The 115,343-nt window shown below is 62.5% G+C and carries 93 protein-coding genes (1 of these 93 running past the window's edge); 63 read left to right on the forward strand and 30 right to left on the reverse strand.

Features of this window, described 5'->3' with window-relative positions:
* Window positions 1-96: 96 nt before the first annotated feature.
* Entirely contained in the window at window positions 97-477 is a 381-nt protein-coding gene (locus tag CQ13_RS38630; protein WP_057847994.1) for a VOC family protein, read from the reverse strand.
* 318 nt (window positions 478-795) lie between these two features.
* Between CQ13_RS38630 and htpX the strand changes: the two genes are divergently transcribed.
* Window positions 796-1,731: a zinc metalloprotease HtpX gene (htpX, locus tag CQ13_RS38635; protein ID WP_057847995.1), complete on the forward strand. Its 936-nt coding sequence runs from the start codon at window positions 796-798 to the stop codon at window positions 1,729-1,731.
* Window positions 1,732-1,884: 153 nt separating this feature from the next.
* On the opposite strand, the gene CQ13_RS38640 is transcribed toward htpX, so the two are convergent.
* The gene (locus CQ13_RS38640; RefSeq protein WP_057847996.1) at window positions 1,885-2,664 is read right to left on the reverse strand and encodes an SDR family NAD(P)-dependent oxidoreductase; all 780 of its coding nucleotides are present in this window, start codon (window positions 2,662-2,664) and stop codon (window positions 1,885-1,887) included.
* A gap of 161 nt (window positions 2,665-2,825) precedes the next feature.
* On the opposite strand from CQ13_RS38640, the gene CQ13_RS38645 reads away from it, so the two are divergent.
* From CQ13_RS38645 to CQ13_RS38655, 3 genes are read left to right on the forward strand one after another with little or no spacing between them, the layout of a single operon-like run.
* Complete coding sequence (locus CQ13_RS38645) at window positions 2,826-3,617, forward strand: enoyl-CoA hydratase/isomerase (protein WP_057847997.1); 792 nt, start codon at window positions 2,826-2,828, stop codon at window positions 3,615-3,617.
* The gene (locus CQ13_RS38650; protein ID WP_057847998.1) at window positions 3,614-4,603 is read left to right on the forward strand and encodes a phosphotransferase family protein; all 990 of its coding nucleotides are present in this window, start codon (window positions 3,614-3,616) and stop codon (window positions 4,601-4,603) included. The genes CQ13_RS38645 and CQ13_RS38650 overlap by 4 nt, the downstream gene beginning before the upstream one ends.
* 57 nt (window positions 4,604-4,660) lie before the next feature.
* The gene (locus CQ13_RS38655) at window positions 4,661-5,035 is read left to right on the forward strand and encodes a DUF6285 domain-containing protein (protein ID WP_057847999.1); all 375 of its coding nucleotides are present in this window, start codon (window positions 4,661-4,663) and stop codon (window positions 5,033-5,035) included.
* A gap of 151 nt (window positions 5,036-5,186) precedes the next feature.
* Here CQ13_RS38655 and CQ13_RS38660 read toward each other — a convergent pair whose 3' ends face one another.
* Entirely contained in the window at window positions 5,187-5,966 is a 780-nt protein-coding gene (locus CQ13_RS38660) for an enoyl-CoA hydratase-related protein (RefSeq protein WP_057848000.1), read from the reverse strand.
* A 222-nt stretch (window positions 5,967-6,188) separates the two neighbouring features.
* Here CQ13_RS38660 and CQ13_RS38665 point away from each other — a divergent pair, with 222 nt between their 5' ends.
* Window positions 6,189-7,463: an acyl-CoA dehydrogenase family protein gene (locus tag CQ13_RS38665; protein WP_057848001.1), complete on the forward strand. Its 1,275-nt coding sequence runs from the start codon at window positions 6,189-6,191 to the stop codon at window positions 7,461-7,463.
* A 23-nt stretch (window positions 7,464-7,486) separates the two neighbouring features.
* Window positions 7,487-7,957, forward strand: coding sequence for a GFA family protein (locus CQ13_RS38670; protein WP_057848002.1), 471 nt, complete (start codon window positions 7,487-7,489; stop codon window positions 7,955-7,957).
* Between the two features lie 107 nt (window positions 7,958-8,064).
* Here the strand turns inward: CQ13_RS38670 and CQ13_RS38675 are convergent, their stop codons facing one another.
* Together CQ13_RS38675 and CQ13_RS38680 are read right to left on the reverse strand one after the other, a co-directional pair.
* Window positions 8,065-9,645 (reverse strand): fatty acid--CoA ligase, encoded by a 1,581-nt coding sequence (locus tag CQ13_RS38675; protein WP_057848003.1) that lies wholly within the window; start codon window positions 9,643-9,645, stop codon window positions 8,065-8,067.
* Window positions 9,646-9,771: 126 nt separating this feature from the next.
* Window positions 9,772-10,644 carry an SDR family oxidoreductase gene (locus CQ13_RS38680; RefSeq protein ID WP_057848157.1) on the reverse strand — a complete coding sequence of 291 codons (873 nt, stop codon included), beginning with the start codon at window positions 10,642-10,644 and terminating at the stop codon, window positions 9,772-9,774.
* Between the two features lie 91 nt (window positions 10,645-10,735).
* On the opposite strand from CQ13_RS38680, the gene CQ13_RS38685 reads away from it, so the two are divergent.
* The 3 genes from CQ13_RS38685 to ppc all read left to right on the forward strand — a co-directional run bounded on the left by CQ13_RS38685 (window position 10,736) and on the right by ppc (window position 16,310).
* On the forward strand, window positions 10,736-11,551 hold the full coding sequence (locus CQ13_RS38685) for a crotonase/enoyl-CoA hydratase family protein (protein ID WP_057848004.1): 816 nt from the start codon (window positions 10,736-10,738) through the stop codon (window positions 11,549-11,551).
* Between the two features lie 175 nt (window positions 11,552-11,726).
* Window positions 11,727-13,271: an acyl-CoA synthetase gene (locus CQ13_RS38690; protein ID WP_057848005.1), complete on the forward strand. Its 1,545-nt coding sequence runs from the start codon at window positions 11,727-11,729 to the stop codon at window positions 13,269-13,271.
* Window positions 13,272-13,523: 252 nt separating this feature from the next.
* Window positions 13,524-16,310, forward strand: a complete 2,787-nt coding sequence (gene ppc / locus CQ13_RS38695) for a phosphoenolpyruvate carboxylase (protein WP_057848006.1) — start codon at window positions 13,524-13,526, stop codon at window positions 16,308-16,310.
* 136 nt (window positions 16,311-16,446) lie between these two features.
* Here the strand turns inward: ppc and CQ13_RS38700 are convergent, their stop codons facing one another.
* The 4 genes from CQ13_RS38700 to CQ13_RS38715 form a co-directional block, all read right to left on the reverse strand.
* Window positions 16,447-17,382 carry an SMP-30/gluconolactonase/LRE family protein gene (locus tag CQ13_RS38700; RefSeq protein WP_082637907.1) on the reverse strand — a complete coding sequence of 312 codons (936 nt, stop codon included), beginning with the start codon at window positions 17,380-17,382 and terminating at the stop codon, window positions 16,447-16,449.
* Window positions 17,383-17,806: 424 nt separating this feature from the next.
* Window positions 17,807-18,721 (reverse strand): SDR family oxidoreductase, encoded by a 915-nt coding sequence (locus CQ13_RS38705; protein ID WP_057848008.1) that lies wholly within the window; start codon window positions 18,719-18,721, stop codon window positions 17,807-17,809.
* 126 nt (window positions 18,722-18,847) lie between these two features.
* Window positions 18,848-19,987, reverse strand: coding sequence for a thiolase C-terminal domain-containing protein (locus CQ13_RS38710; protein WP_057848009.1), 1,140 nt, complete (start codon window positions 19,985-19,987; stop codon window positions 18,848-18,850).
* A 5-nt stretch (window positions 19,988-19,992) separates the two neighbouring features.
* Entirely contained in the window at window positions 19,993-20,406 is a 414-nt protein-coding gene (locus CQ13_RS38715; protein ID WP_057848010.1) for a Zn-ribbon domain-containing OB-fold protein, read from the reverse strand.
* Between the two features lie 249 nt (window positions 20,407-20,655).
* Here CQ13_RS38715 and CQ13_RS38720 point away from each other — a divergent pair, with 249 nt between their 5' ends.
* The 6 genes from CQ13_RS38720 to CQ13_RS38745 all read left to right on the forward strand — a co-directional run bounded on the left by CQ13_RS38720 (window position 20,656) and on the right by CQ13_RS38745 (window position 27,297).
* Window positions 20,656-22,005 (forward strand): amidase, encoded by a 1,350-nt coding sequence (locus CQ13_RS38720; protein WP_057848158.1) that lies wholly within the window; start codon window positions 20,656-20,658, stop codon window positions 22,003-22,005.
* A complete protein-coding gene (locus CQ13_RS38725; RefSeq protein WP_057848159.1) occupies window positions 21,998-22,684 on the forward strand; it encodes a DUF2848 domain-containing protein in 687 nt (228 codons plus the stop codon). Before CQ13_RS38720 ends, CQ13_RS38725 begins: the two co-directional genes overlap by 8 nt.
* Before the next feature lie 203 nt (window positions 22,685-22,887).
* Window positions 22,888-23,631: a 2OG-Fe(II) oxygenase gene (locus CQ13_RS38730; protein ID WP_057848011.1), complete on the forward strand. Its 744-nt coding sequence runs from the start codon at window positions 22,888-22,890 to the stop codon at window positions 23,629-23,631.
* Between the two features lie 12 nt (window positions 23,632-23,643).
* Window positions 23,644-24,297, forward strand: coding sequence for a DNA oxidative demethylase AlkB (gene alkB, locus CQ13_RS38735; protein WP_057848160.1), 654 nt, complete (start codon window positions 23,644-23,646; stop codon window positions 24,295-24,297).
* A 939-nt stretch (window positions 24,298-25,236) separates the two neighbouring features.
* Window positions 25,237-25,800, forward strand: coding sequence for a DUF5677 domain-containing protein (locus tag CQ13_RS46930; protein WP_347337092.1), 564 nt, complete (start codon window positions 25,237-25,239; stop codon window positions 25,798-25,800).
* 270 nt (window positions 25,801-26,070) lie between these two features.
* The gene (locus CQ13_RS38745; RefSeq protein WP_057848013.1) at window positions 26,071-27,297 is read left to right on the forward strand and encodes an MFS transporter; all 1,227 of its coding nucleotides are present in this window, start codon (window positions 26,071-26,073) and stop codon (window positions 27,295-27,297) included.
* 140 nt (window positions 27,298-27,437) lie between these two features.
* On the opposite strand, the gene CQ13_RS38750 is transcribed toward CQ13_RS38745, so the two are convergent.
* From CQ13_RS38750 to hpaH, 6 genes are all read right to left on the reverse strand, one after another.
* Window positions 27,438-29,066 (reverse strand): thiamine pyrophosphate-dependent enzyme, encoded by a 1,629-nt coding sequence (locus CQ13_RS38750; protein WP_057848014.1) that lies wholly within the window; start codon window positions 29,064-29,066, stop codon window positions 27,438-27,440.
* A gap of 28 nt (window positions 29,067-29,094) precedes the next feature.
* Complete coding sequence (locus CQ13_RS38755; protein WP_057848015.1) at window positions 29,095-29,964, reverse strand: fumarylacetoacetate hydrolase family protein; 870 nt, start codon at window positions 29,962-29,964, stop codon at window positions 29,095-29,097.
* 4 nt (window positions 29,965-29,968) lie between these two features.
* On the reverse strand, window positions 29,969-30,952 hold the full coding sequence (gene hpaD / locus CQ13_RS38760) for a 3,4-dihydroxyphenylacetate 2,3-dioxygenase (protein WP_057848016.1): 984 nt from the start codon (window positions 30,950-30,952) through the stop codon (window positions 29,969-29,971).
* A 120-nt stretch (window positions 30,953-31,072) separates the two neighbouring features.
* Window positions 31,073-32,608: a 5-carboxymethyl-2-hydroxymuconate semialdehyde dehydrogenase gene (hpaE, locus tag CQ13_RS38765; protein WP_057848017.1), complete on the reverse strand. Its 1,536-nt coding sequence runs from the start codon at window positions 32,606-32,608 to the stop codon at window positions 31,073-31,075.
* Window positions 32,601-32,999 (reverse strand): 5-carboxymethyl-2-hydroxymuconate Delta-isomerase, encoded by a 399-nt coding sequence (locus CQ13_RS38770; protein WP_057848018.1) that lies wholly within the window; start codon window positions 32,997-32,999, stop codon window positions 32,601-32,603. Before CQ13_RS38770 ends, hpaE begins: the two co-directional genes overlap by 8 nt.
* Before the next feature lie 29 nt (window positions 33,000-33,028).
* Window positions 33,029-33,835, reverse strand: coding sequence for a 2-oxo-hept-4-ene-1,7-dioate hydratase (hpaH, locus tag CQ13_RS38775; protein ID WP_057848019.1), 807 nt, complete (start codon window positions 33,833-33,835; stop codon window positions 33,029-33,031).
* Between the two features lie 145 nt (window positions 33,836-33,980).
* Here hpaH and hpaR point away from each other — a divergent pair, with 145 nt between their 5' ends.
* The 9 genes from hpaR to CQ13_RS38820 all read left to right on the forward strand — a co-directional run bounded on the left by hpaR (window position 33,981) and on the right by CQ13_RS38820 (window position 47,532).
* The gene (gene hpaR / locus CQ13_RS38780; RefSeq protein ID WP_057848020.1) at window positions 33,981-34,517 is read left to right on the forward strand and encodes a homoprotocatechuate degradation operon regulator HpaR; all 537 of its coding nucleotides are present in this window, start codon (window positions 33,981-33,983) and stop codon (window positions 34,515-34,517) included.
* A gap of 210 nt (window positions 34,518-34,727) precedes the next feature.
* Window positions 34,728-35,813: a malate/lactate/ureidoglycolate dehydrogenase gene (locus CQ13_RS38785; RefSeq protein WP_057848021.1), complete on the forward strand. Its 1,086-nt coding sequence runs from the start codon at window positions 34,728-34,730 to the stop codon at window positions 35,811-35,813.
* A gap of 51 nt (window positions 35,814-35,864) precedes the next feature.
* Complete coding sequence (locus CQ13_RS38790) at window positions 35,865-36,644, forward strand: HpcH/HpaI aldolase family protein (protein WP_057848022.1); 780 nt, start codon at window positions 35,865-35,867, stop codon at window positions 36,642-36,644.
* Between the two features lie 100 nt (window positions 36,645-36,744).
* On the forward strand, window positions 36,745-38,271 hold the full coding sequence (locus CQ13_RS38795) for a UxaA family hydrolase (RefSeq protein ID WP_057848023.1): 1,527 nt from the start codon (window positions 36,745-36,747) through the stop codon (window positions 38,269-38,271).
* Between the two features lie 164 nt (window positions 38,272-38,435).
* Window positions 38,436-41,714 carry a transglutaminase family protein gene (locus CQ13_RS38800; protein WP_057848024.1) on the forward strand — a complete coding sequence of 1,093 codons (3,279 nt, stop codon included), beginning with the start codon at window positions 38,436-38,438 and terminating at the stop codon, window positions 41,712-41,714.
* Window positions 41,715-41,742: 28 nt separating this feature from the next.
* Entirely contained in the window at window positions 41,743-44,253 is a 2,511-nt protein-coding gene (locus CQ13_RS38805) for a circularly permuted type 2 ATP-grasp protein (protein WP_057848025.1), read from the forward strand.
* Window positions 44,250-45,128, forward strand: coding sequence for a transglutaminase family protein (locus CQ13_RS38810; protein ID WP_057848026.1), 879 nt, complete (start codon window positions 44,250-44,252; stop codon window positions 45,126-45,128). Before CQ13_RS38805 ends, CQ13_RS38810 begins: the two co-directional genes overlap by 4 nt.
* Before the next feature lie 226 nt (window positions 45,129-45,354).
* A complete protein-coding gene (locus tag CQ13_RS38815; protein ID WP_057848027.1) occupies window positions 45,355-45,777 on the forward strand; it encodes a cache domain-containing protein in 423 nt (140 codons plus the stop codon).
* A 54-nt stretch (window positions 45,778-45,831) separates the two neighbouring features.
* The gene (locus tag CQ13_RS38820; RefSeq protein ID WP_057848028.1) at window positions 45,832-47,532 is read left to right on the forward strand and encodes a methyl-accepting chemotaxis protein; all 1,701 of its coding nucleotides are present in this window, start codon (window positions 45,832-45,834) and stop codon (window positions 47,530-47,532) included.
* Between the two features lie 244 nt (window positions 47,533-47,776).
* Here CQ13_RS38820 and CQ13_RS38825 read toward each other — a convergent pair whose 3' ends face one another.
* A complete protein-coding gene (locus CQ13_RS38825; protein ID WP_057848029.1) occupies window positions 47,777-49,483 on the reverse strand; it encodes a methyl-accepting chemotaxis protein in 1,707 nt (568 codons plus the stop codon).
* A 449-nt stretch (window positions 49,484-49,932) separates the two neighbouring features.
* Between CQ13_RS38825 and CQ13_RS38830 the strand changes: the two genes are divergently transcribed.
* The 6 genes from CQ13_RS38830 (at window position 49,933) to CQ13_RS38855 (ending at window position 58,288) form a co-directional block, all read left to right on the forward strand.
* On the forward strand, window positions 49,933-50,532 hold the full coding sequence (locus tag CQ13_RS38830; protein ID WP_057848030.1) for a hypothetical protein: 600 nt from the start codon (window positions 49,933-49,935) through the stop codon (window positions 50,530-50,532).
* Between the two features lie 140 nt (window positions 50,533-50,672).
* Window positions 50,673-52,055 carry an ethanolamine ammonia-lyase subunit EutB gene (locus tag CQ13_RS38835; RefSeq protein WP_057848031.1) on the forward strand — a complete coding sequence of 461 codons (1,383 nt, stop codon included), beginning with the start codon at window positions 50,673-50,675 and terminating at the stop codon, window positions 52,053-52,055.
* A gap of 129 nt (window positions 52,056-52,184) precedes the next feature.
* On the forward strand, window positions 52,185-53,771 hold the full coding sequence (locus CQ13_RS38840; RefSeq protein WP_057848032.1) for a B12-binding domain-containing radical SAM protein: 1,587 nt from the start codon (window positions 52,185-52,187) through the stop codon (window positions 53,769-53,771).
* 6 nt (window positions 53,772-53,777) lie between these two features.
* A complete protein-coding gene (gene eutC, locus CQ13_RS38845; protein ID WP_057848033.1) occupies window positions 53,778-54,572 on the forward strand; it encodes an ethanolamine ammonia-lyase subunit EutC in 795 nt (264 codons plus the stop codon).
* Between the two features lie 210 nt (window positions 54,573-54,782).
* Window positions 54,783-57,173, forward strand: a complete 2,391-nt coding sequence (locus tag CQ13_RS38850; protein ID WP_057848034.1) for an efflux RND transporter permease subunit — start codon at window positions 54,783-54,785, stop codon at window positions 57,171-57,173.
* A gap of 56 nt (window positions 57,174-57,229) precedes the next feature.
* Window positions 57,230-58,288, forward strand: coding sequence for a hypothetical protein (locus CQ13_RS38855; protein ID WP_057848035.1), 1,059 nt, complete (start codon window positions 57,230-57,232; stop codon window positions 58,286-58,288).
* A gap of 69 nt (window positions 58,289-58,357) precedes the next feature.
* Here the strand turns inward: CQ13_RS38855 and CQ13_RS38860 are convergent, their stop codons facing one another.
* A complete protein-coding gene (locus CQ13_RS38860) occupies window positions 58,358-58,861 on the reverse strand; it encodes a hypothetical protein (RefSeq protein ID WP_057848036.1) in 504 nt (167 codons plus the stop codon).
* Window positions 58,862-59,287: 426 nt separating this feature from the next.
* Between CQ13_RS38860 and CQ13_RS38865 the strand changes: the two genes are divergently transcribed.
* From CQ13_RS38865 to CQ13_RS38890, 6 genes are all read left to right on the forward strand, one after another.
* On the forward strand, window positions 59,288-59,530 hold the full coding sequence (locus tag CQ13_RS38865; protein ID WP_057848037.1) for a cysteine rich repeat-containing protein: 243 nt from the start codon (window positions 59,288-59,290) through the stop codon (window positions 59,528-59,530).
* A 190-nt stretch (window positions 59,531-59,720) separates the two neighbouring features.
* Window positions 59,721-60,599 carry a squalene synthase HpnC gene (gene hpnC, locus CQ13_RS38870; RefSeq protein ID WP_057848038.1) on the forward strand — a complete coding sequence of 293 codons (879 nt, stop codon included), beginning with the start codon at window positions 59,721-59,723 and terminating at the stop codon, window positions 60,597-60,599.
* Entirely contained in the window at window positions 60,596-61,435 is an 840-nt protein-coding gene (gene hpnD, locus CQ13_RS38875; RefSeq protein WP_057848039.1) for a presqualene diphosphate synthase HpnD, read from the forward strand. The genes hpnC and hpnD overlap by 4 nt, the downstream gene beginning before the upstream one ends.
* The gene (gene hpnE / locus CQ13_RS38880; protein WP_057848040.1) at window positions 61,435-62,688 is read left to right on the forward strand and encodes a hydroxysqualene dehydroxylase HpnE; all 1,254 of its coding nucleotides are present in this window, start codon (window positions 61,435-61,437) and stop codon (window positions 62,686-62,688) included. Before hpnD ends, hpnE begins: the two co-directional genes overlap by 1 nt.
* 65 nt (window positions 62,689-62,753) lie before the next feature.
* Window positions 62,754-64,715 carry a squalene--hopene cyclase gene (shc, locus tag CQ13_RS38885; RefSeq protein ID WP_057848161.1) on the forward strand — a complete coding sequence of 654 codons (1,962 nt, stop codon included), beginning with the start codon at window positions 62,754-62,756 and terminating at the stop codon, window positions 64,713-64,715.
* A gap of 26 nt (window positions 64,716-64,741) precedes the next feature.
* The gene (locus CQ13_RS38890) at window positions 64,742-65,458 is read left to right on the forward strand and encodes a phosphorylase (protein ID WP_245309615.1); all 717 of its coding nucleotides are present in this window, start codon (window positions 64,742-64,744) and stop codon (window positions 65,456-65,458) included.
* 104 nt (window positions 65,459-65,562) lie between these two features.
* On the opposite strand, the gene hpnH is transcribed toward CQ13_RS38890, so the two are convergent.
* Complete coding sequence (hpnH, locus tag CQ13_RS38895; protein WP_057848163.1) at window positions 65,563-66,723, reverse strand: adenosyl-hopene transferase HpnH; 1,161 nt, start codon at window positions 66,721-66,723, stop codon at window positions 65,563-65,565.
* 41 nt (window positions 66,724-66,764) lie between these two features.
* Window positions 66,765-67,691, reverse strand: coding sequence for a 4-hydroxy-3-methylbut-2-enyl diphosphate reductase (gene ispH / locus CQ13_RS38900; protein ID WP_057848041.1), 927 nt, complete (start codon window positions 67,689-67,691; stop codon window positions 66,765-66,767).
* 451 nt (window positions 67,692-68,142) lie between these two features.
* Here ispH and hpnN point away from each other — a divergent pair, with 451 nt between their 5' ends.
* Window positions 68,143-70,731, forward strand: a complete 2,589-nt coding sequence (gene hpnN / locus CQ13_RS38905; RefSeq protein ID WP_057848042.1) for a hopanoid transporter HpnN — start codon at window positions 68,143-68,145, stop codon at window positions 70,729-70,731.
* Here hpnN and CQ13_RS38910 read toward each other — a convergent pair.
* A complete protein-coding gene (locus CQ13_RS38910) occupies window positions 70,699-71,355 on the reverse strand; it encodes a DUF2147 domain-containing protein (protein ID WP_057848043.1) in 657 nt (218 codons plus the stop codon). The two genes, hpnN and CQ13_RS38910, sit on opposite strands and share 33 nt — an antisense overlap.
* 102 nt (window positions 71,356-71,457) lie before the next feature.
* Here CQ13_RS38910 and hpnO point away from each other — a divergent pair, with 102 nt between their 5' ends.
* The 4 genes from hpnO to CQ13_RS38930 all read left to right on the forward strand — a co-directional run bounded on the left by hpnO (window position 71,458) and on the right by CQ13_RS38930 (window position 78,154).
* The gene (gene hpnO / locus CQ13_RS38915) at window positions 71,458-72,849 is read left to right on the forward strand and encodes an aminobacteriohopanetriol synthase HpnO (protein ID WP_057848044.1); all 1,392 of its coding nucleotides are present in this window, start codon (window positions 71,458-71,460) and stop codon (window positions 72,847-72,849) included.
* An 84-nt stretch (window positions 72,850-72,933) separates the two neighbouring features.
* The gene (locus CQ13_RS38920) at window positions 72,934-73,341 is read left to right on the forward strand and encodes a GFA family protein (protein ID WP_057848045.1); all 408 of its coding nucleotides are present in this window, start codon (window positions 72,934-72,936) and stop codon (window positions 73,339-73,341) included.
* 222 nt (window positions 73,342-73,563) lie between these two features.
* A complete protein-coding gene (locus CQ13_RS38925; protein ID WP_082637908.1) occupies window positions 73,564-74,541 on the forward strand; it encodes a Bug family tripartite tricarboxylate transporter substrate binding protein in 978 nt (325 codons plus the stop codon).
* 256 nt (window positions 74,542-74,797) lie between these two features.
* Window positions 74,798-78,154 carry an AAA family ATPase gene (locus CQ13_RS38930; RefSeq protein WP_057848046.1) on the forward strand — a complete coding sequence of 1,119 codons (3,357 nt, stop codon included), beginning with the start codon at window positions 74,798-74,800 and terminating at the stop codon, window positions 78,152-78,154.
* 34 nt (window positions 78,155-78,188) lie between these two features.
* On the opposite strand, the gene CQ13_RS38935 is transcribed toward CQ13_RS38930, so the two are convergent.
* On the reverse strand, window positions 78,189-79,568 hold the full coding sequence (locus CQ13_RS38935; RefSeq protein WP_082637909.1) for a patatin-like phospholipase family protein: 1,380 nt from the start codon (window positions 79,566-79,568) through the stop codon (window positions 78,189-78,191).
* Window positions 79,569-80,007: 439 nt separating this feature from the next.
* Complete coding sequence (locus tag CQ13_RS38940; RefSeq protein WP_057848165.1) at window positions 80,008-80,853, reverse strand: uroporphyrinogen-III synthase; 846 nt, start codon at window positions 80,851-80,853, stop codon at window positions 80,008-80,010.
* A gap of 138 nt (window positions 80,854-80,991) precedes the next feature.
* On the opposite strand from CQ13_RS38940, the gene purU reads away from it, so the two are divergent.
* Window positions 80,992-81,855 carry a formyltetrahydrofolate deformylase gene (purU, locus tag CQ13_RS38945; protein ID WP_057848048.1) on the forward strand — a complete coding sequence of 288 codons (864 nt, stop codon included), beginning with the start codon at window positions 80,992-80,994 and terminating at the stop codon, window positions 81,853-81,855.
* Here the strand turns inward: purU and CQ13_RS38950 are convergent.
* Window positions 81,852-82,130, reverse strand: coding sequence for a hypothetical protein (locus CQ13_RS38950; RefSeq protein WP_057848049.1), 279 nt, complete (start codon window positions 82,128-82,130; stop codon window positions 81,852-81,854). The two genes, purU and CQ13_RS38950, sit on opposite strands and share 4 nt — an antisense overlap.
* Window positions 82,131-82,463: 333 nt before the next feature.
* On the opposite strand from CQ13_RS38950, the gene CQ13_RS38955 reads away from it, so the two are divergent.
* The 11 genes from CQ13_RS38955 to CQ13_RS44905 all read left to right on the forward strand — a co-directional run bounded on the left by CQ13_RS38955 (window position 82,464) and on the right by CQ13_RS44905 (window position 94,719).
* A complete protein-coding gene (locus CQ13_RS38955; RefSeq protein WP_057848166.1) occupies window positions 82,464-83,636 on the forward strand; it encodes an ABC transporter substrate-binding protein in 1,173 nt (390 codons plus the stop codon).
* A 147-nt stretch (window positions 83,637-83,783) separates the two neighbouring features.
* On the forward strand, window positions 83,784-84,653 hold the full coding sequence (locus tag CQ13_RS38960; RefSeq protein ID WP_057848050.1) for a branched-chain amino acid ABC transporter permease: 870 nt from the start codon (window positions 83,784-83,786) through the stop codon (window positions 84,651-84,653).
* A gap of 7 nt (window positions 84,654-84,660) precedes the next feature.
* Complete coding sequence (locus tag CQ13_RS38965; protein ID WP_057848051.1) at window positions 84,661-85,692, forward strand: branched-chain amino acid ABC transporter permease; 1,032 nt, start codon at window positions 84,661-84,663, stop codon at window positions 85,690-85,692.
* Window positions 85,689-86,441 carry an ABC transporter ATP-binding protein gene (locus CQ13_RS38970; RefSeq protein ID WP_057848052.1) on the forward strand — a complete coding sequence of 251 codons (753 nt, stop codon included), beginning with the start codon at window positions 85,689-85,691 and terminating at the stop codon, window positions 86,439-86,441. Before CQ13_RS38965 ends, CQ13_RS38970 begins: the two co-directional genes overlap by 4 nt.
* The gene (locus CQ13_RS38975) at window positions 86,434-87,150 is read left to right on the forward strand and encodes an ABC transporter ATP-binding protein (RefSeq protein WP_057848053.1); all 717 of its coding nucleotides are present in this window, start codon (window positions 86,434-86,436) and stop codon (window positions 87,148-87,150) included. Before CQ13_RS38970 ends, CQ13_RS38975 begins: the two co-directional genes overlap by 8 nt.
* Window positions 87,151-87,169: 19 nt before the next feature.
* Window positions 87,170-88,288: a cobalamin-independent methionine synthase II family protein gene (locus tag CQ13_RS38980; protein WP_057848054.1), complete on the forward strand. Its 1,119-nt coding sequence runs from the start codon at window positions 87,170-87,172 to the stop codon at window positions 88,286-88,288.
* A gap of 272 nt (window positions 88,289-88,560) precedes the next feature.
* On the forward strand, window positions 88,561-89,913 hold the full coding sequence (locus CQ13_RS38985; protein ID WP_057848055.1) for a hypothetical protein: 1,353 nt from the start codon (window positions 88,561-88,563) through the stop codon (window positions 89,911-89,913).
* 60 nt (window positions 89,914-89,973) lie between these two features.
* Window positions 89,974-91,167 carry a methionine adenosyltransferase gene (gene metK / locus CQ13_RS38990; protein WP_057848056.1) on the forward strand — a complete coding sequence of 398 codons (1,194 nt, stop codon included), beginning with the start codon at window positions 89,974-89,976 and terminating at the stop codon, window positions 91,165-91,167.
* 128 nt (window positions 91,168-91,295) lie between these two features.
* Complete coding sequence (gene ahcY / locus CQ13_RS38995; protein ID WP_057848057.1) at window positions 91,296-92,729, forward strand: adenosylhomocysteinase; 1,434 nt, start codon at window positions 91,296-91,298, stop codon at window positions 92,727-92,729.
* Between the two features lie 210 nt (window positions 92,730-92,939).
* A complete protein-coding gene (locus CQ13_RS39000) occupies window positions 92,940-94,406 on the forward strand; it encodes a flavin-containing monooxygenase (RefSeq protein ID WP_057848058.1) in 1,467 nt (488 codons plus the stop codon).
* Between the two features lie 160 nt (window positions 94,407-94,566).
* Window positions 94,567-94,719 (forward strand): hypothetical protein, encoded by a 153-nt coding sequence (locus CQ13_RS44905; protein WP_197427586.1) that lies wholly within the window; start codon window positions 94,567-94,569, stop codon window positions 94,717-94,719.
* A gap of 302 nt (window positions 94,720-95,021) precedes the next feature.
* Here the strand turns inward: CQ13_RS44905 and CQ13_RS39005 are convergent, their stop codons facing one another.
* Both CQ13_RS39005 and CQ13_RS39010 read right to left on the reverse strand, forming a co-directional pair.
* Window positions 95,022-95,336, reverse strand: a complete 315-nt coding sequence (locus CQ13_RS39005) for an EthD family reductase (protein ID WP_057848059.1) — start codon at window positions 95,334-95,336, stop codon at window positions 95,022-95,024.
* 59 nt (window positions 95,337-95,395) lie between these two features.
* On the reverse strand, window positions 95,396-95,545 hold the full coding sequence (locus tag CQ13_RS39010) for a hypothetical protein (RefSeq protein WP_156434177.1): 150 nt from the start codon (window positions 95,543-95,545) through the stop codon (window positions 95,396-95,398).
* Between the two features lie 105 nt (window positions 95,546-95,650).
* On the opposite strand from CQ13_RS39010, the gene CQ13_RS39015 reads away from it, so the two are divergent.
* Window positions 95,651-95,899 carry a hypothetical protein gene (locus tag CQ13_RS39015; RefSeq protein WP_057848061.1) on the forward strand — a complete coding sequence of 83 codons (249 nt, stop codon included), beginning with the start codon at window positions 95,651-95,653 and terminating at the stop codon, window positions 95,897-95,899.
* 56 nt (window positions 95,900-95,955) lie between these two features.
* Here CQ13_RS39015 and CQ13_RS39020 read toward each other — a convergent pair whose 3' ends face one another.
* The gene (locus CQ13_RS39020) at window positions 95,956-97,578 is read right to left on the reverse strand and encodes a GMC family oxidoreductase (protein WP_057848062.1); all 1,623 of its coding nucleotides are present in this window, start codon (window positions 97,576-97,578) and stop codon (window positions 95,956-95,958) included.
* Between the two features lie 171 nt (window positions 97,579-97,749).
* Between CQ13_RS39020 and CQ13_RS39025 the strand changes: the two genes are divergently transcribed.
* The gene (locus tag CQ13_RS39025) at window positions 97,750-98,922 is read left to right on the forward strand and encodes a M20 aminoacylase family protein (RefSeq protein WP_057848063.1); all 1,173 of its coding nucleotides are present in this window, start codon (window positions 97,750-97,752) and stop codon (window positions 98,920-98,922) included.
* 143 nt (window positions 98,923-99,065) lie between these two features.
* Here CQ13_RS39025 and ppk2 read toward each other — a convergent pair whose 3' ends face one another.
* Complete coding sequence (ppk2, locus tag CQ13_RS39030; RefSeq protein WP_057848064.1) at window positions 99,066-99,986, reverse strand: polyphosphate kinase 2; 921 nt, start codon at window positions 99,984-99,986, stop codon at window positions 99,066-99,068.
* 424 nt (window positions 99,987-100,410) lie between these two features.
* Between ppk2 and CQ13_RS39035 the strand changes: the two genes are divergently transcribed.
* Complete coding sequence (locus tag CQ13_RS39035; protein WP_057848065.1) at window positions 100,411-100,881, forward strand: VOC family protein; 471 nt, start codon at window positions 100,411-100,413, stop codon at window positions 100,879-100,881.
* 332 nt (window positions 100,882-101,213) lie between these two features.
* Here CQ13_RS39035 and CQ13_RS39040 read toward each other — a convergent pair whose 3' ends face one another.
* Both CQ13_RS39040 and CQ13_RS39045 read right to left on the reverse strand, forming a co-directional pair.
* On the reverse strand, window positions 101,214-102,659 hold the full coding sequence (locus tag CQ13_RS39040) for a UdgX family uracil-DNA binding protein (RefSeq protein ID WP_057848066.1): 1,446 nt from the start codon (window positions 102,657-102,659) through the stop codon (window positions 101,214-101,216).
* A 102-nt stretch (window positions 102,660-102,761) separates the two neighbouring features.
* Complete coding sequence (locus CQ13_RS39045) at window positions 102,762-103,997, reverse strand: putative DNA modification/repair radical SAM protein (protein WP_057848067.1); 1,236 nt, start codon at window positions 103,995-103,997, stop codon at window positions 102,762-102,764.
* Window positions 103,998-104,159: 162 nt separating this feature from the next.
* On the opposite strand from CQ13_RS39045, the gene CQ13_RS39050 reads away from it, so the two are divergent.
* From CQ13_RS39050 to CQ13_RS39075, 6 genes are all read left to right on the forward strand, one after another.
* Entirely contained in the window at window positions 104,160-104,945 is a 786-nt protein-coding gene (locus tag CQ13_RS39050) for an ImuA family protein (protein WP_057848068.1), read from the forward strand.
* The gene (locus tag CQ13_RS39055) at window positions 104,836-106,551 is read left to right on the forward strand and encodes a Y-family DNA polymerase (protein ID WP_057848069.1); all 1,716 of its coding nucleotides are present in this window, start codon (window positions 104,836-104,838) and stop codon (window positions 106,549-106,551) included. Before CQ13_RS39050 ends, CQ13_RS39055 begins: the two co-directional genes overlap by 110 nt.
* Complete coding sequence (locus CQ13_RS39060) at window positions 106,548-109,946, forward strand: error-prone DNA polymerase (protein WP_057848070.1); 3,399 nt, start codon at window positions 106,548-106,550, stop codon at window positions 109,944-109,946. The genes CQ13_RS39055 and CQ13_RS39060 overlap by 4 nt, the downstream gene beginning before the upstream one ends.
* 181 nt (window positions 109,947-110,127) lie before the next feature.
* Complete coding sequence (locus CQ13_RS39065) at window positions 110,128-110,832, forward strand: hypothetical protein (protein ID WP_156434179.1); 705 nt, start codon at window positions 110,128-110,130, stop codon at window positions 110,830-110,832.
* 340 nt (window positions 110,833-111,172) lie between these two features.
* Window positions 111,173-112,555, forward strand: coding sequence for an NfeD family protein (locus CQ13_RS39070; RefSeq protein ID WP_057848072.1), 1,383 nt, complete (start codon window positions 111,173-111,175; stop codon window positions 112,553-112,555).
* Window positions 112,556-112,566: 11 nt separating this feature from the next.
* Entirely contained in the window at window positions 112,567-113,382 is an 816-nt protein-coding gene (locus CQ13_RS39075) for a slipin family protein (RefSeq protein WP_057848167.1), read from the forward strand.
* A 36-nt stretch (window positions 113,383-113,418) separates the two neighbouring features.
* Here CQ13_RS39075 and CQ13_RS39080 read toward each other — a convergent pair whose 3' ends face one another.
* Entirely contained in the window at window positions 113,419-114,648 is a 1,230-nt protein-coding gene (locus CQ13_RS39080) for an NAD(P)/FAD-dependent oxidoreductase (protein WP_057848073.1), read from the reverse strand.
* A 167-nt stretch (window positions 114,649-114,815) separates the two neighbouring features.
* Here CQ13_RS39080 and CQ13_RS39085 point away from each other — a divergent pair, with 167 nt between their 5' ends.
* On the forward strand, window positions 114,816-115,343 hold the 5' portion of the coding sequence (locus CQ13_RS39085; protein WP_057848074.1) for an AraC family transcriptional regulator. It continues 483 nt past the right edge of the window; 528 of the gene's 1,011 nt are visible here — the first part of the coding sequence; the start codon lies at window positions 114,816-114,818; its stop codon lies off the right edge, out of view.

A 115,343-nucleotide genomic window follows, 5' to 3' on the forward strand; every position in this document is an offset into this window, starting at 1 on the left:
GCAGAGAATCATGGCCGCCGACCCTCCGCCATGAAAAGATTCACAGCCTCGTAGGGTGGGTTACGCCTTCGGCTAAACCCACCCTACAATCGTCGTTTACGCCGGCATCCTGTGCATCGCGCAGATCTTGTTGCCGTCGAGATCGCGCAAATAAGCGAGATAGAGTTTGCCCGTGCTGCCCTCGCGGATGCCAGGCGGATTTTCGCAAGTCGTTCCACCATTGGCGATGCCGGCCGCGTGCCATGCGTCGGCCTGTTCGGGCGAGTCGGCCGCAAAACCGATGGTGCCGCCATTTGCGGGCGTCGCCGGCTGGCCGTTGATCGGCTTGGTCACCGAGAATATTCCGGTCTTGGTGATGTAGAAAATGCGGTGGCCGTCGACCCGCGCCGGCCGCACACCGAGCGTACCGAGCAATGAATCATAGAACGCCTTGGCCTTGTCGAGGTCGTTGGTGCCGATCATCACATGCGAAAACATTTCTTCAATTTCCTCCCAGTTTTCAGGACGAACAAACGCAAATTGCTTGCCACTTCACTTTCCCGGGTTGCCTCATCACGCTGCTCGTTGCCGGGCAATGTAGACGGCGGCGCGGGCGTTCTACAAGCAGATCCGCCCGGTAGCCGAAAAGCCACACGATCCCGCCGGATTACGGATCGTTAATCCGGCTGGCGCGTTGGTTCCTGTCGCCAAACGCGGCGCCTCGACGCACCCCGGCATCTTGAAGCGGTCTCGGGTGAGTTCCTACCTCTGGGATGCCTGCCACGGCGTTCAGCCGCGGGCGGCAAGGAGACGACAATGAGCTATTTTAAGACTGCCATTCTGTTGGCCGGTCTGACCGGCCTCTTCATGGGCGTCGGCTATCTGATCGGCGGCGCCACCGGTGCTACGATCGCGCTAGTGATCGCGGCTGCGACCAATCTTTTCGCCTACTGGAATTCGGACCGCATGGTGCTGTCGATGTACGGCGCCCATGAGGTCGACCAGCGCACGGCGCCCGACCTCTTCAATCTCGTGGCTGAACTCGCCGGCCGCGCCGGCCTGCCGATGCCGCGCGTGTTCCTGATGGACGAGCCGCAGCCCAACGCCTTCGCCACCGGCCGCAATCCGCAGAACGCGGCGGTCGCCGTGACCACGGGTCTGGTGCAGTCGGTCAGCCGCGAAGAACTCGCGGGCGTGATCGCGCACGAGCTCGCGCACATCAAAAATCACGATACGCTGCTGATGACCATCACCGCGACCATTGCCGGTGCGGTCTCGATGCTGGCGCAGTTCGGCATGTTCTTTGGCGGCAACCGCGACAACGGTCCCGGCATCATCGGATCGATTGCCATGATGATCCTGGCCCCGCTCGGCGCCATGCTGGTGCAGATGGCGATTAGCCGGACGCGCGAATACGCCGCCGACGATCTCGGCGCGCGCATTTGCGGTCAGCCGATGTGGCTTGCGTCCGCTCTGGCCAAGATCGCCAACGCCGCGCATGTCGTGCCGAATGTCGAAGCTGAGCGCAATCCGGCGACCGCGCACATGTTCATTATAAATCCGTTGTCGGGGCAGGGCATGGACAATCTGTTCACGACGCACCCCTCGACCGAGAACCGCATCGCCGCCTTGCAGCAGCTCGCGGCGGAGCTTGGCGCGCAGGGCAGCACCTTCTCCGCCAACGCGCGCGGCAATTATCCGCGCCGCAGCCCGTGGGGCCGGCCCTCGGCCTCACGCGGACCTTGGGGATAGACTGACCCGCATAGGGTGGGCAAGGCGCTTCGCGCCGTGCCCACTATCTCTTCGCACTATTCGCCGTGAAGGGTGGGCACGCCTCGCTTTGCCTACCCTACCGAACGTTGCCCACCTGTATCCTGTGCGGCGACATCTAGAGCCGCCCCAACCTCAAAACGCCGTATACCCGCCATCGATCACAAAGCAATCCGCGGTATGATACGACGATGCCTGGCTCATGATGTACACGGCGATGCCGCCAAAATCACCCGGCTCGCCGAAGCGGCGCAGTGGAATGCGCGGCATTACATTGGCGACGAATTTGTCGTTGGCCATCAGCCCCGACGTCATGTCGCTCTTGATCCAGCCGGGCAGGATCGCGTTCGCGGTGACGCCGTAGCGCGCCAACTCGACCGCGAGCGCGCGGCACAGCGCGTTCAGCGCCGCCTTGGTGCCGGCGTAGTGCTCGTTGCGCGCGGTGCCGAACAAGGACGCCAGGCTCGAGGTCGCAACCAGCCGGCCGAATTTGTCGCCGGCTTCCGCACGTTCGGTCATGTGGCGGGCGGCGGCCTGAAACACGTGGAAGACGCCGTCGAGATTGGTCGCGAACATTTTTCGCCATTCCTCCTCGGTGCGGTCGATAAAGGCGCGCCGTCCGCCGCCGCCGATACCGGCATTGGCAAAGCAGCCGTCGACGCGGCCGAACGTATCGAGCGTCGCCTTCATCGCGGCCTTGACGGAGGCGGGGTCGGTGACGTCGCAGATCTGCGTATGCACCCTGCCGGGCCCGGCCGACATGGTTGCCGCCGCGCTCTTGTTCTTGTCGCCATTGCGGCCCCAAATCGAGACGTTGCAGCCTTGGGCGTTCAGCGCCTGCGCAATGCCGAGGCCGATGCCGCCATTGCCACCGGTGATGACCGCCGTGCGGCCGGTGAGGTCAAAGATGCTCATGGGATGTTTCCATTTTGTTTGGCAACAGAGTTGCGCTCTGCGGCGGGCAGATGTTCTGGCGCAAGCATGGACAACGCCGTCCAGAAAATCAAATATGGGCGAGACATCGTCCGGTCTTCCGCGCAGCGAAATAGCGCGTAAACACAAGTTAAGAGGAAACAATGCAGTTCAAGCACGTCACGCTCGATTTCGATGGCGCGGTCGCCGTTCTCAAGCTCGACCATCAAGAGGTCATGAATGCGGTCTCGATGGATATGCTGGGCGGGCTTGGCGAAGCGCTCGACGCGATCGAGGAGAAGCGAGACGAGGTGCGCTGCCTCGTGCTGACCGGCGCCGGACGCGCCTTCTGCACCGGCGCCAATCTGCAGGGCCGCAACAACCAGAAGCCCGGCAAGAGCAATGCCGGTCAATCGCTGGAAATCGGCTTTCACCCGTTCCTGCGGCGGCTGCGCCGGCTGCATTGCCCGATCGTCACCGCCGTCAACGGTCCTGCCGCGGGCGCCGGCATGAGCTTTGCGCTGATGGGCGACATGATCCTCTGCGCCCGCTCGTCCTATTTCCTGCAGGCGTTCCGCCGCATCGGCCTGGTGCCGGACTGCGGCTCGACCTGGCTGTTGCCGCGCATGATCGGCAAGGCGCGCTCGGTGGAATTGTCGCTGATGGGCGAACGGTTGCCGGCAGAGAAGGCGCTGGAATGGGGCCTCGTCAACCGCGTCCATGACGATGCTGACTTGATGGTGGAGGCGATGAAGCTCGCGCATGAGCTCGCCAATGGCCCGACGATCGCGCTGTCGCTGATCCGAAAGCTCTACTGGGACAGCCCGGAAAATTCCTTCGAGGAGCAGCTCAACCTCGAATTCGAATCGCAACGCATCGCCGGCGCGGCTGATGATTTCAAGGAAGGCGTTGCTGCCTTCCTCGAAAAGCGCCCTGCCAAGTTCAGGGGCAAATGATCGAGGAGCAACTTGGGCGCTGCGTCGCGTCCTGGTATCCGGGAGCGACCGGCGTGACCGGCGCCGCCAAGCTCTCCGGCGGCGCCAGTCAGGAGACCTGGACGTTCGATATCGTGCATCCGAGCGGCAATGTTGGCGCCATCCTACGCCGCGCGCCGCCGGGCTATGGTGCGTCGCCGGGACGGGCCGCCGGCCTCGATGCCGAGGCGACACTGATGCAATTGGCACATGACGCCGGCCTGCCTTCACCGCGCGTGATGCATGTGCTGAAGCCTGCGGACGAACTCGGTCGCGGCTTCATCATGCAGCGGATCGAGGGCGAGACCATCGCGCGGAAGATCCTGCGCGATGAGCAATTCGCCAGGGCGCGGCCGATCCTGGCGCGGCAGTTGGGCCGCGTGATCGCCGGCATTCACGGCTTAGCCCCAGCGAAACTGCCGAAGTTGCGCGAGATGAGCGCGACCAAGGAGATCGCCGACCTCGAGCGGGAATACCGCAGCTTCGACTGGCCGCGGCCGGTGTTCGAATTGGCGCTGCGCTGGCTGCGCGAGCGCGATCCCGGACCGTCGCAGCAGGTGACGCTGGTGCATGGCGATTTTCGCCACGGCAACCTCATCATCGGCGCCGACGGCGTCCGTGCGGTGCTGGACTGGGAGCTCGCGCATGTCGGCGACCCGATGGAAGATCTCGGCTGGATCTGCGTCAACTCCTGGCGCTTCGGCGAGATCGACAAGCCGGTCGGTGGCTTTGGGACGCGCGAGGAATTGTTCGCCGGATACGAGGAAGCCGGCCGCACGGTCAATCCTGATCGGGTGATGTTCTGGGAAGTGATGGGCACGCTGCGCTGGGGCATCATGTGCTGCGGCATGATGCAGCGTTTTCGGCAAGGCCCCGACCATTCGATGGAACGCGCCATGATCGGGCGGCGTTCCTCGGAGACGGAGATCGATCTGCTACGGCTACTTGCTCCGCGGGGAAAGGCATGATCCCGAAAAGTGGAAACCGATTTTCGGATAGGATCATGCCTCAAAAAAGAGGGTAGGATGCAAGACGAACCGACCCCCGCCGAACTGATCAAGGCGGTCGCGGATTTCCTCCGCAACGAGATCGCTGCCGAGATCAAGGGCCACAACGCCTTCAAGCTCCGCGTCGGCATCAACGCGCTCGACCTGGTGACGCGGCAACTGGCGTTGGAGCAGGGCAGCGATGCAGCGGAGGCCGCGCGGCTGAAGCAGTTGCTCGGCATGGATGGCGCGTTGATCGAGTTGAATCGCGCTCTGTGCGAGAAGATCGCGAACGGCGAGGTCGATCTGCAGACGCCGGGGCTATCGGAACATCTCTGGCAGACGACGATGGACAAGCTCGCCGTCGACCAGCCGAACTACGCGTCGTACAAGAGGGAGCTGGGGAATAAGTAGGGCACCGACCAACTCTCCGCAGTCATTGCCTGCGACAAACGCGAAGCGTTTGCGCAAGGGAGCGGAGCGACGAAGCAATCCATCTCACCGCAAGCGGATAAATGGATTGCTTCGCTTCGCTCGCAATGACGAGGATAGACCGTCGCGATCGTCACCGCCCCAGCCATTTCGGCGGTCGCTTCTCGGCAAACGCCTTCGGTCCCTCGATGTAATCCTGCGAGGCCGCCATCGCCTTCACGGCGGGATATTCGCGCTGCTCGGCGATCGCCTGTTCCAGCGATACCTCAAGGCCGCGCTGGATCGCCTGCTTGGAGGCACGGATCGACATCGGCGAGTTCTTGCAGATCGTCTCCGCCCAGCGCTCCGCCGCGGCGAGTGCTTCACCGGCGGGAACCACCTCGTTGACGAAGCCGAGTTCGAGTCCCTCCTTGGCCGAGACGTGGCGCGCGGTGAGGATCATGCCCATGGCGCGCTTCAGGCCGATCTGCCGCGGCAGCCGGTGCACGCCGCCGGCAAGCGCGGCGAGGCCGACGCGCGGCTCGGGCAGCGCGAAGGTCGCATTCTCCGAGGCAATGATCAGGTCGCAGGCCAGCGCGATCTCGAAGCCGCCGCCCATCGCGACGCCGTTGACGGCGGCGATGATCGGCTTGTCGCAGTCAAAGCGCGAGGTGAGACCGGCGAAGCCGCCCTTGTCCCAGCCGCGTTTTCCGCCGGCCGCCTGCCATTTCAAATCGTTGCCGGCGCAGAACGCCTTGTCGCCGGCGCCGGTGACGATCGCCACCCATTGCGTGGGGTCCGCGGAAAAATCGTCGAACACCTTGTTGAGCTCGAAATGCGCGTCGATATGCAGCGCATTGTACACTTCCGGCCGCGACAGCGTGATGATCGTGATCGGCCCCTTGCGTGTCACCTTGGAGAATTTCAGGTCCATGTTTGCTCCCGTTTGGATTTTCTGCGGCGAAGAATATTGGTTGCGATCATAGCGCTGCCCGGCCGTCCGAAACCATCCAATTACGCAAGGCCCCCGCGCGTGCCAGGGCCTGCTCCGTTGCTTGACTTGGGCCCGGTCTTCTCACTCTATTCCGTTCGAGCAGGAGCGCTACGCAGCGCCTAAACGCAAATCAAAAACAAACAATATTCCCGGGAGACCGCCTTGGATTTCAACCTGCCTGCCGACCTCACGGCCTATCTCGACGAACTCGATCGCTTCATTGCGCGCGAGATCAAGCCGCTGGAGGAAGCCGACGACAACATCCGCTTCTTCGATCACCGTCGCGAATGGGCGCGTACCGATTTCGAAAACGGCGGCCTGCCTCGGCATGAATGGGAAGCGCTGCTGCGCAAGGCCAAGAACCTCGCCGACGCCGCCGGCCATTTGCGCTTCGCGATCCCAAAACGCTATGGCGGCAAGGACGGTTCCAACCTCTGGATGGCCGTCATCCGCGAGCATTTCGCCTCAAAGGGCCTTGGCCTGCACAATGATCTGCAGAACGAGCATTCGATCGTCGGCAATCTGCCGCTCGTGACCATGCTCGACCGCTACGGCACCGACGAGCAGAAGGCGATGATCGAAGGCTCGATCACCGGCAAATATCGTATCACCTTCGGCCTCACCGAACCGGACCACGGCTCCGACGCGACGCATATGGAAACCAGGGCCGTGCAGACGACGCGTGACAACGTCAAGGGCTGGATCATCAACGGCCAGAAGATGTGGACCACCGGCATGCATGTCGCGACCCATTGTGCGCTGTTCGCCCGGACATCAGGCAATGACGGCGACGCGCGCGGCATCACCTGCTTCCTGGTGCCGGCGAAGAGCGAAGGCGTGAAGGTCGAGGAATACATGTGGACCTTCAACATGCCGACCGACCATCCGCGCGTCAGCTTCACCGATGTATTCGTGCCCGAAGACGCCCTGTTCGGCGAGATCGGCCGCGGACTATCGCTGGCGCAATGTTTTGTGCATGAGAACCGGATCCGGCAGGCGGCAAGTTCGCTCGGCGCAGCGGTCTATTGCATCAACGAGAGCGTGAAATACGCGCGCGAGCGAAAGCCGTTCGGCAAGGCGTTGGCCGAAAACCAGGCGATCCAATGGCCGCTGGTGGAGCTGGCGACGCAGGCCGAGATGCTCAGGTTATTGATCCGCAAGACCGCCTGGGAGATGGACCAGCTCACCCAGGCCCAGGTCGAGCACACGCTCTCCGATCGCGTGTCGATGTGCAACTACTGGGCAAACCGCCTGTGCTGCGAGGCCGCCGACCGCGCCATGCAGGTGCATGGCGGCATGGGCTATTCGCGCCACAAGCCGTTCGAACACATCTACCGCCACCACCGCCGCTACCGCATCACCGAAGGCAGCGAGGAAATCCAGAAGCGCAAGGTGGCGGGATTCCTGTTCGGCTATATGGGGGCGGGGAAGCACTGAGGAGCAAAGCCAAGGAGAAGATCATGGAAGGTGGATGCACATGCGGGCATGTCCGCTACCGCCTGAACGGCAGGCCTATGATCGTGCATGCCTGCCATTGCACCTGGTGCCAGCGCGAGACCGGTACGGTGCATGCGCTCAATGCGATGTACGAGGCCGATAGGGTAGAGCATCTCGCGGCCGAACCCGAGATCATCGTGACGCCGTCGGCGAGCGGTAAGGGCCAGCGCATCGCCCGTTGCCCGATTTGCAAGGTGGCCGTCTGGAGCAACTATCCGGGCTCCGGGCCCGCGGTGCGTTTTGTCCGCGTTGGTACCATGGATGATCCGTCACAGTGCCCGCCGGACGTTCACATCTTCACCTCCACCAAGCAGCCCTGGGTGACGCTGCCGCCGGGCGCACGCGCGGTCGCCGAGTTCTACGACATCGACGAGGTCTGGTCGGAAGAGGCCAAGGAACGCCGGCGGATAATGCGGGAGAAGGCGAAGAAGTGAGCACTATTGTTACCACCGTCATTGCGAGCGAAGCGAAGCAATCCATGGCACGGCATAGCGGATAGATGGATTGCTTCGTCGCTTACGGTCCTCGCAATGGCGACCGGCTAGTTCACCTGCCGGTCCTTACCCGCCCAATACGGCTCACGCAGATTCCGCCGCAAGATTTTCCCCGACGGATTGCGCGGCAGCGCTTCGATGAAGTCGACGGATTTCGGCGTCTTGAAATTGGCAATGCGCTCGCGCGTAAAATTGATGATGTCGGTGGCATTCGCCTGCTTGCCCGGCTTCATCACCACGATCGCCTTCACCGCTTCGCCCCATTTGTCGTCGGGGATTCCGATCACTGCGGCTTCGGCGACATCAGGATGATCGCAGATCGCACTCTCGACTTCGGCCGGATAGATGTTCTCGCCGCCGGAGATGATCATGTCCTTGATGCGGTCGTGGATATAGAGGTAGTTGTCTTCGTCCATGTAGCCGGCATCGCCGGTGCGCAGCCAGCCGTTGCTGCCGAGTGTCCTGGCGGTCGCCTCCGGCAGGTTCCAATAGCCGACCATGTTGGAGCCCGAGCGGGTCGCGATCTCGCCGACCTGGCGTGGCGGCAACCGGTTGCCGTCGGGATCGAGGATCGCAAGCTCGATGCCGGGCAGCGCCTTGCCGGCGGAACGCATGCGCTCCAGCCCCTCGACATGATCCTCAGGCGGAAGGGCGACGATGGTGCCGGTCGTTTCTGTCATCCCATACAACTGCACGAAGCCGCACTTGAACACCTCGATGCATTCCTTCAGCAGCGCCGCGGGAATCGGCGAGGCGCCATAGAGCATGTATTTCAGCCGCGAAAAATCCACCTGACGCGCGCGCGGCTGCCGCACCACGAACTGCATCGCCGCAGGCACCATGAACAGCTTGGTAATGCCGGACCGCTCGAAGAAGTCCAGCACCTTGGTCGGATCGAACTCGCGCGCGATCACACCCTTGGCGCCGTGATAAAGCCCGATCACGCCCCAGCCGGAGCCGCCGATATGGAAGACCGGCATCGCCACCAGCGAGACGTCGTCGCTCGACCATTTGTTCCATTCGGGCTTCTCGGCCTCGCTGCCGGCGTGCACCAGATTGAGGAAGTTGGCGTGCGACAGCATCGCGCCCTTGGGCTTGCCCGTGGTGCCCGAAGTATAGAGCTGGATCGCGATATCCTTCGGGCTGATCGGCACCTTCGGATCGTCGCCGCCAGCCGCATCGCGCCAGGCCGCGAAATCCGGCCATTCCGGTGCGCCGCCCTCGGTCGTGATGATGGTGCGGACCTCAGGCAGTTGCGCCTTGATGTTGCGAACCTGCGTGATGAACTCAGGCCCCACGAACAGCACCGGCGCCTTGCAATCGCCGACGATGAAGGCGATCTCGGGGCCGGCGAGCCGCCAATTCACCGGCGCCATCACCACTTTGGCCTTCATCGCGCCCATCAGCAGTTCGAAATAGATGTCACTGTTCTTGCCGAGGTAGGCGATCCGCTCGCCCGGCTTGACGCCCATCGCAATCAGCGCATTCGCCACGCGGTTGGTCTTGATGTCGAACTCGGCGAAGCTGGTCTGGCGTCCCTCGAATTCATAGGCGATCGCATCGCCGCGCGTTCCGGCGCGTTCGCGCACCATGTCGGCAAGATTCGTCAGTTGCTCCAGCGCGGACATGTCTCTCCCATAGTGTTTTGCTTTCGTTGCGCGGAGTTTGGCGATATCGCGCGACAAAGACAATATGTCACCGTCGTCCCTGCCTCCGTGCGCAATCGCGCACGGAGGCAGGGACGACAGCAGAGATCACCCCCGCGCAGCGCGGTCCTTCTCGTTCTGCGCCTTGATCGAGTCGCGCGCCTTGTTCCAGTCGTCGTCGCTCCAGTCGCGCAACTGATAGAAATTGCCGCCCATCGCGAGCGCCTGCGCACCGTCCATGGCGATGGTCTCGCCGTTGATCCAGTCGCAACCGCCGGAGATCAGGAATACCGCGAGGTTCTGCAATTCCTCCATGGTGCCGACGCGGCCCATCGGGTTCTGCGCCCGCGTGCGCGCGCCGGCCTCGTCGCCCGGCTTGATGCGCTTGCTCATGCCTTCGGTCGGGATTTCGCCGGGCGCAATGGTGTTGAGGCGGATGCCGTACTTGCCCCATTCGACCGCAAGCGACATCGTCATGGCGTGGATCGCCGACTTGCTCATCGCCGACGGCACCACATAGGGCGAGCCGTTGCGCACCCAGGTCACCGTGATCGACACCACGTTGCCTGGTTGTTTGGCGGCGATCCAGCGCCGACCGACCGCGTGGGTCACGTAGAATGTGCCATGCATCACGATATTGGCGACCGCGTCAAAGCCGCGCGGCGAGAGCTCTTCCGAGCGCGAGATAAAATTGCCGGCGGCATTGTTGATGAGATCGGTGAGGGGGCCCGAAGTCCAGATCTGTTCGATCATCTCGTCGACAGCCATCGCGTTGCGGATGTCGACGCCGTGGCTGACCACGCGCCCGCCATGCAGATCCATCAATTCGGTTGCGGTCTCGTCGCAGACGATCTTGCGGCGGCCGCAGATGTGGACCTCGGCTCCCAGTTGGAGAAACCGCGCGGCCATGGATTTGCCGAGGCCCGTGCCGCCTCCGGTCACGAGAATGCGTCGCCCGGCGAGAAGCTGATCATTGAACATCGTTTCCACCCAAGGGGATTGTCTGTTAATTGGTCGATTGACTAAAACCGGACAACACCGTTCTGTAAAGCAGCAACTGAGGAGATTTTTCATGGAGCAGCGCGTCTCGATCTCGATTTCGGACGGCATTGCCGACGTCCGGTTGGTGCGGGCTGACAAGATGAACGCGCTCGATGCCGCGATGTTTGAGGCACTGGTGGCTGCGACCGAGCGGCTGGCCCGCGAGAATGGCGTTCGGGTGGTAGTATTGTCCGGGGAAGGGCGGGCGTTTTGCGCCGGTCTCGATATGGGACGCTTTCAGGCCATGAAGGAAAGTGGCGGTAACGGGATCGCCGGCGGCGAGAAGCGTGACCTCACTGCACGCACCCATGGCATCGCGAACTTTCCGCAAGCTGCGGTCTGGGGCTGGCGCCAGCTTCCGGTGCCGGTGATTGCCGCGATCCAGGGCGTGGCATTCGGCGGCGGCTTCCAGCTCGCGCTCGGGGCCGACATGCGATTCCTCACGCCGGACGCGCGGATGTCGATCATGGAAATCAAATGGGGCCTGGTGCCCGACATGGCCGGCACGCCGATCCTCGCCAGTCTCGTTCGCGACGATATTTTGCGCGAGCTCACCTATACCGGCCGCATCTTCTCCGCGCAGGAAGCCATGAGTTATGGCCTCGCGACGCGGATCTGCGATGATCCGCGCGCGGCGGCTTTCGAGGTCGCACGCGAAATCGCCGGCAAAAGCCCCGACGCGATCCGTGCCGCCAAGCGTATGCTGAACAAACTCTCCGTCGATCCGGCCCCGGCGCTGCTGGCCGAATCCGTCGAGCAGCAGAAGCTGCTCGGCAGCCCCAACCAGACCGAAGCCGTGCGCGCCAATATGGAAAAGCGCGCGCCGCTGTTTGTGGATGTTGGGTAACTAGGCTCCCGGTCATTCCGGGATGGTGCGTTAGCACCAGACCTCAGATGCGCAATCGCGCATCGGGGAATCTCGAGATTCTCAGGTGCGCAATTGCGCACCATAGTTCGATGCTTCGCATCGCTCCGGAATGACTGCGCAGCTTACAAACCCGACAGCAGATCGGAAAAAGACAATGTCAGCCTCCCAACTCTTCCAAGGCATCATCAGCGGCGAGCGCCGGCGCGACCACGGCGAGGTCACTGAGCGGACTGAGCGCATCGCCAGCGGGCTGCAGAAGCTCGGCGTCAAACAGGGCGACAGCGTCGCCATGTTGATGCGCAACGACATCGCCTTCATCGAAGCGGCTTATGCGGCAATGCGGCTCGGCGCCTATGGCGTGCCGGTCAACTGGCACTTCAAGCCGGAAGAGATCAATTATGTGCTGAAGGATTCGGGCACATCCGTGCTGATCGCGCATGCCGACATGCTGCATCAGTTGCGCGAGGCAATCCCGCAAGGCGTCACGGCGCTCAGCGCGCCGACCCCGCCGGAGATTCTCAGCCATTACAAGATCAATCCGGATCATCTGACGACGCCCGACTTCGCGATCGATTTCGAATCCTGGCTGAACCAACACCAGCGCTATGACGGGCCGGCGGTGCCGCAGCCGCAGAACATGATCTACACCTCCGGCACGACGGGCCATCCCAAGGGCGTGCGCCGCTTTGCGCCGACGCCGGAGCAAAGTGCCAACGCTGAGCGCATGCGCGCGCTGATCTACGGCCTCAAGCCGGGGGCCCGCGCATTGCTTCCAGGGCCGCTGTATCATTCCGCGCCGAATTCGTTCGGCTTGCGCGCCGGCCGTCTCGGCGGCGCCCTGGTGATCATGCCACGCTTCGACGCCGAAGAATTTTTACGCGTGGTCGCGACCGAGAAGATCGACACCATCTTCATGGTGCCGACCATGTTCATCCGGCTGATGAAGCTGCCGGAGGAAGTGCGCAGGAAGTATGACATGTCGTCCTTGCGCCATGTCATTCATGCTGCCGCGCCCTGTCCGGCGGAAGTCAAACGCGCGATGATCGAATGGTGGGGGCCGATCATCTACGAATTCTACGGCTCGACCGAGTCCGGCGCGGTTACGTTTGCGACGTCCGAGGACGCGTTGAAGAAGCCCGGCACCGTCGGCAAGATCGCGCCGGGTGCGGAATTGCGCTTCATCGGCGATGACGGCAGGGAACTGCCGCAGGGCGAGATCGGCGAAATCTACTCGCGCATCGCGGGCAATCCTGACTTCACCTATCACAACAAGCCGGAGAAGCGCACCGAGATCGATCGCGATGGGTTCATCACCTCGGGTGACGTCGGTTACATCGACGCGGACGGCTATGTCTTCATCTGCGACCGCAAGCGCGACATGGTGATTTCAGGCGGCGTCAATATCTATCCGGCCGAGATTGAGGCTGCGCTGCATGCGATTCCCGGCGTGCATGATTGCGCGGTGTTCGGCATTCCCGACGCCGAATTCGGCGAGGCGCTGATGGCTGTGGTGGAGCCGCAGCCGGCGGTGACGCTAGATCCGGCTTCCATCCGCAACCAGCTCAAGGTTGCGCTGGCCGACTACAAGGTGCCAAAACACATCGAAATCCAGTCCAACCTGCCGCGGGAAGATTCCGGCAAGATCTTCAAGCGCCGCCTGCGCGATCCCTACTGGGAGCGGGCAGGGCGGAGGATTTAGCTCGCGCTGCCGTGCCGCGGATGCTGCGCAGCGCCTCGGGATCGCGCTTCGTGCGATTCCGGCGGTGGCGCTGCTGATCCGGGGGCCCACGCCTGAGCATACCTGGCGTTGGGTCCCGGGTCTGCGGAGCAGCGCGCAGGGCGCTCCACCGCGTCCGGGATACCACGGTGTGCACCGCCTCCATCTTTATCTTGCACTGCGGCAGAAAAATTGCACACTCGGACGAGCCGGGCAGTTTGAGGTGGCCAGCCAATGTCTTCCCAGACCATGCCTTCCGACATCGAAGTCCGGTCCAGCGACGAGGCGCTGGCGTGGGAGGAGGATGCGCGGCTGCGGACCGACATTCGCCTGCTCGGGCGGATTCTCGGTGATACCGTCCGTGATCAGGAAGGCGCTGACGTCTTCGATCTGGTCGAGCGTATCAGGCAGACCTCGATCCGGTTCCATCGCGACGAAGACAAGCTGGCGCGGCGGGAACTCGAGACCATCCTCGACAGCATGTCGATCAGCGATACCGTGCGGATCGTCCGCGCCTTCAGCTATTTTTCGCATCTCGCCAACATCGCCGAGGACCAGAACAACATCCGCCAGATGCGTGGCCGCGGTCCCGGCGGGCCGCGACCGAGCGCGCTGACCCAGACGCTCGCTCACGCAAAGGCCGCCGGGATCAACGCGGCCGAGCTGCGCCGCTTCTTCAAGGGGGCCCAGGTCAGCCCGGTCCTGACGGCGCATCCCACGGAAGTCCGCCGCAAGAGCACGATCGACCGCGAGATGGAGATCGCTGCGCTGCTCGACCGGCGCGAACGCGTCCAGCTTACGCCGGAGGAGGCCGAGGCTTGCGACGAGCAGTTGCGCCGCGCCGTACTGACGCTGTGGCAGACCAACCTGCTGCGCCGGACCAAGCTGACCGTGCTCGATGAAGTCGCCAACGGCCTGTCATTCTACGACTACACCTTCCTGCACGAGGTGCCGCGGCTGCATTGTGCGCTGGAGGACCGGCTGAACCGGGAGGACGACGGCGCGCCCGGCGAGCTGGCGTCGTTCCTGACCGTGGGAAGCTGGATCGGCGGCGACCGCGACGGTAACCCCTTTGTCACTGCCGACGTCATGCGCGGCACGCTGCGCCTGCAGTCGAGCCGGGTGATGAACTTCTATCTGGAAGAGTTGCATGTCCTCGGCTCCGAATTGTCGCTGGCCGCGCACCTCGCCGACGTCTCCGACGAGTTGCGCGCGCTGGCCGAGCGCTCCCCGGATACGTCGCCGCACAGGAGCGGTGAACCCTATCGGCTCGCGGTCTCCGGCATCTATGCAAGGCTGACCGCGACCGCTGCAAAGCTCGAGGTCGAGACGACGCGTCGTCCGGTCGGCGAGGCCGCGCCTTATGCGAGCGTGAAGGAGTTCAAAGCCGATCTCGACGTTCTGGATCGTTCTTTGATAGCGAACAATTCGGGGGTGATCGCGCGCGGTCGGTTGCGCTTGCTACGTCGTGCCGTGGATTGCTTCGGCTTCCATCTCGCACGGCTCGACATCAGGCAGAATTCCGCGGTGCATGAGCGCACGGTCGCTGAACTGTTCGATGCCGCGATCCCCGGCATGTCCTATCTGGCACTGAGTGAGGAGGCCCGCATCCATCTGCTGCTGCGCGAGCTGCGCAGCGCCAGGCCGCTGACCTCGGTATTCGTCAAGTACAGCGAAGAAACACTTGGCGAGCTCGCAGTGTTCCGCGCCGCCGCCGAGGCCCATGCCCGCTTCGGTCCCGACGTGATCCACCAATGTATCATCTCCATGTGCAAGGGCATGTCGGATATGCTGGAGGTGGCGGTGCTGTTGAAGGAGGTCGGCCTCGTCAATCCGTCCGGCCGCAGCGCCATCAACATCGTGCCGCTGTTCGAAACCATCGAGGATCTGCAGGCTTCATCCGGCATCATGGATCGGATGCTGGCGCTGCACGATTACCGCCGGCTGGTCGACAGCCGCGGCGGCATCCAGGAAGTGATGCTCGGCTATTCCGACAGCAACAAGGACGGCGGCTTCGTCACTTCGGGCTGGGAGCTGTATAAGGCCGAGATCGAACTGGTCGACGTGTTCGAACGCCATGGCGTGCGGCTCCGGCTGTTTCACGGCCGCGGCGGGTCGGTCGGCCGCGGCGGCGGGCCGAGCTATGACGCCATCATCGCGCAGCCGGGAGGTGCGGTAAACGGACAGATTCGCATCACCGAGCAGGGCGAAATCATCTCCAGCAAATATTCCAATCCGGAAGTCGGCCGCAGCAATCTGGAAATCCTGGCTGCAGCGACGCTGGAGGCGAGCCTGTTGCATCCCCGGCAGAGCGCGCCGCGGAGAGAGTATCTGACCGCAATGGAGCAATTATCGGCGCTGGCATTCAAGGCCTACCGCGGGCTGGTGTACGAGACCGAAGGCTTCGCCGATTACTTCTGGGGCTCCACCGTCATCACCGAAATCTCGACGCTCAACATCGGCAGCCGCCCGGCGTCGCGCAAGAAGACCCGCGAAATCGAGGACCTGCGCGCCATCCCCTGGGTGTTCAGTTGGGCGCAGTGCCGGCTGATGCTGCCGGGCTGGTACGGCTTCGGCTCCGCGGTCGAGACCTGGATCGCGGAGCATCCGGAGCAGGGCATGCCGTTCCTGCAGGAACTCTACCGCGAATGGCCGTTCTTCCGCACGCTGCTGTCGAACATGGACATGGTGCTGGCCAAGAGCTCGATTGCAATCGCCTCGCGCTATGCCGAGCTGGTGCCTGATGTGGCGTTGCGCGAAAGCATCTTCGGGCGCATCCGGCGCGAGTGGCATGCCTCGATCGAGACGTTGCTCGACATCATGGGCCACGAGCGCCTCTTGCAGGGCAACCCGCTGCTGGAACGCTCAATCCGCAACCGCTTCCCCTACCTCGATCCGCTCAACCACGTGCAGGTCGAACTGTTGAAGGAGCATCGCTCGCATAGTCCGGACGAGCAGGTGCTGCGCGGGATTCAGCTTACCATCAATGGGATTTCGGCGGGGTTGAGGAATAGCGGGTGAGGTGGGCGACGGCCTCGCCCCGTCATTGCGAGCAAAGCGAAGCAATCCATCTCTCCGAATGCGCGGACAGATGGATTGCTTCGTGGCTTCGCTCCTCGCAATGACGGACGTCGGTGCGATTACGCTTCCAATCCTCTCACGGCTTCATCGCACCCTGCGCACTCGTGTAAACCGCATAGAGCGATGACGAGCCGCAGATGTAGAGCCTATTCCGCTGCTGGCCGCCGAAGCACAAGTTGGCGACAGTTTCCGGTATGTGGATCTTGCCGAGGAGATCGCCGTCAGGAGTGTAGCAGCGCACGCCGTCCTCATTCGGATCGCCCCAACCCACGGAGCACCAAAGGCGCCCCGCGGTGTCGCAGCGCAGCCCGTCGGTAATGCTGGGCTTGGGCATGTCCGCAAAGACCTTGCTGTTCGAAAGCTTTCCGGCCGCGAGATCTACGTCGAACACGCGGATATGCGACGGGTTATCCGGTCCGTCGGTGAAGCCGGTATCGCAGATATAGAGCTTCTTCTCGTCAGGTGAGAAGCAAAGGCCGTTCGGCTGCACGAAGTCGTCGACCACCATCTTGATGTCGCCGGATTTCGGATCCACTCGGTAGACGTTTTTCTTTTCCTGCTCGGGCTCCGCCTTGATGCCCTCGTAATAGCCGCCGATTCCGTAGGCCGGATCGCAGAACCAAATCGAACCGTCGGCCGCGACGACCGCGTCGTTCGGCGAGTTCAGCTTCTTGCCGTTGTATTTGTCGGCGATGATGGTGATCGAGCCGTCAAGTTCGGTCCGGGTGACGCGGCGGCCGGAATGCTCGCAGGTGATCAGCCGTCCCTCGCGATCGATGGTGTTACCGTTCGAGTTCATCGACGGCTGCCGATAGACGCTGAGATGGCCGTCGTCTTCCGAGAAGCGCATGATGCGATTGTTGGGAATGTCGGAGAACAGCACGTAACGCCCGGCTGCAAAGTAGACCGGGCCTTCGGCCCAGCGGAAGCCGGTCGCGACGCGCTCGACCGCCATGGTGCCGGCGAAGGCTGGAAAGCCTGTCGGCCCGAACGAAACCTTCGGTTTCTTCATCGACTCCAGGCGAGAGTCCGGATACCGGGCGCCGGGAAGCGGGCCGAGCGGCAGCGGCTGCGTTGCCGTGGTCGGTGCGCCGGTTTGGCCGAATGGCGCCACAGTGGCCGCGGAGGCGGCTTTCATCGTCACGGCTGAGCCGGCAAGCGCGGCTGCGCCCGTCAGTAGCTTGCGGCGGTTGAAGCCACCGCCCTGGTGCTGTGGATCGGGAAAGGTCAGTGAAGTTGTCATGATTTTCCTCCCAGTGTTTTTTTGTTGGAAGGAAAACATCAGCCCGCATTCCGGCATAAAGCGGGCGGGCGGTGGTGAAACAACTAATACAAGGGTGGGCAAAGCGAAGCGTGCCCACCATTCGTTGCTGACGATTTCGGAAGGATGGTGGGCACGGCGCAAAAATGCGCCTTTTGCCCGCCCTACATTTCCGTCAGATCGGATCCCACGTAAAGATGTCGGCGGAGCGATCGAGCTTGTAGAACGATCCCGCAAGCGCCGGCATGCCGTGCTCGGCGATGGTTTGCGGTGTCCAGCCTTCGCCGCGGTGAACCGAGCGCAGCGGCCGATTCTGGCTGAACAGGAATATCTCGTTCATGCGCACGCCGAAGATCTGTCCGGTGACGTCCTTGGCAGCGTCGCTGAGCAGATAGGCGCACAGCGGCGCGATCTTCTCCGGACCCATCTGCTGGATTTTCGCCACGCGCGCCTTCTCGGCCTCGGTCTCGGTCGGGATGGTGCCGATCATGCGGGTCCAGGCGAACGGCGAGACGCAGTTCGAGCGCACGTTGAAGCGGCCCATATCGAGTGCGATCGACTTCGACAGGCCGACGATGCCGAGCTTGGCGGCGGCATAGTTGGCCTGGCCGAAATTGCCAATCAGGCCCGAGGTCGAGGTGAAGTGCACGAAGGAGCCGCTCTCCTGTTCGCGGTAAAGCCGCGCTGCGGCGTGGCTGACATAGAACGAGCCCATCAGGTGCACCTTGATGACGGCCTCGAAGGCTTCCACGCTCATTTTGTGGAAGATCATGTCGCGCAAGATGCCGGCATTGTTGACGACGCCGTCGAGCCGGCCGAAATGATCGGTCGCCGTCTTGACGATCTTGCTCGCGGGGATCGCTTCCGCCACCGACTCGAAATTGGCGACCGCGGTGCCGCCGCGCTTCTTGATCTCCTCGACCACTTCCTCGGCGGGAGCTGCGTTCGATCCGGCGCCATCGGCAGCGACGCCGGGATCGTTGACGACGACCTTTGCGCCTTCCGCGGCGCAAAGCAGCGCGATCTCGCGTCCGATGCCGCGCCCGGCGCCGGTGACGATGATGACTTTGTCTTGCAGTGATTTTGTCATTGTGTTGCTCCGGTTGTCCCCGTCCTTCCGGGATGGTGCGAAGCACCAGACCCGGAATCTCGAAATTCTCTGATGTGCAATCGCACATCATAGTTCGCGCTTCGCGCGCTCCGGAATGACAGGGTGTTACTTCTCGTTCGTAAAAATGATCGTGCCACTTGCCGCGAACATGCCGCCGACGCCGTGGCAGACCGAGATCTTCGCGTCCTTGACCTGCGCCGGCGCGATGCCGCGCATTTGCCGCACACTCTCCTGCAGCGCGTACATGCCGTACATGCCGGAATGCATGTAGCTCAATCCGCCGCCATTGGTGTTGAGCGGCAGCTTGCCGCCGGGGCGAGTATTGCCGTCGGCGATGAACCTGCCGGTCTCTTCGTGCGGCATGAAGCCGAGATCGCCGAGGCCGTAGAGCGGCAGATGCGCGAAGGCATCGTAGATCATCAAATGGTCGACGTCCTTGTGGGTGATGCCGGCCTCCTTGAAGGCGGTGGGGCCTGCGACTTTGAAGGCGCGCGAGGAGTTGAATGTCTCCATCTGGCTGACCATCGGCGTTTCCACGCTCTCGCCGGTGCCGAGGATGTAGACCGGCTTTCTTGGAAAGTCCTTGGCGCGGTCGGCCGAGGTCAGGATCAGCGCGCCGCCGCCGTCGGTAACGAGGCAGCATTGCAGCAGGCGGAACGGGTAGGCGATCATCCGCGAGTTCAACACGTCTGCGATCGTGATCGGGTCCTTCATCGTCGCGCGCGGGTTTTTTGCGGCCCATTCGCGCTGCACGACGGCGACCATGGCGATCTGTTCATGGGTGATGCCGTAGGTCTTCATGTAGCGCAGCACCGGAATAGGGAACATGCTGGGCGGGCCGTAGACGCCGAACGGCGCCTCGAACTGGCCCTGCAGGCTGTCGGCGGGGATCGAGCGCGGCAATTTGCCGATCATCGATTTTCCGCTTTCGGCGTGGGTGATCAGCACGGTCTTGCACAGGCCGGCCTCGATCGCGGCGGCGGCATGGCGGACGTGCAGCATGAACGAGCAGCCGCCGACGGAAGTGCCGTCCACCCAGGTCGGGGTAATGCCGAGGTAATGGGCGATCTGCTGCGGAGTTTCCACGGCGGTTGCGATACCATCGATGTCGGACAGCTTTAGCCCGGCGTCGGCGATAGCATTGAGCGCCGCATCCGCGTGGAGCTGGATCTGCGACATGTTCGGGATGACGCCGAGTTCGGTGGTCTCGGCAGCACCGACGACGGCAACTTGATTCCTGCGCATGGTGCTTAAGCCTTCGCCGGACGGAACATGGGAAGGGTGATCTTGTCGTCGAGCTTTTCGAACGCGACTTCGAGCTTCATGTCGAGCTCCAGCGCCTCCGGCGTCTGCGGGCAATCGATGATGTTGCTCATCATGCGCGGGCCTTCGTCGAGTTCGACGACCGCGATGGCGTAAGGCGGAGTGAAGCCGGGCGCGGCCGGGCGGTGGTTGATGACATAGCTGTAGAGCTTGCCCTTGCCGCTGGCCTTGAAGACGGAAACCTTGCGCGAGGCACAGGACGGGCAGAACGGGCGCGGCGGGAAGTAGACATTGGCGCAGGCGCCGCAGCGCTGCAGGCGCAACTCGCCGGCCTGCGTGCCGTCCCAGAAATGCTGGGTCTCCGGGGTTGGCTTTGGTTTGGCGCGCGCAGGCTCAGCCATGTCGGCGATTTCTCCTTGGGGAAGTCGGGCGTTACCCGCTCGTTGCGGTCTTGATGCGACATTTGTCTATTGCCCGTCAACGGCCCGAGCGGCGACGGAGATGCATGGCCGCATTCCCGCGCCCGAGAGCGCTTGTATGCCAGCGTGTCTCGGGCAATAGTCCGCGCCACGGCAAATCGCCGATGCACCTTTCGACATCGGGCTCGCTTCGGACCACGAGTGACGCCACAGGAAATGAACAAGAGAGCCATGCCTGACCATCCGACGCTTGCCAGCCTTGCCGCCGAGCTCGACTCCGGACGCACCACCGCGCGCAAACTGGTCGAGGAATGCCTCGCCAGGATTGCCGATCCCGCCGGCGAGGGCCCACGGACCTTTATCCATGTCGACAAGGACGCAGCGATCGCCGCAGCCGATGCGATGGATCTTCTGCGTAAAGCGCGCGCCGCGCCATCGCCCTATGCCGGCATTCCCGTCTCGATCAAGGATCTCTACGACATCAAGGGGCAGTCGACCCGCGCCGGCTCTCGCGCGCTGGAAGATTCCCCGCCCGCAGACGCCGATGCGCCCGTGGTGGCGCGGCTGCGCCGGGCCGGCTTCGTCGTGATCGGCCGCACCAACATGACCGAGTTCGCCTATTCCGGCATCGGCATCAATCCGCATTACGGCACGCCGAAGAGCGTCTGGAACCGCAGCGTTGGCCATGTACCCGGCGGCTCGTCCTCGGGCGCGGCGGTCTCGATCGCCGACCACATGGCGTATGGCGCGCTCGGCACCGATACCGGCGGCTCCTGCCGGATTCCGGCGGCCTATAACGGCATCGTCGGCTACAAGCCGACGCAGGCGCGCGTGCCGCTCGACGGCGGCGTGCCGCTGTCCTCCTCGCTCGACAGCTTTGGGCCGCTGGCGCGCACGGTCGGATGCTGTGCGGTGCTGGATGCTGTGCTCGCGGATGAAGCCGTGCAGCCATTGCAGCCGCGCACTGTCAAGGGCATGCGGCTCGCGGTGCCGACCACGATCGCGCTCGACGACCTCGACGAGGAGGTCGCCAGAACCTTCGAGCGCGCGCTGGAGACGCTGTCGCGCCACGGCGCGTTGATCGAGCGCATCGAGGTGCCGGAATTTCACGACGTCGGCGTCATGAACAGCAAGGGCGGTTTTGCCGCTGCCGAAAGCTACGCCTGGCACCGCTACCTGCTCACCGGCAAAGGCGACGTCTACGACCCTCGCGTCCGCGTCCGTATCCTGCGCGGCGAAGGCATCAGCGCGGCGGACTATATCGACATCCTCAAGGCGCGTCGCTCGTTTATTGCGCGAACCGAACAGCGCATCGCGCCCTACGACGCGCTGGTGCTGCCGACCACCGCGAATACGCCGCCGAGGATCGCCGACCTCGCCGACGACCAGGCTTTCGCCACGCAGAATCTGCGCGCCTTGCGCAATTGCACCCTGATCAACATGCTCGACGGCTGCGCGATCTCGCTGCCCGCGCATCGCGAAGGCGAGGTGCCGGTCGGGCTGATGCTCGCAGCTGCCGGCGGATCGGACCGCCGCGTCTTCGAACTCGCCGCCGGAATGGAGGATGTCATCCGTGTTTGATCTGACCTTCAACGTCGACGACAAGGGTATGCTGACGCCGCTGACGCTCGCGATCGACCAAGCTGTGATTGCAGGCTGGACCGGGCGCGATCCGGTCGCGCGCGACAAGCATATCGCCGAACTGGAAGCGCTCGGCATCGCGCCCCCCGCGACGACGCCGATCTACTATCGCTGCTCGGCGCGGCGGATTACCCAGGACGACCGTATCGAGGTTACGGGCGGCGATTCCAGCGGCGAGGTCGAGTTCGTGCTGATCGGCTGGCAGGGTCGCATCTTTGTCGGCTGCGGTTCCGACCACACCGACCGCAAGGTGGAGAGCTACAGCGTCACCGTCTCAAAGCAGATGTGCGACAAGCCGGTGGCCTCCGTGCTGTGGGAACTGGAGGAGGTCGTCGGTCACTGGGACAGGTTGATCCTGCGTTCCTGGGCCATCATCGGCGGCGCGCGGGTGCTCTACCAGGAGGGCACGCTGGATGCCATGCTGCCGGTGAACGACCTGATCGAGCGCGGCTTTGGCGGCAAAGGCCTGCCCGACGGCTGTGTCATGTTCGGCGGCACGTTTGCGGCCAAGGGCGGCATCCGCCCGGCTGATCGCTTCGAGTTTGAACTGGAGGATCCCGTGCTGAAGCGGAAGATCAGCCACGGCTATGATGTGACCGCGCTGCCGGTGCTGGGCTAAGGTTCCTCCACACGTCGTCCCGCGAACGCGGGGGACCCGTACCCACCGTCGTTCGTTGTTGCGGTTAGCTTGTGCCACAGCCGGGCCGGACTGCGCCGACCTGCGGTTATGGGTCCTGCGTTCGCGGGGCCGACAGCGAGGTTGCGGCGTCTCATTCGGAAATCGGGTGGCAGGGCTCGCTGCCGTCTGCGAAGGTTCTCGCCATGAAAGCAACCGCAAGAAACATCCAGCATCCTGCCTCCGACATCGCCGCCCGCGTCGATGTCATCGACTGGACGCAGGTATCCGCCGATCTCGACGCGCAGGGCTGCGCCGTGCTGAAGGGATTGTTGTCGCCGGACGAATGCGCAGCGCTGGCTGCGCTCTATCCGGACGACAAGAATTTCCGCAGCCGGATTGTGATGGGGCGTCACGGGTTTGGTCGCGGCGAGTACAAGTATTTTGACTATCCACTGCCTGATCTGATCACGGAGTTGCGGCCCGCGCTCTATGCACGGCTTTGCGGCGTGGCCAATCGCTGGAACGAAACGATGGGCATCGGCATCCGCTATCCCGACAAGCACGCAGCGTTCCTGAAGCGCTGCCACGACGCCGGGCAGACCCGGCCGACACCGCTGCTGCTGCAATATGGCGTGGGCGACTACAATTGCCTGCATCAGGACCTCTATGGCGATCACGTGTTCCCGCTGCAGGTCGCGATCCTGCTGTCGGAACCGGGGCGCGATTTCGAAGGCGGCGAGTTCGTGCTGACCGAGCAGCGGCCGCGGATGCAGTCGCGGCCCGAGGTGGTGCCGCTGGGGCAGGGCGATGCGGTGGCCTTTGCTGTGCATCATCGGCCGGTGCAGGGGACGCGTGGGCCCTATCGCGTTAATCTGCGCCATGGCGTCAGTCGGATCCGCTCCGGCCATCGCCACACCGTCGGCGTGATTTTTCACGATGCCAAGTGAGTGCGGACTGAATTGACTGCGGATTTGTTCGAGGCCGTTCCGGATGTGCACCCATCGCGCGAAGCGATGGCGGAGGGCGCGGTATTGCTGCGGGGATATGCGAAGCCCTTCGAAAACGAAGTGGTCGCGGCGTTGCGCGAGATCATCGCGCGAGCACCATTCCGCCGTATGTTTACGCCCGGCGGTCACCAGATGTCGGTCGCGATGACCAATTGCGGCACTGCGGGCTGGGTGACCGATCGCAGCGGCTATCGCTACGACGGCATTGATCCGGATTCCGGGCAGCCTTGGCCGGAGATGCCGTCGACCTTTCGCGCAATTGCCGAGCAGGCGGCCGCCGAGGCTGGCTTTGCCGGCTTCACACCCGACGCCTGCCTGATCAACCGCTACGTGCCCGGCGCACGGATGTCGCTCCATCAGGACCAGGACGAGCAGGATTTCGCCGCGCCGATCGTGTCGGTGTCGCTCGGTCTATCCGCAATCTTCCTGTTCGGCGGCCCGAAGCGCGCCGACAAACCGAAGCGCTACCGGCTCGAGCATGGCGACATCGTGGTCTGGGGCGGACCGTCGCGGCTGTTCTTTCACGGCGTGGCCCCGCTCGCCGACGGCGAGCATGCCCTGATGGGCCGCCAGCGCATCAATCTCACTTTCCGCAAGGCGCGGTAATCTTTCCTTCTCTCCTTGTGGGAGAAGGTGCCTTCGCGAAGCGAAGGCGGATGAGGGGCTCTCTCCGCGGAGACAGGCCTTTCATCCGGCTCGCTGCCGCTTCGCGTCAGCGAGCCACCTTCTCCCACAAGGGGAAACTTTTCCATCCCGGCATGAAGCGAAACCTACCCAAAACGACAATAAGGGGCAGGTTTCCGATTTGCTGATCCAGCGCCCCGCCGATCCGCGAGGCCGTTCTCTCATTTTCCATTTTCGCCACGAGACAAATTGGCCAGCGGCGCCCGCATCGGCGAGGAGATCGCCAAAGTGCCGAAGACGCCGCGCGGCGTGCCAGCCGCTAAAATTACCGCGCAGGTGGCGCCCCATGTGAACGCGGCACGGCCTCGGCCGGTCGTCTGGCAAACTCCAGATAGGCCGGGTCGACCGCGCGGCTGTAGTGCTGGTGATCGAACCGGACAAACAAGCGGCGGGTGTATATTGCGCTGATGACGCCGTACCTGCGTCCAGCCCCCGGAGGCCGGTAGACAACGCGCCGCCCGAGGTCGGTTTGCTGGGGAATGATCATTGGACCGTCCCACTTTTGGGAGCTTGTACCGCCATTGAAGCACAACCTAAACACGACACAAGTAACAGTTGAGTGGGAACTCACCCGGTGGGAATAATTCCTGACGGGAACCGCCGTGCGAGATCGACAAAGCAACGAGCGCACTGGAAATCGCACAAGCGGTTCGGCGACGCGCTTCCGAAGCGGGTCAACGAACTGATCGAGACCGGCAACGCGGTGGTGACGGAAGCGAATGGGTTAGGCCGGGGACGCTGAGCAAGGTGATATTATCACCTTGATCGGTCGCGCTCACTGCAGCGTCGGCTTGTTGATCTCGATCTTTGCCGATTTCCGGATGGTTTCCGGAAATATGGGGGATAAACCACGCCCATCGGTTGCGGAGCGCTGCAGGCGGGTCCCATGCTGCTGCAACCGATGGACCTATAACTCATGACAGAATCAGGAGGGCCGTTTCCAGCCGTCGAGCGGGTGACCGTGGACCCGGTCACTATCGCCGCCTTCACGCGCGAGTCGGACTTTATGGTCCTCGCATCGGAGTTGCTTCGCGAAGTCGCGTCCTACGTCTCCGTCGCAGCGGCAAGGACTTGCGTCAGAAAGCGGAGGCTGTCGGCTTTGGCGAAGCGTATCTGGCGGTCTTTGGCGGCATGTCCCACAACGTGCACGGCTCGTGGCAGGACCTATCTCAATTCCATCTGGAGACCGACGAGAACGGCGCGGCGTTCACACCCAAGCTCGAATGGGGCCGCCCGCGCCCGCAGCCGTTGTTTGCGCTCGGCCATCTCGCGCTCTATGCCGTGGCGGACTTTCTGACGTTCATCGGAGGCGCAGCGGCGATGGACCACTTGTGCGAACAGCTTCGCGACCTCGGCGCGCGTATCGACTCGGTGGACCAAGCCCACGAAGTCTACCTGTCAGGCAAGACGTGGCCAGCGATCTGAGAGCAATAGTCGCTGGACGGTGCGAGCGGCGCAGGGCGGCACGCGCATGCGTTCGATTCAGGACAGCGCCGCCCGCGCTAACGCATCAGCGAGCTACACCAACCGATTAGCGCGGAACCGCGTGCAAGGGACGCTGGACGGACACCACTTCCGGTTTCTGTTGACACTTCAACGCGGTAGATAGAGTGACAATCTCCCACAAGGGGAGAAGGGAAGAGACGTTCCATCGACCGTTTTCGTCGTCTATGCTCTTTCGGCCGGGGGGCCGACATGAGCACGACAGAAGCAACGTCCGAAACCGCCAATCGCACCGGCGTCTATCTTGCCGTGCTGCAGCTCGTGTTCGCGCTGGGATGGACCACTTACGTCATCTATTTGCCAAAACTCTGCGCCGATGTCGGCATCGCGCCATCCGCCGTGATCCTGATCCTGATGCTGGATCAGGCAATCTTCACCATCACCGACACCGCGATGGGGATTGCCGCCGACAGGATCGCACCCTTCGTCGGCAAGCTCGGCGTGTTCGTCGCTGTCCTGACCGCAATCTCCTGCACGGCGTTTGTCGCGCTGCCGTTCGTGGCGGGTACGGGGCCGGGCGCGCAGATCTGGTTTATCGCCTTGATCCTGATATGGGTCGTGACGTCATCGGCCCTGCGCGCGCCACCGCTGACATTGCTCGGCAAATACGCGGCGCGGCCTGCGATCCCGTTTTTGTCGGCGCTGACGATGCTCGGCTACGGCCTGGCGGGCGCTGTCTCGCCGTATCTCGGCGTGGTGCTGCGCAATCACGACCCGCGGCTGCCCTTCGTGATCTCGGGCGTGGTACTGCTGCTCACGACGCTCGCGCTCTCGAGGGTCGAGCGTGATCTGGCGCAGGCACCTCGCGCCGCAAAGCAACCGGTTGCGGCCGCAAAACCGCTTGGCCCGATACCGACGTTCTTCATCGCTTCGATGCTGATCCTCTCGCTCGGTTATCAATTGCATTTTTCAATCAACAGCACGCCGTTCTTCCTGCGATTTGCCAAGCCGGACGAATTGCCATGGCTGATGCCGGTGTTCTGGATCGGCTTCAACATCGCGATGTTTCCGGCGAGCGTCGTGGTCAAGCATCGCGGCGGGCTGATCGTGATGGGGGTGGCCGGCCTGCTCGGCGCGCTGGCCGTGTTCGGCGCGGAGATGGCCGGCAATCTCAACCTGCTGATCGCGGCGCAGTTCGTCGCCGGCGCGGCGTGGGGCTGCATGCTGATGGCCGCGGTTTCGGCGGCGCTGGCGATCGGGGAGACCGGTGCCGAGGGCAAGGTGGTGGGGCTGGTGTTCTCCGCGCTGGCGCTCGCGACCTTTGCGCGGATGGCGGCGGTGGCCGGCGGCCTCCAAAAGCTGCCGGACTACGCACCGCTGTTGCACTGGGCACCGGTGGCGTGCTGGACGGTTGCGGGAGCGGGGCTATTGGTAATTGCGGCGTCGCGGATGCAGCGGGGTTTGGCGAGGCAAGTTTAACCTCGCCGTCATTCCGGGGCGACGCGAAGCATCGAACTATGGTGCGCGATTGCGCACCTGAGAATCTCGAGATTCCCCGATGCGCAATTGCGCATCTGGGGTTCGGTCCTGCAGACCGCCCCGGAATAACGGAGGACGACCTACGGCTTCGGCGGGTGGATGAACGCCCACGGGCTCACTTCCGAATCCGTCGGCACCTCCACTGAAATCACATAAGGCCCGCCGTCGGCTAAAGCCTTTTCCAGCGCAGGGCGGAATTGATCCGGCGAAGTCACCCGGGCAGCACCCGCGCCGAAGGACTCGGCCAGCTTCGCGAAATCCGGATTGACCAGGTCGGACGCCACGACGCGTCCGTCAAAATGCTGGCGCTGATCGCGCCGTACATTGCCATAGGCGTTGTTGTTGAACACCAGCGTGACCACGCCGATCTTGAATTGCACGGCGGTGGATAGCTCTTGCACCGCGAACATGAAGCCGCCGTCGCCGGTGATCGCGACCACCGGGCGGTCCGGATTGGCGACCTTGGCGCCCAGCGCTGTGGGGAAGCCGGAGCCGAGCGTGCCCTGATAGCCCGAAGTGATAAAGGTGCGCGGCTCGTAGATCGGAAAGCCGTACCAGGAGGCGAAGCCGACCTGTGAGAGCTCATCGGTGACGATCGCATTAGCCGGCAGTACCTCGCGCAGGATGTTCAGATAGGCCATTTGCGGCTGAACCTTCTGGATCTCCTGATGCGCCGCCGCGGTGGCTTCGCGGATTTCGGTGCGCCGGCCGTTGGTCCTGCTATAGCCAGCCTTCTTCACAGCAGCCACAAGATCGGCCGTGCCAGCTTTCGCATCCGCGACCACGGCGATGTCTGATGCAACCCGACGCATCTCGGTCGGATCGATATCGACGCGAACGGATTTTAGTCCCTTCGGCTGGTACGGCCAGCGGAATCCTGAAGCCGGTAGCTCCATGCGCGTGCCGATCCCGATCATCAGATCGATGTTCGGCCAGAGCTTGTAGGCCGCCGCCATGGTCAGCCCGAGCTCGTGCGCGTTGGAGACGATGCCGCGGCCACTGCGGAACGCTACGACAGGCGCATCGATCATTTCGGCCAGTTCGAGAATTTCCTCGTGCGCATGGATCGCGCCGCTGCCGACGAAGATCATCGGCCGCTTCGCATCCCTGATCAGTGCAGCCGCCGCCTTGATCCGGTCGGAATCGGGCTGCGGTGCGGGAAACCGATCGAACACGGTTGAGGCGCCGACCAGGGCGCGTTGCGTAAAGATGTCCCACGGCATTTCCAGCGATACCGGACCGCGGCGGCCCGACATCATCTCCTGAAACGCACGCGACACCGCGGCGGGCGCCGCATCGGGATATTCGATGCGCTCGGCCCATTTCACGAAGGTGCGCAGCGTTGCGAGCTGGTCCGGCATCTCGTGCAGATGGCCGCGGCCCTTGCCGAGAAACGCCGTCGGCACCTGTCCGGTCAGGCACAGCACCGGCTCGTTGCAGCCAAACGCAGTGAGTAGCGCCGCACTGGCATTGAGTACGCCCGGACCGGGCACCACGCTGAACACGCCCGGCTTGCCCGATGAACGTGCGTAGCCGAACGCCATGTAGCCGCAGGCCTGCTCATGCCGAGCACCGATCACCTTCAACTGCGCCTGATGGAAGGCGTCGAACAGGCCATAGATCTGCGCGCCGGGCAGGCCGAACACGGTGTCGACGCCATGTGCGACGAGGCCGTTGACGATCGCTTCGCCGCCGGAAGTTGATTTCATCGTTCTGTCCACTCGCTCACGGGATTTTTCAGGCTTCGTCGGTGACGCCGTTTTTGAGCACACCGATACCCTCGGCCGCAACCTCGATGACGTCGCCAGGCTTCAGATAGCGCGGCGGGTCGAACCGCGCGCCGGCGCCAGTCGGCGTACCCGTCACGATGACGTCGCCGGGCACCAGCGTGGTGAAGGTCGAGAGATAGCTGATCAGGTAGCGGAAGCCGAAGATCAACCGGCCGGTGCGGTCATCCTGCCGCGTGTCGCCATTGACCTTCGTGGTGAGGCGGATGTCCGCAATCTGGCTTTCATCGGTGTAGGGCACGAGCCACGGGCCGAGGCTGCCGGTGGAATCGAAATTCTTGCCCTGGGTGACGTTGAATTTGGCGTGCCGCACCCAATCGCGGATGGTGCCTTCGTTGCAGAGCGTGACGGCTGCGATGTGGTCCAGCGCGTCGCTCTCCTTGATGTGCCGTCCGGCCTTTCCGATCACAAGCACCAGTTCGCCCTCGTAATCGAGTTGCGCCGAGGCGCGCGGGCGGACCAGCGGCGCGTTGTGGCCGACAAAGGAGCGCGGTGTCCGCATGAACATGCTCGGATATTTCGGCGCGTCCTGGCCGTCCTTGTATTCGGCGTTGCGGTCGGGATAGTTCACGCCGATGCAGATGATCTTTTCCGGCGAGGGGATCGGCGGCTGCCAACCGATCGCATCGAGCGCATGGTCTGGCGCGCGCCGCGCCGCGTCTTCGGCGAGTTTCATCAGCGCGCTGGCGGCGACAACTTCGCGCAGCGTGGGGTATTCCTTCTCGAAGCGCGCCGAGAGATCGACGATGCCGGCATCGGTCACGGCGCCGTATTTCTGCGTGCCGTTGACGGTGAAGGTAGCGAGACGGGGCGGGGCCATCCGATCAATCCGCAATCAAGACGTCGGCGACAAAGAGCGGCTCGCGGACCTCCTGACCCGTGAAGGGCGAACCCTCCTCGAACCAGGAGCGCGGCGCCGGTGCGCCCCACAGCGTTTGCCGGCGCGGGTCCTTTAGCGACCAGCGCAACGGCTCGTGGTCGTGGTCTCCCGTGAAGTAGTCGCTGGTGTAGAGTTCGAGCCGGTGGCCGTCCGGATCCCGGACATAGAGGAAGAATGCATTCGAGATGCCGTGGCGGCCTGGGCCGCGCTCGATGTTCTTCAGATATCCACTCGAAGCCATCACGTCGCAGAGATGCAGGACGTTCATCGCCGTCGGCACCCAATAGGCAAAATGGTGCAGGCGAGGGCCGCGGCCGTTGGTAATGGCGAAGTCATGGACGTTGCCCTTGCGGTGCATCCAGGCCGCTGCGATCCGCCCGTTCGGGCCGTCTTCCTCGCCATATTCGGTCAGCCGGAAGCCAAGCCGCGCATAGAAGTCGATGGTGCCCTGAACCTCGGGCGCGAAGACGTTGAAATGATCGAGCCGCTGCGGATGGCAGCCCTTGTAGAGATCGTAGCGCCGCAGCAGATGCGGGCGCTTGTCCATCGACGCATAGAGCTCGAGTTGGAAGCCGGCGGGATCGCTGAACTGCAGGGTGCGGCCCTGGAACGGCTGATCGGCGAAGGCGTAAGGGATGCCGTTCTCGGAAAAAAAGGTCGCGGCCTTGTCGAGGTCACCGTCATTTCCGACCTTGAAGCCGAGCCGATTGCAGGCCGCGCTAGGGGCCTTCCGCAGCACCAGCGAATGATGCTGATGCTCCTCGCTGCCGCGCAAGTAAACCGCCTTGTCGTCGGCGTCCTCGACATGCAGGCCGACGGTGTTTTCGTAGAAGGCGCGGCTCTTGCCGAGGTCGGTGACGTCGAGCACGGCGTGGCTGCAGCGGATGATGTTGAACGGCGGGGTGAATGTGTGTGTCGGAACGGGCATAGGCGTTTCCTCGGCGTTGTCGTTCGGGGCGGTCCGCAGGACCGAACCTCAGATGCGCAATTGCGCATCGGGGAATCTCGAGGTTCCGGGTTCGCTTCGCGCCCCGGAACGACGTGAATTCTAGATTCCAAGTCTCTGAATCTTATGCGTCCCGCGGGCGAGCGAGACGTGCTTGGTTTCCATATAGAAGTCGAACGAGTAGTCGCCGCCGTCGCGGCCGATGCCTGAAGCTTTCATGCCGCCGAACGGCGTCGGCAGATGGCGGACGTTTTCGGAATTGAGCCAGATCATGCCGGCCTCCAGCGCGTCCGCAACGCGCAGCGCGCGCCCCATGTCGCCGGTCCAGACATAGCCGGTCAGGCCGTATTGCACGCCATTGGCGATCTCGATGGCGTCCTTCTCATCCTTGAACGGGATCACGGTCAGGAACGGGCCGAACACTTCCTCCTGCGCCACCCGCATCTTTGAGTGCGCGCCGGTGACGAGGGTCGGCTGCACGTAATGCCCGCCGCCGGGGCCATCGTGCGGCCTGCCGCCCGCCGCGATGGTGGCGCCGTCCTTCCTGGCGATGTCAAAATAGCTGCAGACTTTTGCAAGATGCCGCTCATGGATCAGGGGGCCGATCTCGGTGGCGGGGTCGAGCGGATGCCCAACCTTCAGCGCCTTGACCCGGGCGGTCAGCTTTTCGATGAATTCATCGGCGATACCTTGCTGGACCAGCAGCCGGCTCGACGAGGTGCAGCGCTCGCCGTTGAGCGAGTAGATCATGAAGACCACCGCATCGAGTGCCCGGTCGAGATCTGCGTCGTCGAACACGATCACCGGGTTCTTGCCGCCAAGCTCGAAATGCACGCGCTTCAGGGTAGGGGCGCCCTGCGCCATGATCGCGGAACCGGTCGAACTCTCGCCGACGAAACCGATCGCCTTGATGGCGGGATGCTCGGTCAGCGCCTTGCCCGCCTCTTCACCCATGCCATGGACCGTGTTGAGCACGCCATCGGGAAGGCCGGCCTGTTTCGCAAGCTTCGCCAGCAGGTCTGCCGTAACCGGTGACCATTCGGCCGGCTTGTGCACGACGGTGCAGCCGGCAGCGAGCGCTGGCGCGATCTTCCAGGTCGACAGCATGAACGGCGTGTTCCACGGCGTGATCACGCCGACCGGGCCGATCGGCACCCGGGTCGAGATGTTCCAGTGCTCCTCGGAGGGCGTGTTGAGGCCGTCCCGGGCCTCGCCGCACTTGTCGGCAAAGAAGCGGAAATTCTCCGCAGCCCGGATCGCGGCTTTGGCCATGAAGCGGTGGGCCTGGCCGGTGTCAATGCATTCCAGCACCGCGATATCGTCGGCGTTGTCCTCGATCGCGTCAGCCACACGATGCAGCAATTTCTTCCGCGCGGCGGCGGACATGTCGCGCCAGGATGTGAAGGCCGTTGCGGCGGCGGTTGCGGCGCGGTCGATGTCTTCGGCATTGCCGCGCGCGACCGATGCCAGCACTGCGCCATCAACCGGGGACTTCGTCTCAAATGTCTGGCCGGAGACCGACGGCACGGTCTTGCCGCCGATCATGTGGCCGAGACCTTCGCTCTTCAGCTTGGCGAGCAGGGGAGCCGCACGGTCGCGATTGGCCCGAAACAGGTCCTTGGGTGTCACCTTATCCATTGATAGCCTCCACTTTCAGCGCTTCGTGGATGTTGTTGCGCTTCCAGCTTGTTTCCTTGTCGTTGATCTGCATGTCGAACGACAGCGCGAACTTTTCGCTCGCAAACACCGAATCAAGATGGGCCGACAACGCCTTGAAAATATGCTCGCCGGCCTTCTTGCGGGTGACGAGGTCGCGCCCCTCGCCAAGCCGCAACACCATGTCGAGAAAGCCGTAATTCTGGCGACCGTCCGCGATCGCATAGTGCTCGCATCTGATCGCGCGGACGCGAATACCGCCGAGCGGGAAGATGCCGGTCTCGACCGCCGCTTGGCGGACGAGTTCCACGACCGCGCCCATGTCGACGCGCCCATCGAGATTGGCTGAAAATTCAATCGTGAAGTGCGGCATGTTCTGATGGCTCCTGTCGTCCTAAAGCATCAGGCGAAGTAGCAACTCACCGAACCGTAAGGTCCATAGTCCGCCTGGATCGTGTCGCCTTTGCGGGTTTCTATCGGTCGGATGAACGAGCCCGCCAGCACCACTTGGCCGGGTTCGAGCGCTAACCCATTCGGCGCGATCTTGTTGGCAAGCCACGCCACTGACGTCGCGGGGTGATTGAGGACTCCGGCCGCAAGCCCGGTCTCTTCAAGCTGACCGTTGCGGAAACAGAGCGCGCCGATCCAGCGCAGGTCGGCGTCCATTGGCCGGATCGGGCGGCCGCCGAGCACGATGCCGGCATTCGCGGCGTTGTCGGCGATGGTGTCGAAAATCTTGCGGGTCGCCTTGGTCTGCGGATCGATCCGCTCGACCCGCGTATCCAGAATCTCCAGCGCGGGCACCACGAAGTCGGTGGCGTTGAGCACGTCGAACATCGTGCTATCAGGTCCGGACAGCCGCGACTTCATCACGAACGCGAGTTCGGCCTCGACGCGGGTGGCGATGAAACGATCTGAGGGCACGAGCCCGCCGTCGGCAAAGAACATGTCATCGAGCAGGATGCCGGAGTCAGGCTCGTCAATATTGAGCGCGCTCTGCATTGCCTTCGAGGTCAGGCCGATCTTGTGGCCCTTCACGGTGCGCCCCTGCGCGACCTTCATCTCGACCCAGGCTTTTTGAATAGCGTAGGCATCCTCGATCGTTATGCCGGGATGTTCAAGCGAAAGCTGCCGGATCTGTTTGCGGGTCCTTTCGGCGGCATCGAGCCGCTCGGCGGCGCTTCGGATATCGTCTCTGGAAAGGGCCATGGGCGTCCGGCTCGATCAGCAAAAAGCGGGTGCTGAAATTTGTTTAACATGTTAAGTTATTCGACGCAAACTGATTTGATGCTTGTTGCGCCGCAAAACTCTATCCTTGCCTTGATCGAGGATTCCCGATGGCGGGCCACTGAAGATGTCAGGCAAGAAATCGCCGAACGGATCGCGTTCGGACCAGGAGGGAACGACGGAGGCCCGCCGCGCGCCGATGCGCGAATTCTCGCGCTCGCTGCCGATGTCGCTACTGCGCGCGCGGGAAGCCGTGATGCGCCAGTTCCGCCCGTCCTTACGCAATCATGGGCTGACCGAGCAGCAGTGGCGGATCCTGCGCGCGCTGACGGCGGTAGATACCATCGAGGTGACGGAGCTGGCGCGCGTCGCCTTCCTGCTGGGGCCGAGCCTATCGCGAATCCTGCGCGATCTCGAAGCGCGCGATCTGATCGAACGCCGCACGGCCAAGGCAGATCTTCGCCGCGGCGAGGTGTCGATCTCGTCCAAGGGGCTGAAGCTGATCGAGGCCGTCGCGCCCACCTCGGAAGCGATCTACGCCGAGATCACGCACCGTTTTGGCGCGCGCAAGCTCGCCGAATTGCAGGACATGCTGGGCGAACTTGAGCGCAGCCTTGCCGCGATGGAGGTAGCGGGTGAGGGCGAGGCCGAAGCAGACGAGTAAGCGCAAATTTGCATGATGCTACTGGCCCGATGCATAGCGGCCGGGCAAATGATTGCAATCATTTGTCAAACGCGACTGAGGCGGTAGACACGCGCGCGATTTTTCGTTCAAAGTGCCGGCCAAGCCGGTCATCAAAACCGGTGCGGGAATCGCGGGGCTAGCTGCTCAAACGCAGGCTCTCCCGTGCAAGGACAGGGCTGAAATCCGGACATGGTCACAATAAAAGTCAACAATCTGATCGATTTCGTCGCAGAGGTTTTTTCGCATTCGGAATCCTCGTCCGAGGAAGCAAGGCGCATCGCCACTTATCTCACGACAGCCAATCTCACCGGCCATGACAGCCACGGCGTGATCCGGGTTCCGGTCTATATCCGCTGGAAGAAGACGGGCAACATCGTCCCCAACCAGACCCCAGAGATCGTCGTCGACACGCCGTCGCTCGCCGTGGTCGATGGCAAGTTTGGCTATGGCCAGACCGTAACGCCATTCGCGGTGCGGACCGGCATCGAGAAGTGCAAGAAGGCGGGACTGTCAGCCATCGCGCTGCGCAACGCCGGCCACATCGGACGCGTCGGCGACTGGGCGGAAATGGCCGCCGCCGAAGGGTTGGTGTCGGTGCATTTTGTCAATGCCGCCGGCTCGCTGCTGGTCGCGCCGTACGGCGGTGTCCAGAAACGGCTCTCGACCGCGCCTTACTGCGTCGGCATTCCGCGCCAGGGGCAAGATCCGATCGTGCTCGATTTTGCCACCTCGATCGTTGCCGAAGGCAAGGTGCTGGTCGCCAGCCGCGGCGGCAAGAAGCTTCCCACCGGCGCACTGGTCGATGCCGACGGCACGCTGAGCGAAGAGCCGTCCGTGCTCTATGGTCCCTACACTCCAGATGGGCCGCGCGACCACACCAAGGGCACTGGCGCGATCCGCGCGTTCGGCGAGCACAAGGGCTCGGGGCTTGCCTTCATCTGCGAACTGCTCGGCGGTGCGCTGACCGGCACCGGCGCCACCTCGGGCGGCCGGCAGTTCGCCAACGGCATGCTTGCCTTCTATATCGATCCCAAGGTGATCGACACGGCCAACTATTTCGACGACGAAATCTCGCGCTATACCGACTTCATCCGCGAGACCAAGCCGATCGCCGGCGTCGAGTCTGTCCTGGTCCCGGGCGACCCCGAACGCAAGATGCGCGCCGAGCGCACCAGGAACGGCGTGCCGCTGCCTGATGATACCTGGGCTGCGATCGTCAACACCGCCCGCGAGGTCGGCGTCAGCGAAGCGAGCATTCAGCGCGCGACCAGCTAATCAAATCTGCGAACTCCAACAATTGTAACGATCACAAAGGGAAAGCGATCAATGGCAACCAACAACGTCAAGAAAGTATGGGCCTCGGGCAAGGCTGTGGTGAACGCGTGGCTCGCGATCCCCTCCGGCTTTTCGGCCGAAGTGATCGCGCAATGCGGCTTCGACAGCGTCACCGTCGACATGCAGCACGGCGTGCAGGATTACCTCTCGATGGTCCAATGCTTTCAGGCGATGAACGGCCATCCGGTGACGCCGATGGTCCGCGTGCCCTGGAACGAGCCCGGCATCATCGGCAAGGTGCTCGATGGCGGTGCCTATGGCGTGATCTGTCCGATGATCAACACCCCGCAGGAGGCGAAGAACCTGGTCCAGTACGCGAAGTATCCACCCAAGGGCACGCGCTCGAATGGCCCGATCCGCTCCGGCATGTATGGCTCGGCCGGCACCTACCAGCAGACGGCGAACGATGAGATCGTGCTGTTGCCGATGATGGAGACCAGGACTGCAGTCGAGAACATGGAATCGATCCTCGACGTCGAGGGCATTGACGGCGTCTATATTGGTCCCTCCGACCTCGGCTTCTCCTACGGCCTGGTGCCGAAGCTCGACCGCGACGAGCCTGAAATACTCAAGATCTACGAGAAGATCGTTAAGGAATGCGGCAAGCGCGGGCTCAATCCCGGCATCCACTGCTCGGGCGCCGAGGGCGCGGTGCGCGCCATCAACATGGGCTTCAAGCTCGTCACGCTCTCGAACGAGAGCGGCCTGATGATGACCTACGCCAAAATGCAGGTGAACCAGACGAGGAAGGATTCAGGCGGAAAAGCCTGAGACGCGAATAGCAAGTAGCGAATGGCGAATAGGGGTAGCGAGCAGCGTGGCAGAGCCTGCTATTCGCTACTCGCTATTCGCCGAGGTAAGGAGAAACCCAATGACCACCCCGGCACCCGTGATCCGCCTGCACCCTGACGATGGCGTGCTGATCGCGCGCGCGAGCCTGCCACCGGGCATGGTGGTGGCCGAGGGCGTCACCACAACCGAACGGATTCCTGCCGGCCATAAGGTCGCGATCAGGCCGATCGCCGTAGGCGAACCGGTCCGCCGCTACGGCCAGATCATCGGCTTTGCCACGGCGCCGATCGCGCCGGGCCAGCATGTGCATACGCAAAACTGCGGCATGGGCGATTTCGCCAAGGACTATGCCTACGGCGTCGACGTCAAGCCGGTACCGAATTTCGATCTGCCCGCCACCTTCGACGGCATTCGCCGCGCCGACGGCCGCGTGGCGACGCGCAACTATATCGGGATCCTCACCTCGGTGAATTGCAGCGCCCATGTCGCCGGCATCGTCGCCGACATGTTCAAGAAGAACCCGTTCACCGGCGATAACCCGCTGGCCGACTATCCGAATGTCGACGGTGTGGTGGCGCTGACCCACAAGACCGGGTGCGGCATGACGCAGAACGAACCGCTGGCGCTGTTGCGGCGGACACTCGGCGGCTATGCGCGGCACGCAAATTTCTCCCATGTGGTCGTGCTGGGGCTTGGCTGCGAGGTCAACCAGATCGGCGGACTGATGGAGGAGCAGAAGCTCGCCGGACGTTTGCGCGCGATGGACATCCAGGAAGTCGGCGGCACCCGCAAGACGGTGGAGGCCGGCATTGCCTTCGTGAAGGAGGCGCTGACCGACGCCAATAAAGTAAAGCGCGAGAAGGTCGCAGCCAGCGAATTGACGGTGGCGCTGCAATGCGGTGGCTCCGACGGTTACTCCGGCGTATCGGCCAATCCGGCGCTGGGTGCTGCGAGCGATCTGCTGGTGCGCCACGGCGGCACCGTGATCCTCTCGGAGACGCCGGAGACTTATGGCGCCGAACATCTGCTGACGCGGCGGGCCGTCAGCCGCGAGGTTGGCGAAAAACTCGTCGGCCTGATGCGCTGGTGGGAAGAATACACCAGGCGCGAAGGCGCCGAGATGAACGCCAATCCAAGCCCCGGCAACAAGGCCGGCGGGCTGACCACCATCCTGGAAAAATCATTGGGCGCGATGGCGAAGGCCGGCAGCACCAATCTGGTCGACGTGCTCAACTATGCTGAGCCGATCACCAAGAAGGGTTTTGTCTTTATGGACACGCCCGGTTACGACCCGGTTGCGGCGACGGGCCAGGTCGCGGGCGGGGCTAACCTTGTCTGCTTCACCACGGGCCGCGGCAGCGTGTTCGGCTGCAAGCCTGCGCCCTCGATCAAGCTCGCCACCAACACGCCGATGTACAAGCGCATGGAAGATGACATGGACGTCAATTGCGGCACCATCCTCGACGGCGAGGAAACCGTGCAGCAATGCGGCCAGCGCATCTTCGAGCTGATGCTGAAAACGGCATCCGGCCAGCCGACCAAAAGCGAGAGTTTCGATTTCGGCGGCGCCGAATTCGCGCCGTGGGTGCTTGGGGCGACGATGTGATGGGAGGCGCGCTGCCTCAACCGTCATTGCTTCGTCGCTGTCGCTCCTCGCAATGACGGGGAGGCAGCATCGCCCTCTCTTCAGGCACCTCGTGCCCGTTGTTAATGCTTGATCCTGCCCGGAACCGGTGTTCTGCTTAAAAAAGCCGCTGGAGTCTCCGGTCCGTGTCGATCTTCGTCGCACTACACCACGTCACGCACTACAAATACGACCGACCGATCGATCTCGGCCCTCAGACCGTTCGCCTGCGTCCGGCGCCGCATACGCGAACGCCAATCCTGAGCTATTCGCTCAAAGTGACGCCAGCCAATCATTTCGTGAACTGGCAGCAGGATCCGCAGGGCAATTGGGTGGCGCGCTTCGTCTTTCCGGAGAAGGCGTCCGAACTGAAAATTGAAGTCGACTTCACCGCGCAGATAACGGTCGTCAATCCCTTCGATTTCTTCGTCGAGCCCTATGCCAATTCCTTTCCGTTTCAGTACACCGCCGATCTCAAGACCGAGCTCGCGCCCTATCTCGCGACCTCCGAGCAGGGGCCGTTGTTCGCTGCCTACTTAAAGGAGATTCCGCGCGAGGCCGACAGCACTGTCAATTTCCTGGTCGAGCTCAACGCTCAGCTTCAGAAGAAGATCAAATATGTCATCCGGCTGGAGCCGGGCATTCAGACGCCGGAGGAGACGCTGGCGCGCGGTTCCGGCTCGTGCCGCGATTCCGCGTGGCTATTGATCCAGGCATTGCGGCATCTCGGTCTCGCCGCGCGCTTCGTCTCGGGCTACCTCCTGCAGTTGCGTCCCGATATCGATCCGGTCGAAGGCCCGCGCGAGGTCGAAAGCGATTTCACCGATCTGCACGCATGGGCGGAGGTCTACCTTCCCGGCGCCGGCTGGATCGGGTTCGACGTCACCTCGGGCATGCTGACGGGCGAGGGACATATCCCCGTCGCTGCCACGCCGCATTATCGCTCAGCGGCGCCAGTCTCGGGCAGCGCCGGCTTCGCCAATGTCGAATTCGGTTTCGAGATGAGCGCCAGGCGCATCCGCGAGGCACCGCGGATCACGCGGCCGTTCTCCGAAGAATCCTGGACACGGCTCGATAGGCTCGGCGAGCACGTCGACGCCGATCTCAGGCGCGACGACGTGCGGCTGACCATGGGCGGCGAGCCGACCTTCGTCTCGATCGACGATCTGGAATCGCCGGAATGGAACATCGCTGCCATCGGCCCGACCAAGCAGGCGCTGGCGGATGAGCTGATTCGAAAGCTGCGTGCGCGTCTCGCGCCGGGTGGGTTACTGCATTACGGGCAAGGCAAATGGTATCCGGGCGAAAGCCTGCCGCGCTGGGCGTTCGGTCTCTATTGGCGCAAGGATGGCGTGCCGATCTGGAAGAATGCCGAGCTGATCGCAGAGATCGAGAATCCGCACAAAGCCGATGTCGCAGACGCCCGACGACTGACGGAAGGCATCGCGAAGCGGCTCGGCCTCGACGCCAGCTACGTGATGCCGGCATACGAAGACCCCGTGCATTGGCTGCAAAAGGAAGCGGCACTTCCGGTCAATGTCGATCCCGCCGACTCCAAGCTGTCCGATCCCGAAGAACGATCACGCATGGCGCGTGTGTTCGATGAAGGGCTCGACAAGCCGAAAGGGTTCGTGCTGCCGATCCAGCATGCGGACGCCGATGATCCTCGCTGGATCAGCGAGCGCTGGCAATTCCGGCGCAGCCATTTGCTTCTGATCCCAGGCGATTCCCCGCTCGGGCTCCGGCTGCCGATGGCGTCGCTGCCGCATGTTCCGCCGGAAGAATATCCTTACCTCGTCGAGCAAGATCCAATGGATGCGCGGCCTGAACTGGCGGCCGAGGACAAGGAGCCCGGAACAGGGGACGAGTCAAGGTTGGCGCATGCGCCGAAAGCAAAGCGCAAATCCAGGCCGGTGCGCACGGCAACCTCAGTCGAAATCCGCGACGGCGTGTTGTGCGTCTTCATGCCGCCGGTCGAGAAGATCGAACACTATCTCGACCTGATCGCGGCGGTGGAAGCGACTGCCGAAGAGTTGCAAATTCCGGTTCATGTGGAGGGCTATGGTCCGCCCTATGACCCACGCATCGAGGTCATCAAGGTGACGCCCGATCCCGGCGTGATCGAAATCAATGTCCAGCCGGCGCAAAGCTGGCGCGAGGCGGTCGACATCACCTTCGGCCTGTATGAAGACGCCGCCAAGGTCCGGCTCGGCGCCAACCGCTTTCTTGTCGATGGCCGCCACACCGGCACCGGCGGCGGCAATCATGTCGTGGTCGGCGGCTCTACGCCGCAGGATTCGCCGTTCCTGCGCCGCCCGGATTTGCTGAAGAGCCTGGTGCTGTACTGGCAGCGTCATCCGTCGCTGTCCTATTTGTTCTCCGGTATGTTCATCGGCCCGACCAGCCAAGCGCCGCGTATCGACGAGGCACGGCACGACGGGCTCTATGAACTCGAAATCGCGCTCTCGCATGTGCCGCCGCCCGATATCGAAGCCCCGCTATGGCTGGTCGATCGGCTGTTCCGACATATCCTCGTCGACATAACCGGTAATACCCATCGCGCCGAAATCTGCATCGACAAGCTCTATTCGCCTGATGGCCCGACCGGCCGTCTCGGGCTGGTCGAATTCCGCGCGCTCGAAATGCCGCCCGACCCGCGTATGTCGCTGGCGCAGCAATTGTTGATCCGCGCGCTGATCGCAAAGCTCTGGCGCGAGCCGCAGCAGGGTAAGTTCGTACGCTGGGGAACTGCGCTGCACGATCGCTTCATGCTGCCGCATTTCTTGTGGGAGGATTTTTTGGGCGTGCTCGATGAGCTCAAGCTATCCGGTTACGATTTCTCGGCGGAATGGTATTCGGCACAACTCGAATTCCGCTTTCCGGAGTTCGGCCGTGTCCACCACGGCGGCGTCGCGCTGGAATTGCGTCAGGCGCTGGAGCCCTGGCATGTGCTGGGCGAGGAGGGCTCGGCCGGCGGCACTGTGCGCTACGTCGATTCTTCCGTGGAGCGGCTGCAGGTCAAGGCGACCGGCTTTGTCGAGGGACGCCACGTCGTAACCTGCAACGGCAGGCGGATGCCGATGACATCAACGGGACGCTCCGGCGAGGCCGTGGCCGCCGTCCGCTTCAAGGCCTGGCAGCCGTCCTCAGGGCTGCATCCGACCATCCCGGTCCACGCGCCCCTGACATTTGACTTGATCGATAGCTGGAATGGCCGTTCGCTCGGCGGCTGCGTCTACCACGTCGCCCATCCCGGCGGCCGCAACTACGATACCAAGCCGGTCAATTCCTATGAGGCGGAGGCGCGGCGGCTGGCCCGGTTTCAGGATCACGGCCATACCCCGGGGCGGATCGAGCCGCCGCCCGAGGAACGCACAATTGAATTCCCTTTGACGCTCGACTTGAGGACGCCGCTCCTGATCTAATCGGAAGCGACGGTCTCGGGGAATCGGAATGTCAGGCCTAGGCAGCAATCAGGAGAGCAAGGTCCGTCCGGGTCAGCGCCGGATGGCGCAATGGACGCGCGACTATGCGCGGCTGCCCGGCACTCCCGACGAATATATCGGGCCTGATGGCGCGCCGCGCGCGGCCTGGACCCGCTTTTTCGATGCCTTTTCAGCGCTTTCGCCGCCAGATATCGAACGCCGCTTCGCCTCCGCGGACCGGCATCTGCGCGAGGCCGGCGTGACCTATCGCGCGCCTGGCGAAACCGCCGACCGGCTGTGGCCGCTCAGCCATCTGCCGCTGATCATCGACGAGGCCGATTGGCAGCAACTGACCACAGGTATAGCCCAGCGCGTGCAGTTGTTTGAAATGATCCTGCGCGATCTCTATGGCGAGGCCCGGCTGGTCAGCGATAGTGCGGTGCCCGCGGCCGCGATTGCCGGCAGCAATGAATATCTGCGCGCCGTCTGCGGCATCAAACCACCCGGCGGGCGTCATCTCCACTTCTATGCGGCTGACGTCGGCCGCGGCCCCGACGGGCGCTGGTGGGTGCTGAACGACCGCACGCAGGCACCCTCGGGCGCCGGCTACGCGCTGGAAAACCGCCTGGTGCTGTCGCGCGCCTTTTCCAATCTCTACAAATCGATGAACGTCGAGCGCGTGGCGCCGTTCTTCGAGGCGTTCCGCGATTCGCTCCGCGCCAGCGCCGACCGCGACGAGCCGCGCATCGGCCTGTTGACGCCGGGGGCTTTCAGCGAAACCTATTTCGAACACGCCACGCTGGCGCGCTATCTCGGCTTTCTCCTCGTCGAAGGCGACGATCTCGCCGTCAGCGGCGACCGCATCCATATCCGCACCGTCGCGGGCCTGAAGCGGCTCGACGTGTTGTTGCGCAGAGTCGATTCCAATTTCCTCGATCCGCTGGAGCTCGATGCCTCGTCGCATCTCGGCGTGCCAGGCCTGATCGATGTGCTGCGCAAGGACGGCGTCGTCGTCGCCAACATGCCGGGCTCGGGCGTATTGGAGGCGAGAGCGCTACTTGGATTCTTACCGAGCCTTTGCCGCCGCCTGCTTGGCGAGACTTTGGTCATGCCGCACATCGCGACGTGGTGGTGTGGCCAGAAATCGGCGCGTGAGGAAGTACTGTCGCGGCTGGAGGATTTCGTCATCGAGGGCGCCTATGGCCGGACCGTCCCCGGCTTTGCTGGCCATGCGCCCGTGCTCGCCGGCGAGTTGCCGCCAGCCGAGCGCGACCGGCTCCGGCAGGCGATCACCGACCGCGGCATCGACTATGTCGGCCAGGAACTGGTCCGCCTGTCGACCACGCCGGTGTGGGAGCAGGGTCGGATCACGCCGCGGCCGTTCGTGCTGAGGGTATTTGCCGCGGCTACTCCGCAAGGCTGGACCATCCTGCCCGGCGGCTTCTGCCGGATCGCCGAAAAGGCGGATGCCCGTGCGGTGTCGATGGGCGACGGCGTGCGGTCGGCGGATGTCTGGGTGGTATCCGACAAGGCTGTGGCGTCGGCGACGCTGTTGCCCGGCGCTGACACGGTGCGGATCAGGCGGATCGCCGGCGTGGTGCCGAGCCGTGCCGCGGATAATCTGTTCTGGCTCGGCCGCTATCTCGAACGCGCCGAGGCGACGCTGCGGCTGATCCGTGCGCTCGGCACCTCGACGCGCGATCCCGACAAGGGAGCGTCGACCGCGCTGCATTCGGTCGAGCGTATTCAGCGGATCCTCGTGACCTGGGACGCTACCTCGCAGGCGACGCGGACCAATCCGGCGCGGGTCATCGCGGAAGCGCTGCAGAGCGAGGAGAAGTTCGGTTCTGCACTTTCGCTGGTGCGATCTGTGCAGCGAACTGCGAGTACGCTGCGCGAGCGGCTTTCGCCCGATGCCTGGCAGATCATCACCGAGATGGTGGAGCGCCTTGCGCTGCAGGTCGACGACGACGACAGCATCGTCAGCGCCGCTGAATTGACGCTGCAGGAGCTGGCGAGCCTTGCCGGCCTGGCGCAGGAGAACATGAACCGCGCCGCCGGATGGCGCTTCCTCGACATGGGCCGCCGCGCCGAGCGCGCAATCAACACCGCGCGGTTCGCGCGGCAGTTCGCCTATGACGAAGCGGGCGACGACGACCTCGACGTGCTGTTGACGCTGGTGGATTGCCAGATCACCTACCGCTCGCGCTATCTGGTCGGGCCGGCGCTGGCGCCGGTTCGTGACCTCGCCGTGCTCGACCCTTATAATCCGCGCTCGGTCGCCTTTCAGGTCGCAGCGCTCAACGACCATATCGCGGCGCTGCCAAGCCTGAAGGAACATGGTTTGATCGAGCGGCCGCAGCGGCTGGCGGTGGCGTTGCAGGCAACGTTGACGACGGCGGAGGCCGCGACGCTGGATGTGAAAACGCTGTTTGCGCTCGAACAGGATCTGCTCAATCTGGCCGACGCCATCGGCCTGCATTACTTCCCGCACGGGCCCAATGCGAGCCGGCCGGAGAAGCTCACGGGCCTCGCGTGATCTACGACATCCGTCACGTCACGACCTACGCTTACGAGAGCCCGGTGAGTTTTGCGCGCTGCTCGCTGCGGCTGGAGCCGCGAACCGACGACGGTCAGCAATTGATCTCGCACGCGGTCGAGATCCGGCCGCGGCCGGCCGAACGCACGGTGCGACGGGACTTCTTCGGAACGCATACCGAGAGCGTGCTGATCGAGACCGCGCATCGCAATTTGCGGATCGATTCCCGCTCACGTGTTTCGGTCGCGCGTCTGGCGCCTGGTCGCACGGCGCCCAGCCCGCCCTGGGAGCGCATCCGCGACGTGGCCTTTGAGGCCACCAGCCTCGGTCCCGCTTCGCCGGTCGGATACGTCTTTGCGAGCTCGCTGGTGCCGGTGCTGGCGCCGCTCACTGCCTATGCTGCGCCAAGCTTCGCGCCGGGCGGCGGCATCCTCACGGGCGCCGTCGATCTGATGCACCGCATCCGCAGCGATTTCAGGTACGACTCCAAGGCCACCGTGATTTCGACGCCGCTTAAGGAAGTGTTCGAGAAGCGCCACGGCGTCTGCCAGGACTTTGCCCATGTGATGATTGCGGGCCTGCGCGGGCTCGGCCTGCCGGCGGCCTATGTCAGCGGCTATCTGCGCACCGTTCCGCCCGCCGGCCAACCGCGCCTGCAGGGCGCCGACTCCAGCCACGCCTGGGTCTCGGTCTGGTGCGGCGCCGAGCTTGGCTGGGTCGGCTTCGATCCGACCAACGACCTCCTGGTCGAGAACGATCATATCGTCCTGTCGATCGGCAGGGACTTCTCCGACGTCTCGCCGGTCGACGGCATCATCGTCGGATCGCCCAAGCAGAAGCTCAACGTCGCCGTGGACGTGCTGCTGGTGGAATGAGGCTGGAATGCCTCGGTGCCGGACTTCTTTAAGAATTGGTTGTCCTGCCGCAGCGGTAAGCGGCGCCAATCTCCGCTGCACTACGGATAGGCACCTTAACGGAAGGTTTGCACTTTTGTTGCCAGCATGACGTGCGCGGAACAGCGCCTGCAAGTTGCGTCCACCTAGCCAGGAGATAATCGTGAACAATTGGTCAACAAAGCCTTTCGTTTCCGCCGTGGCAGCCATGCTTGTTTTCGGCGGCAGCGCCAGCGCGGGCGGCGGCGCAAGCAAGGATGAAGCCGTTGCGATGGTCAAGCAGGCCGTTACCTTCATCAAGGAGCAGGGAGCCGAAAAGGCGTATCCCGAGATCACCAGCAAGGCCAGCAAGTTCCGCGACCGCGATCTCTATGTCGTGGTCTACCAGCTCGACGGCAAAGTGCTGGCTCACGGCTCGAACGAGAAGTTCGTCGGCAAGGATCTGATCGACGCCCAGGATGTCGACGGCAAGCTCTACGTCAAGGAACGCGTCGAACTCGCCGCCAAGCAGCCTTCGTTCTGGCAGGATTACAAGTTCGTCAATCCGGTGAGCAAGAAGGTCGAGCCGAAGGAAATGTACTGCGAGAAGCTGGATAACACGGCCGTCTGTGCGGGCGTCTACAAGCTCTGACCCCGATCAAGCGCTTGCGTGACTGTGCGGTGATCGCCGCACTGAAGGGGTGACATGCTCGGCTGGATCAAGAACATTGGCCTTTCATGGAAAGTCCAGCTCGCTCCGGCGTTCCTGATCGCCGTCCTGATCGGGCTCGGCGCCTATGCGTTGCAAACGCTGCGGTCGAATCAGGCCGCCGTTGACGCGTTGGTGTCGGGGCCGGTACGGCAATCGGAATTGGCCAACGATCTCACCACGACGGTGTGGACGGCGCACGCCAAGCTGTATCGTCTTGCGGCCACGGCGGCCAATGAAAAGGACGAGAAGAAAATTGCGCAGGTCGCCAAGGAAGCTTCCGTGGCGGCCGGCAAGATTTCGGACGCGCTGAAGGCCGTCGAAGGCATCAAGGGCGGGCTCGGCCCGGAAACTTTCGACAAACTGAAAGCTGCGGTCGCGGGCTATCTCAAGCAATCGAACAATGCGATCGAGATGGCCGACGGTGATGCCGGATCGGCGCTGATTTTCATCAAGGGTGCGGAACGAAACTTTGCCGTCATCGAAAAGCTGGCCGATGATCTGATCACGCACAGCAGCGAAAGCAAGGACCGCGAAATTGCCCGGGCCGGAATCAAGCTCGAGCAGCAACAGATAACGCTGATGGCCGCGCTTCTGGCCGTTGCGCTCGCCGGCATCATTGTTTCATTTCTGATCGGTCGAAGCATTTCCCGCCCCGTCGTGGCGATGTCGCGGGCGATGCGCGAACTTGCCGCCGGGCATTTCGAGGTCCAACTGCCCGGCCTTGAGCGCCGCGATGAAGTCGGCCAGATGGCGCACGCGATCCAGGAATTCAAGGTGCAGGCGATCGCCAAGGCCCAACGCGAGACGGCGGAGCGTGAGGAAAAGAACCGCGAACTGGCATCGGCCCGCCGTGCCGAGCTTCATAACCTGGCCGAGAGTTTCGAGATCGCGGTCGGCAATATCGTCGAGAACGTTGGCTCAGCCTCGGCCGAATTGGAAAATTCCGCCGCGATCCTGACCAACAGCAGCGTGGCCACCCAGGAGCTCTCCACCGTGGTCGCCGCGGCTTCCGAGGAGACCTCCAGCAACGTGCAGTCGGTGGCGTCCGCCACCGAGGAAATGGCCAGCTCGGTCAATGAAATCGGCAGGCAGGTCGCGAATTCCAACCGGATCGCCAACGAGGCCGTCGTTCAGGCGCAGAAGACCGACGCCCGGATCATCGAATTGTCGGAGGCGGCAAACCGCATCGGCGACGTAACCAGGTTGATCACCACGATCGCCGAGCAGACCAATCTACTGGCACTCAACGCGACCATTGAGGCCGCCCGGGCCGGTGACGCCGGCCGCGGCTTTGCGGTGGTTGCCCAGGAGGTCAAGGCGCTCGCCACCCAGACCGCCAAGGCAACCAGCGAAATCTCGACCCAGATCGCCGGGATGCAATCGGCGACACAGGAATCGGTGCACGCCATCAAGGAGATCAGCGGCACCATCGGCCGGGTTTCCGAGATTGCCGCGGCGATCGCAGCCGCCATCGAGGAGCAGGGCGCTGCCACCCAGGAAATCGCGCGCAACGTGCAGCAGGCGGCGGTGGGCTCGACCCAGGTCGCGACCAGCATCGCCGACGTCAACCGTGGCGCCAGCGAAATCGGCACGGCGTCGTCACAGGTGCTGGCCAACGCGCAACTGCTCTCCAACGAAAACAAGCGGCTCAAGGCCGAGGTTGGCAAGTTCCTCGCCACCGTGCGATCGGCGTAAACGGCTTCGGACCCCAACGATGCTGTTATCGGCGAAGCCGCAGGCCGGTTCTCGCGTGGCGGACACGCGTCCCGCGGACATACGCGCAGAGCGCCAGATGCGAATCATCTCGTGCCTTGGACACGCGGTGCAGCCCATGCGATGAAGCATCGTCCGGAGACGCGCGGAGCCTGTCATCGGGCTGCGCTACGTGCGGACCCGTTGGCGCCCTCACCACGAGGGGCTTACGACACAGTAAGATTAACTAGGTCCCGGTCTTCCGCGGCCGGTCGGACGAATCGGCGCGCAGATTGCGGAAGAATTTTTCGACCTCACGCGACAGCGTTTCGGCCGTGGCCGTCAGCTCGCTGGATGCCGTAAGGACCGAAGTCGCCGCCGTGCTCGTCGTGCCGATGGCGTCGCTGAGCGACCCGATATTGACGACCAGCGTTCCGTTGCCCTGCGCCGCCAATTGCGCGTTCGCCGAGATTTCACGGGTCGCCGCATCCTGCTGCTCGATCGCGCTGGCAATGATGGAAGTCACCTCGTTGATGTCACGCACGGCGGCGCCGATCTCGCGGACCGCTTCGACGGAGGTTTTGGTCGACGTCTGGATCAGGCCGACGTTCTGGCCGATTTCGGCGGTCGCCTTGGCGGTCTGCTCGGCCAGCGCCTTGACCTCGTGGGCGACCACGGCGAAGCCGCGGCCGGCGTCGCCGGCGCGGGCGGCTTCGATGGTTGCGTTGAGCGCCAGGAGGTTGGTTTGCTCGGCGATCGCCTGGATCAGGTTGAGCACGCCGTCGATGCGCTGGGTCGCAGCCGCAAGCCCCTCGATTTCGGAGACCGATTTCTCGGTGCGCTGGCCCGCCTGCTCGACGGCGCTGGCCGACTGGCGCACCTGGCGGCCGATTTCCTCGACGGACGCGGAAAGCTCTTCGGCAGCGCTCGCGACGGCGGAGACGTTGCTGGAGGCCTGTTCGGTCGCACCGTTGGCGGCCACCGCGCGTCCGCTTGCTTCCGAAGAGACGCTGGCGATGGTCTGGGCGGTACCGCGCATCGCGGTCGCATTGTCGGTGACCGCGCGCAGTACGCCGCCGATCGCTTCCCGGAACGCATCGACCGAGGCCTCGATGTGGCGGGTGCGCTCGTCACGCGCCCTGGAATCCTCCAGCACCTGCGAATTGAGGTTGCGGTTGCGATCCATCGCTTCCTGGAAGATCTTGATGGCACGGGCGAGCGCGCCGATTTCGTCGGCGCGTTCAGCATGCGGAACCTCGACGCCTTCGGCGCCGTCGGCAACCTGCTTGATGGTGGCGGTGATGACCGAGAGCGGGCGCGCGATCGAACGGGAAATCATCAGCACGCCGAGGACGACCACCACCAGCGCCAACACGCCGAGGCAAGTCAGGATAAATGCCATCGTATGGTTGGTGTCGGTCTGTTGGGCCAGCCTCCTGCTGCGTTCGGCATAGACCTTGGAGAGCGCCTCGAGATCCTTGTTCAGCGCGGTACGCACTTGGCGGTTGGCGTCGTTGTCGCCCCATTCACGCCCCGCAGCCCCGTTGATCTCGACGCCACGGCGAACCAGCTCCTTGCGGAAGTCGACGAACTGTTCGATGCGCTTCTTGAAGGTGGCGAACTGTTGGGCGTCGTCGGCCTGGACCAGCGTTTCCCAGTTCTTCACGACATCAAGGATGCGCTCGTTGAACTTGAGCAGTCCGTCGCCGTATTTCTTCACCACCGCCGGCTCGCTCGACATGTAGATGCCGCGCGATTCCATCACGACCGCATAGACCAGCGAATTGATCCGCTCGACATTGAGCGCGGCGCGGCTGGCGATCGAGACCGCTTCGGTGAGGGCCGCGTTCTGGCGGGTGTTGTAATCGGACAAGGCTATGATGGCTGCGACGAGCAACGCGAACAGCGCGAAGATCGAATACAATTTGGCTGCAAGCGAAAATCGGGATGCCATGGCGCCACCAAAATGAGTACGGGAAAATTCAGCCGTATCGGCACGCCGGAGTGGGATCCAGGGAATGCCGTCAGCGTAGGCAATGTGCTGAATTTTGGTGGAGAATGTCTTAACGCGCGAAGTTCGTGGAATCGCAACTAACAGAAAATCATCAGTGATTTCAGATGATTACTGGAATATCGCGCGATGCCGCGCCGGGAAAATTCGGCAGGTTGGTGCGACTGCAACGGGCCTTCGTATATCCGTGCAATTGGAGGTCGCTGGCGCGGCGGAAGATGCCCGGACCCCGCAAGTACCCGACAAGACGGGCGGGCCATGACGGCGCAGCCCGCCTGATCCTCCGAAGGACGGTTCGCATTGGCAAGCAGCCGTGGCGCGAATCAAGCTAGACAGCGAGCACGGCGAAGGTGGCGCCGCGCTGCTTCGATTATGCGTGAGAATTGGGACTCATGACTCAAAGTGCCGCCTTGCCGGGCAATCTCGATCTCTATGTCCACGTGCGCGTGCTGATCGCCCTGATCCTCGGGCTGAGCGTCACGCGTCTGGTCAGTGGCATCGCGGCATTGGTCCAGCACCCCGGTCGCTATCCGATTTGGCCTGTGCATCTTGGCTGGGTCGCCTGGGCGCTCCTGAACGTGGTCGCGTTCTGGTGGTGGGAGTTTCGGCTGAGCCACATCCAGCACTGGACGTATGGCCTTTACTTCTTCGTTTGCGTGTACGCATCGATGTACTATTTCCTGAGCGTCCTGCTTTTCCCGCAGGATCTCGATGAATATGAGGGCTACGAGGATTACTTTCTCTCCCGCCGCCGCTGGTTCTTTGGTTTTGCGGCCCTCACGGAAGCCCTCGATGTGGTCGATACCTGGATAAAGGGCGAAGCGCATCTGCGATCGCTGGGACTGGAATATCTCGTCGCCACCAGCGCCTTCATATTGCTGTCCGTGGTAGCCACGAGAACGCGCAACCCAAAATTCCACATGTTGTTTGCGCTCAGCGCGGTGGCTTACCAAATAAGCTTTTCAATCCGCCATCTTGGCACGCTGGATTAGTCACAGGCGGGACGTTGATGGCTGGTCCCGTCCACCGCGCAGGGCCTCGAGCCGATTGAAGCCCTGCGGCCTGTAGCCTTGGCCGGTCGCCCGGCATAGACTAGCCAGGCAACGGAGTGGGACGGCGCGGGAAGGTCAGCATGGTCTATCGGCAGATCATCGGTGCCACCACCTATGCGTTCGACGGTTTGCGCGAGCTGCTCGCCAAAGCGACGCCGCCGCGATCCGGCGACCGTCTTGCCGGCGTCGCGGCCGATAGCGCGGAACAGATGATCGCAGCGCGAATGGCGCTCGCCGACGTGCCACTGAAGCAGTTCCTCAACGAGGCTGTCATTCCCTATGAGGATGACGAGGTCACCCGGCTGATCATCGACAGCCACGATGCCCCGGGCTTTGCCGCCATATCGTCGCTGACCGTCGGCGGCTTCCGCGATTGGCTGCTCTCCGATGCCGCAACAAGCGAGTCTTTGGCGAAGGTCTCGCGCGGGATCACGCCGGAAATGGCTGCCGGCGTCTCAAAACTGATGCGCAACCAGGATCTGATCCTGGTCGCCAAGAAATGCGCCGTGACCTCGGCCTTTCGCAACACCATCGGCCTGAAGGGGCGGATGAGCGTGCGGCTGCAGCCCAACCACCCCTTCGATGACGCCAAGGGCATTACCGCTTCGATCCTCGACGGCGTCCTCCTGGGATCGGGCGATGCCTGCATCGGCATCAATCCGGCCAGCGACGATCCGGCCGTGATCGGCGAGTTGCTGCGGCTGCTCGACGGCATCATCTCGCGGCTGCAGATCCCGACGCAGGGCTGCGTGCTCACGCATGTCACCACGACGCTTGGATTGATCGGGCAGGGCGCGCCGGTCGATCTGGTATTCCAGTCTATCGCGGGAACGGAGGCTGCCAATCGCAGTTTTGGTGTCGATCTCGCGCTGCTGCGCGAGGCGCGTGAGGCGGGGCTGTCGCTTCGCCGCGGCACGGTCGGCGAAAATTTGATGTATTTCGAGACGGGGCAGGGTTCGGCGCTGTCGGCCAACGCCCATCACAATGTCGACCAGCAGACATGCGAGGCGCGGGCTTACGCGGTGGCGCGCGCATTCGATCCGTTGCTGGTCAACAGCGTCGTCGGTTTCATCGGTCCGGAGTATCTTTACGACGGCAAGGAAATCATCCGCGCCGGCCTCGAGGACCATTTCTGCGGCAAGCTGCTTGGCCTGCCGCTCGGGGTCGACGTCTGCTACACCAACCATGCCGAAGCCGACCAGGACGACATGGACAATCTGCTGACGCTACTGGCCGCCGCAGGCGTCATCTTCATCATGGGCGTACCGGGCGCCGACGACGTCATGCTGAACTATCAGTCGACCTCCTTCCACGACGCGCTCTACGTCCGGGACCTCTTCGGCTTGAAGCGGGCGCCGGAGTTCGACGACTGGCTGGTCCGCTCAGGCCTCGCGGACGGCAATTTCCGGCTTGCCGGCAGCGCCGGCCTGCTGCCCGAATTTGCCTCGCGGCTGATCGCTTGAACTCCGGCCTGCAGATTTTCGCAACCATTGAACCCAAAGCGAGTTAGAAGTCACAGTCACAATGTTGAAGAATTTCTGGCCCAACTTCCAATGTCGTGCTTAAATTCATGTCAGCCTTGAGGAAATTTGATGAGAGTTGAAGGCATTGGAACGGTCCGGCGTATCCTGTGCGTCTTCCCGCGCTATACGTCTTCTTTCGGCACGTTCGAATACGCCTATCCCCTGACCGCTGGCGTGAAGGCTTTCATGCCGCCACAGGGCCTCCTCCTGATCGCGGCCTATCTCCCGGCAAACTGGCAGGTGCGTTTCATCGACGAGAACATTCGCCCCGCCAGCAAGGAAGACTTCGAATGGGCGGAAGCGGTGTTCGTCAGCGGCATGCACATCCAGCGCCAGCAGATGAACGATATCTGCCGCCGCGCGCATGCCTTCGATCTTGCGGTCGCGATCGGCGGCCCGTCGGTGAGCGCTTGCCCGGATTACTATCCCTCGTTCGATTATCTCCATGTCGGCGAACTCGGCGACGCCACCAATGAGCTGATCGCGCGGCTGGCGCGCGACCCTTCGCGTCCCGAGCAGCAGGTGGTGCTGACGACCAACGAACGCCTGTCGATGACGGAGTTTCCGATTCCGGCCTACGAGCTGGCGGAAGTGAAAAAATACCTGCTCGGCAGCATCCAGTATTCGAGCGGCTGCCCCTATCAGTGCGAGTTCTGCGATATCCCCGGGCTCTATGGCCGCAATCCGCGCCTGAAGACACCGCAGCAGATCGTCGCCGAACTGGACAGGATGCGCGAATGCGGCATCACCGATACGGTCTATTTCGTCGACGACAATTTCATCGGCAACCGCAAGGCCACGCTGGATTTGCTGCCGCATTTGATCGAATGGCAGAAGAGGACGGGCTATGTCGTGCGGCTGGCCTGCGAGGCGACGCTGAACATCGCCAAGCGGCCCGAGATCCTGGAGAAGATGCGCGAGGCGAGGTTCGTCACCGTGTTCTGCGGCATCGAGACGCCCGATCCCGACGCGCTGCACGCAATGCACAAGGACCACAACATGATGGTCCCGATCCACGAAGGCATCCACACCATCAATTCCTACGGTATGGAAGTCGTCTCCGGCATCATCATGGGTCTTGACACCGACAAGCCGGGCACGGCGGACGCACTGCTCAACTTCGTCGATGAATCGCGGATTCCGCTGCTGACGATCAATCTGCTGCAGGCGCTGCCGAAGACGCCGCTATGGGACCGGCTGGAGCGCGAAGGCCGGCTCAACGATGACGAGAGCCGCGATTCCAACGTCGAATTCCTGATGCCCTACGACCAGGTCATCAGTTCCTGGAAGCGATGCATGGAGGTCGCCTTCCGGCCCGAGAAGCTCTATGCGCGCTACCAGTATCAATGCGACTACACCTACGCCAACCGGATCAAGGTGCCGGTCGCGCCTGAAATGAAGACCTGGCCCAACATCAGGCGCGCGCTGATCATGCTGCGCAACATCTTCTGGCAGGTCGGGGTGCTCAGCGATTACAGGCGCGTGTTCTGGAAATTCGCGATCGGGCGCCTCAGGTGCGGCGATATCGAAGGGCTGATCGGTTCGGCCACGATCGCGCATCATCTGATCAAATTCGCGCGCGCGGCATCCGGCGGCCAGCAGAATGCGTCGAACTATTCGATCCGGCTGCGCGAGGCCTCCGTGCCTGCCGAGTAAAGGCTCATGAAAACGCCGACACCGCCGACCCGCTCGCTCGAAGCCCTGCGGGAATTAACGCCGGCGCGCGTCGGGCTCGGCCGCTCCGGCGCGAGCATGCCGACTGACGCGCTGCTTGCCTTCACCCTCGACCACGCACGCGCGCGCGATGCCGTGCATGCCGCATTCGATGCGCGGCAACTCGTTGCGGAATTGGCCGGCCTCGGCCTGCAGGTTAGTGAGGTTTCCAGTCAGGCGCGCAACCGGCGCGACTATCTGCGCCGCCCCGATCTCGGACGCATGCTCGAGCCGAATTCACGGCGCGCGCTGGAAAAGCAAGGTGGCGGTGCGAACCAGGTTGTAATCGTGATCGGCGACGGGCTGTCGCCGGCGGCCGTCAATGTCCACGCGGTCGAGCTGGTTCGCCATCTTGCTCCGCGCCTGACGGAGGCCGGGATTCGGTGCGGCCATCTCGTGGTCGCTGCTGGTGCACGCGTGGCGCTGGGCGACGAGATCGGTGCCGTGCTCGGCGCGCAGATGGTGGTGATGCTGATCGGCGAACGGCCCGGCCTGTCGGCCCCCGACAGTCTCGGCGCTTATCTGACCTTTGCGCCGCGCAGCGGCCTCACCGATGAGAAGCGCAATTGCGTGTCCAATATCCACGGCGCAGGCCTGAGCTACGATGAGGCCGCCTTCAAGATCGCGTGGTTGGTGCGTGAAGGCATCGCACGCCGGGTCACGGGCGTGGCGCTGAAGGACGAAAGCGGAACCGCGCTGATCGCCGCCAGTGGTGCTGGCAGGTGTGGCAAATCAGAGACTTAACGCGCATTTTCGACATTTGCGTCCCGATTTGCCCTGCCGCGCGCGCTTGCCGGATCAGGTTCGGGCCTGTAAAACGGCGCCGATTAATTTACCGCGTGATTTCAAGGGCTAGTGCCGATCGGATAGGGGCCGGCAAGGCCGTATTCGCGCCACCAAGCTGCACATAAAGCCAAGCTACGCAAACAGGCCGACGTGAGAACTGGACAGGGTATGCTCGACAAGAACTCGGAAAGTCGCGTCCACGTCGCAGCCATAGAGGATCCGCCGCCGGGCAAGAGCATCGCCTTCGGGCTCGAGCGCATGGGGCTGATCGCGGTCAAGGCGCCGATCCTGTCCATGGTCATTCTCGCGGTGCTGATCGTGGCGGCCATCTTCGGCATCCAGCGCATCAAGATCGACGACTCGCTGAGCCAGTTGTTCCGCTCAGATTCCAAGGACTTCAAACAGTACGAAGCCGTCACCAAGCGCTTTCCGGCGACCGAATTCGACGTGCTGGTCGTGGTCGAGGGCAAAACGCTGCTCGCCCGCGAGAACCTCGAAAAGATCCGCGACATGGTCACCGACCTGCAACTGGTCGAGGGTGTGCGCGGCCTGGTCTCGCTGTTTTCGGCGCGTCAGGCGCCAGAGCCCGGCAAGTTGCCTGCCGCGCTGTTCCCGCCCGAACTGCCGCAGGGCGCCGCCTACGACAAGTTCGTCGAGACCGTCAAATCCAACGAGATCATTCGCGGCAAGCTGTTGTCCGAGGATGGCACGCTGGCGCTGATCGTGCTGTCGCTGGAGCCGAAGGTCGTTTCCTCGAACGAGCTCGGCACGGTGGTCGCCGAAATGCGGAAGATCATGGCCGAGGATCTTTCCGGCAGCGGGCTCAACGCCCAGCTGTCCGGCGTTCCCGTCATGCAGCTCGAGATCCGCAACGCGGTCAAGCGCGACGGGCTGACCTACAATATTCTCGGTATCCTGGCCGGCTGCATCATCGCGATCATTTTCTTCCGCAAGATATCGTTCATGGTCGTTGCGGCCTTCCCGCCGATCATCGCGATCCTGCTCGCGCTCGGTGGCCTCGGGTGGGCCGGTTTCAATCTCAACATGTTCCTGAACGTTATGACGCCGCTCATCATGGTGATCAGCTTCTCGGACTCCATGCAGTTGACGTTCGCGGCGCGCGACCGGCTGATTGCCGGCCAGGACAAGCTGAAGGCCTTCACCAACGCCGTGCTGGTAGTCGGCCCGGCCTGCGTGCTGACCCATGGCACCGCCGGCATATCCTTCATCGCGCTGCAATTCTCCGATTCCGAACTGATCCGCAAATTCGGCGAGGCCGGTCTTGCCGCCACCATCATCGCGCTGGTGGCCGTGCTGTCGCTGGTGCCCGTATTCGGCGTGCTGTTCGTCCGCAACGAGAAGATTTTTGCGGTGAAATTCCAGAGCGCCGACGCCGGCGTGCAGGCGCTGCGCAATTTCTGTTACTGGATCGCGGTGCGCATGGTCGGCCGCCCCGGGCTGTTCAGCCTGCTCGCGTTGCTGCTCGTCGCCGGCCTCGGCTACATCTACGCCACGCTGGAGCCGCGCTACCGGCTCGCCGATCAGGTGCCGGACAAGCGGCAGGCGGTGGCGGCATCGAGCCGGCTCGACGCCAAGCTCACCGGCGCCAATCCGATCGACGTGCTGATCGAGTTCCCCAAGGGCGCCTCGCTCTACGCGCCGGAAACCTTGAAGACGATCGCCGACGTCCACTCGATGGTCGAGAAGTCGGCCGGCGTCGGCAACGTCTGGTCGCTGGAAACGCTGCGCCGCTGGCTCGCGGAGAAGGCCGGCAGCAGCGACGTTGCGACGCTGAAGGAATATGTCAGCGTCATCCCGGAACATCTGGTCCGCCGCTTCATCTCGGCCGATCAGGATGCGGTGGTGGTGTCAGGGCGCGTTCCCGATCTCGATTCAAGCGAAATCCTTCCTGTGGTCGACAAGCTCGACAAGGCACTCGACAAGGTGCGCGCCGAACACCCCGGTTATGAAATCGCGGTCACTGGTCTGTCAGCAATTGCGGCGCGCAACAGCGCCAACATGATCGACAAGCTCAACCACGCCCTGACGATTGAATTCCTCATTGTCGCCGTCTTCATCGGGCTCGCGTTCCGCTCGGTCGTGGTGATGTTCTCCTGCATCCTGCCGGGTATCTTCCCGGTGGTGGCATCGGGCACGGTACTGTGGATGTTGGGCGAGGGGCTGCAATTCGCCAGCGTCGTCGCGCTGACGGTATCGTTTGGCCTGGGCCTGAGCGCCACGATCCACTTCCTCAACCGGCTTCGCCTGGAGAGCAAACCGGGCGTCAGTTCGGGACTGGCGGTCGAGCGCGCCACCGTGCTGGTCGGCCCGGCGCTGATCCTGACCACGGTGGTGCTGGCCTGCGGCCTCGTCGTCACCGTGTTCTCCGACTTGCCGTCGCTACGCTTGTTCGGCTGGCTCAGCGCGTTCTCGATGGTCGCAGCGCTGGTCGCTGACCTCTTCATCCTGCGGCCGACCTCGATGTTCCTGATCAGCCTGTCAGAAAAGATTCGCGGCGTCAGTCACGTCGAGCCAGCGGACAACAAGGCCGCCGAGTAGCGAACGCTGCTGAACAACAGGGGTTGCCGGCCGACGGCAGCCAGAGGGGCTGAGGAATGACGTCTGCAGGATTAGCCGCTCGCCCTGCGGCCGACGCTGCCGCCTACCGCGCGGTCGAACACATCTATCATTCCTATCTCACCGGGCTGATCCTGATGCTGGCGTCGCGGGCCGGCGCGCCGCGCGCGGCCGAGGTGGTATTTCGCACCTTCCGGCGCCAGCAACTGGCGCGCTTCCTTCCCGGATTGAAGAAGCTCGGCCTCGACCAGCTTCCGCATGCGGTCGCGTGCGCCCAATATCACTATCTGTCGAACCAGGTCGGCGGCGTGAAGGTCGAATATGTCCGCGAGAGCGACACCAAGGCCTGGGTGCGCTATCCGCCGCCGCGCTGGATCTGGTCCGGCACGGCCATTTGCGGAATCCCCTCGGAAGTGTCGCGTGCGATGTTGCGCGGATGGCATTCCAATAACGGCGTCGTGCTCGGCAATCCCAGACTCGGCTTTGTCTGCACGGGTCAGACCGTTGACGGTCAGCCGGGGCTCGAAGGTTACTACAAGGAATGGGATCACGATCTCGCGCCCGAGCAGCGACTGCAGTTTTCGCCGGGCGAACGCTGTCCGCCATTCTGTGCCGAGCTCGCGCCGCGCCTGCCGGAGAACACATGGCCGGAGGAACGGCTGCAGAAGGTGCTTCGCAATTATGCGATGGAGTACATCACCTCGATCGTTCCGGAGACGATTGCCGTGCTCGGACCGGAGGAGGGCGGCCATCTCGCCGGCGCCGCGGCGCGGCTCGTCGGGATGCACACCTTCGACGACGTCGCTGCGCTGTTGGGTGGCGTGGAGGCGGGGGCGGTGGGTTTCGCCAAGGCCTTCGCCCGGCTTGCGCGGGGGCAGGACGACGATGCGGAACTGCAAATCGAAGGCCCGGGCGCAACCGTGCGCCAGGCTTCGTGGCGCCTGATGGCGGAACGTGAAGCGCTGTCGCCTCAAGTGTTCGATGCCTGGAACGAATTGTGGGTGGGGGCCGCGCTCGCGCATGATCGCTTCATGCGCGTCGAGGTGACGGAACGCCGCGACCGCTGTGATGCGTATTGGGCGTGGCAATTCCGCTGAGCTGCCGAAAATAAAAATGGCGGTGCCCGGGGGGAGCCGCCATTGGCGCTACTGCTTCGAAGAACCGTATCAGGTCCTGGTCATCGTGATCTTGACGCCGCGGATCTCGCCCTTGGAGTCGATCTGCACGCTCTGCTTGTTGCCGGTGGTGCGCAGATTCAGGTTGGCTGCAAATCCCGATGCTTCGACAAACACGTCGATCTGGCCGCCACCGGCGGTGCCCTGCAGATTGCCGAAGATGTTTCGGCTCTTTTCGCTCCAGTTGCCCGAAATGCGTTCACCCTGGCTGGTGACATCGCTCGAGAGATCGAACTTGTAGCTGTCGCTGGCGCAGTGCAGGTTTTGCTTCAGGCCAAGCCCGCTGGCGTTGACCTTGTAGTCGGCCTTGCAGCGGATGTTCTCGGTGGTGCCGTTGGAGAGCGCGACAGTCCCTGTGCCGCTCCAGTTTCCGTCAAAGCCGGCAAACGGGCCGCCCGCCTGCGCATGGCTTTGAGCGACCGACAACATTAGCGCGGCGCCGACGCCGGCCGCTGCAACAGCCTGACGGAGCAAGCTGGAACCAAACAGTTTCATCGTGAGTCTTCCCCTCAAATAGACGTTCTTCGCAAAGATAGGTCTCGCCGCATCGAAGATTTAGTGTTCCCGCAGTATGTTAGGTTCAAATGACCAGATGCTGTTTCCGGCGGTCTCGGCAGCAAGAAACGCCGCAAAGCGACCGAGAGGAATCAAGGCGTTCCATCAACTCCGTCGGCGCAGCATTTAGCTTCGCCCACGACCGTCTGCAAGAACCAATTTCCGAGAAAGTGTGGCAGAAATACACGTTAGATATCAGCCGGTTATTTGCCGTGCTGGGATCGCCGTAAATTTAGCCGTATTTGCCATGCTTGTCCTGTGCACGTTGCTGCGTCACGCGGCACCTGCCATCCAAACAAATCCGCCCCGGCGATGCCGAAACGCAATCGGGAACGGGATTTCATGCTGCCGAAATGAAGGAATACGATGCGTAAATCTCTCCTGGCCCTCACTTTGTTGTCGATGTCGGTCTCGTCGAACGTCGCCTTCGCCCAGCAAGCGCAGCGCAGCGGAACGGAGGAGGAGCAGAAGGCCTGTACGCGCGACGTGCAGAAATTCTGCCGCGCGGTCATCGATCAGGGCGATTTCACGATCCTGGCGTGCCTCAAGGAAAATCGGCCCAAGATCAGCGCGGCCTGCAACCAAGTTCTCAAGAACAACGGCCAATAAGGCGCGTCGCGTCCGTTAACCCTCGCGGAAAAGCCATTTTCGGCTCTATGACGCGCGTCACGGGCGGGGTTGATCAGCCCATATAGCATTGGTTTTGGCGGCGTATTCCCCTATATGGGGCTCGCGATCTCCTCGCATGCGCCGGGCACCGGCGCATGCCGCCAATCCCGATTGATGTAGCCAGTTCTTGATGACCACCGCGAGCGACCTGCGATCCGGAAAAACTGACCGCGACGAGAATTTTCCGGTCGCGTCGTGGATCATTCATCCGCGTCACCGGGCGCTGATCCTCGCGTTCTACAACTTCGTCAGGACTGCCGACGACATCGCCGACCACGCGACCCTTAGCGCGGAAGAAAAGCTGCGCTATCTCGACCTGTTCGAGGCCGAGCTACTCGGCAAGGGCGACACGCAAGCCGAGGCCGTCAATCTGCGCCGTGCCTTGGCCGAGCGCGCGATGGCGCCGCGCCACGCGCTCGACGTGCTGGTCGCGTTCCGGATGGACGTCACCAAGCTGCGCTACGAAAACTGGGACGACGTCATTCATTATTGCCGCTATTCGGCCATGCCGGTCGGCCGTTTCATGCTCGACGTTCATGGCGAGAGCACCTCGACCTGGGCCGCTTCCGACGCGCTGTGCGCGGGATTGCAGATCAACAACCATTTGCAGGACTGCGCCAAGGACTACAAGAATCTCAACCGCGTCTACCTGCCGCGTGACGCGCTGGCAGCAAGCGGCGCCACCGTCGAGATGCTGGGCGAGGCGAAGTCGCAGCCGGCGCTGTTGCAATGTCTCCATGCGCTCGCGGCGCGGACTGAAACTCTTCTCAATGAAAGCAAGTCGTTGAGTGCCGCGGTAAAGGATTTCCGGCTCGGGCTCGATATTGCCGTGATCCAGGCATTTGCCGACAAGATCGTCGGCATGCTGAAAGTGCGCGATCCGCTCAGCGAGCGCGTGCATTTGAGCAAGCTGGAGTTGCTCGGCCATACCATCGGCGGCATCGCCGGCGAGATCACCCGCCGCGCGATCGGACGCCGTCCCCAGGCAAATCCGGCGGCCGGCGCATGACGTTGCATCCGGCGGCGGCCGACGCAGATTACGGTGCCACCGCATCCGGCAGCTCGTTCTATGCCGCGATGCGCATCCTGCCGCGCGACCAGCGCGAGGCGATGTTCCAGATCTACAGCTTCTGCCGCCAGGTCGACGACATCGCCGATTCCGACGGCCCGCGGCCCGAGCGGCTGGCTGCGCTGCAGCAATGGCGCGACGATATCGATGCGCTGTATCAGGGGCACCCACCGCCGCGCCTGCAGGACTACGCCGCGTCGGTCAAAACCTTCGGTCTCAAGCGTGAGGATTTTCTCGCCATCGTCGACGGCATGCAGATGGATGTGCCGCAAGACATCCGGGCGCCGGATCTTGCCACCCTCGATCTCTATTGCGACCGCGTCGCCAGCGCCGTCGGGCGACTATCGGTGCGCGTGTTCGGCCTGCCTGAGGAAGACGGCATCCTGCTCGCCCACCACCTCGGGCGCGCGCTGCAATTGACCAATATCCTGCGCGACATCGATGAAGACGCCGGCCTCGGTCGCCTCTATCTGCCACGCGAGGGGCTGCTCCTTGCCGGCATCACGACCGATGATCCGCAGCGCGTGATCGTCGATCGCGCATTGCCGAAAGTATGCCTGCCGCTGGCCGAGCGCGCGAAAAAGCATTTCGAGAAAGCCGACGAAATCATGAAACGCAATTCGCGGCGCGTGGTGCGCGCGCCGCGGATCATGTCGAAATATTACCGCGCGATCCTGGACTTGCTGCTGGCCCGGGGCTTTGCGGCTCCGCGCGAGCCGGTTCGCGTCCACAAATGGGCGAAAATCGCCATCCTTCTCCGATACGCGATCATCTGATGCAGAAAAACGTTCATATCATCGGCGCCGGCATTTCCGGCCTTTCAGCGGCCGTGCGGCTCGCCAACGCCAATTACCGGGTGCATGTCCACGAGGCCACGCAGCAGACCGGCGGTCGTTGCCGGTCCTATTTCGATGCGGCCACCAACCTCACCATCGACAACGGCAATCATTTGTTGTTGTCCGGCAACCGTCATGCGCTGGCCTACGCCAAATCGATCGGCACCGAGGCGGGGCTGGTCGGGCCAAAGGCTGCGCAGTTTCCCTTTATCGACATCTCAACCGGCCAGCGCTGGCAACTTGACCTTGGCGACGGCAAGTTGCCGTTGTGGGTGTTCGACGAGGCTCGCCGCGTCCCCGATACGAAGCTGTTCGATTACCTCGCATTGATGCCGCTGATCTGGGCAGGGACCGATAAGCTGGTAGGCAATGCGATCGCCTGCAAGGGCACGCTGTACCAGCGGCTGGTGCAGCCGCTGCTGTTGGCCGCGCTCAATGTCGACCCACCGGAGGGTTCGGCGGGCCTGGCCGGCGCGATCGTGCGGGAAACGCTGCTGGCGGGTGGGCAGGCCTGCCGGCCGCTGATCGCGCGCGATGGCCTCAGCGCTGTGCTGGTCGAGCCGGCGATCAAGCTCTTGCAGGACAAGGGCGCCTCGATCCAACTCGGCCATGAGCTGCGCGAACTCGTGATGAAGGGGAACGATGTCGGCGAGCTGAAATTCGGTGGCGACACCATCGCGCTCGGCCCCGACGACGTCGTGGTACTCGCAGTGCCGCCGCGCCCTGCGGCGGCGCTGCTGCCGGGATTGAAGACGCCGTCGAAATTCCGGGCGATTGTCAACGCGCATTTCCGCTTCGACCCGCCCAAGGATGCGCCGCCGATTCTCGGCGTCGTCGGCGGGCTGGTGGAGTGGCTGTTCGCATTCCCGCAGCGGCTGTCGGTCACCATCAGCAATGGCGACCGGCTCGTCGACATGCCGCGCGAGGAACTCGCGCTGGCGATTTGGCGGGATGTCTGCAAAGCCGCCGGTCTGCCGGGCGAATTGCCGCTGCCGCCCTGGCAGATCGTGCGCGAACGCCGTGCGACTTTTGAGGCTACGCCGGAGCAGAATGCGCTGCGGCCGGGGACGACGACGTCCTTCAAAAACCTGTTTCTCGCCGGCGACTGGACTGATACCGGATTACCGGCAACCATCGAGGGATCGGTGCGGTCAGGCGATCGCGCCGCCGATCTGGTCCTGGCGAGGCGTTAAGCCTGAGGACGAGTTGCGTGACCGGCTTCACAGAGCCCGTCGCGAATATAGGGATGTATAGCGAAATGCTTGCCATCGACAAAACAAACACCGTCGACCCCGTTGCCCTGGAGAAGAGCATCGCTTCCGCGACCGAAGCGCTGTTCGGTTACCGCCAATCCGACGGACACTGGATATTCGAGTTGGAAGCCGACAGCACCATCCCTGCCGAATACATCCTGCTGCGCCACTATCTCGCCGAGCCCATCGACAGTGAGCTCGAAGCCAAGATCGCGAACTATCTACGTCGCACCCAAGGCAGTCATGGCGGGTGGCCGCTGGTGCAGGATGGCCCGTTCGACATGAGCGCCAGCGTCAAATCCTATTTCGCGCTGAAGATGATTGGCGATTCCGTCGATGCGCCGCATATGGTGCGCGCGCGCGAGGCGATCCGCTCCCGCGGCGGTGCTGCCCGCGTCAACGTCTTCACGCGGTTTCTGCTGGCGTTCTACGGTGTACTGACTTGGCGCGCGGTACCGGTGCTGCCGGTCGAGATCATGCTGTTGCCGATGTGGTCGCCGTTCCATCTCAACAAGATTTCCTATTGGGCGCGCACCACGATCGTGCCGCTGATGGTGATGGCGGCGTTGAAGCCGCTGGCGAAGAATCCCAAGGGCGTCGGCATCGACGAGTTGTTCCTGCAGGATCCCAAGTCGGTCGGGCTGAGCGCGAAGGCGCCTCATCAAAGCTGGGGCTGGTTCACGCTCTTCAGCACGCTGGACAAGATCCTGCGCGCGGTCGAACCGTTGTTTCCGAAAAAGCTGCGCCAGCGCGCGATCGACGCCGCGCTCGCGTTTACCGAGGAGCGGCTCAACGGCGAAGACGGCATGGGTGCGATCTATCCGCCGATGGCCAACATCGTCATGATGTACGACGCGCTCGGCAAGGGACCGGATTATCCGCCGCGTGCGGTCACCCGCAAGGGCATCGACAAGCTGCTCGTGATCGGCGAGCACGAAGCCTATTGCCAGCCCTGCGTCTCCCCGGTGTGGGACACCGCGCTGACCTGCCACGCGCTTGCCGAGGCCGGCGGCGAGGACACGCTCAAGAAGATGAAGCAGGGTCTCGACTGGCTGAAGCCGCGGCAGGTCCTCGACCTCAAGGGCGACTGGGCGGCGAAGGCGCCCGACGTTCGTCCCGGCGGCTGGGCATTCCAGTACAACAACGACCATTATCCCGATCTCGACGACACCGCCGTGGTCGTGATGGCGATGGACCGGGCGCGCCGGCAGACCGGCAGCAAGGAATACGATCAGGCGATTGCGCGCGGCCGCGAGTGGATCGAAGGCCTGCAGAGCCGTGATGGCGGCTGGGCCGCCTTCGACGTCAACAACCTTGAATACTACCTCAACAACATCCCGTTCTCCGATCACGGCGCACTGCTCGATCCCCCGACCGAGGACGTCACCGCGCGCTGCATCTCGATGCTGGCTCAGCTCGGCGAGACCGCGCAGACCAGCAAGGCGGTCGCGGACGGGATTGCCTATTTGCGCCGCACCCAGCTCGCGGAGGGCTCCTGGTACGGCCGCTGGGGGCTGAACTACATCTACGGAACCTGGTCGGTGCTGTGTGCGCTCAATGCCGCCAGCGTGGACCATCAGGATCCCATGATTCGGAAGGCGGCGGACTGGCTGGTTTCGATCCAGAACCGAGATGGCGGCTGGGGCGAGGATGCGGTCAGTTACCGACTCGATTACAAGGGATATGAGCAGGCGCCCTCGACCTCCTCGCAGACGGCATGGGCCTTGCTTGGTCTGATGGCGGCCGGCGAGGTGGAACATCCGGCCGTCATGCGTGGCGTGGAGTACCTAAAAGCCACACAGACCGAGAAAGGACTCTGGGACGAGGCGCGCTACACGGCTACGGGCTTTCCGCGGGTGTTTTATTTGCGTTATCATGGCTACTCGAAGTTCTTTCCGCTCTGGGCGCTGGCGCGGTATCGGAATTTGAGAAGCACCAACAGCAGGGTGGTAGGGGTCGGGATGTGACTTGGGGGGCGGGGGCCGCCGCGATCGTGGACAATTCGGTTGATCGCAATTCGAATGATCCGCGGCCGGTTTTGATCGTTACAGGATTGGTGCAGGAAGCCCGCATTGCGGCCGGGCCCGGCATGATCGTTATCTGCAGTTCCAGCGATCCGCAGCAATTGCGCGCACTGCTGGCAACGCTGGATTCTACCACTTTCAGGGGGGTGATCTCGTTCGGCGTCGCCGGCGGGCTCGATCCGTCGCTGAAGTCGGGCGATGTGGTGGTGGCGACCGAGGTTCTCGCCGGCGATACCCGGTTTCTGGCAGGTCTGGCGTTGAACGAGGAAATGATCGCCCGCGCCGCGCTGCGCCGCCGGCGCGTGGTCCGTGGCATTCTTTCGGGTGTGGAACAGGTGATCGCGGCGACCGCCTGCAAGGCCGCGCTGCATTCGGAGACGGGGGCGGCGGCGGTCGATATGGAAAGCCATATCGCGGCGGCCTATGCGGCCGAGGCGGGGCTTCCGTTCGCGGCACTGCGGGTGATCTCCGATCCGGCCACCAGGGCGCTTCCAGCGCTCGCCAAGAGCGCCATCAAGCCGAACGGCGATATTGACCTCGGCAAGGTGCTGCGCGGGGTGGCGCGCAATCCCGCCACGCTACGCGCGCTGGTCTCCACAGGGCTCGATTTCAACCGCGCGCTGCGCTCGCTGCGCGGTTGCCGTGGCTTCCTGCACGGCGAGAGCTTTGCCATCGCGGAGGTCTGAGGGCGCGGGGCGGCAGCTTCAGAGTGTTCGAAAGCGTCAAACAAAAAGAAAAGGCCCCGGTTCGCTCAAGAACCGGGGCCTTTTAATCTTGTTTCCGTGCTCGCTCAGGCGGCGGTGGAGGCATTCGCCTGCTGCTTAGCGGCGGCGGCAGCCGCCTCGTCGCGGCGGATTTCCGACAGCTTCTTCTGAACCTGTTCGGAGAAGATGTACTGCGCCGGGCGCTGGTTGGAGAGGTCGATCTCGGGCGCCATCGGACCCGAGGTGCGGACGCCGCGCAGCGCGACCCACATCGCCTTGAACGGATTGGTCAGCGCGGCGTTGGCAGCGGTTGGCTCATAGCCGCAATGCGCCATGCAGTCGGCGCACTTCTCGTAACGGCCGGTGCCGTAGGAATCCCAGTCCGTGGTCTCCATCAGCTCCTTGAAGGTCTTGGTATAGCCCTCGCCGAGCAGGTAGCAGGGCTTCTGCCAGCCGAAGACGTTGCGCGCCGGCATGCCCCAGGGCGTGCATTCGTAGGACTGGTTGCCCGCAAGGAAATCCAGGAACAGACCGGAATGCATAAAATTCCACTTCTTGCCCTTGCCGAGAGCAAAGACGTCGCGGAACAGTTTTTTTGTCTTGGTGCGGTTGAGGAAGTGCTCCTGGTCCGGGGCGCGCTCATAGGCGTAGCCCGGCGACATCGAGACGCCGACACCGAGTTCGGTAGTGAAGTCCAGGAACTTCGCGATGTCTTCGGCAGCGTGACCGTCGAAGATGGTCGCATTGACGTTGACGGTGAAGCCGCGCGCTTTCGCGGCCTTGATGGCGGAAACCGCGCGATCGAACACGCCCTTCTGCGATACCGCCTTGTCGTGGTGGTCCTTGAGGCCGTCGAGATGCACCGAGAAGAACAAGTACGGCGAGGGCTCGAACAGATCGAGCTTCTTTTCCAGAAGCAGCGCGTTGGTGCAGAGCGAGACGAACTTCTTGCGCGCCACGAGGCCGCGCACGATCTCGCCGATCTCCTTGTGGATCAGCGGCTCGCCGCCGGGGATTGCCACCATCGGCGCGCCGCATTCGTCGGCTGCATCCCAACATTCCTGCGCGGTCATGCGGCGGTTGAGGATCGCATCGGGGTAGTCGATCTTGCCGCAGCCTACGCAGGCGAGGTTGCAGCGGAACAACGGCTCCAGCATCAGCACGAGCGGATAGCGCTTTCGGCCAAGCAGCTTCTGCTTCATCAGATAGGCGCCGATACGCATTTCCTTGAAGAACGGTATTGCCATTTTGGAGATTTTCTTTCTGGACCTGTAAATCTTGAAGTAGATCAACCCGCAGTCAGTTCGGCCGGAAGCCGGAACTCGATGTTTTCCTCCCGGCCGGGTAGCACCGAAACCGTGACGGGTCCGATACGCCTCAAAGCCTCGATCACGTCGTCGACCAAAACTTCGGGCGCCGATGCGCCCGCGGTGATGCCGACAGCCTTTGCATCCTTCAGCCAATCAGGGTTCAGCTCGCTCCCGTCGGCAATGAGATAACTCGCGACGCCGACCTCGGTGCCGATTTCGCGAAGTCTGTTTGAGTTGGAACTATTGGCGGCCCCCACCACCAAGATGACGTCCACCAGCTTACTCAGGTCCCTTACCGCAGATTGGCGGTTCTGTGTCGCATAGCAGATATCCCGGATGTCGGGGCCTTGAATATCTGTAAATTTGGCCTGAAGGGCGGCGATTATGTCCTTTGTGTCGTCCACACTGAGGGTGGTCTGGGTGATATAGGCCACCGGGGCATCGGTCGGCAGCGGCAGAGCCGCCACGTCGTCGACGTTTTGGACCAGGAGAACCGGGCCCGGAACCTGGCCCATGGTGCCCTCGACCTCGGGATGGCCGGCATGGCCGATCAGGACCAAGGTGCGGCCCTTGGACATATACCGTTTACCCTGATTATGGACCTTGGTGACCAGCGGGCAGGTGGCATTGAGGACCGGAAGACCGCGGGCGGCGGCCTCTTCCTCGACGCTGCGGGCCACGCCATGGGCGCTGAACACGGTTACCGCAAGCGGCGGTACCTCCGACAGGTCCTCGACGAAGATCGCGCCCTTGGCCTTCAGGCTTTCGACCACGTATTTGTTGTGCACGATCTCGTGCCGGACATAGACCGGCGGGCCGTATTTCTCGAGCGCACGCTCAACGATTTCGATGGCACGCACGACGCCCGCACAAAATCCGCGGGGCTGCGCTAGATACACTTCCATGGGATGTCCATTACGCAAGTTGCACCAAATACCGAATTCGCAAATTCACCCGAAGGCCTCCGTGCAGCCGATCACACTCCGGATATTTGCAATATCCGCACCATGGCCGGTTCCGGTAGGTAATCCCCATACTAGGCACATGGAAGCGCAGGACTATGTGTCAAAAATTGTGTGGATAGGAAAGGTTGGATCGCGCAATGGTTACCGGGCGATGGGTATTTAGCTACCGATACATGCGTTGCCCGGCCGATTGTTCCTCACCGGTTCGTCACTTTATTGCCCACCCGAACCGGCTATACCGGCGCCCGAACGCCCGTTCCGGTCTGTTGTGGCGACTTCGCTCGAACCCTCGGGGAAAGTAACCAAAACAACATTAGATCGGCGGCGGGAACTCCGCTAGACAGCGGGGCGTTTTCGCCCAGCTCTCCTTTTAGATTTAGAAAGAAACGAAGTGCTGACCAGTGTAGTTGTCGCCGTTGTCAAAGCCTGTACGCGGTTTGCCACTCTCGTCGTCATCGTCTCCCTGCTTCTGGCGGTCGGGGGGGCCTACTATGCCGCCCGCAATTTCGCGATCAACACCGACATCAACACGCTGATCTCGCCCGACCTCGACTGGCGCCAGCGCGACATCCAGTTCGAGCAGGCCTTCGACCGGGAAAAACTGATCCTGGCCGTGGTCGAGGGGCCGACGCCGGAGCTCACCAGCGCTGCAGCCAAGGCGCTGGCAACGAAACTGTCTGGTGACACCAAGCATTTCGAATTGGTGCAGCCGCTCGGTTCGGGCGAGTTCTTCGAGAAGAACGGGCTGTTGTTCCTGCCGGTGGAAGAAGTCGGCAAAGTCGCCGGCCAGCTCGAAGCCGCCGCGCCCCTGATCGAGATCATGGCCGGCGATCCCTCGATCCGCGGGCTGACCGGTGCGCTGGAGACCGGACTTGCCGGCGTCAAGCGCGGTCAGGTCAAGCTCGATAATGCCGAACGTCCCTTCAACTTGATCAGCCAGACGGTCGAGAACATCCTGAGCAAGGGAACCGCGACATTCTCCTGGCGCGAACTCGTCAGCGACAAGCCTTTGACCGATTCCGATCGCCGCGCCTTCATCGAGTTCAAGCCGATACTCGACTACAACGCGCTCCAACCTGGCAAGGATGCGACCGATGCGATCCGGCAGGCCGCGACAGATCTCAATTTTGCCGACGAATATGGCGCGCGCGTCAGGCTGACCGGCCCGGTTCCGATCGCGAACGAGGAATATGCGACCGTCCAGGATGGCGCGATCGTCAACAGTGTCGCAACTGTCCTCATCGTCCTCGTGATCCTCTGGTTGGCGCTGCATTCGGCGAAGATCATCTTCGCGGTGTTCGTGAACCTGTTCGTCGGCCTTGCCATAACGACCGCGGTCGGCCTGATGATGGTGGGTTCGCTGAACCTGCTGTCGATCGCGTTCGCCGTCCTGTTCGTCGGCATCGGCGTCGACTTCGGCATTCAGTTCAGCGTCCGCTACCGTTCGGAGCGGTTCAAGAACGAAGATCTGGCGCTGGCGCTGGAGAGCGCGGCCAGACGTTCGGCGGTCCCGCTTTCGCTCGCCGCGATGGCGACCGCCGCCGGCTTCCTTTGCTTCCTGCCCACCGACTACAAGGGCATCTCCGAACTCGGCAAGATCGCCGGCGCCGGCATGCTGATCGCGTTCATCAGCAGCATCACGGTGTTGCCGGCGCTGCTAAAGCTGCTCCATCCGCCCGGCGAAAGCGAGCCGGTCGGTTACGCGTTCCTGGCGCCCGTGGACGCGTTCCTCGAACGGCATCGCGTCATCATCGTCGTCGGTACGCTGATCCTCGTAGTGGCCGGCCTGCCGCTGCTCTATTTCATGAAGTTCGACTTCAACCCGATCAATCTGCGCAATCCGAAGGCCGAATCGATCGGGACTTTCCTCGACCTGCGCAACGATCCCAACACCGGCGCCAACGCCATCAACGTGCTGACCAATTCGGAAGCGGAGGCGAAGAAGATCGAGGCGCGGCTGGAGAAGTTGCCGGAAGTTCTTCGCGTGATGTCGATCGACAGCTTCGTGCCCGAAGACCAGCCAGCCAAGCTCCAGTTGATCGGAAAGGCAGCGAAGGTCGTCGGCCCCGCGCTCAATCCCGACTCGGTCGACGCGGCGCCCACCGATGAGGAGAATGTAGAGGCGCTGAAGAGTTCGGTCGACAGCTTGCGCAGGGCCGCGGGCGACGGCAAGGGGCCGGGCGCGGTTGCCTCGCGAAGGCTGGCGGATGCATTGTCCAAGCTTGCCGGAAGCGACCAGGCGACGCGCGAGAAGGCCCAGGACATCTTCGTCGCCCCGCTCAAGATCGTGTTCGACCAGCTCAGGAACACGATGCAAGCCGGGCCGGTGACGCTGAAGACGCTGCCGCCGGAACTGTTGAATAGCTGGAAGTCCAAGGACGGGCTGATCCGCGTCGAGGCGCTGCCGAAAGGCGATCCCAACGACAACGACAATTTGCGCCGCTTTGCCAATGCGGTGCTGGCTGCCGAGCCGAACGCGATCGGCGGACCGGTGTCGATCCTCAAGTCCGGCGACACCATCGTGAAGGCGTTCATTCACGCCGGCATCTGGGCGCTGGTGGTGATCAGCCTATTGTTGTGGCTGACGCTGCGGCGCGTCACCGACGTGCTGATGACGATAGTGCCGCTATTGGTGGCCGGCGCGGTGACGCTGGAGCTCTGCGTGCTGATCGGACTGCCACTCAACTTCGCCAACATCGTAGCATTGCCGCTGCTGCTCGGCGTCGGCGTCGCCTTCAAGATCTATTACGTCGTGGCCTGGCGCGAGGGCAGAAATAACCTGCTGCAGTCTAGCCTGACGCGCGCGATCTTTTTCTCTGCGCTGACGACTGCGACCGCTTTCGGAAGCTTGTGGCTATCCAGTCATCCCGGCACCGCCAGCATGGGTAAATTGCTGGCGCTGTCGTTTGTCATCACGCTTGCTGCGGTGTTGCTGTTCCAGCCGGCGCTAATGGGCAAACCGCGCGATGTCGGGAAGTAGGCAGATGTCGCCGATGTCGCCGGGCTGGGCGGCCGCCTGTTTCTGACCGGACGCGGCCTTCGGCGCGGGCGCAGGATTTACCGCACCCGTGGTCTTCGGCGGGGCGGCTGGCGCTGCGGTCTTGGGCGCTGCGCCGGATGCACCCTTCGGTGCGCCCTTGGCCATGCTGTTGGTGGGGCTTAAGGGGATCGGCGGACCGACACGGGTCCAGGTCTCGCCGCCGCAGAGGAAGCCGAGCACGCAGCCTTGAATCTCGAGCTGGTCGGTCCCGACCGGCTTGATGGTCGCACTGTAGTTTTGTCCGTCCTTGGCGTTATAGACCTCACCCTCCCACGCATCGACGCCGGACTTCTTCTTCATGTCGATCAGGATCGGCATGCCCAAAGTCGGCCGGCTCTGCTTAGAGGCATCCGGATTGTTCTTGTCCTTGCCGCCCGGCATCTTTTCCCAGGCAACGACGCCCCACATGTTGCCGTTGCATTGGGCGACGCGAATGTTGGCAACACCGTCGGCCACTTTCCAGTCACCGGTGGGATCGGCGGCCAGCGCCGCATCAAGACCTGTGGCTAAAATGATTCCCGAATAAACTATTGTGCGCGCGACAGTTCTTAGGCAGTGCAACATGGTTCGAACCTGTGTTTAAGTAGATGATCCAAGCGAGGGGTCAAAACGCCGCATTGAGCGTTTTCAGTTGACGAAACAGCCATCAACCGACGTATGTAGCCAATGCCAGATTCATATCTAGACGTTTCCGGGCTGTTTGTAGAGCGGCAGGCGCAGCGCAGTTCCATGCATGCACGGCATCTGAACGAGCAGCTCGTCCGGGTGCTGAAGACCATCGGCTACGATGTGGGCTTTCAGAAGGGTCAAGGACAATACCTGTTCGATCGTGACGGGGCCCGCTATCTCGATCTACTCAGCGGATTTGGCGTTTTTGCGATTGGCCGCAATCATCCGGCGCTGCGTCTGGCGCTGAAAGGCGTGCTCGACAGCGATTTTCCCAATCTGGTGCAACTCGACGTCTCGACGCTGGCGGGCGTACTGGCGGAACGCCTGCTCGAACATGTGCCATATCTGGACAAGGTATTCTTTGCCAATTCCGGCGCCGAGACCGTCGAAGCCGCAATCAAGTTCGCGCGCGGTGCGACCGGCCGTCCCGGCATCGTCTCCTGCTCGCATTCCTTCCACGGCCTGTCCTACGGCGCGCTGTCGCTGATGGACGATGCGAACTTCAGAGGCGGCTTCGAGCCGCTGCTGCCGGGATGCACGCAGATAACTTTCAACGATCTCGCCGCGCTCGAGCAGGCATTGTCCTCGCGCCAGGTCGCAGCCTTCATTGTCGAGCCGATCCAGGGCAAGGGCGTCAACATGCCATCGGATGAATTTTTGCCGGGCGCCGCCGCGCTGTGCAAAAAGTACGGCACGATCTTCATTGCCGACGAAATCCAGACCGGTATCGGCCGCACCGGAAAATTCCTCGCGGTCGAGCACTGGAATGTCGAGCCCGACATGGTGCTCTTGGCAAAGGCGCTGTCGGGCGGTCACGTGCCAGTCGGCGCGCTGCTGACCCGCAAGTCCATCTTCGACAAGATCTTCAGCCAGATGGATCGCGCGGTCGTGCACGGCTCGACTTTTTCGAAAAACGATATGGCGATGGCCGCCGGCATCGCTACCCTCGATGTGATCAAGCAGGAGAAGCTTGTCGAGCAGGCCGCCAAGCGCGGCGCCGAGCTTCGCCTTGCGCTGACCCGCATGGTGCCCGGCTACGAACTGCTGAAGGAAGTGCGCGGCAAGGGATTGATGATCGGCATCGAGTTCGGTCCGCCGAAATCGCTGAAGCTGAAGGCTTCCTGGAATCTGCTGGAGACCGCAAATAAGGGCCTGTTCTGCCAGCTCATCACCGTACCGCTGTTCAAGGATCACAAGATCCTGACGCAAGTCTCCGGCCACGGCAGCCACACCATCAAGCTGCTGCCGCCGCTGGTGATCACGGAGGAAGATTGCACCTGGATCGAAAAATCGTTCGACGACGTCATTGCCGCGAGCCACAAGGTGCCAGGCGCGATCTGGTCGCTCGGCAAGACGCTGGTCGACAACGCGGTCAGGAAGTCGGCGTAACGCAGCCCGGAGCGCCCAACGGGTCGCGCGAATGCGCACCCCATCCGGGCTAAGATCGAAACCCGCATCCATCGGGAGAACAGCATGAGCAACATCACCGGCGGCTGTCACTGTGGCGCCATCCGTTATGAGATCGCTGGGAACCCTATCGTTCATGCGCTGTGCCATTGCGCGGATTGCCGCCGTCACGCCGGCGCGCCGATGGTTGGGTGGACGATGTACGCGGAGGACGCGCTCAAGGTGACGAAGGGAACGCCCAAGGTTTACGAATCATCGGAGCATGGCCGGCGACAGTTTTGCGCGAACTGTGGCACCGGTCTCTTCTACACCAATGCCAATGTGCTGCCCGGGATCGTCGATATTCAGAGCGCGACCTACGATGATCCCGACGCCGTGCCGGCCATGGTGCATATCCAGGTCGCAGAGCGCCTTCGCTGGATGGAGCGGGCGCACGAACTGCCCACCTTCGACCGCTATCCGCCGCCGCCATAGCGACGGCGGCGACCGGGATAGTCTTCGGGATAGTCCTACTGTGTTTGAGCACAGCGGTGAGCGTCTAGCCCGTCGAACGAAAGCCCTGTCAGTCGCGCTAACGCGAAAGCATTTCGCCTCTCCCTGACGAAAATCGGTATCCAATTTTCCCGATCATGCTCTAGGATGCGCGCGCCGAGCGGTCGCAAAGAGCCGCCGGCGCGTGTTGTCGGAGGAAGCATGATGGAATATCAGCGTCGCCAGTTCTTGCAGCTCGTCGCCGGTGCGGCTGCGCTCCCCGTTACGTCAAGCATTGCAAGTGCGCAGGCCTATCCATCGCGGCCGGTTCGCCTCGTGATCGGCTATACGCCCGGCGGCTCGGCGGACCTCACCTCGCGTCTGATGGGGCAATGGCTGTCGGAAAAGCTCGGGCAATCCTTCGTGATCGAGAACCGGCCGGGCGGCGGCACCAATATCGCAACCGAGCAGGTGCTGCGTGCCACGCCCGACGGCTACACGCTGCTTCTGGTGGCGCCGGCGAACGCGATCAACGCCACGCTTTACGACAAGCTCCCCTTCGATTTCATGAAGGAGATGGAGCCGATCGCCGGCATCATTCGTTTTCCCAACGTCGTGGTGGTGCATCCGTCACTGCCGATCAAGTCGATTCCCGAACTGATCGCCTATGCCAAGGCCAATCCGGGCAAGCTCAACATGGCATCGTCAGGCAACGGCTCCACGATCCACATGTCGGGCGAACTGTTCAAGATGCTGACCGGCATCAACATGCAGCACGTGCCGTACCGCGGCGGCGCGCCGGCGCTCACCGACATGCTTTCCGGCCAGATGCATGTCATGTTCGATAACCTTCCGACCTGCGCCGAGCACGTCAAATCCGGCAAGCTGCGCGGGCTTGCCGTCACCAGCACAACGCGCTCGGACGTGCTGCCGGATTTGCCGTTGGTCGCGGATTACCTGCCGGGCTACGAGGCGAGCGCGTGGTATGGCCTCGCAGCGCCCAAAGGCACGCCGCCGGAAATCGTCGACAGGCTCAACAAGGCGGTCAACGAAATCCTCGCCGATCCCAAGGCGAAGGCACGCTTCGCCGAGATCGGCGCCATCCTGCTGCCGGGCTCGCCCGCCGACTTCGGCAAGCTGGTGGCGGATGAGACCGAGAAGTGGGGCAAGGTGGTCAAGTTCGCCGGCGCCAAGGTGGACTAGCGCGGTATTGATCAGACTGGCGGCGAGGGTACTTGCAATGCCGGCTTTCGGGGGTAAGGCATACGCGGATCAGCCGCGCCGTGATGTCCGCAAGTTGACCCCCTAACAGACATCGCGCTTGGCAGCGTCCACTTTTCGCCGTGGGCCACGGTGTTACATTGGGCGAGAAGTCCGGCGATCGGCGCTTCCGTCGACAGATGTGTCTTCGCAACGCTCTCGCATGTGCTATTCTCGTTGTATAAGCCATAGGTATACCATGACCGGTATTGCAGAGTGGCTAGCATCGATCGGTTTGGGCGAGTACGCCGAGCGATTCCGCGAGAACGCCATCGACCTCTCGGTCGTTCGAGATCTCACGGAGCAGGACCTAAAGGACTTGGGCGTCCTGCTTGGGCATCGCCGCAAGATGCTGCGCGCGATCGCAGAACTTCAGGGAGAGGTTCCGCGAACACCTCGAACGGGCACCAAGCCGGCGTCGGCGGACAACGCCGCGCGGCGTCAACTTACAGTCATGTTTTGCGATCTGGTCGGCTCGTCGGCACTTTCGGCTCGCCTTGATCTGGAGGACTTGCGGGCCGTAATGGGCGCCTATCACCGCTGCATCGCAGAGGTTGTCGCCCAGAATGACGGTGTTATCGCGCGGTACATGGGAGATGGCGTGCTCGCCTATTTCGGCTATCCTCAGGCGCACGAGGATGATGCCGAACAGGCGACACGCGCCGGGCTGGCGCTGGTCGATGCCGTGGCTAAGCTCCGGACAGACCCCGCCACCGAGCTACAGGTTCGCGTTGGCATCGCTACCGGCATGGTGGTCGTGGGCGATTTGACCGGCGAAGGCTCGGCTCAAGAGCAGACGGTCATCGGCGAGACGCCGAACTTAGCTGCGCGCCTGCAGGCGTTCGCCAATCCCGGTACCGTGCTGATTTCCGAGAGTACGCACCGGCTCACTGATGGGCATTTCGAATACCGCAATCTCGGCCCTGTCGCGCTTAAAGGATGGGCGGAGCCAATACCAGCCTGGCAGGTCCTGGGAACGACCGAAGTGGAAAGCCGTTTCGAGGCACAGCACAAAACCCGATTGGCGCCGCCAATTGGGCGTGACGAGGAAATCGAGATGCTGTTGCGTCGCTGGCAGCACGCCAAGCGTGGCGAAGGTTGCGCCGTAATGCTCACCGGAGAGCCCGGTATCGGCAAGTCGCACATTGCTTTAGCGCTTGACGAGCGGCTCCACGCCGAACCGCACATCACGGTGCGCCAGTTCTGCTCGGCGCACCACACTAACAGTGCGCTGTATCCTTTCATCCGCCAGCTCGAACGGGCTGCCCGGTTCGAGCGGAGCGACCCGCCGGCAGAGAAGTTCGCCAAGCTTGAAGCGCTGCTCGTGCGGTCCGGCGCTGATGCCGACCGCGTCGTGCTACCTCTGGCCAACCTTCTGTCGATACCACCCAGTGACCGTTACCGCATGCCAGAGCTGAGCCCGCAGAAACGCAAGGAGATAACATTGGCGGCGTTTTTGACTCAGCTCAATGGCTTGGCGGCGCGACAGCCCGTGTTTGTCATTGTTGAGGATGTCCATTGGGCGGATCCGACGTCGCTGGAGCTGCTCACGATGACCTTGGAACAGGTGCCGCGGCTTCGGGTGCTGCTGCTCATCACCGCGAGGCCTGAGTTCACCCCGCCCTGGCCAGGTCATGCGCATGTGACGACGATCTCGCTCACGCGGCTGAACCGGCGCAACGGGGCGGCGTTAATCGAGCGCGTCACCGCCGGCAAAACGCTCCCGGAAGAGGTAATGGAGCAGATCCTCGCCCGCACCGATGGCGTGCCGCTGTTCGTGGAGGAACTGACCAAGACTGTGCTCGAAACCGGGCTATTGCATGAGCAGGACGATCACTACGTCCTCAACCGTCCTCTGCCCTCGATGGCGATTCCGACGACATTGCACGCATCGCTGATGGCGAGGCTCGATCGATTGGCTCCGGTGAGGGAGGTGGCTCAGATCGGCGCAGTGGTGGGTCGCGAGTTCTCCTACGAGCTGCTGAGCACCGTAGCCGAGTTGCCAAAAGAGAGACTTGAGGAGGCGCTTGCCCAGTTGGTTCGGTCGGAGTTGATATTCTGCCGGGGCGAGATACCCCAGGCGGTCTATACCTTCAAGCACGCGCTTGTGCGGGACGCTGCCTACTCGGGGCTCCTGAAGAGTCGACGCGCAGCGCTGCATGCCACGATCGCGGACGCGTTCGAGCAACGGTTTCCGGAAATTGTGGAGACTCAACCCGAAACTCTCGCGCATCATCTGACGGAGGCCGGGCTGTTCCAAAAGGCGGAGGCATATTGGCTGCAGGCGGGCAGGAAGGCCGCCATGCGCTCGGCTAACCTTGAGGCCATCGCGCACTTGCAACGAGGTATCGAGGCATCGGGCCATCTGCCCGACAGCGCGCGAAAGGACAGGTTGGAACTTGACTTCCAATTCGCTCTCGGGCCATGCCTGATCGCTACCCAAGGGCCAGCCTCGAACAAGGCGATGGCAACCTTCACCCGCGCGCGCGAGCTGTGCGAGCGCCTTGGAGACCCTCCCGAGCGACACCAGGTGATGTTCTGGTTGACCACCGCGAGCGTAATGCGCGGTGAATTGCCGCTGGCCGAGGAAACGATCGCAGCCCTGCTCCAACTCGCCGAAGCGCGCGACGATCGACCAGCGTTGCTCAACGCGATGCGCGGGCAGGGGATGATCCGCCTTTTCATGGGACGTCTCACCGGTGCCCATGAAGCGATCGAACGCGCCTACGAAGCATTCGAGGCGAGCAGCGAGGAGGATAGGCTGGCGGCGCGTGTTGCCGGCCAGGATGCCGGCGTGGCCGACCTGGCGCTGATGTCGTGGGCCCTCTGGCTGCTCGGCAACGCCGATACGGCAATTATGCGAATGAACGCCGCTATTCAGCGTGCCGACGCCATCGGTCATCCGCATTCGCAGGCGTATGCTTGTTACTATGCATGCATTCTTTACGCGCTTCGCGGCGAGTTCCTGACTGCGCAAGGTCATGCCGAACGCTGTATCGCCCTGTCGGAGGAGCATGGATTCCGGCAATGGCGCCTGGCGCGCGCCATTCGGGGCATATGCGTGGCGTCGCTCGATCCTTCACCCAGCGCACTCGGGGAGATCCGTGCCGCGCTGGACGAATATCGTAGCGCAGGTTATCAGCTGGCTACCACTGCGCTCGACGTGCTTTTGTGCCCGCCATTGTTGATCGATCACGACTACGAGCCCGCGCTGGAATTGGTCGAGCACGGCCTCGCTACAACCAGCCGCAACAGCGAACGAATTTTGGAGGCCGAATTGTATCGGCTGAAGGCACGGGTGCTGGTCGTCCGCGGCGGACCAGACGTCGAAGCCGAAGCGCAGGCACTGCTCGATCAGGCATTAAACACGGCAAGAAGCCAACACGCCAAGACGCTTGAACTTCGAGCCGCAACGGACCGGGCCGCGCTGTGGATCGATCAGGGCAGACGTGAGGAAGCGCTCAATTTCCTCGCGCCGATCTACGCCTCGTTCTCCGAGGGTCTTGATACGCAAGATCTGCACCAGGCAAAGGCTTTGCTCGAACGGTTGAGGTGACGTGATCTGGAGGTGTAACTGTCGATAGCCTGGCCTACTCAGCAACCTGGTCATCAGCTGCTTCACCGCGCCGTTGCTTATTCGCTCGCCTTACGCATTCATCACGCTTCTTGAGCAACTCTTTCCATCCGTCCTTGTCGTCCACTTCCGGATTCTCATTTATGAAATGTGGGCCAGGATGCTTCTTCAATTGCGCATGTTTGTAATAAGCGTTGATTGCCTGCTTCCCGGCAGCTTTCCCCAGTTCGCGCCCGTTCTTCAGGTTGCTGTGATTCCATTTGAAGTTGATATGACTTGGAACGCGAATTTCGACGATCGTGAGATTCCGATGATTCTCTTTCGCGGATCGCACGTGGTATTTGAATAGTTTCACATCATCTTCGCCGACCGTCGCTGCAAACAATTGGCAAAGATTTGCCAGCGCGTCATGAAGATTTACCGGTTTTCGGATTTGCTTCGAATCGACGATTCTGCTGACCCATATTTCCTCTAGATCTGGGTGCTCCTCGAGCAAGCTTTCGAAATTTACGGTGTCGACCAAAGCCCCCTCGCAGTACGTAACTCTGTCGATCTCTACGGTTCCCTCGATGAAGGGAAGAGCCGAACACGCACAGAGGCTGGAGGCGCTGATTGGTACCTTGTACTCTTTGCCTTCGAGCTTTTTCTTCATTTCGCGATTGGAAAACAACGTGAGCTTCTGATCGTCGAGATTCCAGGCGTTGTGAAAGATGTGTGGCTTTCCGCGCTCTTTCAGCTCCTCGAAGTTTATGCCCTTCATAAATTCGCTATCCGGATAGTTGATCCTGGACAGCCCGTTGATATTCGACAAATACATCATGGACGTGAAATAACGGACGAAGGGATTGGGTGCCATCGCTTGGTTGAGAATCCATCTATTGATGTCCCCTTCATCCAATTTTGTGAATTTCTTCTTTTGGTCCCTGTCAGGCAGCTGATCGAAGAGAATCTTCATAGAGTCCTGGAAGACATCCATCATTCTGTACGGGTCCCAGAGGAAGTCTTTATAGTTGTTGCGGTCGGTGACGAAGTTATTCAGAGCCTGTATGTTGCTGCGCCAATCCGGTCCGAAAACGGTGTTTATCGGAAAGCGCTCATAGCTTTCGTCGTCCCGGAAAATTCCATCCCTGAAGAATTGATAGGTCTGTTCGGCCCTGTGTTTCTTCTCAATTTTCTTGTCTTTAGCTTTCTTGTTTTCAACTTTCTTGTTTTCAACTTTCTCGTTTTCAACTTTGTCGCCGAACTGATTGTAAACAACTCCAACCCACGCACCGATGCAGGACAAAGACCACACTTCAAACTCGATCTCAGGATGCGCCTCAAGAGCTTCCAGAACCCCGATGTGCAGGCCGGCTGCGGGACCGCCGCCGCCGAGCGTAATCGCTCTCTTCACCATTGGTTCCTCCATCTAATTTATCGTATGGCTTGTTCTCCGATCAAAAGTTTCTGAATTGCGTGAAGAGGAAGAGATTAGTCGTTTTTGGGATCATTGGAAAGCGCGATGGACGTCGATGTTCGACGCTCTCCCGAACCTGGTGATCGCACTAGCGCGCATCCGCTAGGGGCCCGGGCTTGCGTATCGTGCGCGTTAGTTTGGCCCCATCGTCCATTGGTGAACCAGTTCACGTTAGATATTAATCGCTGACGGATGGAAGTAGCTGTAGTCCGTTCGTGACTTCCGTTATCGCAGGTAAGGTGGACCTTCCTCAGCCGTGTCGTCAGGTCAGCCAGCTTGGCACGTCCCGGACATGCGAAGATCAGCGCGTAATATCCGCTTTCAGCAGCAAAGCGGACGTTTTGCCGGTCGCGAGTAATCCAGATTATGGTTGAACTTGTCAGTTTCCCGCAGCCGCGCGCGGCGGGTTCTTGCCAAGCTCTGCCGCCATCGCCGAAATCAGCGGCCGCATAAAGAACGCATCCTCCGCCGGGTAGATATCGGTGCGCAGGCCGTGGGACTTCAATTCATCGGACACTGCCGGTCCGACCGAAGCGATCGGGGTGCGGTCAAGCCCTTCGCGCAATCGATCCTCGCAGCCGCGCGCACGCGCGACCTCGATCAGGCGACGGATCTGGCCGAGATTGGTCAATGCGATCGCGTCGATGCGGCCTTCCGCCATCTCGTCGATCGCATTGATGATGTTGGCATCGGCGGCCTGCGCGTCGTAGACATAGGGCAGCACGGTATCGACCTCGGCCCCTTGCGCCTTGATCGCGCCGATCAGGACGCTGTGGTCCTTGTCCGGATAGAGCTGCAAGCCGAGGCGATGGCCGCTGAGGTCGAGGCGTGACAGCATCTCGGCGACGCCTTCGGAGGTCGGCTTCTCCGTCGTCATCTGCGGTTCCAGCCCGATTTCGCGCAGCGCCTTGCCTGGCTTGGGGCCGCGGGCGAATTTGCGCGCCTTGCCGAGAGACGCAGTGAACTCCTGTTCGACGCCGATGCGCCGGACCACCTTCATCAGCCGGCGCAGGCCTTCGCCCGTCATCAGCACCACATCGTCGAAGGGCTTTTCAATCGACCGCCTGATCCAGGCTTCGAGCGGCGCCGGATCCGGCGCGTCGTGGATGGTGAACATCGGACATTGCAGCACGTCGGCGCCCTGTTCGGTGAGCAGGCGGGAAAACTGCGCCTCCTCGCGCGTTTCCAGGATCAGAATACGGTAACCGTTCAATCTGTCAGCCATGATCTCGCTCCAACGCCTTTGCTTCGCGCTTTGTTCATCCTGACCCCGGTTTCCGGATTGGCGCAAGCGCGTCGGCGGTGATAGAGCAGGGCGCAAATCCGAGGTTTTCACCCTTCTGCCTGAATTGTAGTCAGCGCCATGCCCGATCACCAATTCGTCCTGACCCTGTCCTGCCCGGATCGCCCCGGCATCGTTTCCGCGGTGTCGACCTTTCTGGCCCATAACGGTCAGAACATTTTGGACGCCCAGCAGTTCGACGACATCGAGACCAAGAAATTCTTCATGCGGGTGGTGTTCACCGCCGCCGATCTCGCCGTCGAACTGCAGGCACTGCAGACGGGCTTTACCGCAATCGCCGACCGCTTCGCCATGGAATGGCAGATGCGCGACCGCGCCAATCGCCGCCGGGTGATGCTGCTGGTCTCCAAGTCGGATCATTGCCTGGTCGATATCCTCTATCGCTGGCGCACCGGCGAACTCGAGATGATCCCGACCGCAATCGTTTCGAACCATCCGCGCGAGACCTACAGCTCGCTCGATTTCGGCGAGATCCCGTTCCACTATTTGCCGGTGACGAAGGAAACCAAGCGCGAGCAGGAAGAGGCCGTCTGGAAACTGGTTCAGGACACAAAGACCGATCTCGTCGTGCTGGCGCGCTACATGCAGATCCTGTCGGACGAAATGTCGGCAAAACTGTCCGGCCGATGCATCAACATCCACCATTCGTTCCTGCCGGGCTTCAAGGGCGCGCGTCCCTATCACCAGGCCCATGAGCGCGGCGTCAAGCTGATCGGCGCCACCGCGCACTACGTCACCCGCGACCTCGACGAAGGCCCGATCATCGACCAGGACGTCGAGCGCATCAGCCATCGCGATACGCCCGAAGATCTCTCGCGCAAGGGCCGCGACATTGAACGCCGCGTGCTGGCGCGTGCCATGCGCCATCATCTGGAGGACCGCGTCATCCTCAATGGCCGCAAGACCGTAGTGTTTATGGATTAGCGCGCGGCATCCTTGGACGCGGGAGCCGGGTTGGTCTCCTTGTCGCGCTCGGAAGCTGGCATTAGGCGCTTTCGCTCGCGCTCCCGCATGTACTCGTCATATTTCGCGGTTCCCGGGCGCGGCGGCGCGTCGGCAGGCAAGCCGCCGGCCCAGGCCGGAATGGCATCGCTGACGCCGGCTGAGACTTTCTCGTTGATGGTCCCACAGCCGCTCAAGCCGCAGCCCGCGAGGGCAACGGTGACGATTGTGACAATGTGGCGCGCGCTGATCGGCATCGGCAGAAGACTACAACCTTAACCGTTTAAGGATGATGGATTTAGGGCGTTGCTGTGGGATCGGCGAGGGTGGTCTTTGTTGACAGGGCCATTTTATTTGTACAATCGTACAAATAAGCGGCAATCGCAGGAAGGTTCGGGCAGCGTATAATACCATCGCGTCTTGCGCGGCTATGCGGCTCTTCGCTGCGACACGCCAATGGTCCGATTGACAACAAGGCGGGCAAGGACGCCATGTTGCCGCGCTACCCGGCGGAAAATTCTGGGTTATGGTGAGATCAAGGGCCGGGGACTCGGTTCGAGACACAAGGCCGATCAGGGGGAGAGATGCTCATGTCTATTCGCAGTCAAATATTGCTGGCCGCAGGTTCGGTCGCCGCGATGCTGGCGCTTGCGCCGGCCTACGCCCAGGAGACCGTCAAGATCGGCCTGATCCTGCCGATGACGGGTGGGCAGGCATCGACCGGCAAACAGATCGACAACGCGGTCAAGCTCTACATGCAGCAGAACGGCGATACCGTCGCCGGCAAGAAGATTGAAGTCATCCTGAAGGATGACGGAGCGGTTCCCGACAACACCAAACGTCTGGCGCAGGAACTGATCGTCAACGAAAAGGTCAATTTCATCGCAGGTTTTGGCGTGACCCCGGCGGCCCTTGCGGCAGCACCCTTGGCGACGCAGGCCAAGATTCCGGAAATCGTGATGGCGGCGGGCACCTCGATCATCACCGAGCGCTCGCCCTACATCGTCCGAACCTCCTTCACGCTGGCGCAGTCGTGCACCATCATCGGTGATTGGGCCGCGAAGAACGGCATCAAGAAGGTCGCGACGCTGACGTCCGACTATGCACCCGGCAACGACGCGCTGAATTTCTTCAAGCAGAACTTCACCGCCGGCGGCGGGGAGATCGTCGAAGAGGTGAAGGTGCCGCTGCAAAACCCTGATTTCGCTCCGTTCTTGCAGCGCATGAAGGATTCCAAGCCCGATGCGGTGTTCGTGTTCGTGCCGGCAGGCCAAGGCGGCAGCTTCATGAAACAGTATGCCGAGCGCGGCCTCGACAAGGCGGGCATCAAGGTGATCGGGCCCGGCGACGTGATGGACGACGACCTGCTCAACGGCATGGGCGACGCTGCGCTCGGCACCGTGACGGCGCATCTCTATTCGGCCGCGCATCCCTCGGCCGCGAACAAGGAATTCGTCGCCGCCTACAAGAAGGCGTTCGGCCAGCGCCCGGGCTTCATGGCGGTCGGCGGCTATGACGGTATCCGGTTGATCTACGAGGCGCTGAAGAAGACCGGCGGCAAGACCGACGGCGACGCGCTGATCGCGGCGATGAAGGGAGCAAAGTGGGAAAGCCCCCGCGGCCCGATCATGATCGATCCGGAAACCCGCGACATCGTGCAGAACATCTACATCCGCAAGGTCGAGAAGGTCGACGGCGAGCTCTACAACGTCGAGTTCGCGACCTTCGAGGCGGTGAAGGATTCGGGCAAGACGAAGAAGTGACCGAAGGTCATCCCAGGGCGCGCAAAGCGCGAACTATGGTGCGCAATTGCGCACCTGAGAATCTCGAGGTTGTTGCAAAGAGATTCCGGGTTCAGTGCTGGCGCGCTGCCCCGGAATGACGAGTCCTAAAGGTTCTCCGGCGCTCCCATGACCACGCTGTTCACCATCCTGTTCGACGGTGTCGCCTACGGCATGCTGCTGTTCGTGCTCGCCTGCGGGCTGGCGGTGACGCTGGGGTTGATGAATTTCGTCAACCTAGCCCATGGCGCCTTCGCCATGACCGGCGGCTATATCTGCGCCGTGCTGGTGAACAGTTCTGGCTGGCCGTTCTTCGCGGCGCTGCCGCTGGCCTTTGTTACGGCCGCGCTGATAGGCGTGGCGCTGGAGCGCACGCTTTACCGCCACCTCTACACCCGCAGCCACCTCGACCAGGTCCTGTTCACGATCGGCCTCACCTTCATGTCGGTGGCGGCGGTCGACTACATCATGGGATCGTCGCGGATTTTCATCAAACTGCCGGCGGCGCTCGAGGGACAGTTCGACTTCTTCGGCGTCGGCATCGGCCGCTACCGGCTGATGATCATCGTGATCTGCGGCCTGCTCACGGTGGCGCTGCAATTGATCCTGGCGAAAACCCGTTTCGGCAGCCGCCTGCGCGCCGCGGTGGACGATCCGCGCGCCGCAAGCGGCCTCGGCATCAACGTGCCGCAGGTGTTTGCGTTCACCTTCGCCTTTGGCTGCGGCCTTGCCGGCCTCGGCGGTGCGCTGAGCGCCGAGATCCTGGGGCTCGACCCGTATTTCCCGCTAAAATTCATGATCTACTTTTTGATCGTGGTCACCGTCGGCGGCTCCTCCAGTATCACCGGACCGTTCCTGGCGTCGCTGCTGCTCGGCATCGGCGACGTCGCCGGCAAATATTACGTGCCGAAGATGGGGCCGTTCGTCATCTACACCATCATGATCGTTATCCTGATCTGGCGTCCGAACGGTCTGTTCGGCCGCGCCGCCGCGCGATGAGTCCGCGATGACCGCAGCCTCCGACGTCTCATCCCATGCCATCGCCCGCGCCCGCTGGCGCCCGGCCGAGATCGCGTTCTGGATTCTGGCGCTGTCCTGCGCGTTCCTGTTTCCGTCCCGTTATCTCATCATGACCGATATCCTGCGGCTGGCGTTGTTCACGCTGTCGCTCGATCTGATCCTCGGCTACGCCGGCATCGTCTCGTTGGGGCACGCCGCGTTCTTTGGCGTTGGCGCCTATTCGGCCGGGCTGCTCGCCTTGCATGGCATCATCAACGAGCCGGTGATCGCGCTGGTCGTCGCCGGCCTCGTCGCCATGGTGCTCGGATTCCTCACCAGTTTCCTCGTCATCCGCGGCGTCGACCTCACACGGCTGATGGTGACGCTCGGCATTGCGCTGTTGCTCGAAGCGCTGGCGGAACGGTTCTCCAATATCACCGGCGGCACCGACGGGCTGCAGGGCATCGAGATGCAGCCGATCCTCGGCCTGTTCGCGTTCGACATGTTCGGCAAGACCGGTTTTTTCTATTCGCTGATCGTGCTGTTCCTGCTGTTTCTGTTGGCGCGGCGGATCGTGAATTCGCCGTTCGGCCTGTCGCTGCGCGCGATCAAGAACAATCCGCTGCGGGCGTCGGCCATCGGCGTGCCCGTCAACCGCCGCCTGATCGCGATCTATACGATCGCCGCGTTCTACGCCGGAATTGCCGGGGCGCTGTTCACCCAGACCACGGCGCTGGCCTCGCTCGACGTGTTCGCGTTCGAACGCTCGGCCGATTTGATGCTGGTGCTCGTGATCGGCGGCACCGGCTATCTCTATGGCGGGCTGATCGGCGCCGTCGTGTTCAAGATGCTGCAGGAACTGTTTCAGACCATTACGCCGCAATACTGGCTGTTCTGGATCGGCCTCGTCCTGGTCGTGATGGTACTGGTCGGCCGCGAGCGCATCCATCGCTGGGTGCTTTGGGGGCCGAACCTCGTGAGCCGCCAGCTCTTCGGACGCAAGGCCGTCATGGCCGTTCCCGAAAGTGATGCGCCATGACGATCGCGCTCGAAACCAGGGGGCTGGAAAAATCCTTCGGCGGCTTGCAAGTCACGCGCGAGCTGTCGCTGAAGGTGGAGCAGGGCGCCCGCCATGCCCTGATCGGACCGAACGGCGCCGGCAAGACCACCGTCATCAATCTGCTGACCGGCGTGCTCAAGCCCAATGCGGGATGGATCCTGCTCGAGGGCAACGACATCACCAATTTGCCGGTACACAAGCGGGTGCTGCGCGGGCTGTCGCGCACCTTCCAGATCAATCAGCTCTATGCCGACCTGACCCCGCTCGAAACGGTCGGGCTCGCCGTCTCCGAACGTCTCGGCCGCGGCGGAGACTGGTGGCGGCGGATGGGCACGCGCGACGAGGTCAATCAGGAGGTCGCGGAAACGCTGGGACGTTTTCATTTGCTTGACGTGATGAACGAGCGCACCGCGACGCTGCCTTACGGCAAACAGCGCTTGCTCGAGATCGCTGTCGCCATTGCAACCCGGCCTCGCGTGCTGCTGCTCGACGAGCCCGCCGCCGGTGTGCCCGAGAGCGAGCGTCACGATATTCTGGCGGCGGTCGCTGCCCTGCCGCGCGATGTGACGGTATTGCTGATCGAGCACGATATGGATCTGGTGTTTTCTTTCGCTGACCGTATCTCGGTGCTGGTCAACGGCGCCATGCTGGTGGAAGGTCCGCCGGACGAAGTGGCGCGCGATCCGCAAGTGAAGGCGGTCTATCTGGGCGAGGCGGTCCATGCCTGAGCTTCTCGCCATCGATGCCTTGCGTGCCGGCTATGGCGAAGCCGTGGTGCTGCCTTCGATGTCGCTGTCGCTGGGCGAGGGTCAGGTGCTGGCGCTCTTGGGACGCAACGGCACCGGCAAGACCACGCTGATCAATTCGATCGTCGGCATCACCCGCCGTTTCGGCGGTACGATTGCGCTCGGGGGGCTCGATATCACCGCGATGCGCCCGGACCAGCGGGCGCGGGCCGGGATCGGCTGGGTGCCGCAGGAACGCAACATCTTCCGCTCGCTGACGGTCGAGGAGAACATGACCGCGGTCGCCCAGCCCGGCCCTTGGACCGTGGAAAAGGTCTACGAGATGTTTCCGCGGCTGAAGGAGCGCCGCAGCAATTTCGGCAACCAGCTTTCCGGCGGCGAGCAGCAGATGCTGGCGATCGGCCGCGCGCTGACCCTCAATCCCAAGGTGTTGCTGCTCGACGAGCCGACCGAGGGACTGGCGCCGATCATCGTTGAAGAATTATTAAGGGCGCTCGGCACGATCACCCGGGCGGGCGGCATCTGTTCGATCATTGTCGAGCAGAATGCGCAAAAGATTCTGGGGCTGGCCGATCGGGTTGTGATATTGGAACGCGGCGCAATCGTGCATGATGCGGCCAGCAGCGCGTTGAAGGCCGATCCCGCCGTGCTCGAACGCTATCTCGGCGTCGCCGGCGCGGCCGCCCACTAGATTTATGGGAGTTGAGACCATGCAGAGAACAAAGCCCCCGTTCCGCGCCGACGAGGTCGGCAGTCTGTTGCGGCCGCCGCGCATCAAGGAAGCGCGCGCCAAGCTGGAGAAGGGTGAGATCACGGCGGAGGACCTGCGCAAGGCCGAGGACCTCGAGATCGAAAAGGTCGTGCACAAGCAGGCCTCGATCGGCCTGAAGCTCGCGACCGATGGCGAGTTTCGCCGCTCCTGGTGGCATTTCGACTTTCTCGCCAAGCTCACCGGCTGTGAGCTGTTCCACCCCGAAACGGGCATCCAGTTCGCCGGCGTGGAAACGAGGCACGACGCCGTCCGCGTGATCGGCAAGCTCGACTTCCCGGACAACCATCCGATGCTGGATCACTTCCGCTTCCTGAAGAAGCATGCCGACAGGGCCCACGTCACGCCGAAGATGACGATCCCGTCGCCGGCCGTGCTGCATTTCCGCGGCGGCCGCAAGTCGATCTCTAAGGAGGTCTATCCTGATCTGGAGGAATTCTTCCTCGACCTCGGCAAGACCTATCGCAAGGCGGTGAAGGCGTTCTATGACGCCGGCTGCCGTTACCTGCAATTCGACGACACCGTATGGGCCTATCTCTGCTCGCAGGACGAATTGCAGAAGGCGCGCGATCGCGGCGACAACCCCGACGGCCTGCAGGAAATCTACGCGCGCATCATCAACTATGCTTTGGCCGAGCGGCCGGCCGACATGGTGATCACCACCCATGTCTGCCGCGGCAATTTCCGCTCCACCTGGATTTCGTCCGGCGGCTACGAGCCGGTGGCCGAGACCATGCTGGCCGGCACCAACTACGACGGCTATTTCCTCGAATATGATTCCGACCGCGCCGGCGGCTTCGAGCCGCTGCGCTACCTGCCGAAGGGCAACAAGGTAGTCGTGGTCGGCGTCATCACCTCGAAGTTTGGCGAGCTCGAGAAAAAGGACGACATCAAGCGCCGCCTCGATGAGGCCGCCAAGTTCGCCCCGCTCGACCAGCTCGCGGTGTCGCCGCAATGCGGCTTTGCCTCGACCGAGGAAGGCAACATCCTCTCCGAGGAGGAGCAGTGGGCCAAGCTCAGCCTCGCGGTGGAAGTGGCGAACGAGGTGTGGGGGAAATAGATTTCTCAGCGTCATGGCGAGAAGCAATCCATCTATCCCCGTGCGGAGAGGTGGATTGCTTCGCGGAGCCTGTCGTCAGGCGCGCATTCGCGCGACCCGCTGGCTCGCAATGAAGTTGCATTGTATAACCATGTATATTGGTAGGTGCGGCGGGTTCCAATGACGCTACACCCCCTTTTGGGACGTATACTCGTTGGGCAGATGGTGGTAGGAAACTTCCGCCATCCCATGCTGCCCACCGGCGCTTCCCAAATCCCCAGCCCCCTGGCCCGATGAAAAACGACCAGATCCTCAGCCAGATCACCGAGTTCTGCCGCCAGGCCGACATGGCGGAGACGACGTTCGGACGCCGGGCGGTCAACGACGGCAAGCTGGTGCAGCGGCTGCGCGAGGGCAAGCGCATCACCATCGACACGCTGGACCGCATCCAGGCCTATATCGCGGCGTCCACCGGCACGCTGCCGCCGCCGCGCGGCCTTGAAGTACCGCCCGAAAAACGCGATCCCCGGGGCAATTTCCGCTTCTTCGAGAACCGGCAGAAATACCTGCTGTTTGTCCATACCTGCAGCGAAAAGCGGGTGATTGCCGAGCGGGTGGCGCTGGAGTTGTCCAGCCTGCATCCGCGGCCGCCGGCGCTCAGGGTATTCGACGCAGGCGTCGGCGACGGCACGGTGCTCGCGCGGGTGATGCGCGCGATGCACGGCCGTTTCCCCCATATGCCGTTCTATATCGCCGGCAAGGAGTTGAGCCTGGAGGACGTCCGGCTGACGCTCGACAAGGTGCCCGACCGGCTGTTCGAGCACCCGGCGACCGTCATCGTCCTGACCAACATGCATTACGCGGAGGCGCCCTGGCTGACGCCGGCCTCGCCTGCGGCAGCCGCGGGCATGATCTGGCATGAGGTGGCCCTGCGGGGGGCCTCGTCGGGGGAGTTTGAGACGCAAATTGCCGAACTGGGGCCGTTTCTGGAACAGAACTGGCGCGCCAATATCAGCCCCAAATCGGGCATGCCGATCTACGAACGGCCGGTGGCGCTGGTGCTGTACCGGGAAGACCACAGGTTCCTGCTTGATTCGATCATCCCCCGGGCCGGCCGGACCGAGGCCAATTTCGACCTTGTGATCGCCTCCCAGCCCTATCGGGCAAAATCCTCTGTGAATTTCCGCGCCAAGCGGATCATTGCACCGCTGGCCCGGTCGCTCCGGGCGGGCGGCCGTTTGATTGGAATTCACTCCCACGGGCAGGATCCGGGCCTGGAAATCATCCAGTCGGTCTGGCCGGGAGAAAATCCTTTCGCCGTGAGCCGTCATGAGCTATTGCGCGCCGTGAAATACGAGCTGGGGTCGGCCGGGCGGGACCTTAACTTTAATGCCTACGCCGATAACCGTTCCATCTTCCGTTATGATATGGAAGCGCTGCCCAACGAGGTTACCGGCTCGATCGGAACCTCGACGGCCTTTGCAGCGTGGAATGCGGCGGTGTATGTCGCCCAGATCGAAGACGACCGGTTGACCGAAATGACTGAAAACAGCCGGACGCTCGATGCCACCAGAGAGGTTCTGCGCAAGCATAACGGGCTTTGGTTTTACGACGAATCCTACGTCATTTCGCGGCGTCGCGACTGACATTCCAGGATACACAACACAGACAGCCGCCGGGGTCCGGCGGGAACAAGGGGTTTGTTGATGCGCGCCTCCTATCTCTTCACCAGCGAGTCGGTTTCCGAGGGTCATCCGGACAAGGTCTGCGATCGAATCTCGGACGAGATCGTCGACCTGTTCTACCGGGAAGGCCCGAAGGCGGGCATCGATCCCTGGCAGATCCGCGCGGCCTGCGAAACGCTTGCCACCACCAACAAGGTGGTGATCGCCGGCGAAACCCGCGGCCCGGAATCGGTCACCAATGAGCAGATCGAAAGCACCGTGCGCGAGGCGATCAAGGACATCGGCTACGAGCAGGAGGGTTTTCACTGGAAGACCGCCGACATTGAAATCCTGCTGCATCCGCAGTCCGCTGACATCGCGCAGGGCGTCGATGCCAAGCAGCCCAGCAACCAGGAAGAGGGCGCGGGCGACCAGGGCATCATGTTCGGCTACGCCACCAACGAGACGCCTGACCTGATGCCGGCGCCGATCTTCTACGCCCACAAGATCCTTCGGTTGATTTCCGAAGCGCGTCACTCCGGCCGCGAGAAGGTGCTGGGTCCGGACTCCAAGAGCCAGGTCACCGTGCAGTACGAGAATGGCAAGCCGGTCGGCGTGCGCGAAATCGTGGTCTCGCACCAGCATCTGGTCGAGGACCTCACCTCCAATCAGGTTCGTGACATCGTCGAACCCTATGTCCGCGAGGCGCTGCCGAAGGAATGGATCAACGGCAAGACCATCTGGCACATCAACCCGACCGGAAAATTCTACATCGGCGGTCCCGACGGCGATTCCGGTCTCACCGGCCGAAAGATCATCGTCGATACGTATGGCGGCGCGGCCCCGCATGGCGGAGGCGCCTTCTCCGGCAAGGACCCGACCAAGGTCGACCGTTCGGCGGCCTATGCCGCGCGCTATGTCGCCAAGAACATCGTCGCCGCCGGTCTCGCTGACCGCTGCACGCTGCAACTCGCTTACGCGATCGGTGTGGCGCGTCCGCTGTCGATCTATATCGATACTCACGGCACTGGAAAGGTGCCGGAAGACCGGCTCGAGCAGGCAGCCGCGAAGGCGATGGATTTGACGCCGCGCGGCATCCGCACCCATCTCGATCTCAATCGCCCGATTTACGCGCGTACCGCAGCCTACGGCCATTTCGGTCGCACGCCCGACAATGAAGGCGGCTTCTCCTGGGAGAAGACCGATCTGGTCGAACCGCTCAAGCGCGCGGTTTAGTTTTAACAGTGTCATTCCGGGGCACCGCGATAGCGGTGAACCCGGATTCTTTTTCCACGATTTCGAGATTCCGGGTTCGTGGCTCACGCGCGCCCCGGAATGACGAGCTCAACAGAGGGAAACTCCCCATGACCACCGCCGCCGCCAAGAAGCCCGCCTTCACCGACTACATCGTCAAGGACATTTCGCTCGCCGAATTCGGCCGCAAGGAAATCTCGCTGGCAGAGACCGAGATGCCGGGGCTGATGGCGACGCGCGAGGAATACGGTCCGAAGCAGCCGCTGAAGGGCGCCCGCATCGCCGGCTCCCTGCACATGACGATCCAGACCGCGGTCTTGATCGAAACGCTGGCCGCACTCGGCGCCGACATCCGCTGGGTGTCGTGCAACATCTATTCGACGCAGGACCATGCGGCCGCCGCGATCGCCGCCGCCGGCATTCCGGTGTTTGCGGTGAAGGGCGAGACGCTCGCCGAATACTGGGACTACACCGCAAAGCTGTTTGACTGGCACGGCGGCGGCACGCCCAACATGATCCTCGATGACGGCGGCGATGCCACCATGCTGGTGCATGCCGGCTACCGCGCCGAGCAGGGTGATACCGCCTTCCTCGACAAGCCGACGTCCGAGGAAGAGGAAATCTTCTATGCGCTCGTCAAGCGCCTCCTGAAGGAGAAGCCGAAGGGGTACTTCGCCGAGATCGCCAAGAACATCAAGGGCGTCTCGGAGGAGACCACCACGGGCGTGCACCGCCTCTACGATATGGCGAACAAGGGTACGCTGTTGTTCCCCGCCATCAACGTCAACGACAGCGTCACGAAATCGAAATTCGACAATCTCTATGGTTGCCGCGAGTCGCTGGTCGACGGCATCCGCCGCGGCACCGACGTCATGATGTCCGGCAAGACCGCGATGGTGGCGGGCTTCGGCGACGTCGGCAAGGGCTCGGCCGCTTCCCTGCGCCAGGCCGGCTGCCGCGTCATGGTCTCCGAAGTCGATCCGATCTGCGCGCTGCAGGCGGCGATGGAAGGCTATGAAGTCACGACGATGGAAGACGCAGCGCCCCGCGCCGACATCTTTGTCACCGCGACCGGCAACAAGGACATCATCACCATCGACCACATGCGCGCGATGAAGGATCGCGCCATCGTCTGCAACATCGGTCACTTCGATAACGAGATCCAGATCGCTGGCCTGCGTAACCTGAACTGGACCAACATCAAGCCGCAGGTCGACGAGATCGAATTCCCCGACAAGCACCGCATCATCCTGTTGTCGGAAGGCCGCTTGGTGAATCTCGGCAACGCCATGGGCCATCCGTCCTTCGTAATGTCGGCTTCCTTCACCAACCAGACGCTGGCGCAGATCGAACTCTGGGCAAACAACAAGGACGGCAAGTACGAGAGGAAGGTCTATGTGCTGCCGAAGACGCTTGACGAGAAGGTGGCGCGGCTGCATCTCGCCAAGATCGGCGTCAAGCTGACCGAACTGCGCAAGGACCAGGCCGACTATATCGGCGTCAAGCCGGAAGGCCCCTACAAGTCGGATCACTACCGGTACTGATTTCACGTCGCGGGCGACGCACTGAAGTAAATGCCAAGGCACTACCAAGCCCCGGAGCGATCCGGGGCTTTTTGCTGATCGGTCGCACAACCTGCGACGGTTGAAATTCAACGGTAAATTCCGATACAGCCTGTATCGTCGCAGCAACCTGACAATGCGAGTTGCAATTTCTGCCTGCTGGCCATTACATCTGAAAGCAGGGAGATCGCCATGACCGATGCGGCAGAGCATTTCGACGTCCTCATTGTCGGCGCCGGACTTTCCGGCATCGGCGCGGGCTATCACCTGCAGGAGAAGTGCCCCGGCAAGAGCTACGTCATTCTCGAGGGGCGCGACTGCATCGGCGGCACCTGGGATCTCTTCCGCTATCCCGGCATCCGCTCCGACTCGGACATGTACACGCTCGGCTATTCGTTTCGGCCGTGGACCGAGCCGAAGGCGATCGCCGACGGACCGCGGATCCTGAACTACGTGCGCCAGACCGCTGCCGACAACGGCATCGACAAGCACGTCCGCTTCCACCACCGCGTCAAACGCGCCGCGTGGTCGTCGCCGGATTCGCGCTGGACGGTGGAGGCCGAACGCAACGCGGGCGAGGGCGCGGCGGAGACCGTGCGCTTTACCTGCAATTTCCTGTTCATGTGCTCGGGCTATTACAAATACGATGAAGGCTACACGCCGGATTTTTCGGGCACGGCGGACTTCGCCGGCCAGATCGTGCATCCGCAGAAGTGGCCCGACGATCTCGACTATGCGGGAAAACGCGTGGTGGTGATCGGCTCGGGCGCGACCGCCGTGACGCTGGTGCCGGAGATGGCCAAGACCGCTGCGCACGTCACCATGCTGCAGCGTTCGCCGACCTACGTGGTGGCGCGGCCGGCCGAAGATGCGCTCGCCAACAAGCTGCGCCAAAAGCTCTCCGCCAAGCTCGCCTATCACCTGATCCGCTGGCGCAACGTGCTGTTCGGCATGTATTTCTTCCAGCTCTGCCGCCGCAAGCCCGAGCGTGCCAAGCAGTTGATCCTCGGCGGAGTCAAGATGGCGCTGGGACCGGAATACGACGTGGCTATGCACTTTACGCCGCGCTACAATCCGTGGGAGCAGCGGCTCTGCCTGGTGCCGGACGGCGATCTGTTCAAGTCGATCCGCGATAAGCGCGCCTCCGTCGTCACCAACGAGATCGACACTTTTACCAGGAGCGGAATCAAGCTGAAGGACGGCAGCGAGCTTGAAGCCGATATCATTGTCACCGCGACAGGGCTGGTTCTGCAGGTGCTCGGCGGGCTCGAAGTCAGCGTCGACAGCCGCACGGTCGATTTCGCGCGAACGCTGAACTACAAGGGCATGATGTATTCGGACATTCCGAATCTGGCCGCGGCGTTCGGATATACCAATGCGTCGTGGACGCTGAAATGCGATCTGACCTGCGAATATGTTTGCCGGCTGATCAACTACATGGACCGCAACGGCTACAAGCAGTGCATGCCGCATAATGTTGATCCGTCGGTCGCCGAAATGCCGTCGCTGGATTTCTCCTCCGGCTATGTACAGCGCTCGATCGCCAAACTGCCCAAGCAGGGCTCGAAGCGGCCATGGCGGCTGTACCAGAACTACGCGCTCGACATCGTCACGCTCCGCTACGGCAAGGTCGATGATGGCGTGATGCAGTATTCGTGAAGTCGCATCGGCGGTGGCTGCGTCCCGAAAGCCCCGTGCGTCATTTCGCGTATACGTAGGTGAAGACGAATCGTCCAAAGTGCTCTCACGGTTAACGCCGGATTAACCGGCGTGCCGATACGCTGCGTGACTTGCGGCACCTGACAGCACGAGGAAGCCCATGGACGCCCAGCGAATTGCCGTCGATGCCCTTGTGGCGCTGACCGATTGCGACCGCGAGGCGGCGATCGCCTTCATCCGCAAATTCTATCTGGCCGGCGTCCGCGACCCCAAGCGGCTCACGTTCAAGGGACTGCAGGCGCTGCGGGGGTGAGGCTGCGAGTCTGCAATTTCTGAACTGCGATACCAAAGCCGTCATCCCCCGCGAATGCGGGGGGTCCAGTACGCCGCGGCTTCTCGGTTCTATCACTGGCGTCTCTGGAATATGGATCGTCCGCCTTCGCGGACGATGACAACTGAGTATGACGTCGCGATCTCGCGACGCTTTGCGCCCGAGCTTTGCGGCGCGCGGCAAATCAGTTCGCAGTTCGTAGGGGGTGGGCAAAGCCACCGGGGCGCATTAGCGCGACCCGGTGGCTTTGCCCACCTGCATCATTGCGAGCCGCGGCTGCGCCATCAACCTACGACGACTTCGCTGATCTGGATCACCGGAGACTGGTCGGTATAGTTCGGGATGTCTGCCATGATCTCCTTGGCATGCGGTCCGAAGCCGGTCTGGAAGGCTTCGATCGAGTCGCAGAAGATGTGGCACATGCCGACATAGGTGGCGGGAGCGCCGGGCGCGCCGCCGGCCAGGCCCTTGTCGACCGTGTAGGACTTGCAGGCGTCGCCCATGCGCGCCTTCACGAGCGGCATATGCTTGTCGCGGTAGTAGTCGTGATCGAAGCGCCCGCCGGGCGTATTGGGATACATCACGCTTACCTTGATCATGGACGTGCCCTCCGATTTTCGCGTTCACCGTTATTTTCCGGCAATAATCGGAATCTGTGTCAGTTTTGCGGATCTTGCAACTGGAAGCGGCACATCTCCGCCTCATCCTGCCGCTGCCGCACGTCTGCGCGATATTCATTTGTAGGCAAATATTCTGCTGACTTGCTGGCGAGCATATTCCGCGCGTTCACGCCATCGCGCGCTTTCAAGCACGGCTTTTCAAATCGCGGTGAGAGCCGTCGCATGGCTATCCGCTTCTGCGCTGCGATACCCAATTGGATGGAGTGATTTCACGACAAAAGAGGATATCACCAATGACCAAGTCTATCCCAACACTCGCCGCCGCGTTTCTGATGACCGCGATCGCAACGCCGGTGTTCGCGCAACCCGCGATCCAGGAGCCCGGCGCCTACTCGTTCTATTATCCCAATGCCGATGTGCTCCGCGGCCGGCCGGCATACCGGTCGTTCGATCAATCCAATGCCTATTACAACGAGGCCGCGCCCGCGCCGCGAATGCGGCAGAGGTCCGTCACGCCGAGGAATCATCGCAGAGCGCAGTAGCGTGAGCGTGCAGCCTGGATGATCCGTTGGGCCATCTGCGCTGCTTCGTTACGCAGCTATTTGCGCCCATCCTCCAGGATCAACGTCGCACCCTTCTCCGCGATCATTGCCGTCGGCGTGTTGGTGTTGCCCGACGTGATCGTCGGCATTACCGACGCGTCGGCGATGCGCAAGGCGGCGAGCCCAAAGAACCGCAACCGCTCGTCGACCACGGCCATCGGATCGTGAGCGGTGCCCATCTTCGCGGTGCCGACGGGATGGAAGATCGTGGTGCCGATATCGCCGGCAGCCTTTGCCAGCGATGCATCGTCGTCGCCGACAGTCGGGCCGGGCAGGTACTCCTGCGGCCGATATCGCTCCAGCCTTTTCTGCTTCATCAGCCGGCGCGTGGTGCGGATAGCATCGGCCGCGACCTGGCGGTCGTCGTCGGTCGAAAGATAGTTCGGCGCGATCGACGGCGCTTCATCAGGGTTGGCCGAGCGGATGCGCACGGTGCCGCGCGAGGTCGGCTGCAGATTGCAGGCGCTCACGGTGATGGCGGGGAAGCGGTGCAGGGGATCGCCGAACTTGTCGAGCGACAGCGGCTGCACGTGGAACTGGATGTTGGCGCGGGCGCGGCGTGGATCTGAGCGCGTGAAGATGCCGAGCTGCGAGGGCGCCATCGTCAGCGGCCCCCGGCGGCGGAAGGCATAATCGAGCCCCATCATCCCGCGCCGGACCAGCGACCAGTAGGTTTCGTTCAGCGTGCGGACGCCCTCGACCTTGTAGATCGCACGCTGCTGCAGATGGTCCTGCAGATTGCGCCCCACACCCGGCCTGTCGAGCACCACATCGATGCCGAGCGGTGACAGCCAGTCAGCCGGTCCGATGCCGGAGCGGTGCAGCACCTGCGTCGAGCCGATCGATCCCGCGCACAACACGACCTCGCCTTTGGTGCGGGCTTCGATCACCTCATTACCTTGGATAAAGCGCACGCCGACGGCGCGGCCGTTCTCGATGATGAGCCGGTCGACCAGCACGTGTTTTTCCAGCCGCAGATTGGCGCGGTTCAGTACCGGCTTGAGAAAACCGCGCGCGGACGACCAGCGCCGGCCGCGCTTCTGGTTGACGTGGAAATAGCTGACGCCTTCATTGTCGCCGGTGTTGAAATCCGCAATGCGCTTGATGCCCATTTCCTCGGCGGCGTCGCCGACCGCGTCGAGAACCTCCCACGACAGCCGCGGCGCCTCGATGCGCCAGCCGCCGCCAATGCCGTGATGTTCGCTTTCACCGAGGAAATGATCCTCCAGCCGCTTGAACAGCGGCTTTACGTCGTCATAGCCCCAGCCGGTCAGGCCAAGCTGGCGCCAGTGATCGTAGTCGGCGGATTGTCCCCGCATCGAGATCATCGCATTGATGGCGGAGCATCCGCCGATCACCTTGCCACGGGGATAGGCAAGGGATCGCCCATTGAGCCCGGGCTCGGGTTCAGTCCGAAACATCCAGTCCGAGCGGGGATTGCCGATCGCAAAGAGGTAGCCCACGGGGATGTGAAACCAGATCCAGTTGTCGTTGCCGCCGGCCTCCAGGATCAGCACGCGGTTTTTGGGATCGGCCGACAGCCGGTTGGCCATGATGCAGCCGGCGGTGCCGGCGCCCACCACGATATAATCGAAATCGCCTTCAAGCCTTTTCGGCATGCTCAGTTTCCACCCGTCACGCGCCCCTTATGCCTAATAGTCAGACGTGGATGGCTCGGACAAGTCCCGGCCATGACGCCTGGGAATGGGCGGCGTCTCCAGGCTGTTGGGTGGACCGCCGCTTGCATGCTACAGAGGTCTGACGTTCCAACCTGAGGTTCGAGAATTCCCATGCCCATCGTCAACCGCGTCGCTGATCTGCAACCCGACATCCAGGCCTGGCGCCGCGTTATCCATCAAAATCCCGAGTTGCTGTACGACGTGCACCGCACTGCAGCATTCGTGGCCGATCGGCTGCGCGAATTCGGCTGCGACGAGGTCGCCACCGGCCTTGGCCGCACCGGCGTCGTTGGCGTCATCAAGGGCAAGCAGCCCGGCAAGGGCGAGATCAAGGTGATCGGGCTTCGCGCCGACATGGACGCGCTGCCGATCGAGGAGGCGACCAACCTTCCTCATGCGTCCAAGACGCCGGGCCTGATGCACGCCTGCGGCCATGACGGTCACACCGCGATGCTTTTGGGTGCAGCGCGGTACCTTGCCGAAACCCGCAATTTCGCCGGCGATGCGGTCGTGATTTTCCAGCCGGCCGAGGAGGGCGGCGCGGGCGCCGCCGCCATGATCCGGGACGGGCTGATGGACCGGTTCGGCATCGAGCAGGTCTACGGCATGCACAATGGTCCGGGCATTCCGGTCGGCTCATTCGCCATCCGCTCCGGCCCGGTGATGGCGGCAACCGACTCGATCGACATCAAGATCGAGGGGCTCGGCGGGCACGCCGCGCGCCCCAACAAATGCATCGATTCCGTGTTCGTCGGCGCGCAGCTCATTACTGCCCTGCAGTCGATCGTCTCGCGGACCATTGATCCGCTGGAGTCGGCGGTGATCTCGATCTGCGAGTTCCACGCCGGCAACGCCCGCAACGTGATCCCGCACACCGCGGAACTCCGGGGCACCGTGCGGACGCTAACGCCGGAAGTCCGCGAGACCGTCGAGAAGCGCGTCCGCGAGGTGTGTGAGGGCGTAGCCAGGATGACCGGGGCCAAGATCGACCTCGTCTATGAGCGCGGCTATCCCGTGACCAAGAACCACGCCGAGCAGACCGAGTTCGCCACGCAAGTGGCCAAGGAGGTGGCCGGTACCCAGAACGTTCACGAGATGCCGCCGCTGATGGGCGCGGAAGATTTTTCCTACATGCTGGAGGCGCGTCCCGGCGCGTTCATCTTCTGCGGCAACGGCGACAGCGCGGGGCTTCATCACCCCGCCTACGATTTCAACGATGAGGCGATCGTGTACGGCACCTCGTACTGGATCAAGCTGGTCGAGAACAAGCTGGCCGCGTCGTAAGGGCCTGCGTCACTTCAACGTCGATCGCACTTGAAGTGCGAGGTCACGTCAAGGAAGGCCTGTATCTTCAATGCAGGCCTTCTTTATTTCGCGCTCAGCCGCAACTTGAAATGCGGGGAGGGTGTTTGACTTATCTCAATCGCTCAATAGCGCGCCGGCACGTACATTTCGGGTGGAATTGGCCCGCGGCTATATTCCGGATGGCGAACCCGCGGCGGCAGTACCACCGGCTCGAGCTTGATTTCCTGGTAGGGAATTTGTTCCAGAAGATGCGCGATGCAGTTCAGCCGCGCCTTCTTCTTGTCGTCGGCCTCGACCAGGTACCAGGGAGCTTCCGGAATGTGGGTACGCTCCAGCATCGCTTCCTTGGCCTTGGTGTATTGCTCCCAGCGCCTGCGCGATTCCACGTCCATCGGGCTGAGCTTCCACTGCTTGAGCGGATCGTGGATCCGCATCATGAAGCGCAAATGCTGCTCTTCGTCAGTGATGGAAAACCAGTACTTGATGAGGGTGATTCCGGAGCGCACGAGCATGCGCTCGAATTCCGGAGCTGACCGGAAGAATTCTTCGACGTCATCTTCGGTGCAGAAGCCCATCACGCGCTCGACGCCGGCGCGGTTGTACCAGCTACGGTCGAACAGAACGATCTCGCCGGCGGCGGGCAAGTGCGAAACGTAGCGCTGGAAATACCATTGGGTGCGCTCACGCTCGTTCGGCGCCGGAAGCGCGGCGACGCGGCAGACCCGCGGATTGAGCCGCTGGGTGATGCGTTTGATGACACCGCCCTTGCCGGCGGAATCGCGTCCCTCGAAAATCACCACCACCTTGAGCTTGTGGTGCTGCACCCAGCTCTGCAATTTTACCAGTTCACCCTGCAGACGGAATAATTCCTTGAAGTACACGCGACGATCGATCGTCTCTTCTGCCGTATGGTCGGCAAATTCATTGGTCAGCGCATCGAGACGATCGTCGTCGATTTCAAGTTCCAGTTCCTCATCGAAACTATCCAGCATTTCGGCCTGAATGCGGTCTTGGATGGTGCCATTCGGGCGTCTTTTGGTCATGGCGGGCTCCGGCTGTGAGCTGTTGGGTTCACGTGAATGTCGATGCCTGCCGTATCATCCGTCAGGTACTTTGCGGAAAGCAGAAGGCCGGAGTTTGGTTCCGGCCTCCCGCTATCCGTCGAGGCCTGCCACGGCAGCGTCCCGACCGCATCGCCGATGGCGTCAGAACAGGTTCGAGAACAGGACGTAGAGGCAGATCGCGGCCGGCAGCGCAGCACGCCATCAGGAGATTGCGAACCGTTAGTGACAGTTGGGCTATCCCGGCGGCGTATGGCCAGGGATGCGCGCTGTCAGGGCACAGGCGGTTCAAGGAAATTCCACGATATTTTTAATCGCCCCTGTCGGAACGCCGCCTCCTCCATCCGTCCTTGTCACAGGAGCGGCCGCGCGCCAGCCAGCAGCTGAATGGAGAAAGGCAGCGTCGATGAAGGTCACACAGCATCTCTGGTTCGAAAAGGATATGGAGGCCGCGATCGGCTTCTACACCTCGCTGATCCGCGGCTCGTCAGTGCAGTGGGTCTCGTCGCTGCCTGCCGAGAGCCCGAGCGGCCCGCCTGGTAGCGTCAAGATCGCGGCCTTTACCCTGGGCGACCAGCGCTACATGGCGATCGAGGCGGGGCCCCTCGACCCGTTCAACCACAGTTTTTCGATCCTGGTCGAATGCGACACGCAGATCGAGATCGACCGCTTGTGGGACGCTCTGAGGGAGGGCGGCAAGATCGAGCAATGCGGCTGGCTGCAGGACCGCTGGGGCCTCTCCTGGCAGATCGCGCCAAAACGGCTCGGCGAATTGATGAACGATCCCGATCCCGCAAAAGCCAAGCGCGTCGCCGAGGCCATGCTGAAGATGGTCAAGTTCGATATTGCAGAACTGGAGGCCGTGGCGAGAGGCTAGAGCCTTTTCGGTTCTGATTGAATCAGAACCGGGCTCTAGATTCTTGTTGTGACGCGTTTTCTTGACGCGAACCGGTGTCCACCCCGGATCAAGTCCGGGGCAGGCTTTCGCTGGAAAACGCTATGGCAAGAGGGTCGCGCGCTGCACGGCGCCGGGGCTGGAGGTAAGGAACCGCGCAGCGCGTCGACCATGTGGGAACATCATGCGTGAGAAGACGTCCCACATTCCCTTGAGAATGCGATTGTGACTTCTATCAATTAATAGTTGCAAGCAGGATTGTCAATTTTCCCATTATGTTTCAACAGAAATTGCGACTATCGGATTGGCGGAATTCAGGCCGCATGTGCCGATTTTCGCAGCACGTCGGCGGCGATTTTGAGGTCCAGGACGAAACGCCGGTATTCGCGCGCCTTGGCGTCGGCGTCCGGCAATCGCAGCAGATAGGACGGGTGCACCGTCACCAGCGCCCTGGTGCCGTCGTCGAAATCAATCGCACGGCCGCGATTCTTGTTGATCGGCGTAATTTTCCCGAACACGCTTTGCGCTGCGGTTGCGCCCATTGCCACCACCAGATCGGGTTTGATCGCGGCCAGCTCGCGCTCGTACCACTGCCGGCAGGCCTTGATCTCCGGGGTGTTCGGCTTCTGGTGCAGGCGGATCTTTCCGCGCGGCACGAACTTGAAATGCTTCACCGCATTGGTGACGTAGACCATGCGGCGGTCGATGCCGGCTTCTTCCAGCGCGCGGTCGAGCATTTGCCCCGCGGGCCCGACGAACGGTTTGCCGGCGAGGTCTTCCTTGTCGCCGGGCTGCTCGCCGACCAGCATGATCCGCGCGGTTTGCCGGCCTTCGCCGAACACGGTCTGGGTGGCATTCTTGTAAAGATGACAGGCGCGGCAATCGGCGGCTTCTTCGCGCAGCGTCTCGAGATCATCGGCGTGTTTGCGGGGCATATCGTTTGCCTCGGGCGGTTCAAGCCGCTTCTGCGGCTTATGCGGTTCGCTCGCCGCCTTCGCGATCATCGCGTTTGCAGTGCGTTCCGCGCTTTTGATCAACGGTTTAATCAATGAGGCCTCGGGCAGGTTCCGCCAGTATTTGCGTGGCATTTCCTTCTGCATCGCCTGAACTTTCAGCCGGGCGGGATTGAAAATGCTGGCGTAATAGCTTCGCCAGGTTTCCTCCAGCCGATCGGCGGTCGGCGCTTCGCTCCTGACTACGCCCGGCGTGAACGAGACGGCGTGGCCATCCCAATGCGCGCAGATATCGGGGGTGAGGATCGACCAGGGCATGTCGGCGAAACGGCGTGCGAAGAACGGGGCCGCCAGCTCGACGATATGGTGCTCCGGCTCGAACCAGGCGACGAAGTGCGATGTCTGCTCGCGGCCGACTTCGCGGAAGCGGACAAAGGCGTGCATCTTATGCTCGTCGCGGCGCACGGCTTTTGCCATGGCGACGATTTCAGCCACATCGGGATCGGTCGCGATTTCGAGTAGATCGTGACGTTGCCGCAGCCGCCACAGCAGGCGGTAGAGCAGGGCGAACCGTTCGGGGTTGCGGTGCAGGATCGCGATTTCAGCCAGTTCGACAAATCTGGCCGGGACGTTGAAAGTGGCCTGTGGAGGTTCGAGTGGCTGATACGTTGGCTCGAACAATTCGGGCGCATCGTCCGCCACGCGCCAGGTCACGTCCGCGGGTTGCACATCGTTGAGCGCCAGCGCGCGCGCCGATTTGCGCCAGCCGTCGAAATCGGTTTCGCTGTCGAGGATGATGTGGTGCATCGTGCTCTCTCCCCGTCATTGCGAGCGCAGCGAAGCAATACATTTCTCCAGCGGGAATAGATGGATTGTTTCGTCGCTTCGCTCCTCGCAATGACGCTGTGGCTAAAACCCAAATCCCAATTGTCTCGCCTTCGACTTGAACCGCTCCTTCCCCGCGCCATCGAGCAGATGCGGCGAGGGCCTGAAATCGCCGAGCACGATGAACGGCAGCGCCTTTTTCTGCGGAATGTGCAGCTGCGCCAGATCAGCGAGGCGGATCGAGGTCAGGCGGCGCGTCGCGATGATGCGGTCCACCGCCTTGATCCCAAAGCCGGGCACGCGCAATAGTTCCTCGCGGCTGGCGGTCGAAACGTCGAGCGGGAAGCGGTCGCGGTGGCGCAGCGCCCAGGCAAGCTTTGGATCGATGTCGAGCGGCAACATGCCCTTGGCTTCATCGACGATTTCGCCGGCGTCGAACCCGTAAAACCGCATCAGCCAGTCGGCCTGATAGAGCCGGTGCTCGCGAAGAAGCGGCGGCGCGACCAGCGGCAGTGCGCGGCTGGCGTCCGGGATCGGGCTGAATGCCGAATAATAGACGCGCTTGAGGCGGTAGGAGCCGTACAGATTGGCGCTGGTATCGAGGATGGTTTTGTCGCTGGCCGCATCCACGCCGATGATCATCTGCGTGCTCTGGCCGGCCGGCGCAAAACGCGGCGGCTTTGCTTTCGTCGCAGTCTCTCTGTTCTCCTTGGCCTCATCGAGTTTCAAGCGCAGCCGGCCCATGGTGCGGCGGATCGCACGCACGTCCTTCTCAGGCGCAAATTTGGCGAGGCTGTTTTCCAGCGGCATTTCGATGTTGATGGAAAGACGGTCGGCATATTTGCCGGCTTCCGCGATCAGCGCATCGTCGGCCTCAGGGATTGTCTTGAGATGAATGTAGCCGCGGAAGTGATGTTCCTCGCGCAGTTTGCGCGCGACGCTCACCACTTGCTCCATGGTGTAGTCGGCGCTGCGGATGATGCCGGAGGAGAGAAACAATCCCTCGATGTAGTTGCGGCGGTAGAAGTCGATCGTGAGCTTCACCACCTCGTCGACCGTGAAGCGCGCACGCGGCACGTTCGAAGAAGTGCGGTTGACGCAATATAAGCAATCGTAATTGCAGGCGTTGGTGAGCAGCACCTTGAGCAGCGAGATGCAGCGCCCGTCCGGCGCGTAGGAATGGCAGATGCCCATGCCAGGTGCGGTCGAGCCGAGGCCCTTGCCGTCGCTTGAATCCCGCTTTTCGGTGCCGGAGGAAGCGCAGGAAGCATCGTATTTCGCCGCATCCGCCAGGATTTCCAGCTTACGTTGCACGTCCATCGTTGAATCCCTTGATTCTGCTCATGAATCGGCTTGGCGTCGATCACGGTTGACTCTGCCTGGCCTGTTAGCTTTATATTAGAACATATCATGAACAAATGAGCCAGCCGCGCGTTCACTCGGGAAGAAGCGGCAAAGGCCAAATTCCTGAAGGAGCGGCGCATGAGCACCGCACGCACGCTTGCGACTTTGCGCGGAAGCATCGAGCGCCTGGAGCAGGGCGCGGCGCATGATCTCAATAAGATCGCGCTCGGCCATGCAGCAGCGGATTCTGTGCTGCACGGCGGTCTTGCGTGTGCCGCGGTGCATGAAGTGTTTGCCGAAGGCCACCAGAGCGCGGCGGCAACCGGCTTCATCGCAGGCCTCGCGGGAAGGGTATCGCCGCGCCGGCCGCTGGTCTGGGTGCGGCAGGATTTTTCGGAAATTGAATCCGGTGCGCTGTCGATGGGCGGGCTTTGCGAGCTGGGTCTTAACCCGCGGCTGCTGGTGACCGTGCGCGCGCCGGACACCGATGCCGCACTGCGGACCGCCGCCGATGCGCTGGCTTGCGATGCGCTCGGCGCCGTCGTGCTGGAAGTCTGGGGGCAGGCGCGTCAGCTCGATCTCGTCGCCAGCCGCAAGCTCACGCTGGCCGCAGCAGCCTCCGGCGTCACCGCATTGCTGCTGCGGGTGGCGGCGGAGCCGCGCCCCTCGACCGCGGAGACAAGATGGATCGTGCGCGCGGCGCATTCGCCGCCGTCAGCTCCGTGGAGCGCGTGGGGCGTGCCGGTGTTCGACGCGCAGCTCGTTCGTAACCGTCATGGCCCGGTCGGCCGCTGGATCATGGAATGGAATTGTGATGAGTGCCTATTCAGTGAACCGTCGGCGTATCCTCAGCCTCTGGCTGCCACGCCTGCCCATCGACCGCATCAAGCGCAAGCTTTCGCCGGCCAGCGCCGCGCAAGCTGAAAATTGCCAAGCGGTTTCGAGCAACGCTGTCTGCGACACGGGCGGTATGCTCCCTCTCCCGCCTGCGGGGGAGGGCTGGGGTAGGGGTGCCGTCGCGGGTGACACTCTCGAGATGACGCAAACCTTCCTCTCCGTCGTCGTCGCCAAGCAGCACAACGCCATCCTGATCCACTCCCTCGACGAGGCCGCTGTCCAGGCCGGCCTCTCTATCGGCCTGCCGCTCGCCAATGCGCGCGCGATCTGCCCCGAGCTGACGGTGTTTGACGCGGATGAAGTCGCCGATCGCAAAACGCTCGAAGACATCGCCGACTGGTGCGACCGCTTCACCCCGCTGGTGGCGCTCGATCCGCCGTATGGCTTGTTCCTCGACATCACCGGCTGCGCCCATCTGTTCGGCGGCGAGCGTGCGTTGCTGCAGATCGTCAGCAGCGCGCTGAGCCGTCGTGGCTTTGCCGTCAGTGCCGCGATCGCGAGCACCTCGATCTGCGCCCGCACGCTGACGCGCCAGACTTCCGGAAAGATCATTGCCGAGGGCGAGGAGGCCGAAGCCGTCAGTCCGTTGCCGGTATCTGCGCTCGGTGCCGGTGATGCCATCACCGCCGGCCTGCGCCGCGCTGGGCTAAAGACCATCGGCGACGTCGCCTCGCGCGGACGTCACGAAATCACGGCGCGGTTCGGCGCGCCCTTCACGACGCTGTTGCAGCAGGCGCTGGGGCAGGGCGATGCGCCGATCAGCCCGCGCAAACCGCCGCCGGATTATATCGTCGAGAAACGCTTTCCCGAACCGGTCGCCACCGACACCGTGATCGCGATGAACCTGTCCGCGCTCGCCGGCATGCTGGTCACGGCGATGGACAAGCAGGGCAAGGGCGCGCGGCGGCTGGAGGCGAGCTTTTTCCGCACCGACGGTGCGGTGCGGACGATTCCCGTAGACACCGGGCGTCCGGTGACAAAAGCTGAAGCGATCGACCGCCTGTTTCGCGAGCGGCTCGATGCGCTCAACGATCCCCTCGACCCCGGCTTCGGTTTCGATCTCATTCGTCTCTCCGCCAGCCGCACCGAGATCGTGGTGCAGCAGCAGCGCGATCTCGATGCCAATGTCCATGACAATGACGAACTGTCCGCGCTGATCGACCGCATCGCCGCGCGCATCGGCGGAAAACGCGTCGTCGTGCATCTGCCGGAGGATACCCACATCCCCGAACGCGCGGTGCTGTCGGTGCCAGCGCAGCATCATCTGGCGGTCGCAGCGCAGGCGGCATGGCCCGAACGTATCGAGAGCGAGCCGCCGCTGCGCCCGTTGCGCCTGTTCGAAAAGCCGGAGCCGATAAAAGTGCCGTTCGCAACCGTGCCCGACGGCCCGCCGCATCAATTCACCTGGCGGCGCGTTACGCACGCGGTGGTGCGGGTGGAGGGGCCCGAACGCATCGCTATGGAGTGGTGGAAGCCAAACGGCGATGGCCCGACGCGGGATTATTTCCGCATCGAGGATGAAGCGGGCCTGCGTTTCTGGATCTTTCGCGACGGCCTCTATGAAAGTGAACCGGCGGATGCGGAGGGCGAGCCCGCTTCTATCAGATGGTTCGTGCATGGATTGTTCGCATGAAAAGCCCTGTGCCCGACTATGCCGAAATCGGCATCATCACCAATTTCTCATTCCTGCGCGGCGGCTCGGACCCGCGCGCCTATGTGCATCAGGCGAGCGAACTGCGTATTCCCGTGATCGGCATCGCCGACCACAACACGCTGGCCGGCGTGGTTCGCGCCTGGAGCGAGCTCGACAACCCTGCCGTCACGCATAAGCCAAAGCTTCTGATCGGCGCGCGTCTCGTCTTCATCGACGGCACGCCTGACATTTTGGCCTATCCGCGCGACCGCACTGCCTACGGCCGGCTCTGCCAGTTACTTACCCGCGGCAAACGCGGCGACGACATCACGCGGATCGAAAAGGGCGAATGCCACCTGAAATTCGATGACCTCCTCGATTTCGCCAAGGGCCAGCTTCTGGTGCTGGCGCTGCCGCATCGCTTTGACGTGGCGAGCGCGCAGGCAACGCTGGAGCGCCTGAAGAACTCCGATGCCGATGGCGTGTGGCTCGCCGCGAGCCTGCTCTACCGCGGTGACGACAAACGCCGCCTCGCGCGGCTGCATCGTTTGGCGCTCGCGGCAAAGGTGCCGCTGCTGGCGACCAATGAAGTGCTGTACCACCATCCCTCGCGTCGACCGCTGCAGGACGTACTGACCTGTATCCGGGAAAAGACCACGATCGACGCGATCGGCAGGCGGCTCGAGGCCAATGCCGAACGCTATCTCAAACCTGTCAATGAAATGGCACGGCTGTTTCGCGATCTGCCCGAGGCGATTGCGGAAACCATGCGCTTTGCGAAACGCATTTCATTTTCGCTCGACCAGCTCAAATACCAGTATCCGGACGAACCGGTGCCGCCGGGCAAGACCGCGCAACAGCACCTCGAAGACCTGACCTGGGCCGGTGTCGACAAATATTTCGGTGGCGTAATCGACGACAAGCTGCGCGCCACCTTGCACAAAGAGCTCGACCTGATCGCCGAGCTCAAATACGCGCATTATTTTCTCACCGTGCACGACATCGTCCGCTACGCGCGCAGCCAGAACATCCTGTGCCAGGGCCGGGGATCGGCGGCCAACTCCGCCGTCTGCTACGTGCTCGGCATCACCTCGGTCGATCCGACCAAGGTTGACCTGTTGTTCGAGCGTTTCATTTCCAAGGAGCGGCTGGAGCCGCCCGACATCGACGTCGATTTCGAGCATTCGCGGCGCGAGGAGGTGATGCAATATGTCTACCGCCGCTACGGCCGTCACCGCGCCGCGATCATTGCGACCGTCATCCATTATCGCCCGCGCAGCGCGATCCGCGACGTCGGCAAGGCGCTGGGGCTGACCGAGGATGTCACCGCAGCCCTCGCCGACACCGTGTGGGGAAGCTGGGGCAAGGGCCTCAACGAGATGCAGGTCCGGCAGGCCGGGCTAGATCCCCAAAATGCGATGGTCGAACTCGCGGTAGCACTGGCCTCCGAGCTGATCGAATTCCCCCGCCATCTGTCGCAGCATGTCGGCGGCTACGTGCTGACGCAAGACCGGCTCGACACCTATGTGCCGATCGGCAACGCCGCGATGGACGACCGCACCTTCATCGAATGGGACAAGGACGACGTCGATGCGCTCAGCATGATGAAGGTCGACGTGCTGGCGCTGGGCATGCTGACCTGCATCCGCAAGAGCTTTGATCTGATCGCCGACCACAAGGGTCGGCGTTACGAGCTGGCCGACATCAAGTCGCAGGACGACGACGAAGTTTATCAAATGCTGCAGCGAGGCGAATCCCTCGGCGTGTTCCAGGTCGAGAGCCGCGCGCAGATGAACATGCTGCCGCGCCTGAAGCCGCGCACTTTCTACGACCTCGTCATCGAAGTCGCGATCGTGCGTCCCGGTCCGATCCAGGGCGACATGGTGCATCCTTACTTGCGCCGGCGGAACGGCCAGGAAAAGGTGAGCTATCCCTCGCCGGCGCCCGAGCATGGGCCGGCGGATGAATTGTACCGCGTGCTGCACAAGACGCTCGGCGTGCCGCTGTTCCAGGAGCAGGCGATGCGGATCGCGATCGAGGCCGCAAAATTCACGTCCGAGGAAGCCAACGGCTTGCGCCGCGCGATGGCGACGTTTCGTAACGTCGGCACCATCGGCAAATTCGAGGCCAAGCTGATCAACAACATGATCGCGCGCGGCTACGATCCGGAATTCGCCAAGAGCTGTTTTGACCAGATTAAGGGTTTTGGCTCTTACGGCTTTCCGGAAAGCCACGCCGCAAGTTTTGCGCAACTCGTCTACGTCTCGTCATGGCTGAAGCATTATCATCCGGATGCGTTCTGCTGCGGCCTGCTCAATTCGCAGCCGATGGGCTTTTACGCCCCCGCACAGATTGTCGGCGACGCCCGCAAGAACGGCGTCGAGGTCCGCGAGATCGACGTGTCCTACAGTTTTGCCCAGAACACGCTGGAGGAGGGGAGTGGAAAGTATTGCGCCGTTCGTCTCGGTTTCCGCCAGATCGACGGTTTTCACTGGCTCGATGAAGACGAGGAGCGGTTGAAGCGAATTCAACTGTCATTCCGAGGCGATGCTGCCGCATCGCTCCGGAATGACGGAGAGCAAGACTGGGCCGACCGCATCGTCGCCGCCCGCCAACGCCGGCCCTTTACCTCGCTGGAGGAATTCGCCCGCGACACCGGCCTGCCGAAGCGCGCGCTGATCCTGCTTGCCGACGCCGATGCCTTCCGCTCGATCGGGCTCGATCGCCGCGCCGCGCTCTGGGCGGTGCGGCGGCTGCCCGACGACGTGCCGCTGCCGCTGTTTCAGGCCGCGGTAGCCCGCGAGCAGCCCGACGAGAATGCCAAGCCGCTGCCGCAGATGCCGCTGCCGGAGCAGGTGGTTGCCGATTACCAGACGGTCCGGCTGTCGCTGAAAGGCCACCCGATGGAATTTTTACGCGAGCGGTTCACGAAAGAGCGCGTCGTCCCCTGCAAGGACGTCAACCACAGTAACGACCGCCGCCGTATCCGCTGCGCCGGCGTGGTACTGGTGCGGCAACGGCCGGGCAGCGCCAAGGGCGTCGTCTTCATGACGCTGGAGGATGAGACCGGCATCGCCAATATCGTGGTGTGGCCCAAGGTGATGGAGCAGTACCGCAAAGAGGTGATGGGCGCCCGCCTGATCCTGGTCGAGGGATACATCCAGAGCAGCCCGGAGCAGGTGACGCATCTGGTGGCGCAGCGGATGTTCGACCGCTCCCACGATTTGATCGGCCTCGCCAACGATGCGTTAAGCCGCAAGCACCCGGTGCCCGCAGGACCTGCACTGGTCGAACCGCTCAACGACGACCGCCGCGATCACCCTGACGCACCCGCGCAGAAAATCCGTCACCCCCGCGACGTCCGCATCCTGCCGCCGTCCCGCGATTTTCATTGAGGCCGGCCTCGCAGGGAGGGTTATCAAAGCGTAACCCACCATTCACTCGCGACGGCTGGGAAGCATCAGTTGACGTCCGGGGCGGAGCCAGACCCGTCAATCGATACGATTTGAATCAAGCTCCTAAGCAGCTCGAAAGAGAGATTCACCTATAGATTGTCGGCCATCAGGAGGGGGACCCTTGCAGCACTTGAAAGCACCGCGAAATTTGCGCGGTTCGACATCGGTGAAAAAGCCCGATCGAAAGCTACGCCTCATCGATCGATTGCGGCTCCGCTTCTCAACCAGCCGGATGGTTGACGGACTTTTGATAGATGTCTGGAACAACGATTCCCAGTCTTTGAATCGCATCGAAGAAGCCCTGCGGCTGATCAAGCATCGCGATGCGCTTCACTATTCCCGTGTCGTCAGTAACCTCGACCGAATATGGGTGCTCTTGCTCCCGGACGCTGCCGCCCATTACGACCGTTCACAGAACGCTTGCGTCATGGATGAGCGGTTTGTTCTGCTTGAATCAACCACACTCGAACGGATTGCATCCACTATCGTCCATGAAGCCACCCATGCTAGGCTGGAGCGATGGGGCATGCTCTATGATGAAAAGAAGCGTCCCCGAATCGAGGCGATCTGTCTGCGTCGCGAACTGAACTTTCTCGCTGGTCTGCCGGACAGCGAGCCATTGCAGGAGGAGATCAAGAGCACATTGGAGTGGTGTGCCGGCGATCATGATTTCTTTTCCGACGAAAACTTTCAGCAAAGGGAAGAGCAAGGCCAATTTGAGACCTTGCGCTATTTGGGAACGCCGAATTGGCTCATCAACTTTCTGATGCGCCTTGTCCAAAGGCGGCGCGAACGCTGGCTTCGGGCGACCAGCGCAGGGAAGTGACTGGCTGTTATTGCCTGCCAGGTCCGCATCCTGCCGCCGTCCCGCGATTTTCATTGAGCCGCTCTCTTTGGACGGCGGTGATCGCCGTGCATCATCCGGCTGTTGCCGGCACACCGGGACGAAATCCGTCCCGGAAGGGTATGTTTAGGGAACCGGGATTTCGGATGTGCGTTCGCTTCACATGACCTGCGGAGCGCGCTTTGCGCATTAGGGCTTCAGCACATGTCACGTCGCCCGTCCGGCACCGATTCCTGCGCTCCAGCCGTAACAGTCAGGTTTACCTGCGAATGGGCCACACAGTTGTGACTGTCTCGTCGCGCAAGCTTTTGAGCGACTTACCATGGTGCACTTTCTTTACAGGCTTATTACCGTAGCATTGCTCGTACTTGGCCCCGGAGCAGCACTTGGACAAAGTAGCGAGCCGGCAAACGTCGCCATTCTGCTGGATGTGGATGGAGCGATTGGGCCAGCGACTTCTGAATATATCCGCGATGGACTTGAGGAGGCGCGTCGGCGACAGGCGAAGCTCATCGTGCTGAGGCTGAATACGCCTGGTGGTCTCGACGCCTCAATGCGCGAGATCATAGGAGAGATACTTAAGTCCCCCATTCCCGTGATCTCTTATGTGAGCCCGAGCGGTGCGCGAGCCGCCAGCGCCGGCACCTACATTGTTTATGCGAGCCACCTCGCCGCGATGGCGCCGAGCACGCATCTCGGTGCAGCCACGCCCGTTCAGCTCGGCGGTGGCTCCGGCTGGCGGACCGATGACAAGAAAGATGATGACAAGAAAGACGGTGATAAGAAAGGAGCCTCGTCGCCGACCAATGCAGGCGAGGCGAAGGCGATCAACGATGCGGTTGCCTATATCAGGGGACTGGCCGAGCTCCGGGGACGAAATGTTTCCTGGGCGGAGAAAGCCGTCCGGGAAGCCGCCACTCTCACCGCGAGCGAGGCCCAGTCGCAGCGTGTCGTTGAGATTGTTGCGAAGGATTTACCCGATCTGTTGTCCCAGGCCGAGGGCCGAACCGTAACGATCAACGATCAGCAGGTCAGGCTGCATACCGGAGGCCTGAGCACAACGGCAATCGAGCCCGATTGGCGCAATCGCATTCTGGCCACGATTACCAATCCGAACATCGCATACATACTCTTGCTGATCGGGCTCTACGGACTTCTATTCGAGTTCATCAGTCCAGGCGCTGTTTTCCCCGGGGTGATCGGCGGAATCGCCCTCCTGGTCGGCCTCTACGCCTTGAATCTCCTGCCGATCAGCTACGCCGGTGCCGGCCTGCTGCTGCTCGGCATGGCGATGATGATTGCAGAAGCGTTTCTGCCCTCGTTTGGCGTGCTCGGAATTGGCGGCGTCATCTCGTTCGCCGTTGGCTCGCTGTTCCTGTTTCGCGGCGACGTGCCGGGTTTCCATCTCTCATGGCCGGTGGTTGCCACGGCCACCATTGCCAGTGCAGGATTCCTGGTGATTGCACTCGCGGCGGTCTGGCGGGCGCATCAGCGCGAGGTGACCACAGGCGAAGCGGTTCTGCTTCGCAGCGCGGGGCAGGTGCTTTGGTGGGCCGACGGCAAAGGCGAGGTCCTGGTCATGGGAGAACGTTGGGCGGCGAAATCGGAAAGCGAGTTCACCCGGGGTGACCGCGTGCGTGTTCTCGAACGTCAAAACCTGAAACTGCTCGTCGAGCCAGATCCCGACGCCCCACCGAAATCATGAGGAGTGAAACCATGCCAACATTCGTAACAGAAACCCTCCCGTATATCGTGATCGGAGCCGTGATCATTGCGGTGGTCCTGTCGGCGATTCACATCATGCGGGAATACGAGCGTGCGGTAGTCTTCACATTGGGGCGCTTTTCCGGCGTGAAAGGTCCCGGGCTCATCATATTGGTGCCGATCGTCCAGCAATTCGTTCGGGTAGATCTTCGTACGCTCGTGCTCGACGTTCCAAGCCAGGACGTGATTTCTCGCGACAACGTTTCGGTAAAGGTCAACGCGGTTATCTACTTCCGCGTGGTAGATGCGGACAAATCGGTTATTCAGGTGGAAAACTTCATGGCGGCCACCAGCCAGCTAGCGCAGACCACCCTCAGGTCCGTGCTTGGCAAGCACGAGCTGGATGAAATGCTGGCAGAGAGGGACAAGCTCAATCGCGATATTCAGGAAATTCTCGACAGCCAAACCGATGCGTGGGGTATCAAGGTTGCGAATGTCGAAATCAAGCACGTCGATATCAACGAGAGCATGATTCGTGCCATTGCTCGTCAAGCCGAGGCCGAGCGGTACCGCCGCGCAAGAATCATAGGCGCTGAAGCGGAGCAGCAGGCCGCCGAGAAACTGGTGGAAGCAGGCGACATGCTCGCAAGGAGGCCGGAGTCCATGCAATTGCGTTACCTGTCGACGCTGCAGGACATTGCGGCGGAAAAGAATTCGACGATCGTGTTCCCGGTGCCTGTGGAGTTTCTTCAAGCTCTGGCAGCGCCGGCGACGGTACAGCGGGAGACGGCAAGTCGCCGGCGGGGATCAGAAGCTGCCCAGGCGTGACATGGCGGAAGTCTGCCGGGCTGACGCTGCTCGTCACTATGCACTCATCACTTGAGTTTTTCGGACTGCAGCGGCAAAGATCGCCTCGACGTTTTCCGGCGCAAAAAATTCCGTCGGCGATATCGTCCCGGCATTCAGGCGCGCAAAGCCATCCATGGCGGCCTGGTTGCCGTAAACCGCCTCAAGAATCTGCTGCAGCTCGGGTGGCGGAGGCTCAAGCATTGCGAGTTCGCAAGTGAAGTCGTACATCGCCCCGGCCTGCGCATCGCGATTGTGCTGGTACTCACTCATGGCAAGCTCGAATGGCCGCGCGCCCGACAGCGATCGGTCAAGGGCCGTGGCGCAGAGTTCGGCGTCTCGGAAAGCGTCGAGAATTCCCTGTGCTGTTATGAAGTCTTTGTTATAGCCGGCGTCCCCTACGAGTGCCCAGCCGGGGCCGTAAGGCTTGCGAAAATAATTCGGCACCGCCGCGCCGGCGAAGGGTGCTTCGCGTGTTGCGCTGCGCAGCCGCCGGGCAAAGTCTGGCGCCAAGTCAATTGCTTTCAAGTAGTTGCCCTCGATGTCTTTCTTGTTGTCGACAAACTCTGGGTAAGGCCATCCGGCAATTACGAGCGTCAGATCGTCGTGGGTCGGCACTGCCGCAAATCCGCGCTTGTCGCGGATATAGGTTTCAAAGCGGCCGTCCATGGGTAGCTCGCTCCAATAACTGTAATAACCTGCCAACAGGGGCGGCTTCTCGCGGTACTGCTCGGGGTGGACTGCCTCGCTCAACATGGAGTGCCGACCGTCAGCCCCCACGATAACGTCGGCATACTCCGTGACGGAGCCGCCATGCTTGGATCGACCCTTGATGCCGACTACCCGCTCGCCGTCGATAATTATTTCCTCGACGACAAAACCCTGACGCACCTCCGCACCGGATTCGGCGACGGCATCGACGAGCAGTTTGTCGAGGATTGTCCGCCGCGGGCAGTATGCGACAGGATCACTATCTGTGCCCGGGGTGCCGGCAATTGTGAAAGCACCAAAATCGAAGGAGTAGGTATGGATCGGCGGACATCCGGTCGCCACCAGACGGTCGAGCAAACCCCATCCCGATAGCGCATTCACAGCGCGGGGATGCAGGAGATGGGTTGAGACGGTGTCGCTCGGGAATGAAGCGCGGTCGACCGCCAGCACCCGGTAACCCCTGCGCGCCAGCAACATCGCTGTTGGCGAACCGGCGCAGCGCGCGCCTAGGACAATCACGTCAAATGCCTTGCTCATCGAACCCTCCTTAAAAAATGCTTGCGGGGCCGGGTTCACGGGGCCAGGCTGAGCGTGTCGGCCTGAACTCGTGGCTTCAATTTAGCGGAAAACCGAAGTCCAAACTTTGCCGGAAGTCCTTGTTTCTTTGCAGCCCGTTCCGGGTTCATAGATGTCGGAGCAAGTAAATGGATGCTTTATCGGAGGCGCTGACATCCGTGCGCATGACCGGCGCCATCTTCTATCGTGCGGAGTGCACCGCTCCCTGGGGGTTCCGTGTACCGCACCTGCAGAACGTCGCCCACTTGCTTGCCCCCGGGACCGAGCGCCTGATCAGCTATCACCTGGTCACCCAAGGAAAAGCGGTCGTATGCTTCGCCGACGAAGAGAATATTGCGGTCACCGCCGGGGATATCCTGATCATTCCCCACGGCGATGCTCATACCGTTTCGAACGGCTCGCCATCGACTTTCGTTGACAGCGGAGCTTCGCTAGGCAGTTTTCTGGCGGGCGATCTCACGACAATGCGATTGGGTGGCGGCGGCGAACTGACCACATTCGTCTGCGGCTATTTCGGCTGCGAACGACATGCGGAACGGCTTTTCCTTGCTGGCCTGCCGCTGATGATCAAGATCAACCTCCGCGGCGATCCGGCCGGCGAATGGCTGGAGAGCTCGGTTCGCCATCTCGTTTGCCAGGCTGGATCTGCGCGGCCG

The sequence above is a fragment of the Bradyrhizobium retamae genome, from assembly GCF_001440415.1.
Lineage (GTDB): Bacteria > Pseudomonadota > Alphaproteobacteria > Rhizobiales > Xanthobacteraceae > Bradyrhizobium > Bradyrhizobium retamae.

Excerpts from the sequence above, each read along its gene's own strand:
- CQ13_RS38670 (WP_057848002.1), top strand. The coding sequence starts at position 7,487 with ATGGAAGGTGGATGCACATGCGGGCATGTCCGCTACCGCCTGAACGGC.
- purU (WP_057848048.1), top strand. The coding sequence starts at position 80,992 with ATGCCCGATCACCAATTCGTCCTGACCCTGTCCTGCCCGGATCGCCCC.
- CQ13_RS39080 (WP_057848073.1), bottom strand. The coding sequence starts at position 114,648 with ATGAGCAAGGCATTTGACGTGATTGTCCTAGGCGCGCGCTGCGCCGGT.
- CQ13_RS38815 (WP_057848027.1), top strand. The coding sequence starts at position 45,355 with ATGCTTGTTTTCGGCGGCAGCGCCAGCGCGGGCGGCGGCGCAAGCAAG.
- CQ13_RS38640 (WP_057847996.1), bottom strand. The coding sequence starts at position 2,664 with ATGAGCATCTTTGACCTCACCGGCCGCACGGCGGTCATCACCGGTGGC.
- CQ13_RS38705 (WP_057848008.1), bottom strand. The coding sequence starts at position 18,721 with ATGACAAAATCACTGCAAGACAAAGTCATCATCGTCACCGGCGCCGGG.
- CQ13_RS39025 (WP_057848063.1), top strand. The coding sequence starts at position 97,750 with ATGCCCATCGTCAACCGCGTCGCTGATCTGCAACCCGACATCCAGGCC.
- CQ13_RS38975 (WP_057848053.1), top strand. The coding sequence starts at position 86,434 with ATGCCTGAGCTTCTCGCCATCGATGCCTTGCGTGCCGGCTATGGCGAA.
- CQ13_RS39040 (WP_057848066.1), bottom strand. The coding sequence starts at position 102,659 with ATGCACCACATCATCCTCGACAGCGAAACCGATTTCGACGGCTGGCGC.
- CQ13_RS39070 (WP_057848072.1), top strand. The coding sequence starts at position 111,173 with ATGGTGCACTTTCTTTACAGGCTTATTACCGTAGCATTGCTCGTACTT.
- CQ13_RS38660 (WP_057848000.1), bottom strand. The coding sequence starts at position 5,966 with ATGGACCTGAAATTCTCCAAGGTGACACGCAAGGGGCCGATCACGATC.
- hpaR (WP_057848020.1), top strand. The coding sequence starts at position 33,981 with ATGTCAGGCAAGAAATCGCCGAACGGATCGCGTTCGGACCAGGAGGGA.
- CQ13_RS38690 (WP_057848005.1), top strand. The coding sequence starts at position 11,727 with ATGTCAGCCTCCCAACTCTTCCAAGGCATCATCAGCGGCGAGCGCCGG.
- CQ13_RS38795 (WP_057848023.1), top strand. The coding sequence starts at position 36,745 with ATGACCACCCCGGCACCCGTGATCCGCCTGCACCCTGACGATGGCGTG.
- CQ13_RS38835 (WP_057848031.1), top strand. The coding sequence starts at position 50,673 with ATGGTCTATCGGCAGATCATCGGTGCCACCACCTATGCGTTCGACGGT.
- CQ13_RS39035 (WP_057848065.1), top strand. The coding sequence starts at position 100,411 with ATGAAGGTCACACAGCATCTCTGGTTCGAAAAGGATATGGAGGCCGCG.
- CQ13_RS38680 (WP_057848157.1), bottom strand. The coding sequence starts at position 10,644 with ATGTTCAATGATCAGCTTCTCGCCGGGCGACGCATTCTCGTGACCGGA.
- CQ13_RS38720 (WP_057848158.1), top strand. The coding sequence starts at position 20,656 with ATGCCTGACCATCCGACGCTTGCCAGCCTTGCCGCCGAGCTCGACTCC.
- CQ13_RS38755 (WP_057848015.1), bottom strand. The coding sequence starts at position 29,964 with ATGGCCCCGCCCCGTCTCGCTACCTTCACCGTCAACGGCACGCAGAAA.
- hpnE (WP_057848040.1), top strand. The coding sequence starts at position 61,435 with ATGCAGAAAAACGTTCATATCATCGGCGCCGGCATTTCCGGCCTTTCA.
- CQ13_RS38910 (WP_057848043.1), bottom strand. The coding sequence starts at position 71,355 with ATGTTGCACTGCCTAAGAACTGTCGCGCGCACAATAGTTTATTCGGGA.
- CQ13_RS38925 (WP_082637908.1), top strand. The coding sequence starts at position 73,564 with ATGGAATATCAGCGTCGCCAGTTCTTGCAGCTCGTCGCCGGTGCGGCT.
- CQ13_RS44905 (WP_197427586.1), top strand. The coding sequence starts at position 94,567 with ATGGACGCCCAGCGAATTGCCGTCGATGCCCTTGTGGCGCTGACCGAT.
- hpaE (WP_057848017.1), bottom strand. The coding sequence starts at position 32,608 with ATGGATAAGGTGACACCCAAGGACCTGTTTCGGGCCAATCGCGACCGT.
- CQ13_RS38700 (WP_082637907.1), bottom strand. The coding sequence starts at position 17,382 with ATGAAGAAACCGAAGGTTTCGTTCGGGCCGACAGGCTTTCCAGCCTTC.
- CQ13_RS39015 (WP_057848061.1), top strand. The coding sequence starts at position 95,651 with ATGACCAAGTCTATCCCAACACTCGCCGCCGCGTTTCTGATGACCGCG.
- shc (WP_057848161.1), top strand. The coding sequence starts at position 62,754 with ATGCTTGCCATCGACAAAACAAACACCGTCGACCCCGTTGCCCTGGAG.
- CQ13_RS38940 (WP_057848165.1), bottom strand. The coding sequence starts at position 80,853 with ATGGCTGACAGATTGAACGGTTACCGTATTCTGATCCTGGAAACGCGC.
- CQ13_RS38710 (WP_057848009.1), bottom strand. The coding sequence starts at position 19,987 with ATGCGCAGGAATCAAGTTGCCGTCGTCGGTGCTGCCGAGACCACCGAA.
- CQ13_RS39020 (WP_057848062.1), bottom strand. The coding sequence starts at position 97,578 with ATGCCGAAAAGGCTTGAAGGCGATTTCGATTATATCGTGGTGGGCGCC.
- CQ13_RS38645 (WP_057847997.1), top strand. The coding sequence starts at position 2,826 with ATGCAGTTCAAGCACGTCACGCTCGATTTCGATGGCGCGGTCGCCGTT.
- CQ13_RS38730 (WP_057848011.1), top strand. The coding sequence starts at position 22,888 with ATGAAAGCAACCGCAAGAAACATCCAGCATCCTGCCTCCGACATCGCC.
- hpnO (WP_057848044.1), top strand. The coding sequence starts at position 71,458 with ATGCCAGATTCATATCTAGACGTTTCCGGGCTGTTTGTAGAGCGGCAG.
- CQ13_RS39055 (WP_057848069.1), top strand. The coding sequence starts at position 104,836 with ATGAGTGCCTATTCAGTGAACCGTCGGCGTATCCTCAGCCTCTGGCTG.
- CQ13_RS38745 (WP_057848013.1), top strand. The coding sequence starts at position 26,071 with ATGAGCACGACAGAAGCAACGTCCGAAACCGCCAATCGCACCGGCGTC.
- hpaD (WP_057848016.1), bottom strand. The coding sequence starts at position 30,952 with ATGCCCGTTCCGACACACACATTCACCCCGCCGTTCAACATCATCCGC.
- CQ13_RS38655 (WP_057847999.1), top strand. The coding sequence starts at position 4,661 with ATGCAAGACGAACCGACCCCCGCCGAACTGATCAAGGCGGTCGCGGAT.
- CQ13_RS38950 (WP_057848049.1), bottom strand. The coding sequence starts at position 82,130 with ATGCCGATCAGCGCGCGCCACATTGTCACAATCGTCACCGTTGCCCTC.
- htpX (WP_057847995.1), top strand. The coding sequence starts at position 796 with ATGAGCTATTTTAAGACTGCCATTCTGTTGGCCGGTCTGACCGGCCTC.
- CQ13_RS38630 (WP_057847994.1), bottom strand. The coding sequence starts at position 477 with ATGTTTTCGCATGTGATGATCGGCACCAACGACCTCGACAAGGCCAAG.
- CQ13_RS38955 (WP_057848166.1), top strand. The coding sequence starts at position 82,464 with ATGTCTATTCGCAGTCAAATATTGCTGGCCGCAGGTTCGGTCGCCGCG.
- CQ13_RS38960 (WP_057848050.1), top strand. The coding sequence starts at position 83,784 with ATGACCACGCTGTTCACCATCCTGTTCGACGGTGTCGCCTACGGCATG.
- hpaH (WP_057848019.1), bottom strand. The coding sequence starts at position 33,835 with ATGGCCCTTTCCAGAGACGATATCCGAAGCGCCGCCGAGCGGCTCGAT.
- CQ13_RS39000 (WP_057848058.1), top strand. The coding sequence starts at position 92,940 with ATGACCGATGCGGCAGAGCATTTCGACGTCCTCATTGTCGGCGCCGGA.
- metK (WP_057848056.1), top strand. The coding sequence starts at position 89,974 with ATGCGCGCCTCCTATCTCTTCACCAGCGAGTCGGTTTCCGAGGGTCAT.
- CQ13_RS38830 (WP_057848030.1), top strand. The coding sequence starts at position 49,933 with ATGACTCAAAGTGCCGCCTTGCCGGGCAATCTCGATCTCTATGTCCAC.
- CQ13_RS38865 (WP_057848037.1), top strand. The coding sequence starts at position 59,288 with ATGCGTAAATCTCTCCTGGCCCTCACTTTGTTGTCGATGTCGGTCTCG.
- hpnD (WP_057848039.1), top strand. The coding sequence starts at position 60,596 with ATGACGTTGCATCCGGCGGCGGCCGACGCAGATTACGGTGCCACCGCA.
- ppk2 (WP_057848064.1), bottom strand. The coding sequence starts at position 99,986 with ATGACCAAAAGACGCCCGAATGGCACCATCCAAGACCGCATTCAGGCC.
- hpnH (WP_057848163.1), bottom strand. The coding sequence starts at position 66,723 with ATGGCAATACCGTTCTTCAAGGAAATGCGTATCGGCGCCTATCTGATG.
- CQ13_RS38825 (WP_057848029.1), bottom strand. The coding sequence starts at position 49,483 with ATGGCATCCCGATTTTCGCTTGCAGCCAAATTGTATTCGATCTTCGCG.
- CQ13_RS38715 (WP_057848010.1), bottom strand. The coding sequence starts at position 20,406 with ATGGCTGAGCCTGCGCGCGCCAAACCAAAGCCAACCCCGGAGACCCAG.
- ahcY (WP_057848057.1), top strand. The coding sequence starts at position 91,296 with ATGACCACCGCCGCCGCCAAGAAGCCCGCCTTCACCGACTACATCGTC.
- CQ13_RS38965 (WP_057848051.1), top strand. The coding sequence starts at position 84,661 with ATGACCGCAGCCTCCGACGTCTCATCCCATGCCATCGCCCGCGCCCGC.
- CQ13_RS38650 (WP_057847998.1), top strand. The coding sequence starts at position 3,614 with ATGATCGAGGAGCAACTTGGGCGCTGCGTCGCGTCCTGGTATCCGGGA.
- eutC (WP_057848033.1), top strand. The coding sequence starts at position 53,778 with ATGAAAACGCCGACACCGCCGACCCGCTCGCTCGAAGCCCTGCGGGAA.
- CQ13_RS38790 (WP_057848022.1), top strand. The coding sequence starts at position 35,865 with ATGGCAACCAACAACGTCAAGAAAGTATGGGCCTCGGGCAAGGCTGTG.
- ispH (WP_057848041.1), bottom strand. The coding sequence starts at position 67,691 with ATGGAAGTGTATCTAGCGCAGCCCCGCGGATTTTGTGCGGGCGTCGTG.
- CQ13_RS38675 (WP_057848003.1), bottom strand. The coding sequence starts at position 9,645 with ATGTCCGCGCTGGAGCAACTGACGAATCTTGCCGACATGGTGCGCGAA.
- CQ13_RS38985 (WP_057848055.1), top strand. The coding sequence starts at position 88,561 with ATGAAAAACGACCAGATCCTCAGCCAGATCACCGAGTTCTGCCGCCAG.
- CQ13_RS38930 (WP_057848046.1), top strand. The coding sequence starts at position 74,798 with ATGACCGGTATTGCAGAGTGGCTAGCATCGATCGGTTTGGGCGAGTAC.
- CQ13_RS39045 (WP_057848067.1), bottom strand. The coding sequence starts at position 103,997 with ATGGACGTGCAACGTAAGCTGGAAATCCTGGCGGATGCGGCGAAATAC.
- CQ13_RS39005 (WP_057848059.1), bottom strand. The coding sequence starts at position 95,336 with ATGATCAAGGTAAGCGTGATGTATCCCAATACGCCCGGCGGGCGCTTC.
- CQ13_RS38980 (WP_057848054.1), top strand. The coding sequence starts at position 87,170 with ATGCAGAGAACAAAGCCCCCGTTCCGCGCCGACGAGGTCGGCAGTCTG.
- ppc (WP_057848006.1), top strand. The coding sequence starts at position 13,524 with ATGTCTTCCCAGACCATGCCTTCCGACATCGAAGTCCGGTCCAGCGAC.
- CQ13_RS38770 (WP_057848018.1), bottom strand. The coding sequence starts at position 32,999 with ATGCCGCACTTCACGATTGAATTTTCAGCCAATCTCGATGGGCGCGTC.
- CQ13_RS38785 (WP_057848021.1), top strand. The coding sequence starts at position 34,728 with ATGGTCACAATAAAAGTCAACAATCTGATCGATTTCGTCGCAGAGGTT.
- CQ13_RS38860 (WP_057848036.1), bottom strand. The coding sequence starts at position 58,861 with ATGAAACTGTTTGGTTCCAGCTTGCTCCGTCAGGCTGTTGCAGCGGCC.
- CQ13_RS38820 (WP_057848028.1), top strand. The coding sequence starts at position 45,832 with ATGCTCGGCTGGATCAAGAACATTGGCCTTTCATGGAAAGTCCAGCTC.
- CQ13_RS38920 (WP_057848045.1), top strand. The coding sequence starts at position 72,934 with ATGAGCAACATCACCGGCGGCTGTCACTGTGGCGCCATCCGTTATGAG.
- CQ13_RS38970 (WP_057848052.1), top strand. The coding sequence starts at position 85,689 with ATGACGATCGCGCTCGAAACCAGGGGGCTGGAAAAATCCTTCGGCGGC.
- CQ13_RS38750 (WP_057848014.1), bottom strand. The coding sequence starts at position 29,066 with ATGAAATCAACTTCCGGCGGCGAAGCGATCGTCAACGGCCTCGTCGCA.
- CQ13_RS38805 (WP_057848025.1), top strand. The coding sequence starts at position 41,743 with ATGTCAGGCCTAGGCAGCAATCAGGAGAGCAAGGTCCGTCCGGGTCAG.
- CQ13_RS38935 (WP_082637909.1), bottom strand. The coding sequence starts at position 79,568 with ATGGTGAAGAGAGCGATTACGCTCGGCGGCGGCGGTCCCGCAGCCGGC.
- CQ13_RS39060 (WP_057848070.1), top strand. The coding sequence starts at position 106,548 with ATGAAAAGCCCTGTGCCCGACTATGCCGAAATCGGCATCATCACCAAT.
- CQ13_RS39075 (WP_057848167.1), top strand. The coding sequence starts at position 112,567 with ATGCCAACATTCGTAACAGAAACCCTCCCGTATATCGTGATCGGAGCC.
- CQ13_RS38685 (WP_057848004.1), top strand. The coding sequence starts at position 10,736 with ATGGAGCAGCGCGTCTCGATCTCGATTTCGGACGGCATTGCCGACGTC.
- hpnC (WP_057848038.1), top strand. The coding sequence starts at position 59,721 with ATGACCACCGCGAGCGACCTGCGATCCGGAAAAACTGACCGCGACGAG.
- CQ13_RS38850 (WP_057848034.1), top strand. The coding sequence starts at position 54,783 with ATGCTCGACAAGAACTCGGAAAGTCGCGTCCACGTCGCAGCCATAGAG.
- CQ13_RS39050 (WP_057848068.1), top strand. The coding sequence starts at position 104,160 with ATGAGCACCGCACGCACGCTTGCGACTTTGCGCGGAAGCATCGAGCGC.
- CQ13_RS38855 (WP_057848035.1), top strand. The coding sequence starts at position 57,230 with ATGACGTCTGCAGGATTAGCCGCTCGCCCTGCGGCCGACGCTGCCGCC.
- CQ13_RS38840 (WP_057848032.1), top strand. The coding sequence starts at position 52,185 with ATGAGAGTTGAAGGCATTGGAACGGTCCGGCGTATCCTGTGCGTCTTC.